The following is a 115343-nucleotide window of genomic DNA, read 5'->3' as shown; positions in this document are numbered from 1 at the left end:
CGTTTTTTTTAGTTACTTCGTTAATCATTTGGTGTTGAAATCTTGATATTATATTGTTTAAATATTTTTTCAAGTAACAGCTTCACACATGCCACTAGCCTCTACTACATTACTTCTCATCACAGATACCTCATGAGCAAATGAAGTACCTGCCTGTCCTTTCACCATATCTGGAGCATTTTGACCGAATGTTTCAACGCTACTCCCTAGCTCGAATTGCTCTGTCTTTATTTTGTTTTGCATTTGATCAGCTTCTGCTTTTAAAGCAACTTATTTCTCGGAGTTAAACGCTTCTGACACAGGCTCTTTTTAAGATTCAGCTTCTTTGCATCTGAACATGTGGAATATCATCTTCTAAATACACTTCTGAGATTTCTTTAAAACCAAATGCGCCATAGAAATTTGTTAAGCGTGCTTGTGCACCAATAATAATGGGACGATTTGGGTATTTGTCTTCAACTACTTTTAAAGTTTCTTCTAAAAGTTTGTTTCCTAATTTTTTTCCACGATAGTCAGGATTGATTATTACTCTGCCAAAGGTCACCGTATCTCCTTTATCGATGATTCGTGTATAACCTACGATCTCGGTTCCTTCTTGTAGCCACGTATGCCAAGCGAACTCATCCGCTTCATCGACCTCTTGATATGGACATTTTTGCTCCACCACAAATACAGCGACTCGTAATTTAACGATCTCTAGAAATTCCTTCGTCGTCAATTGTGTAAATTCTTTAACATGATACTCCATTCTATCAACCTCCTCAATCAAGCAAATGAATTAACCTTTCAACCTGATTTATTCGTTTTCTTTTAACTTACTTGGACCTGAACGATACGTGATTTTGACCCCTTCACTATCCATTGCTGGATATAAAAAGTCAATCAACACAACATTTCCATCTGATACCGATTTTTTCCCAATCTGGGTCATTGTTCCTTCTACCGTATCTTTTGAATCCAATGTATCAACATACTTTTCTTCTCGTAAATGATCAATGTATTGCTTCATTTCTTTTTCGCTGATACTTCCAGCTTTATATGTCAATGTTGTTATACGATCTTTATTTTTTATTTCGCTATTGGTTCCGACGATTTTCTTCTCACCAATGACCGAATAAACCGACGGAACCTTATCTTCATTGATCTCAATTTCCTCAGCTGTACTAGAAGCACAGCCAACAATTACCATACTTGTTATAATCAATACCCCAACCTGAACCACTTTTTTCACTTTCATTCTCCTCTTACTCATTAAATTTGAAACTTTATTATAGCATGAATAACAGCATCTAAAATCGAATGATTCAGTTATTTTTTTACTATTTACTTAATTAAATGAACAATTGTAGGCCATTCCATATATTTAACAACAATACCAAAAGAATCACAATTTGATAAACCTGAGTCACTCGTTCAGAAGAAATTTTCCCGCTGATCAATGCTCCTACGAAACCACCCACAATAGCCGCTGGGATCACATACAACAGAATAGAAAGATCAAACTGTCCAAACCCAGTTCCTTGAGCGATCGTAAGTAGTTTTGCTGCTTGTGAAAAGAAAATCGTAACGATCGAATAAACGGTTGCTTCTTTGATTGGAATTCCAAAGCATAACATCAACAACGCAACATTGATCGGTCCCCCGCCAATTCCCAATAAAGTAGAAATAAATCCTAAAAATAAGCCAACAATCACATACCAAGCAGGATGAGACAAATCCAAAGTGCGTTTATTACCAATTTTTGTATAGAAATAAGCAAATAGCAACGTTACGACTGTCAGAATAATTTGGATCAATTGAACGTATTTTTCATCAGAAAATAACCGTAATAAAGACTCAAATACCGAATTTCCAGAAATCCCGCCTATCACAGAACCTAAAGATACCAGCACTGCTATTGGGATTTTTAACCTTAATCCATTCTTCATCTGCCTAAGAGTAGAGACAATCGACATGGTAAAAACTGCTACGCTAGAATAAAATGAAATTGCTACTAAGGGATGGAAGTGTAACGTATCTAACACAGGTTTTATGATGACACCGCCGCCCATTCCTGAAATCGCACCAACTGTATTCGCTAAAATAATGACAATAAAGTAAATGATTCCTGTATACACAATTTTCAACTCCTAAAAGTGATCAATTTTTCTTTAGGCTTTCCTTCGTCTAGCAAAATCAACAAATTTGAACTTGTCTAATCTATGTCTAGACTCTGTATACTCAAAACAACGTGTATCTTCTAGACTAACGACACTGCGAACGACCACCACGTGCATGTCTTCGTGGATAGTCATTAATTTACGATCATATTCTGTTACCGATTCCACGGTGATTTCTTTTTGTGCATAACTGATTGCCAGTCCTAATTCGTTCTCAAAATAATCATAAATAGAATCGGCCGCTCGATCTTCAGGTAAGTCATCAATGATTTCTTTTAGTAAATAATCAATGTCAACGATCACCACTTCTCCATCAATCTCTCTTTGTCGAACCAAACGCCAAACCTCAGCCTCTTTCTTCCATCCAGTTAAACGTGCTAAAGATTCACTGACACGCTCTTCTTTTAGTTCCACAACCCTAGTGACACTATGTATTTGTTGCGCACTTTGCAGCTCTTTATAACTGATAACACCAGAAATTGGTAAATCAAATTTTCGAACATTTAATACAATCGATCCTTTGCCTTGTTTCTTTTGGATATACCCTGTATTGATCAACAAATTAAGCGCTTTACGGATTGTTTCTCTTGAAACGGAATATTGTTCAACTAATTGATTTTCACTTGGTAATAAGGTTCCTGGTTGATAATCTCCATCTAAAATTCCCTTTTCAAGCTCTAAAAATATATCATGAAATTTATTCATGTCCTTCCCTCCATCTCAGGATACTCAAAGAAAATGATAGCACATTCTTCCTTAAAAAAATAGCTTTCTCAATAAGTAGACTTTCAACGTGAAACAATTCTTTTTGATTATCTGACTTGTATTTACAAACATTTCATACTATAATGAAAACGAAAACATTAACATGTCTATACAAGTTAAAATAAATCTTAGTCAGGAGCCTTTTATGATAAACTATCTTTTACTTACACTCACGCAAAACAGCTTACATATTCAGGAGAAAACACAAGACTCTCTACTCTCAGAGCAAACAATTTCCTTCTCTGATTTTGAATTGCCTAAAACTGCAGAAATTTTGGCTGAACAAATCAAAGAACAATTTCCTGCAGTTAAGGGTGCTGTTTTTAATAACGTAGGAGAAGAATTTTATACTCAAAATACACGATCAACCGTTTTGAACACAGGTCTAGAAAATCTTATCAAACATTTTTCAGAATTACTAAACTTCCCTATTCTTACAGTCACGGAATTAGACAATGCTCCCGATTTAACTACAGCATTTGAGGAAAAAACAGCAGCTTTAACTTGGAATTTAGATTATTTTGGCTATACTCCTGGCAAAGAAGAATACTCTGTTGAGTCCTTACTGACGATCGGTAACGGCTTTATGGGCTTGCGTGGTACGGTACCTGAAATGACCTTGTCAAAAGACCATTATCCTGCTACTTATATTGCTGGACTTTATAATGAAGAAGAATCCGAAGTTGCAGGTCAAATCGTTGAAAATGAAGATTTTGTTAATACACCAGATAATCAACATATCAGTATTCAAGTAGAAGGAACAGACGAGTGGCTATCACTTGAAAAATCAACTTTGCATTATCTACACAGAAATCTTGACTTGAAAACAGGCCTATTTACTTCTCACATGATCATTGAAGATAATCACCAGCATCAATTGAAAATAATCGCAAAAAAAGTAGTCAATATGGCTAAAATGAACAATTACAGCATCCAATATTCAATTCAGGCATTGAATTTTTCTAAAAATATCATACTTAAGACAACCACTGACGGTTCTGTCTACAATTTTAATGTTGAGCGTTATCGCAATCTAACTGCTAAGCATTTCCATGTAACCCAATTGCTTGCAGAAAAAAACAGTGCAATGATAGAGGTACAAACGAATCAATCAAAAATTAGTGTCCAACAAACAGCAACTATTACTGGTGATTTTTTTGAAGCTGATGCGATAAAAAATACGATTGGTAAAGAAATCATTGAACAAGAAATTACTTTCTTGGCTGAGCAAAACAACACCTATACTTTCGAAAAACAGGTACAAGTTAAAGCCTCTATAGCTGAGAATAATTGGGAAACACCTTTACTTTTAGCTACTTCTTTTGATACAGAATTTACTGAGAGTGCTGATGCTTGGGAAACCCTTTGGAAAAAATCAGATATTCAAGTAACTGGTGATTTGATGTCGCAAAAGCTATTGAGAATCCATACGTATCATCTATTAGTTTCTGCTTCTCCATTTAATAATAATGATTTAGACGTTTCGGTAACAGCTCGTGGCTTGCATGGTGAAGCTTATCGTGGTCATATTTTCTGGGACGAGATCTTTATCTTGCCCTTTTACATTCTCCATTTCCCAGAAACAGCTAAACAGCTGTTGATGTATCGTTATAATCGCTTAAATAAAGCCAAAGAAAATGCTCTTGAGAGTAACTATGCTGGCGCGATGTATCCATGGCAATCTGGTCTTGATGGTAGTGAAGACACACAAAAGCTTCATTTGAATCCTTTGAACGGTGAATGGGGTGAAGACCACAGCATTCTTCAACGCCATGTTTCATTGGCAATTGCTTACAATATCTGGATGTATTGGAATAATTCTAACGATGATGCATTCATCAAAGAGTACGGCGCTGAAATGTTAGTAGAAATCGCTAATTTCTGGCGTAGTGCTACAACATTTGATGAAACGACCAATCGCTATTATATCGATAAAGTCATGGGACCTGATGAATTTCATGAAGCTTATCCTGATAGTGACGAAAGTGGCTTAAAAAATAATGCTTATACCAATTTGATGGTCGTCTGGCTATTTGAAGAATTAGAAAACATCCTTTCATTATTAAATACGCAAGAACAAGCAGATTTGTTTAATAAAACTGGCATCACGCAAGAACATCTTGAAAAAATGAAAGACATTCGCAAACGCTTATCGATCGAAGTCAACGAAGATGGGATCATCGCTCAGTATGAAGGCTATTTTGATTTAAAAGAAATCGATTGGGAAAAAGCTAAAGAAAAATACGGCAATATCTATCGAATGGACCGTATTTTAAAAGCAGAAGGCCAATCTCCTGATGATTATAAAGTCTCCAAACAAGCAGACACTTTAATGTTATTCTACAATTTAAATAAGGAAAAAATAGATGAAATTTTAGGGGAATTGGGTTACGATTTACCTGCAGATTATCTTGAAAAAAATCTTTTGTACTATCTAAACAGAACCTCTCACGGTTCAACTTTATCAAGAATCGTTCATGCGCAGTTAGCCGAAGAAGTTGCTTTCCATGATTTGTCTTGGACATTATACCAAGAAGCTTTACACTCTGATTATCAGGATATTCAAGGCGGAACAACCGCTGAAGGAATCCACACAGGTGTGATGGCAGCAACGATTTATGTTACATTGACTACTTATGCTGGAATTGATATTAAAAAGAACAACCTTACGATCCAGCCAAATTTACCGAAAAACTGGACGGAGATGACGTTTAATGTTGAACACAAAGGGATTCACTATGACTTGACTGTTTCAGAAAACGCTGTTCAAGTTTGTCCTTCCCATGACACAACGGTAATCATCAAAGATCAACCTTACAAATTAATTGCCAATAAAAAAACAACAATCAACTACTAAACATAAGACAGGAGAATACACATGAAAAAAGGCTTTGTTTTTGACTTAGACGGCGTGATTACTGATACAGCAAAATTCCACTATATTGCATGGAAAAATTTAGCAAAAACTCTAGGTATCACAATCGATGAGGCATTCAATGAGACATTAAAAGGAATCAGTCGTATGGATTCTTTAGATAAAATTTTAGCTTATGGACAGCGAGAAAATGATTTTACTTTAGCTGAAAAAGAAGCACTAGCTCAAACAAAAAATGATGAATACGTTAAACTTTTGGCAAATCTTTCTGAGGCAGACTTATTGCCAGGTGTTCATGATTTTTTAGTCCAAGCAAAAGAACAAAATGTTCCTTGCTCAATCGCTTCAGCTTCTAAAAATGCTCCGATGATTTTAGAAAAACTAGGTGTTCTTGACTTCTTCGGACATATCGTTGATCCTGAAACATTGAAAAATGGCAAACCTGACCCAGAAATTTTTGTAAAAGCAGCCGAAAGTATTAATATCGAGCCAAAAGATGCGATTGGATTCGAAGATGCCCAAGCTGGTATCGAAGGGATCAAGGCAGCCGGAATGTATGCTATAGGAATTTCCGCAACGGAAACATTAGTTGGCGCTGACTTACAGGTTGCTTCAATGACAGAACTTACTGTAGAACAATTAGTAACAATCTAAAAAATAAAAACAAAGAGGTTGGGACAGCGTTTATTCGGATTCCTTAAGGCTAGGAGATAACTCTACGAGTTATCTCCTAGCCTCTTTATCTTTTACTAACTATATTAAAAATATAGTCACAAAAAATTACATTTAGATTTCAATCAAAAGTCATTTATGTTACAATATCATTACATAGAAAGAAATGGGGTTACGACATAATGAAAAGGAAGTTATTTAGCGAACTATCACCACTCACATATGAAATCTCTATTAAAAAAAATATTTTTCAGAGAAAACTACGAGATTTTCTCCAACAAGAGCAGCTTGCTAAAACTAAAAAAGAAGAACTTTTGCCTGTATCCGTTTACAAGCATACCTCTTTGATTCGTAGACAATTAGGAAATACAGATTTAACTTTACAAGAAAATAAAGCAACTAATCTAAGTCTAGCTGCACCAAAAGTATCAAACATTCTAATCAAGCCAAATGAAACTTTCTCTTTTTGGTATTTAGTTGGTACATGCTCATCAAGCAAAGGGTATAAAGATGGGGTGACAATTTTTAATGACGCTGTTCGTCCTGGACTGGGTGGGGGACTTTGTCAATTTACTAATTTGATTCACTGGATCATTCTTCATTCACCACTAGAAATCACTGAGCATCACCATCATGATGGCTTGGATCTTTTTCCAGATTATGGTCGTAAAATCCCTTTTGGAACGGGAACATCGATCGTTTATAATTATTTAGATTATCGCTTTAAAAATAATACCGATCACACCTATCAACTGATTATTTCTGTCAGCGACACCCATCTTAATGGGGAACTTCGCTCTGATAATGAACAAGCTTATAGTTACCATATTCGAGCTGAAAAGGAATATTTTTCAAAAGAAGATGGTCAGGTTTTTCGTAATGGACAGATTTTTAGAAAATGTATCGATAAAAGAACAGGAAATTTAGTAGAAAAAAAATTAATCAAAGAAAACCATGCTCGCGTGTTGTACGATACGACACATTTAGAAATACGAGAGTCTTATTAAATAAATAAGCCATTATTCTATTTATAGAAATTTAAATTACCAGCTCTAATCAAAAAGTAATGAGTAAAAGATCATTTTTATTGTCTTTTACTCATTTTTTGATTCATTAGATTTAGACAATTTTTTCCATTTACGGATTTTTGTTCGAAAATTGGTGAAAGGAGCAACCGTATTGATATGCACCCATTTATACAAAGGCCACATCGCTTTTGTTGTTGCATAATCTCGCTGTGCCGGTTCAAATAATTCCTGTTCAGAAAGTGTTGCCAGCCAAGTACACATTTCATCAACAGCTTCTCTTAGCATTTCCCTTTGTTCAGCAATACTGTACTTGCCATATTCTTCATAAAATGACTGATACAAACCACCTAATTTATTCCATTTATATCCTGGAGCAGGCGTTTCCACTGTTTTTCCAGCTTGTTCCTCTTTCTCCCATTGAAGAATCAAATTCACCCAACCAAGTTGATAAGACAAATTTTCAGATGGCGTTTTATCGACTTCTTCAATTCGTTCATTTTTTAAAGTTTCCGGTATCTGTTCAAATTCTCCATCATACATGTCATATCTTTTTTTTATTTCTGCAATCAATTCCTGTTTGTTTACATATGTACGCATACGAATGCTCCCTTCTCTCTTATTAATTTAAACCTTACCATAATGTCAAAGTCAAGTGTACAGATACAACTAAAAAAAGTACACTAATTACAAATCAGACTATTTACTTATTTAGGCTTATCAGAAGAAAAAATACGGCATCCACAACCTAAGAAATAAATCATGGTAGAGAATATCATACAATTAATTTTGCTTGTTTTTATTTCGATATTACCAGTTATAGAAATTAAATAATAGAATTTGAAAGCAAAAGGTTCTATTATTTTTTATTAGTTTGGTGGTAGTCGGTTTTGGCTATTTATTAAAAAGGACAAATGGTTTATTTTTTCACGAAGTCCAAAGGAATTTATAGAATATCGGTTTGATCCAAAATTTGAACAAGAAAGAAAAACTGGAAAAACACTTAGTAGAATTATTATAAAATACAGTATTCCTATTGCTGTATGACTATTTATCTTTATATTATTACGTATAGTATTATGATGAAGGTAATTTAATTTATCAAAAATGATGCGAATCCACTCTATATTGTGGCAACCTAAATTATCGCGATGTCGCTCTTTAGGAGTCAGTGCATATGATTGTATGTATCGAGTCTAGCGAAAGGAAAAGCCTTTTGTCCACATTAGAAGTAATTCAATTGATTCCAAGTTTTATTATGGCTTCAATTAAAAATTGATTGTAGATATGCTTAAAAATGACAAGGAATAACCGTCTTATCTTTAGCTAGATAACGATGATTTTTATGTTAGTCGTATTGTTATGCAAATTTTTATTACCTATGATCGTAACATTTGATAGACTATTATCCTGATTCTTATTACTTGATTTTATTCGATCGATACTTTTAAAATCTGACTGAAGCACGTTGAGTCAGATTTGTTAATCGTTTTTCAGAAATGGTTTTTAAATTGAAAGAATTATAGTAAAAGCTTTTGATAACTATGAGAAAAGATGCTATATTAGTTATGTAGAAAGACATTAATAGTATATAATTACGAGCTAGTGACTACGGCTTGTACTCGCCTACGGGCTTTCAATTAACTATTAGTTGAAAGAAAAATACTAGTGGGACTACCTTCCCTTGAGGTAAGATAGGGCGATAGTTAGCGATGGGTGAAACCAATTCGTGGAAAGAGAGAGGAGGTTTCCTCTCTCTTTTTTTTGGAGGTAAATTATGAATTACGGTGAAGAATGGTTGGAAAGTTTCGATGGAAATATTAATCCAAACTTTATTTTAATGAGTCAATTACTTAATTCAATAGAGAAGTATGTATCCCATTTTGAATATATTTATTCGACGAATCTACCTGATTTTTCTGAAATAAAAATAAACGTTCTTAACACGAATATTCCGCATTAATGGGATTATCGAGGAATCACCATTATGGATTGCCAACCTATCATAGTGAAGCAATTTTTGAAGGTTTAAAGAGAGACTGGGACTTAGAGAAATTAAAAAAAGGCAACAGCAGATGGTTTAATGAAAATCAAGAGAAATTAATTGGCTGCCTATTTTTATATCAAATGTTAAATATTATCGACTGCACTATCTATACAACTATTACAGAGGGGCACAACACTTCAGGCTAGAAAGTGATAATATTTATTTTATTATATTTAAGTACCCTGGGAGCAACTCATATAGTATTGAGTTGACTCCAGAAAATTCTTCGGATGGGAGAAAAACATATACTCCTAGAAGTTTAAAAATAAATGACAGTATTGAAGAAAATTGCAAAGAAGTCGAACTTACTTTGATCACTAAAAATAGAATAAAAGATAAAAGAAGCAAAAGATACGAGCGATGGAATTAATACTTTAGTTAGGTATATAAGGCAACACTACGGGAATAATTATTCTGTAGTGTTGCTTTTCTTGTTTAGGTGGTTTGTAAAAATATGCGAATCCCAAAAACATTCGTTTTTGGGACAGAATATTTCTAGTTTTATTAAGCCATGAACACAAGTATGTTTACACACATTTGTGTTCATGATATAATTTAAATATACTAATGAAGAAAGAGGTGTCTAAATATGGCAACTATTACTGTTCGTGTTTCCGATGAGGAAAAGAAATTTTTTGATGAAATGGCAAAATTTGAAGGCAAAAGTTTATCAGATTTGTTAAGAACGTCTACTTTAGAAAGTTTAGAAGATAGCTATGATGCACATATTGGAGATATTGCTTATGAAGAATACTTAAAAACTAGAGAAAGTAATCTTTTAGCAAATCTTTTGAAAAAGTATGAGGTAGATTAATTGCCAAACTATAGAGTAGAAACTACACCAAAATTTGATAGACAATTAGCAAAGCTAGATAAGTTTACTGCAAGAATGATACTGAAATGGTTATCTAAAAATATAGATAATACTGATAACCCAAAAAAATCTGGAAAATCACTTGTTGGAAATTACAACGGAAAGTGGCGATACAGAATTGGTGACTATCGAGTGATTTGTAAAATAGAAGAAAATGAATTAATTGTTCTTGCGTTAGAAGTAGGTCATAGAAGAAAGATATACTAGTTTTCAGATTAATAAAAATTTTGAGTAAGATTGTCTTACTCATTTTTTCTTCAGGAGGGACTATCAAAACTTAAAAAGTATTGATAGTCAAGACTTGATAAAAGTGGAGTTTAGGACATAAGTCCTAACGAAAAATCCAGATACCAGTCAAATTGATAGGTATCTGGATTTTTTTTGCACAAAATTAAGAATACCTTTGCTAAAATAAAAGTAACTACTCAAATAAACTAGCGAAGTATTCTTATATTTAAAAATCACACCACAAATCAAGACATTCTTCCTCTCGATTTTAGCTTTCAATTAGAAAAAAATGATGATGAAGAAGATGGAATCACTCTTAAATCAATCCGTTTTATACGAAAAGTTTCTAAAAAATTAAGGAAACTTTTCCAAAACTTTAAAGCGCGAAAACTCGCTTATCAAAAACATGGACAGATTCTAGAACAACGAAACAGCTACTCTCGAACAGACACTGATGCCACATTTATGTACATGAAAGACAATCATATGAAAAATGGTCAATTAAAAGCAGACTATAATCTTCAAATCGCCACCAACAGTCAATACATTTTAGGCTACGATCTTTTCTTCAATCCAACAGATACACGGATACTGCGCCCTTTTTTAACTACTTTAAAGGAGCGTTTCTTTGAGCTACCAAACTATATTGTCGCAGATATAGGGCTATAACAAAGAAGAAAATTATCAAGTTGTTTTAGAAAACCCTGAATGGACACCGCTCATTACTTATGCCATGTACCATAAAGAACAAAAGAAAAGGTTTAAACAAAATTCTTTCCTTCCCACAAACTGACCGCACTAAGAATTAGAGGATACGTTTCTTAGTCCAAAATGTACAAGAGCGAAGAGTGATAAGAATCGTGAAATTCAAAAGAATATGAACTGGGAATACTTTAAAGCAACGATTCAACCACTACTTTCAGAAGAAGAAACAGGTAAAATCTATCGCCAACAAAAAATTGATGTCGAACCAGCTTTCAGACATTTGAAATCTTGCTTAGAGTTCATTCGGTTCTCTGTTCAAGGGAAACAACAAACACACAATGAAATTGGTTTCGCGCTAATGACAGTAAATTTAAGGAATATAGGCTAACTAATCTGACCAAAAAGGATGTTTTTCTCCACAATTTCAAAAAATTAAGGTTCCATTGAAAAGCTTTATCAGTATAGTTAATCCCATATCTCTCTATGGGGGACTAGTAGTAGAACTAAAATGAAAATTTGTATCATATCTCGTTGGAGTTGTTTCTAACAGCATAAAAAGAGGAATTCCTAAAAATAGAAAGCAACTCACAAAAGTTAAATTTTTGAGAGGATGTTTTATTTTAAGAATCCTTTTTTAGTTTACATACCTTATTTACCTGTCCAATTTAGTTTAGCTAATCAGATATCGCATACTAAGTATAAACCATGTAAGCTTTTTACACTTATTACCATGAGGAAGTGCAGTTTAAAGCAAAAGAAATAATCAAAATAAAAGAATAAACATACTTATATATAATTAGTATAGTCATATTTTACAGAATATTTCAATGTCAATTAATATTAAATATTAAAATTTTTATCTATTTTTAAAAAAATTTTCTCTAAGAAAAAATAAATTTGATTATGAAAAGCTAGTGTTTTCAACAACAAATCTTTAATTTGCAAAAAATATATTTTGTCAAGTATTTTTTTCATTAATATTTAATATACAATGAATATGTAATAAAAAAAATTGGAGGAGATATATTATGGGAGCAATCGCAAAATTAATAGCAAAGTTTGGATGGCCTATTGTTAAAAAGTATTACAAACAAATCATGCAGTTTATTGGAGAAGGATGGGCAATTAACAAAATTATCGATTGGATTAAAAAACATATTTAAAATAAGGATGTGTTAGTATATGGGAGCAATCGCAAAACTAGTTGCAAAGTTTGGGTGGCCATTAATTAAAAAATTCTACAAACAAGTCATGCAGTTTATCGGACAAGGATGGACAATAGATCAAATTGAAAAATGGCTAAAAAGACATTGACTTTTAAATTATATTAAATATTGAAAAAAGACTATAAAGTTATGAGGATGTCCTTGTGTTCTTTATAGTCTTTTCTTGTTTATGTATATGTTTTACTTAATTCTAATTAATAACTATTATTTTACTGTTGTAAATTTTGTTTGACATGGTGGTGCAGTTTGTTTTAAAATTAAAAATGAAAGGAGACTGTAGCAGGTGTCTTTTAAAGGAGGTAAAAATGGAAAATTATTTCTCTAATTTTAGTTTAGAAGATCAAAATTTTATGATTGATTTTTTATTATCTGAAGGTAACATATCAAGAATGTGTAAAAAAGGATATTCATACTCAAAAGTTAAAAAGAAACTACAATGTATTAATGAACAGATAGGAAAAGCTAGATATTCACAAGATGCTTTAAAAGAGTATTTAGATATTTTTGTTTCTGATGGATATTTTATTTTCAGAAATCGCTAGCTTGATTTATAAAAAACATAAGGAGATGTTATAGATGAGTCTAAATGTCATTATATTGTTAGTGCTATTGGCAGCACAAACATGGTTGATACCTAGATTAAATAATAAGTATTTATTGTTATTAATTCCAAGTATTGTTGGTGCATTAAGTTTATATATTTTTAGAGAAAAACTAAGTTTATTAATAATTATAGGATTGATGTTAGGGTTCTTTATTTATTATATGGCAGGATTAAGTCAGTGGGATAGAATAAATAAAGAGAAGCAAAAGAAGTATTTAAAAGAGAAATTTTTCAATGAAAAATAAATTTGTGATGCATCATAATTATTTATTATTTTCAATAGTCAAAAATATAATAGGTTCAATTTTGGTTATAGGCATTACAAGTTTGATTCAAATTTTTGTAAATCAAAATTTTTTTTGATTGTCTTATAGAAAAACCTAGAGATATTTCTCTCTAGGCTCTCTTCATCATTGGTTTAATTCTTTAGATACTCTTCACCAACATTAGTTGACAAAGAGCCTCTATTATCTATTTATTTGTTTCTATTTTATACCAGCCGATTACTGTCAAAAACACAAGACACAAGCCTGTAAGCCAAATCATATTTGTACTTGACTCATTTGTTGCAGGTAATTTTTTACCGACAGGTTTGGTTGTTCCAATAGGTTTTGTTGAACTTGTAGTATTTTCAGTGATTTTCACCTCAACTACTTGCGCACTTTCTTCTACAAAAAACTCGTATCCTGGATACTTTTCAGCCAACTTTTTCATTGTTTCATCTGACCAGTTATACGTATACGTGAAAGAAGTAGTACCAGCTTTTAGCGCTTTCCACTTTCCTGCTGAATCTATTTCAATGATTGACGGATCAGAGATACGTGGAACAAACGAACCTGTAGCATCTTTGATTCCTTCAATAGGCTTCACTTTTATTTGCCCTGTGTCACCAACTTTTCCATTGATAGACGTGAGATCGATTCGTGGAGTGATATTTAATGTTCCGACAGGCTTAACTTCTACTTTAACACGACTAGCAATAGACCGCGCTTTCAATGTGCTACCTGGATTTTTATCTTGAATTTCTTTCATTGATTCTTCTGAAAGCTGGAAATCTAGCACAAAATCCACCTTTCCAGTTTTTAAGGCCGTCCATTTCCCATTTGCATCAACAGAAATTATCCCTTTAGAATCCTCTGGAATATAGGCGAGATAGGTTCCTTTGGGATTGGCTACTCCCCCCATCGGAGCAACTTTAAATTGACCCGTTTCCCCTATTTTGGCACGGATTGTTCCAACATTAAAACTAGGGGTGATATCCACATTTACTTCTTTTGTTTCTGTCACTTCAACTGGTACTTCTTGAACGATATCTTTTTTGACTAATTGGTGATCGGGATACTTTTCTTGAATTTTTTGTAGCGATTCTTTATCCCATTCAAAATCCAATGTTGCTTTTGTTTTTCCTTGTTTTAACCCTTGCCATTGGCCTTGGTCAGTAATTGAAAGAACACTTTGATCTGCTACAGTCGTTTTGAAAGTTCCTTTAAGATCTTTCATCCCTTCGATTTGTTCAACTTCTACTGTGCCCTTCCCACCAATAGTCGTTTTGATTTCTTTGATTTTGAATTTTGGTGTAAGATCGATTTCTTTTTTTGCTTCCGTCACTTTGGTCTGCGTTTCAGATGATTGAGTTGCTTCTATTTCTACTTCAGAGCTATCCTCTGTAGCAAACGAAATCATCGAAAATGATAAACATACAGAACTAAACAAGATTCCCAACATCAACCCTTTTATTGTTTTCATTATTACTCCCCTCATTTTCATTATAATTATTACACTATAATCTTACCAAAATCTAATCGTTAGAGCAACAAAAGTTTATAGTAAAAAAGAATGTAGAGAGGTTGGAGCAGCAGCGTTTAAAACCTAGCCTCTTCACTATCGTTCTTTATTTCCTCTTGACATCACCAGAGCGACGTTCTTTGATTTCATGTTCTTCAGAGATATTTTTTTGCTGTTGGGCAACATCAAATACTCTTGTACTAGGATCATGATTAATGCCACCCGTTCCAGTATTTACCATCTTTCCCCACCCTTTTTTGAGAGGTGTTTTCCCTTTCGCTCGTAACTTATCGTTTTTTTCTTTGATCCGTTTATGCTTCGTTCGTCGTCGCTCGTCAAAAAAATCTGAAATTTTATTCATTATTTCCAAGCTATTCACCTCCTAATGTTTAAATCCATGGAAAAACTTATACGTACAAAAACAATCATATACATTCAATTTAATACAACGGCTGAAACAAATACAGCCAAAACGCAATGTGTGTTCATCCTTTGGCGTTCTGCTAGCTTGTTTAACAAAATATAGCATCTAATCCTTAATGAAACAAGCTGTCTTTTCAGCGAAAAATTATCAATACTGTGAATAATTTTAAGAATACCGGGCATTCATCTAGCTGCTTGAGCTAAAAGTTTTCCCAAAAAAGACAAACTCTGCATATGACTAAAACTGTCACAACCTTTTTTTCTTTCTGTTAAACTTGAACGATTCCTTGGCCCACCTACTATATTAATAAGCTATTAAACTTAAAGAATCCCCGTTAAAGTGTTATTGAGATAAAAAAGGTATACTAGAATAGTTCCCTTTTTCTTACGTAACCAAATTGATAGAGAGAGTATTGAAATTATCCAAACAATCACTTATTCTAAAACCAAAGAGAACGCTTTTTAAAAAATATAGAATGGAGAAACCAATGACACATACATTCCCAGAAAATTTCCTATGGGGCGCTTCAATTTCCGCCCATCAAACAGAAGGTGCTTATCAAACTGATGGTAAAGGCCTAAGTGTTCAAGATACCCGAAAAAGAGACAATCATGAAATCGCTGATTTTACAGTAGCAGTGGATCACTATCATCATTACAAAGAAGATATTCGTTTATTAGCTGAAATGGGCATTAAAGTTTTTCGTTTCTCGATCGCATGGACACGAATTTTTCCAAAAGGACGAGGCGAAATCAATCAAAAAGGATTGCAACATTATAGCGATGTCATTGATGAGTTATTGAAATATGGCATTCAACCTTATATCACATTGAATCATTTTGATTTACCTCAAGCTTTAGAAGATGAAGGTGGTTGGAGCGTTCGCCCTACAGTAGATGCCTTCAAAATTTATGCTGAAACCTTGTTTGAAGCCTATGGAGACCGTGTAAAACACTGGTTGACGATCAATGAGCCAAACATTATGCTGTTAGTCGATAAAAAAATTCTAGGAAAAAATATTCCCCTACAAGAAAAATACCAACAGTTTCATCATCTCATGATTGCTGAAAAATATGCATTCAAAGGGTGTCATGAATTCGTTGAAGGTGGACAAATCGGACCTGTTCCAAATATTTCCTTCGTTTATCCAGCAACTAGCAAACCTATGGATAATCAAGCGGCGCTTTATTTTAATAGTGTTCGAAATTGGGCTTATCTCGACTTCTCTTGTTTCGGTCGATACAATACTGTATTTAAAGACTATCTAAACCGTAACAATATCACGATCGAATTCGCGTCAGAAGATAAGGAATTAATGGAAAATCACTTCCCGGATTTCATTGCCATGAATTTTTACACGACTGTCACTGTAGAAAAGCCGACCGAAAAAGATGGGATGGCAAACGGTATTAGTGATCAGCAAAGTGAAGATATTATGGAATGGGGCTTTTATAAAGGCTTTACCAATCCTTATTTGAATAAAAATGAATTCAACTGGACAATCGATCCAGATGGGTTGAAAACTACGTTACAAACACTTTATGACCGCTATCATTTACCAATCATCATTACTGAAAATGGTTTAGGTGCAAAAGATGAACTGACCGAAGATGGCAAAATTCACGATCATTATCGCATCAACTATTTGGAACAACATCTTGACCAATGTTTACAGGCCATCGAAGCAGGCGTTGATTTGATTGGTTACAGTCCGTGGTCAGCGATCGACCTGATCAGTGTTCATGAAGGAATTAGTAAACGTTATGGTTTTATCTATGTCGACCGCACAGAACATGATGAAAAGGAACTGGCTAGATATAAAAAAGATAGTTTTTACTGGTATCAAACATTGATCGAAACGAATCAATTGCCCTCATAAGAAAAGGAGAAAAAAATGAATAAAGTATTTACGTTTTTAGAAACAAAACTGATGCCGCCTTTGAATAAAGTTGCGAATTTGCGCTTTATTCGGGCCATTATGCAAGCGGGTATCATTACAGTACCTTTTACGATCGTCGGATCGATTTTCTTGATCATCAATAATCTGCCGCAAATCATTCCGCCACTTGCACCTTTTTTTGAGAACACCATTTTGAAATTCGCACCGATCTATAGCGTGGCTACTACCATGTCGATTGGGTCGATCGCAATTTTTTACTGTTTGGCGACTGCGTATTACTTAACAGATATTTATCGGAAAGAAGAAAGTGACGGGTTGAGTAGTTTTGTTGGGGCTATTTTAGGGCTATTTGCCTTTTTGATGACGATCGTACAAACAGATATCGTTGATGGCGGCGCACAACTGATTCAATCTGAAAGTGAAACCTCGATCGTATATAACGGGGTCGCACTTGGTGCTTGGGTTACTCGCTTTAGCGGCGTTGGGATTTTCATTGGGATCATCACTGCTGTGATTGCGACTCAAATTTATCGTTTTTGCGTGAAAAAAAATCTTACGATTCGAATGCCTGAAGGGGTTCCTGATGGTGTGAGTAAAGCATTCGCTTCATTGATTCCTGCTATTTTTATTGCATTTGTGATGTTGATCATCAATACGATTTTGGCGATATTTCATACTGATTTACATGGGTTATTGTCAAAACCCTTTGAGTTTGTTAAAGATTTGACTGGTTCTTGGTTGGGCATTATTGTAATAATGCTGTTGATCCATCTACTTTGGGCTGTTGGGGTTCACGGGACTGCTGTTATTAAAAATAGTTTTATCAATCCGATTTTACTCGTTGCATTGACTGAAAATGTGAATGGCGGAACCAATATTTTTGCTGGAGACTTTATCAATATGTATATCTTTATCGGAGGCGCTGGTAGTACACTTGGATTAGTTTTACTGATGATTTTTGTGGCAAAATCAGATCAACTTAAAGTACTTGGAAAAGCTGCGGTGCTTCCTGGTTTGTTTAATATCAATGAACCTGTGATTTTTGGGGCACCGATCGTTTATAATCCATATTTGATCATTCCGTTTATTGTAACACCTATGATTAATGTGACAATTGCTTACTTTGCTTCTTCTGTTGGTTTCGTGAGTAAAGTGACGACTGGAATTCCTTGGATTTCTCCTGTAGGAATTGGGGCATTTTTAGGAACTGGCGGCGATTTTAAAGCTGTGTTGATCGCGCTGATTAATTTGGCCGTTTCGGTTGTTTGTTATTATCCATTTTTCAAGATGTATGATGGAAAATTGTATGGGGAACAGATGGCAGCTGGAACGAAAGAATAGAAATCAAAAAGGCTAGGACATAACTCTACGAATTATATCCTAGCCTTGAAAAATCCGAATAGACGGTGGAAGAAACAATTCCCTCTTATTTCTCGGAGTTAAACACTTGTCATATGAACATCTCTACGATTAAGCATACCACCCATTAATTTTACAAAGCCAAATAATAAAAAGTAAATACTAATTAGCACAGGAACCGTAACAATCGTCGTATCTCCGGCTATTAATAACGTTAAGCCAATAACACCACCTATTAAATAGACGACTAATGAAACATAGTAATAGATCTCAGCTATTTTTTTAGCCAAGTCTAGCAAGAATAATGAAATAACCGCATCGCCTATGAACCAGATACCAAATAGCATAGACAACTCTACTAAATCTAAAGAAGTATTTACGAACATTATAATTCCGATAACGATATCAACAACGCCTAATAATAAAGACGAATACTGATTATGACGGGTTCTTTTTTTGATATTTGCTCTGTTCAATATTTCAAAAATACCTTTGATCAAAGAAAATACACCAAAAATTCGAATTGATTCTATCAATGTATTAGGTGTGTATCTCAATGCTAGAATCGCCATAAAAATGTACATTACACCAGTGACTACTTGCAAAAATCGATATGACTTTATAAAACTAGTTGTACTATTCATTTGGTCCACGCTCCCTCAATTCATTTTATACTTATATATTAGGACGATAGTAACTTTTTTTCAAAGATTAGCTATTATTAATGGACTAAATTTCCAACTTCATTCACTAAAATACGTCTGAGCTTTCTAGTTTCCATTTAAAATCATTTTTTTCACAACAAAAAAACCATTATTTCCAGTATAGTTACATACAGGAGATAATGGCTCTATTTTTTATTTGCGTTTCGTCTCAAACAACGGACTAACTGGTTTATTTTCATGAATACGTTTGATCGCATCACCGATCAACTCACCCACACTGATTTCGTCGATTTTATCGATTTTACGATCATCAGAAAGGTAGATAGAATCCGTCACAACTAAACGTTTAATGGCAGAATCTTCAATGCGCTGTAGTGCAGGTCCTGATAAAACTGGGTGTGTACATGAAGCATACACTTCTTTTGCACCAGCTTCTTGTAATGCATTGGCAGCTAATGAAATCGTCCCAGCTGTATCGATCATGTCATCGATCAAGACACATATCTTCCCTTCTACATGTCCAATAATGTTCATCACTTCAGCGACATTCGCTTTTGGACGGCGTTTGTCGATAATTGCAATCGGTGCTTTCAAGTATTCTGCAAGTTTACGGGCACGCGTCACACCACCATGGTCAGGAGAAACAACAACAACGTCATCCCCTTGAATACCGTGTTCCATAAAGTAGTCTGCAATCAATGGAGCGCCCATCAAATGATCCACTGGAATATCAAAGAATCCTTGGATTTGGACGGCATGTAAATCTAATGTCAACATTCTAGTTGCTCCTGCTTTTTCAAGCATATTTGCTACAAGTTTCGCTGTGATCGGTTCACGAGCACGGGCTTTACGATCTTGACGTGCGTAACCATAATAAGGCATCACAACGTTGATTGTTTTTGCACTAGCACGTTTTAATGCATCGATCATGATCAACAATTCCATCAAATTATCATTGACAGGACTGCTTGTTGATTGGATGATATAAACATGAGAGCCACGAATACTTTCTTCAATATTTACTTGAATTTCACCATCACTAAATTGAGTGACAGAAGATTTTCCTAATTCTACACCGACAGCTGCAGCGATTTTTTCCGCTAATGGACGATTCGAGTTAAGAGAAAAGATTTTCAATCTTGGATCAAAATAATGTTTTGACATGAGGACCTCCACTTTCTTTTACTGAACAATAGTTTCCTTATAAATAGTAGTCACTTTTTCAAAATAAATCAAGTGGTTTTGGGGCATTCCTCCAAATTAATTCGATTTTCTAATAAAAATCGACGTATCTTCGCATAAAAAAAATGAAACCAATCAAAAGATGTAAATTTTATCCTTTTCTTTTGAAAAATTAGAGTATTTACTAATGACAATACACACAATATATATTACTATTTAATTGGACGAAAAAAATGAAAGCGTATTATTTTTACAACTCATCTATGTCCATTGTATTGTTCAACAAGCTCACTACGCTTTTGCTTTGAAACACAGTGAATTTAGATGAACTGATGTTGAATAGTACAAGAGTTTCGAAGAAGCTGTTGATCATTGATTATTATTAAGGAGGAATTTTGTGAAAAAGTCTGTTTTGAAAAAAGTACATCTCGGGTTACAAGTATTGATGGTTTCAGGTTTACTAGCAGGTGCTAGCACTACCACGGCGTTCGCATTCGAACAACAAACTGTAGATTCCACGCAGCCAAAAAGTTCTACTGCTCCAAGTCCAACATCGAATGAACAAGATACCACTACTCCAACTGCTGCGGCAGAGATATCACAACGCCTTACCATTTTAGGGACTTCAGATGTCCACGGCCAGCTATGGGACTGGTCATATGAAGACGATAGGCAAACACCTGTCGGACTTTCTCAAGTCAGTTCTGTCGTAAAAAATATTCGTTTGGAAAACCCAAAAGGAACGATTCTGATTGATAATGGCGATATGAATCAAGGAACCATTTTAACGGATGACTTGTACAATAAAGCCCCTTTGATCGATAAACCAAATCCAATGATCAAAGCGATGAACTATATGAAGTATGATGCCATGGTTTTGGGGAACCATGAGTTTAATTTCGGATTAGACTTGATCAAAAAACTGAATACAGAGGCTAATTTTCCTATTTTATCCGCTAACACCTATGTCAAAGAATCAAATAACCGTTTTGTTGGCGGTACAATGAAAAAAGAGATTGATTTGGATGGCGATGGCACCAAAGACTTAACAGTCGGTATCATTGGTCTTACCACACCTCAAATTCCATTATGGGACGGCGCTAAAGTGGACAGTCTCTACTTTAATCCTTTAAAAGAAGAAGCAGAAAAAGCTGTTGCTGAACTAAAAGATGATACGGATATTATTATCGCTTCGATCCATGCTGGACGTCAAAATTCTGATCCATCTGCAAGCGCCGATCAAGTCATCAAGAACGTCGCTGGTATCGACGCTTATATTTTAGGTCACGATCACCGTTCTTTCGCAGAGCAAGTTCAAGGACCAAACGGACCTGTTCCTGTCGCAGGACCCAAAGATACTGGAACTGAAATGATCAAAATCGAGCTTGATCTTGAAAAAACGAATGAACAATGGCAAGTCAAAAATAGTAGCCCAGCAATTATAAGTACCAAAACTGTTCCAGCAGATGAAACATTAAAAGCAGAAACACTAGAATACCATAACAAAACAAGAGAATTCATTTCAGAAAAAATCGGAACAGCTACTGGCGATTTTTTACCAGCTGAAGAGGTGAAAGGAATCCCAGAAGCGCAACTTCGTCCGACTGCGATGATTTCTCTAATCAATAATGTGCAACGAAAAGCAACAGGCGCACAACTAGCCGCTTCTGCACTCTTTAAAGCAGATAGTAAATTGAACGCAGGAGATATCTCTTATTCAAATATTTTCGATATTTACAAATACCCTAACACATTAGTCAGTGTCAATATCACTGGAAAAAATCTACTAGAATATATGGAAAATCAAGCAGATTATTACAATACACCTGGACCTGATGATTTAACAATCAGTTTTAATGAAGCTATTAGAGTTTATAACTATGATATTTTTTCTGGAATTTCGTATAAGATTGACATTTCTAAACCCAAAGGCAAACGGATCATCAATCCAACGATCGACGGAAAACCGGTTGATCTTGCAGCAAACTACACGATTGCTATGAATAATTACCGTTACGAAGGGTTATTAGCGCAAGGTCTTGTTGCAGGCGAACCAATCAAATCTACTGATCCTGAAACATTACGTGGCCTGATTGCTGATTATATTCGTGAAAAACAAACCCTAGATCCAGCACAAGAAATCGAAAATAATTGGGAAGTGATTGGCTACCATTTTAATGACAACTGGCGCAAATTAGCCGTCCAATTAGTCAACGATGGTACCTTGCAAACTCAACCTGCAGCAGATGGGCGTACGCCTAATGTTAAGCCGATCACCAAGCAAGATGTAAAAAATGCAGGTTATCAACCAGACTCAGAATCAATCACGATCATGCATACGAATGATGTCCATGGACGTTTAGAAGGAAATGGGAAAGATGTCTTAGGTATGGCACGTTTGAAAACTTATAAAAATATGATCAATCCAGATCTTTTGATTGATGCAGGAGATGCTTTCCAAGGCTTACCGATTTCTAATTTCTCTAAAGGGAAAGATATGGTTAAAATCATGAATGAAGTTGGCTATGATGCCATGGCTGTCGGAAATCATGAATTTGATTTTGGGTTGGAAACAGCTCTGGAATATAAAGACGAGCTAAATTTCCCGATTCTATCAAATAACACATTTAAAGGGGGAAATTTGGTCTTTGAACCTTATACAATCATTGAAAAAGGTGGGAATAAATACGCAATTATCGGCGTGACTACACCCGAAACAGCCACAAAAACCCATCCAAATAATATCGTTGATGTGACCTTTGCTGATCCAATAGCTGAAACGAGAAAAGTGATCAAAGAAATTAAAGATTCAGGCGAAACAATCGCTGCATATGTGGTTACTGGCCACTTAGGTATCGATGAAACTACTCCTCATGAATGGCGCGGAGATACGTTAGCTGAAACGCTAAGCAAAGAATTTTCTGATTTAAATATCACCGTGCTAGACGGTCATTCACATACTGCTGTTGATGGCGGAAAGCAATTTGGAAATGTGATGTATACACAAACTGGAAATTATCTGAATAATGTTGGGTTAGTTAATGTTGATTTAACTGATCTTAGTAAAAAGACTGCCTCATTAACACCAGCAGACACTTTAGCAACTCTAGAAGAAAATCCTCCTGTTAAAGCGTTAGTTGATAAAGCGAAAGCGAACTATGAACAATGGGGATCAGAAATTGTTATTGAAAATAATCCTTATCAATTCAATGGTGAGCGTGACAACGTACGAACACGAGAAACGAATTTAGGAAACTTGATTGGTGATGCAATGTTAGATTACGGACAGCATGGTTTTAAAAATAAAACTGATTTCGCCGTAACAAATGGTGGTGGTATTCGAGCAAATATCGAACCTGGAAAAGTAACGTTTGGTGATATCATCGCTGTCATGCCATTTGGTAACAGTATCTCCCAAATCAGCGTTACTGGCGCTGAAGTCAAAGAAATGTTTGAGCTCTCTCTTCGTTCGATGGCTCAAAAAGATGAAAATGGCGCTATTCTATTAGATGACTTCAATCAGCCAAAATTAGGAGCAAATGGCGGTTTCTTACACATTTCAAGCTCGATTCGTGTCTACTATGATTCCACAAAAAAAGGTTCCCTTTTGCCAGCAGATGAAGGCAATGGAACTGACAAAACGATCGTCGGTGAACGAATTCTACAAGTTGACGTACAAAACCGTTCGACGGGAACATTTGCACCGATCGATGAAAAAGCGACGTATTATATGGCGACGAACGATTTCTTAGCAGCAGGCGGTGACGGCTACGATATGCTAGGCGGCGAACGGGAAGAAGGGCCTTCTTTAGATACCGTTTTGATTGACCATCTCAAACAAGCAACAACCCTTCGTCTATACGATGCTGCATCAAATATCGATTTATCTCAATACAAAGAAGCCTTTCCAGGCAAACGAATTATTTCAATTTCAGAAGCGGAGTTCAATAAACAAAATAAACCCGAACCCGTACCAAATCCAGATCCAAAAGATCCAGATAAAAATAAACCGGATGAGATAAAAAAACCAAAACCCGTTGGAAAAACAGCTGACTACCCAAAAATGGGTGAAAAAATTGTTTCTTATGCTAGTTTAGGTTTCCTCGTAATTGGTCTTTCAGGTTACAGTTTCTCTAACTATAATCGAAAACGGAAATTAGGATAAATCAACAGGATATGAGCAAACGGCGAAAGCAGAAGCAACCTCTTCTTATTTTTCGAGGTCAAACACTTCTGTTTCCGCCTCTTTTTTTATCTGGTAAAACTTTTAAATGAGCTGGTTCTCTCTTCACATACTTTGTTTTGCAACTTCTTGGAATGTCTTCATATGTTCCATTGCTGCCAATTTTTCGCTAAAATGTCTGGAGAAATTCGTTTTCCTTTTTCCAGATACCTAATTTCCTTATTATTTTCTCATTGCATCTTATATCATTAGTTTAAACGATCCATAATTTTTTGTATAAATTCGTTGATATACCCCATAACGTCTATATTATTACGTTCAATATACCTCCAAAAAACGGCGCCCCAAAGAAACAAATTTCCCACTAGTAAAAATGAAATGATTCGTTTATTTCTTGCAGAAATGTACGCTCCGCGCCATTTAGGATCATTCCGTCTTCTTTTCAAAAATTCATAGGTATGGTATGCCATACGCTCACTCCTTTTCCTGATAAAAATACCCCGAAATTATTTTCTTTATGTTATACTTGCCATCAATTATGACATAAAAACAAAACAATGACCATGAAAAAGTAAAAAAGAAGAATGCCAAAATCACAGCATTCCTCTTTTGTATTGCTTATTTTTCATGATTCATATACGGCATTTTCTTCCCATAACCTTCTTTATTCACCTGTCTAGCGCGAGCAATCGCCAAATCAAATTCTGCCACATCATCCGTGATCGTTGAACCTGCTGCGATAACTGAGTTTGCTGCAACGTTCACTGGCGCAATCAAACTTGTTGATGAGCCAATAAAAGCATGATCCCCGACCGTTGTCCGATGTTTATCTTTTCCATCATAATTGACAAAAACTACACCGCAACCAACGTTGATATCTTTTCCTAAGTCTGCATCACCAACGTAGGTCAGATGCCCCACTTTCGTATCTTCTGCCACTGTCGCATTTTTGATTTCTACAAAGTTACCGACATGAACACGTTCACCGATTTCAGCTTTAGGACGAATATGGGCAAATGGTCCTACATCTGCATTTTTTCGAATAATACTTTCTTCAACAACAGATTGCGAAATTTTTACATTATCTTCGATTATGCTATCCACGATTTCAGAATGAGCACCGATAAAACAATCCTCACCAATCACTGTTTTGCCTTTTAATTGTACGCCTGCTTCAATCACAGTATCTGAACCGATCACAACACCTTCATCAATGTATGTTGAATCAGAATCCACAAATGACACACCATTTCTCATATGCATCGTATTCAAACGACGGTGCATGATTTTATTCGCTTCAGCTAAAGCTACACGGTCATTGATTCCCATCGCTTCTTCAAAGTCAGCCATTTGGTATGCTGCAACCGTGTTGCCTTCTTTTTTAAGGATTTCAATGATGTCCGTTAGATAATACTCTCCTTGTGCATTGTTTGTATTGATCTTAGACAAAGCATTGAACAACGCTTCATTATCAAAACAAAATGTTCCTGTATTAATTTCCTGAACACGAGCTTCTTGTTCAGACGCATCTTTTTGCTCCACGATTTTTTCAACAATCCCCACATGATCACGAATGATTCGACCGTATCCTGTTGGATCTTCAGCGTGAGCGGTCAAAATCGTCGCACTGGCATTTTTTCCTTGATGATAATCAAACAGATTCGCTAATGTTTCAGCAGTTAATAGCGGTGTATCTCCTGTAATGACAAGTGTTGTACCTTGCTTCCCTGCTAAGTGGGCTTCTGCTTGTAAAACGGCATGTCCAGTTCCTAATTGTTCTGCTTGTAAAGCATATTGGCTGCGTTCACCTAGATGTCTCTTGATTGCTTCAGCTCCATGGCCTACAATTGTCACAACTTCACTTGGATTCGTTTTTTCCACTTGGTCCATGATGTGTTCTACCATTGGTTTTCCAGCGACAGGATGCAACACTTTATATAGTTTGGATTTCATCCGTGTTCCTTTACCCGCAGCGAGGATGATGACATATTTGTTTTCCAATTATTTCACTCCTAAGATTTGTTTTATTTTCAATAGTTTAGTTCGACTTCAAATAGCGCCATGTTTTAGTTTAGCTTACTCTTTATCGTTTTTCAACTGAACCAATTGCTTTTTTGCTATACCAATTTATAATTTGGGGTGTTTGCGTTATAATAAAGAAAAATGATATTCATACATAGCTTAGCGTTGTACCTACGCTATTTGGCTGTGCAGGCTGATCACTATGCTCTGCTTCGATCTCAACAATTCCTAAAAGCTAAAACTGTAAGGATTAAAAGTCTCGAAAAAAGATAAAAACAGCATGTAACAAAAAAAACATCTCATTTAATTTTATCACCTGAATGATAGAGAGGAAATCTATGATAAACAAACAAATACAACCCTATCAATTTAATTTTATTAGAAAACAAGCCAACATTTTGCTGCAAGCTCATTTATCTGTAAATGATAAAAACACAATCAAAACGCTTCAGGCAGTCGTAATGGAGAAAATAAATGAACAGTTTGGTGCAGATAAAGACCAGTTACAGCCACTATTTGAGGGATTCTTAGAAGCCGCAACTTCTAAGCCAAGACTGGAACAGTATTTGGCAGGTCTGAAGGAAGCTGTTAGTCCATTTGATCCACCTTCAAAACAACAACTAACAAAGCTCTTTAAAAAGACGAAAAAATTGAAAATTCCAGAGTGGGAAACAATTGATTTGAGAGATTATACTTTTTACAGTTGGAACGATAGTGGGAAGCAGCAAAAATTCATTATCGCTTCAATCAATGGACAGCTAGTAGGCGTTTCCGGCACGATTTCTCCAACCACTCAAAAAGGCATTTGTCCAATTTGCCATGAGACCTCAGAGGTTTCGATGTTTCTGTCTAAAGTGAAAGAATCTGGCGATGGTATGTACACGAAGCGTGGAAATTATATTTGTTATGACAGTGAAGTATGTAACCATAATATCGAGCGTAGAGATGAGTTAGAGGCGTTTATTCAGAATGTGAAGTTTATGAAGTAATTTAGTAACAGATCCACTGAACTTAACGAAGAAGTGGTTGGGATAGAAGTGCTTATTTCTGAAGGCGTTGCTTCTGCCCTCACCGTTTATTCGGATTGCTTAAGGCTAGAGTATAACTCGTAGAGTTATGTCCTAGCCTCTTTGACACCTTCAACATAACTTTGTGAAGCTTCCTAGGCTTAATAAAAAGGTTGATTGCGATACTATTCAGTATAATCCTATAGGTGGAATTATGCTGGATTTGATTATTAATAATGACTAAGATCTCTATATACATGTAACGCTAGAAAAAGAAAGTGATGGACGCTTAGGAAATAGCTCTGGTGGACCTTCTTTGGAACTGGATAATAAATTAATAAGAGCAGATAGATGACAAGTAATTCTTCTGATAAACATTGATTACTCAAAATTCCTAAGATGATTTGTATACCAAATTTTATGGCATTATTCTAAACAACGCAAGAAAAATCGAGAAACTCCTTCTCTTTTATCAAACTTGTCCTCTTTTTTTCCCAATTTTGACTATTTGAGTTCTTTCACACGATTCTATTGACTCTTTCAACATCTTTAAGTTAAACTAAATTTACAACATAAATAAAAAAAGGCGTCTTGTCAGAAGACGGACATCTTCCAAACAGAGCCCTGTATTATCAGCACAAACTAATAATACAAGTTGCCTCGTCAATACATTTCATTGCCTAATCTTATTGTACTGAATGTAAGAACAGATTTCCAATCTTTTTTACCTGCACAATACTGTTAGTGAATGGTTATTTAACGAACGCTTCATGATATTAGCAGCTGACTAATATCATTTTTTGTGTTGAAGTCAGGTAATTAGAGCGAAAAACAAAATAAAAGGCACTCTGCAAAAGGACGGACATCCTCTTACAGAGCCTCATATTATCAGCACAAACTAATAATATAAGTTGCCCTAGTCAACATTTTCATATTGACTCTTTCATTTTACTCAATTTTTGTAAGAAATACCAGAGTTTTTTACAAGTTTTGTTATTTTGATGTCGTCAATGATTAGTTGTTGCCTTTTGCACAGTATTAGTTGGTAGCTAATGCTGTATTTTTTCGCTCTTTTTATAAATAGTTCGCACCTTTATCTCCTTTTTGACTATGTTTTTCATACTCACATTCTACCAATTGGTGCTTACAAGCTAGTGTTACTGGAATCGATCACTACCAAACTGTCACCATTCAATCTAAACAGACAGCCGAGTCAATGCGTATACAAAGTAAAAAAAACAACAAATAAATAACTATTTTTCTAACTTACCCGATTGAATGGCGTAACGTAACGATTGATTTCTAGTGCATCAGTATTCTTAACCATCCGTCTGGCGGAAGATGGATGGTTAAGTAAAAAACGGTCGGCTTTTGCAGGGCTGCTCGTTTCAAACAGTTACTTATCACTCATTTATTACTTGTTTCATCACAAATCTACCATTTATGCGAACACTTGATAAGTCGCTGTTTGTTTTTTATTTGTTTACAAAAATAATTAGCTCTATTGTTTATCGATCATGCTAAATAAGTCGTTGCAATTTCTTTATAAATATCTACCATTTCTAAATAATTAGCTACATCAACATATTCATCGACTTGGTGAGGGGTTTCGTTCCCTGGACCAAAGATAATCACAGGAAATGCTTGTTTTCCTTTGGTAAATTCAGCAGCGTCCGTTGTGCCAGAAATACCAATCATAGGAATCTCTATGTTCACTTGTTTTTTTGCTACTTGTTGCGCAATTTTTGCAATATCAGAATCTTTTTCACTTTTTACTGAAATTTTATTTGCTTCGATACTCAACGTTAGACGATACGTGTCTTTTTTGTTTAATTCATCAATCAACTCATTCAATTTTTTGATCACAAGGTCGTTGTCATAACCTGGAATCGTTCGGATATTTCCTTGAAGGTTCGCTTCACTAGGAATACTATTGATTTGTTCCCCACCAGAAATCATTGTTACATTATAGATAAAATCACCTAATACTTCATCTGTGTGGATTTCACTGCGAAATAGCTGGTTAGCTCTTGAATAAAAGTCATTCAAATGATCGATTGCATTCACGCCTAATTGAGGCATTGAGCTGTGGGCATTTTTACCTTGAGATTCTACTTTAAAATTGATCGATCCTTTATGTGCATATACAATTCCAGCATAGCCAGAAGGTTCACCGATCACCATTGATGTTACATCATCGACATATCCTTCTTTGGTCAATTGTTCTGCTCCAAGTTCACCAACTTCTTCTCCCACTGTGGCTAATAAACGCAAGCGTCCATTAAAGTCTGCATTTTCTTCTTTTAACTCGATCATTGCGATCGCCATTGCGGCTAAACCACTTTTCATGTCACAGGTTCCACGACCATACATTTTGCCATCACGAATTTCAGGTTTAAATGGATCGGAAGTCCAGTCAGAAAAATTACCCGCTGAAACAACGTCCATATGACCTGAAAAAGCTAAAACTTTTTCACTATTTTTATTGCCGATTTCAACAATTAAATTGTCACGACCTTTATCATATTCTAAAAAACTGGTGTCAATTCCATGTTTTTTGAATAACTTACTTAAATACTCTGCAACTTCTTTTTCATTATCATTGACCGATTTGATTGCGACAATGTCTTTTAAAATTTGAATTTTTTCTTGTTTTTCCATTGTGTTGGCCTTCTTTCATATAATTCATCCAGATTCTTATTTTTACTATGTGTGAAAAAACTGGATACTATTGCTTACATATTAACTATACACCTAATTAAGAATTTCGTTAAATAAAAGCGGTTATTTTTTAAGACTGCTGTATTTACAGAAAAAAATTTAACTTCTCCTTGTAACTATTGCTGTAATTCCTGACTGAACAATAGAAACTTTTCTCCACTTTCATCACGTATTGTGTATATGATCCGATTTGCACCAAAAAGAGGCTAGGAAATAACTCTACGAGTTATCTCCTAGCCTCAAGCAATCCGAATAAACAGCGGGAGCAGAAACCACGCCTTCGGAAATAAGGTGAAATCCATAAAAATTTGAAGAGCAATTGTCGTGAAGTCTCTCTTAATTCTTGGAGTTAAACTTCTGTCCCAACCTCTTCAATTTTATTCATCAAAATAATTGCCAGGAACTACATTGATCGTTTTTGTCCGTGTATCTACATCTTCTACATAAAGCAGTGACGTATAATCTTCGATCGCCCGTTGCCCTTTAAATTTAGACTCCGCAAACACCGTGATCCCAACAAGCTCCGCCTCAAATTCTTCAATAAGGCTCTTCATCCCGTTGACAGTACCCCCGCCTTTCATGAAGTCATCCACGACCAACACTCGTGAACCACGTTTTAAACTGCGTTTTGATAATTCCATTTTTTCGATTCGTTCAGACGATCCAGAAACATAATTCACACTAACCGTTGAACCTTCCGTGATTTTTGAATCGCGACGAACGATCACAAAGGGAACATTCAAGTAATAAGAAACAGCTTGAGCAATTGGCACCCCTTTTGTTGCCACCGTCATAACGGCATCGATTTGTTCCCCTAAATATTTAGAAGCAATGATTCTCCCAACTTGGCGCAACAATTCCGGCTGTCCTAATAAATCAGAAAGATACACATATCCCCCTGGCAACAAACGATCTTGCTCTGATAAACGTTCACACAAAGCCAATACTAATTTTTTGGATTCCTCATATGGAATTTCCGGAATAAATCGCACACCTCCAGCAGCTCCTGGAATTGTTTCAAGAATTCCTGTACCTCTTTGTTTAAATGTTTTTTTGATAATCGCTAAATCTTCACTAATTGATGATTTAGCTGATTTATAACGCTGTGCAAAATGGGTCAAAGAAACCAATGCATGTGGATGATCCAACAAGTATTGTGTCATATCAATCAATCGTTCGCTTCTCCGTATTTTAGAATCTGTCACTTCTTCTCCTCTTTCCTTGTGGCTCAGTATCCATTATCTCTAATAAGCAAAACCATCAGATCAATGATACACCTTTTTTTATAGGTTTGTTATTCACTATTTTTCAACAAGTAAAATAAATGATACTTCCATATAATCTATCGCTCCTATTATAAGGTGTTTTGCGAAAAAATTCGAGTATTATTTTAAAAAAACGAAAAATAGTTCGCAATTTAAGAAACAAAAAAGAAAATGAGAGCAAAAACTTTCGTTTTTCCTCTCATTTTTCACTAATTTGTCACTCATTTATCTTTGACTCATTTTTTTATTTCGTTGCATCGTCATAACTAATTTACGGATAATACTTACAAGGATAAATAATCCAATAAAAATCAACGTGATGCTGGCACTTGGCGGTGTCTCTAAATAATAAGACCCCGTCAATCCTGTTAGCATACCGATCAATCCCATGATGACACTGATGATAATGACCGTGTTGAATCCCTTACCGATTCGCATCCCGATTGCAGCAGGTAAAACCATGATTGCTGAAATAAGTAGCGCTCCTGCAATAGGAATCATCACAGCAATCGCCACACCTGTTATCACATTGAACAACATCGACATCCAATGAATAGGCAATCCATCCACATGAGCCGTATCTTCATCAAAGGTCAAAACATACATCGGACGCTTGAATAAGACAAACAAAACCACTAACACCACAAGCAATACGGCTAAAATAATGATTTGCTGCCAAGTGATCGTCACGATCGAACCAAACAGATACGACTGAATACTGGCAGCTGAATTTCCTCCGCTGAGATTCATCAATACCAAAGCCAAAGCTAAACCACCGGACATTAAAATCGCAATCGAAATTTCTGAGTACGTGCTATAAATCATTCGCAAATATTCTAAAATAATAGCAGCAATAATCACAACAACAAGTGTCATGATATCTGGATTCCAATTTAAGAAAAAACCTAAGGCAACACCGGCTAGAGACACATGAGAAAGCGTATCTGCCATTAAAGATTGTCTTCTAATCACAAGAAACACACCCAACATCGGTGCAATCACTGAAATAAAGGTTGCCGCTAAAAAAGCTTTTCTCATGAACTCATATGAAAGCATCTCCAAAATCTTATTCCTCCTTATTACATAAGGCTTTAGAAGCCTATTTTATTTTGCGGGAACAATTGTGAGAACAACAAGTTCTCTTCACTATGCTCATTACGCTTTAAAAACATAAATCGTAAGAATTACGATTAAAGGGCAAGATATACTTTAGCATTATAAAAACAACTAGTCAAGAGAATTATTCTAAATAAATCTGATCCAATCTTTTTACTACTTCTACATCTTCATCAGGATATAAATGCGAATACGTTCCTAAAGTCATTTCTATGTTGGCGTGACCTAATCTTTCTTGAATCATTTTTAGATTCTCTCCCAAATACACTAATAAGCTTGCGTGAGAATGTCTCAAATCGTGAATACTGATTAATGGCAGTTCAAACTTTTGTTGTATAGTTCTAAACTTTTTCCACATCCAACCTTGATCTAAAAAGGTTCCATCATGACTAAGTACTAAATCAATGTTACCCACTTTAGATTGGTACTCCTTCCAAATCCTAAGTAATTTTAGAGTTTTACTATCTAAATAAAGCTCTCGTTCGCTACTTCTAGTTTTTGGTGATGAAAAATATTGTTTACTTTTGTGTTTAGCAACATTTCCCAAAGTGTACTCAACCTTAATTTTACCATCTTCTAAATTCATATTCCTCCATAGCAATGTAGCACTTTCACCAAATCTTAGACCAGTAAAAAATACAAATCTAAACTTTCTGACCCAGTTTATTTAAGTAAACAAAAAGAACGTTATGAAGATATTAGAAAACTTCTATCATCATTCAACGTTCCTAATACTCCCGAATCAAGGGAAGCATTATTATTTTTTATGTTTGAACTAAAAGAAAAATTTTAGTCTTCATTAGAAACAACTAAACAAAAAGCTTCCTCAAGAGTTACATCTAATTCTTTACTAAACTTTTCTAACAGTAACAGCAATTCTTTGTCTTTTATCTCCAAATCCAACACTCCATTTTTTTGGATTTGAGACTACTCAATAGAAATATGTATACAAAATCTGCACTACAATTAATTAAATTTTAACATATTGTCAAATACTAATGAAATATCGCAAATACTTTGGTATACTCAATAGTTGTAGCAGTCTGCTACAAAAATAAGAGTAGCGCACCAAAGCCCTATACTTTAGTGCCTGTCTTTAATGTTTGACATAGGTTGGTAGCCTATGGATGTTAAAGACAGCTCTTTTTTTATGCGCTTTTTACTTACACGTAAATTATGACTTAAAATTTTAAATTGTTTATTATCCACCTACTGTAATAACAAAAATTGATATTAAACTTGAAACTGCAACTAGTAGCTCCATTCTAAAACCTCCTATCTAACATTCTAAAGATTTGATTCACATGTGATTCTCATCTACAAGACAATATTACCAGACATTTAGAAAAATTAGAACCACTTTTATTAAGATTTGGTTATATGACAAAAAGTAATTACTTATTTTATATAAATATAATAAATTTTAAGATTACAGACGTTTTATTTGTTATAATGACAAAAGAAAGGAGTTAAACCCATGAATATAGGCGATACTTTAAGATTTATTCGTACTAAAAAGAATATCAAACAAAAAGAAATGCTACCAAATCATCAAGATTCTTCAACATACTCTCGAATTGAAAATAATCAAAGAATAGTTAAGTTAAATGATTTAGAAGTTATATTACAGCAACTTGACGTTCAAGCAGAAGAATTTTTTACTTTAACAAGCTTAGACAATCAACAAGAGATTTTCAATCATCTTTACTATTATTGTGGTAATCATTTAAACAACCAGTCCACAAAAAAGAAACTCTTAGAAATTTACTATCAAATAGAGAATAAAGCACATAAAAGTATAAAAGACTTATCAAACTATTATGCAATTAAATGTTTCTTTCACAAAAAGCGGGAAGAAGTTGCACCCGTCAATTCTGATGAAATAAATATGATCTACGAAAGACTTGTAGAAACAAATTATTATTTGGGTTTTGAATACAAACTACTATGTAATATGATTACATTTTTTTCGCCTAAACAAGCAAATGTACTTATTTACAAAGCCTTTCCAATAAAAGATGAAGACAAAAGAGAATATACTACTAAAAAGTTTGCGTACAACACGCTTATAAATGCCATCACTGTCACACTTTATAAAAAAGATTACGATCTAACTAGAAAATACATAAAAATCGCCAAAAATTTAGATAAATCAAACAGTAATTATAGTTACCGTATGAACTTAAAATATCTTGAAAACTTAGCCGATTGGTTGGAAACTGGCGAACTAAAATACATGCAGCAAATTAATAATTTTATTACAATTTTAGAAGATATCGGAGATTCTGAACATGCTAAAAATGTCAACAATGAAGTAAAAGAATTAACTCACAATAAAGATAGTGTTGATAACGTTTCATACTCCGTCGGACTTATCAAAGAAAGTTAAAAATAAACATAAAAAAAACCTACTGGGAACATTCGTGAAAACAGTAGGACTTTTTTATGTTTATTTGCACAAAACATGTTTAGTATAAACTTGTTCTAAAAATTATCTAATGTTTGTTTTTGCTTATCAAATACTTCTGTTACCTTTTTACCAAATTGACCCTTTACAGTGTCTTGTAGCCCTGTTGTCGCTTTAGAGATAGATTTTTGAGCTCTTTTACTTTCTTGTTCACCTAATTGTATTATTTTTTCTTTCTTTAGTTCTTTACTCTGAACACCAGATCGACCTATTGCTCTTACTTTTGTTTTTTGCGCATTTTTCTTATACTCTTTCAGCAGTTTCTCTAACGCTTCTAACATTTTACTCTCCTTCTTTTAAAACCCTTAATTCTTTTCGATAACGTTGTTCTTCCTCTTCTTGTCGATTCAATAATTTTTTCTTTTCTTTATCTATGTTCATCATAAACTCTTCTCCTAAATTAGCTAGTTCTATTCGTGCATCATTTAAAACTTCATCATCTTCACTAATATCAGATAATAAAAAACGAATTTCTGAATAAGTTTCATCCGCTATTTGTTGTCCTTGTCTCTGAAACTTTTTTATGTCATCTTCTTGTTCTTCGAATTTTCGTCTATTATTTTGATACTCTTTTAGCAACTGTTCCTCTTTATCCATTTAGTTGTTCTCCATTATCCTAATTGTCTTGCTAATTCTTGGTCTCTTTGTACCAATTCAGAAATCTTTCCCTTGATTTCTGATGCTAACTGATTGAATTGTTCACTCATTTTTTTCGCTTTTTGTATTTTTTCTCTAAATTTTTCACTGGGCTCCGTGACCATACTTCGCTCTGTAGAACCTGATGACTCTAGTACGTCCATGACCTCACCATAACTCAAATCTGGGACATCAGAAAACGCTTTTGAATAAATTTTTTGCCATAATTCTTCTAACTCTCTTATACCATCTTGATAAATTTTCACTGTATTTGTCATTACTGCTTCAAATTCAGAAGACGCATATTGAACAACTGCCAAAGCTTGACTGTTGTCTAAATAAATTTGCTCATTCGTTGAAAGACCTCCACCACTTGCGGTAAATTTTTTTTTCAACATTTCTAATGTATACATTCCTAAAAAAAACTGATTTCTTAATTGTCTTTCTGCTTGTTCTTGAATTGCACCTTTATTGTAATCATTATTCTTAATAATCAATCTGCCATCTTTATCAAACGTCCATTTTCCTAAGTCGTGATACGTACCTAGCGATTGAAGCCCCATTTCCATACTAACTTTTATCTCTGCCCCTGTGCCATTCCCCATTAAATTGCCAATCATATCGGCACGATTACGATAATTTGTTAATAAACCAGGGTTTTCTTTAATCCATTTTTTCGCATCAACAGATAATAATTCATACGGGTCTGGTCCATTAAACCCAACATTTTTCCATTGATTCTCAGCGGCAATATACAACGCTAAAAATTCACCCAGAGAATGTCCTGTTGTTGAGATTGTCGCTCCACTGTAATCTTGTTTCACACTGTCTGCAAAAGCAATTGCTGAATTTAATTGTCCTGAAAGACGAGCCTCACTAGGAGACATTGAAAAACCAGGACTTGTTGTTTTATCAAAGAATCCACCCACTGTACGTAAATCAGTTTCCAAGTCATTAAAATCTTTTGGGTTAGTTCCAGCATATGTAATCACAATTTGAGAGGTATCTACATTCCCTTTCTTATCCAAAGGCGCGACTGCCATTGCTTGCATACCATCTGTTTTTGAATTTTCTTGTATTTTTAAGATTTTAAATTTATTTCCACCTAATTTACGAATTTCACCTTCTTTTAAAGTTGGATCATATTTCTTTTTGTCATTAGGATCTAACCAATATACAGCATCACTTATTTTATTATAATTTTTGTCAGTTATATTCAAATTTCATCCTCCTCACCATTTGAGTATATAACCTTGATTTTCTTATCAGTTACTCCTTCCTTTTGAATCCTTTCATCTTCTACACCATAATCTCCAATTTCACCACTATCTTTTACAAAACCATAAGAAAAATAAACAGATTTTCCTTCGTTATTCTTCATGGTAACTAACATTCTATAAGAACCAGTCATACCATTATATCCCGTACGTTCAATATCTACTTCGGAAATATCCACGAAAGTGTTTTTTAACGCCTTTACTGATTGTTTCTCTACCGCTAATAAGTCTTGTTCTTTCTTTTCTTCTCTCTTATCCATATATACTTTTCCTCCTACTCCAATAATAATGACAGCAATAATCCCAAAGACGATTAGCATTTTTTTTTTCATTTTTTACCTCTTTATATTTATTGTGGAGATACCATATAATTATAGTTCTTGGCATTAATTATATACTACAACGAATTAAAAATATACTTATTCTAACAATTGATATAAAATAAATCCACATTATATCATATTATCAAACAAACATAAAAAAGACCTACTGGGAACATTCGTGAGAACAGTAGCTCTTTTTTATGTTTATTTGCACAAAACAAGATTGATAGAAACGCTTATTTTACGGTGTTTTCGCCTTATCCATTACTAGTTCTGAACTCATATGAAAGCATCTCCATTGTGAATCCTCCTTCCGAACTAAACGAATTTGTCGATCAGCATAAGATTTAATATCTTCATGGTCATGAGTGATCATCAATATCGCTTTGCCGTGATCATGAGCATTGTGCCTTAAAAGGCGATAAAATTCATTCCTAGACGTTTCATCCATTCCCGTTGTTGGTTCATCTAAAATAAATAAATCAGGGTCTGTAGCAAAAATACGCGCTAAACTTATACGCTGTTTTTGTCCGCCAGAAAGTTCTCCGATCCGTTTATGCCGCATCTCCCACATACCGACTGCTTTAAGTGCTTTTTCCACATGTTGATGGTCTCTTTTAGTCAAAGGTTTAAACCAGCGATTGCGTGGAAAACGTCCTGAACGAACCAGCTCAATCACTGTACTTGGAAAACCAGCATTAAATGAAGCCACTTGCTGCGGAATATACCCAATACTAAGTTTTTCACCAGAAGTATTTTCTTTAGCAATGGTGATTTTCCCTTTCGTAGGCTTTAGTAACCCTAAACTACTTTTGATCAATGTTGATTTGGCTGCACCATTTTCCCCTGTCAAAATCACAAATTCACCAGGGTCAACATAATATGAAACTTCTTCTAAGACAGGCTCATCATCATAGTAAAATGTGAGGTCTTTGACATCTAGATAATGCATGACCATCCTCCTTCTTTACACTTACAAACTGCTTAAAATCGGGAAAAAAACTGAACGTCTCTTATCCCGATTCTATTTACTTGATACTTTTCTTCAACGCTTCAAGATTCTCTTTCATCACTGAAATATAGTCTTCGCCTTGATCCTGTTCTTTTTGAGTAATACTTTCTAACGGATTAAGGACCGCTAGTTCTATCTTTGTTTCGCGAGCCAATGTTTCAGCTACTTTTGACGAAGCAGATGTTTCAAAATAAATCACTGAGACATTATGTTCTTGAATATATTTTTTCAATTCTGCTAAACGACTTGGCGAAGGTTCTTGATCCGGTGAAATTCCTGCAATCGACTCTTGTGTCAAACCGTATTGTTTCGCTAAATAACCAAACGCGGCATGTTGTGTCACAAAGGTTTTATTTTTAGCCTCTTTAAATGCTTCTTTATATTCTGTATCTAAATCTTTTAATTTTTCAATATAAGCAGCTGCATTTTTTTCAAATGTTTCTTTTTGTTCAGGATATTTTTTCACTAATGCATCACGAATGGCTTCAACTTCCTTTTGCGCTAAAACCGGGTCCAACCAAACGTGAGGATCTAACTCGTGATCGTGGTCATCATGGTCGGCCTCTTCTTCGTCATGATCGTCTTCATGAGCAGCACCTTTCATTAAATCGATCGAACCTGCAGCTTCTACTACTGCAACTTTTTTCTCATCGACATTTTCCAGAACATCTTTGACCCAAGTCTCTAATTCATGACTATTGTACACAAACACGTCTGCATCTGTGATTTTAGCAATATCTTTGGCGCTTGGTTCATAATCATGGGGTTCTGTTCCAGCTGGAATCAATAACTGAACATCTCCAGCATCTCCTACTACATTTTTAGCAAAATCATACATTGGATAAAATGTTGTCACAACTTTTATTTTATCACTTTTTCCAGCTTTATCTTGCTCATTTGTTTGCCCGCAGGCAGTTAGTGTAAAAATCCCTACTGTTAATAGTAGTCCTATAATATATTTCCAGCTATTTTTTCTCATCTCGTCGCCCTCATTTCGATTTGTCACGTTCAAATCGTAATATTTACGATTTGCTAGCAAGAACTAATTTACCAGAAGAAAAAGAGAACGTCAAGAGAAAACAGAAGAATAAAAATTGGAAATTTGTAAAACTGCAAGCAAATGTAGATTTTCTTTTAAACTCCTAGCAAGCGAAAAACCACCCTATAGAGTGGTTTTTCGCTTGCATTAAAGGCCCTTATTTTCTTTCTCGTTTATTTCAATGTCCGCACGATATAGACTTCTTCACAAAAGCCCTTTAAGCCATTATAAATTCGTTGTGCACGTGTTTTCTTCTCGCACAGAGCAAAAACAGTTGGACCACTACCGCTCATTAGAGCAGCATCTGCTCCGTATTTCATCATGCGATCTTTGATTTGCTGAATCACTTGATGGCGTTTGATCGTCACACCTTCCAGCGCATTACCGATCTTTTCGGCCATCAACTGGTAATCATCCGTTTCGATCGCGTGCTTGAGACCACGAATATCAGGATGCTGAACGTTATTGAAGGATAAACTGCCAAAAATTGTGCTAGTAGAAACGCTCATTTTAGGTTTCACTAAAACAACCCAACATTGCGGCATCGATGGGAGAAACTCGATTTTTTCTCCTCGGCCCGTAACAAAAGCTGTACCGCCGTGAACACAATAAGGAACATCTGATCCGATCTTACTGCCGAGTTCGGCAAGTTCATCTAAAGACAAACCTAAATTCCACAAACGATTCAGGCCTCGTAATGCTGCTGCACAATCACTACTACCACCAGCTAATCCAGCAGCTACGGGTATTCTCTTTTCTATATAAATTCTAACTCCTTGCGTAAGATGAAACGTGTTCTTCAACAATTCTGCCGCCTGATACACATGATTTCTTTTATCTACTGGTAAAAAGGAGCTATCTGTTTCGATTACTATTTCGTTTTCCGGCAACAACTCAAAGGTCAGCCGATCGGCTAAATCTACACTAGCCATGATCATTTCTAATTCATGATAACCATCATTTCTTTTATAGAGAGCATCTAACCCCAAATTAATCTTTGCGGGCGCTTTTTCTATGATTTCCATTCTTTTTCACCTATCTAATCCCATTACCTGACCAACTTCACAATCTTTTAAATTCTAACATATGTTCCTAGATATGTATATATTTGATAAACACTTGCTTCATTTAACTAACACTTCATAAAAAAACATAAAGCATCTCAACATCAATCTGTTCATTGATTTCTCCTTTATATACCTAGCAAAATTCTAACATAATTTTGTCCATAATTCACAACATATCGTAATCACTCGGCTAATTCAAGTATTGCTCATAAACATAGTAAAACTAAACTCACTTCTGTCTTTAAAATCTCATCTATCAAAAAAGTAGAGCTAAAGCGTTTTCGCTTTAGCTCTACTTTTAAAAATTAATTCATGTCTTTAGATTGCTTCACTGACAAATTCAATCTCTACTGTGCGTGTCAGCACATCAGAATAACTATAAGAAACTCGTTCAAATGAGTTTTCATCTGGATCCAAATCTACAACGAAGACAGATGGATACGTTTCTGTCAAAATACCGTTACGTTCAGTTTGACGCTTCCTGCCGGTCTGAGCAACTAATGTGATTTTGCTGCCGATACGACATTCTAAATCTTTTTTAATTGACGCTAAAGTTGTTGGCATTGCATTCACCTCAAGCAACATTATACCACATATTAATAAAAATAACAAGTTTACCATAGTAGAAAATGAATTGCAACTAATTATAATTCATAAATGGATAATTATTTAATGTGAAAAATGGCAAACTTCTCATCTAATCATAAATAATCGCTTTCAATTTTTTTTTTGCTCGATCATACGCACTTCTAACTGTAATTTCACGGCTATCGGTGTCTTTGGCAATCTCTTCCAATTCCTTGCCGTTCATATATTCTTCAAATGTAGTTCGTTCGAATGGCGATAATACGCTTGGCAATCGTTCCAGCTTTTCTCGTATGATCATCTGTTCTAATGCGTCCCCATCTTCTATTCCTATGTAGTCAAAAAAAGCTTCTCCCTGATTTTCAATTTTTTGATCTAGTGAAATAGATTGTGTATCGATCATCCGTTTAAGCGCACATTGTTTCCTAAGTAAGCTACGAATATGGTTTTCAAAGTTTGATTTAAAAAAATTCCCAATTGAAACACTATATCCTTCTTCGTATTTTTCCAGCGAGCGATGGAAGATGATCCGACCTTCTTGCAGCCAATCTTCCCGATCAAAATCCTTCAAATAATATTTTTTTTGAAGCTTGTACACCACTGGATGATAGTTACGATACATCCGGTCAAATGCTAATGGGTCCCCTTTTAAGATTTCTTTATACTGATTCATCAACAACATTCTCCTTCCAAGCATTCTACCAAAATGCTTAGAAAAAGCGTAACACTTCTTCTTAAAGAAACGAAACAAAAAATACATTTAATCTTTATTTTTGGACAATTCATCCAATTTATCGGACAATTTTGACAATTGCTCTAAATTCCATGGAGAATTTCGACGAAAATCTTGAAAATGGATATCTGTCGCATGAATTGCTATCGTTCGTTCCGTTTTTCGAATATTTTTGTACAACTCATTAGCTGACACTCGTAAAGCACCTTTTGAAAAAACCAGCCATTGCTCTGCCAAATCACTCGTTGCAACTGTCACCTGCGTTAGGCGAGTATTCTTTTCTCCCGCAGTTCGTTCAATATAGCTGTCTGCTGTCTCTTCTTCTTTAGTGAACACTACCGTTAAATGATACTTTTTATACGTTTGTTGAATTCCTGGAACCAACTGCGCATCGAAAACCACAATCACATCCAAATCTTCATATTTAGCATAATTGGATAAACGCTGTAGTAAAACTTCTCTGGCATCTTCAAGTTTATTTTGATTCTTTAGCTGCACTAATTCAGGCCAAGCCCCGATCATATTATAACCATCCACAATCAGTAACTGTTTTTTCATTTTGTTTTGTCACCTACTTTATAATGATGGCGAGATAGAAAATCACTGTAAAAGTATGTCTATCTCACCATTAAACTAAATACTACAGAGAATTTCGTCCACGATAAACTTCATACATCAGCAATCCCGCTGCAACACCTGCATTCAGACTTTGGACATGCCCGCTCATCGGAATCGTCAATAATTCATCCACTTCTTTATGCAATCCTTGACTCATGCCACGGCCTTCATTGCCTATGATCAATGCAATCGCACCTTGAGTATTCCATTTGCGATAATCCGTTCCTTTCATATCTGTTCCAAAAATCCAAAAACTATTTTCTTTAAGCGTTGCAATACTTTGCGCTAAATTGGTTACACGTGCAACTGGAACATACTCAACTGCTCCTGTTGAAGCTTTTGTTACAACTGGCGTAATTCCTACTGCACGATGTTTTGGAATGATGATTCCGTCCACACCTGTTGCATCTGCAGTTCTCAGGATGGAACCAAAGTTATGAGGATCTTCTAAACTGTCCAGAATCAAGAAAAATGGTGTCTCTGTCTTTTCTTTCGTTCGATCAAGTAATTCATCCAACGTTAAGTATTCATAAGCTGTAATCGCCAATACGATCCCCTGATGTACGCCATGGTTTGTCATTGTATCTAGCTTTTGTTTTGGTACCCATTTAACAGGTACTGCATTTTCTTTAGCTAGTAATTTTAGATGTTCGACTTTTTCACTTTTACTGTCTTCTTGCAGAAATAATTTATTCCCTCGACCTTGTTGAAGTGCCTCAATCGTCGCATGATTACCAAAAACAAAATTATCTTCGATCTCTTCTTGTGAAACTTCTCGTTCTTTTTTCACCGACTCTTTTTTTACTGATTGATTTCTTTGTGATTTATTGCCTTTAAAAGGACGTTTCTTGTCATTTCTCATCTTTTTCACCTACTTTTTTTATGCACCAATCGATCAATTCTTCCAACCGTTCTGTTTGTTTGGTCAGGTGCAGATAGCCCATCAGTGACTCAAATCCAGTCGCAATTCGATAGGTTGTGATATCGGCATTTTTCGCTGATGTGTGGCTTTTAGCATTACGGCCGCGTTTGTACATTAGTTCTTCATTTTCTGAAAGTAATTTTTCTTCCAGCATTTCTTGAATCAGAAAAGCCTGAGCTTTAGCTGAAACATAATGTGTTGCCATGCGGTGTAAAATATTGGGCTTAGTTTGTCCTTGTTCAACTAGGTAGTCGCGGATATAAATCTCATAGATCGCATCTCCTACATAAGCTAAAGCTAAACCGTTTAATTGAGTATAATCTCTCATTCACTTCTTCTCCATCTAGTTCCTTGTGCTGTATCTTCCAAGGTTATTCCTTTGTCTTTTAGTAAGTCACGGATTTCATCACTACGGGCAAAATCGCGATTTGTACGCGCTTGATTACGTTCTTCAATCAATTGATCGATATCATCGTCTAATAATTCTTCTGATAAGAAGAAAATACCAAAAATACTTAACCATTGCGTGAATTGTTCACTTGCTTTTTCAATTACGGCAGCTGATACAGCCTCTTTTTCACTATATTGGTTCAGCCATTTAGCCATTTCATAAACAACAGTAATACCATTTGCTGCATTAAAATCGTCGTCCATTTCAGCGGTGAAACGTGTTTCTAACTCTGTTAATTCTTGTAGTTTTTGAGTGTCTTCATCCAGTTTTGCTACTGCATCTGATTTTCTAAAGGATAGGTTCTCAAAAGCATTTTTCAATTTTTGCAAATTAACGGCAGCTTCTTTCATTGTTGTTTCACTGTAACGAATCGGGCGGCGATATTGTGTAGTCGCCATAAAGAAACGCAAGACTTGAGGATCGACTTGTTTCACTAGCTCATGAACCGTGACAAAGTTCCCCAACGATTTACTCATTTTTTCATCGTCTTCTCCAATCGTGACAAAGCCATTGTGCATCCAGTAATTAGCAAATTTTTTACCTGTTTTAGCTTCACTTTGGGCGATTTCATTTTCATGATGAGGAAACTCTAGATCTTGTCCGCCACCATGGATATCAATTGTATCACCTAAATGTTTGGTTGCCATAACAGAACACTCAATATGCCAACCTGGACGTCCGGCGCCCCATGGTGAATCCCAAGAGATCTCTCCTTCTTTGGCACCTTTCCATAATGCAAAATCTAATGGATCTTCTTTCAACTCTTGTTCCACACCAGTACGTTGGCTTGCACCAACTTCTAATTCATCGATCGATTGATGACTCAGTTTGCCGTACCCTTCAAATTTACGCGTTCGATAATAAACATCTCCATGCGATTCATAGGCATACCCGCTGTCGATCAACGCTTGAATAAAGGTTAAAATATCTGGCATATGATCCATTACACGAGGATGTAGTGTTGCTGGTTTGACATTCAATATATTCGTATCTTCTTCAAATGCATGAATAAAACGCTCGGCAACTTCTGGTGCTGTGATACCTAGCTCTTTGGCTGCTCGAATGATTTTGTCATCTACGTCGGTAAAGTTTGACACATAATTTACTTCATAACCACGGTATTCTAAGTAACGTCTGATTGTATCAAACGCCATTGAACTACGTGCATTCCCAATGTGGATATAATTATAAACAGTCGGTCCGCAGACATACATCCGGACTTTTCCTGCTTCTATTGGTTGAAATACTTCTTTTTCTCTTGTCAATGTATTATAAATTTGAATCATACGCTTCCTCCAATTTCTCTCCTTTTATCCTGACTACTTTTGCTGGTATTCCTACGGCCGTTGCATCGTCAGGAATATCTGTTAAAACAACTGCAGCTGCTCCAATTTTTGCCCGCTTACCAATTGTAACAGGCCCTAATATTTGAGCATGTGCATGAATCATTGCTCCTTTTTTAACAGTTGGATGACGTTTTCCCGTATCTTTCCCTGTCCCACCTAATGTCACGCCATGAAATAGCACAACATCTTCTTCAATTTCTGCTGTTTGACCGATCACAACACCCATACCATGATCAATAAAAACACCTGATGCGATCGTCGCACCTGGATGAATCTCAATTCCTGTTAAGAATCGCCAAAACTGTGCGTGGATCTTCGCTAATAAAAATAGCCGATGTCGATATAGGAAATGAGAAAAACGATGCCAAAACAACGCATGCAATCCTGGATATGTAAGTAATGCTTCCAATGTTGAACGTGCTGCTGGATCATTGTTTTTGACTGCTTCAACAGCTTTTTTCAACCAACTCATCTTTTTTCACTCCTTTCATTCTACTTTAAAACAAAGAAGCGTCTTTTAAACGAACTAAATCCGTTTAAAAGACGCTTTTGCGTGGTTCCACTTTTTTTCACAGGTCTCCCTGCCTCAAAACAGATAACGGTTGTTGGCCGTTTTCAGCTACGTATCGCTAAAACTATTCAAAGATGCATTTCAAAAAGTGCTGACAACTGTTTTCACCCTCCACAGTCTCTCTAAAGACATACACTTTCTTACTTCTTCTTATCTAAATATTTCTATTATAAAACATTATTTAAATGATCTAGAGCTTTCTCTTTCCCTAAGAGTTCGATCGTATCACCTAATTCAGGTCCATGCATTTGTCCAGAAACAGCTACACGAATCGGCATAAATAAATTTTTTCCTTTTACGCCGGTTTCTTGTTGAACGGCTTTAATCGCCGCTTTAATACTTGGTACATCAACAACATCCATCGCTTCTAGTTGTGCTTTAAAAGCGGATAAAACGGCCGGAACTGTCTCACCAGCTAATACTTCTTTAGCTGCATCATCTAAAACAGGATGTTCATTGAAGAACAACTCAGAGACATTGACGATTTCAGCTGCGTAACTCATTTGTGGTTGATATAAACTAACTACTTTTTTCAACCATTCTAATTTTTCATCGCTTGGTTGGGCTTCGATTTTGCCTTCTGCTACTAAATAAGGAAGACACATATCTGTTAAGACATCTAAGTCTAATTGTTTCATATATTGGTTATTTACCCATTCAAGTTTCTTTCCATCAAAAGCTGCTGGAGATTTGCTTAAACGCTCTGGATCAAAGATTTTGATTAATTCTTCTTGTGTGAAGATTTCTTCTTCTCCCACAGGTGACCAGCCTAATAAAGCAGTAAAGTTAAACATCGCTTCTGGTAAATAACCAAGTTCACGATATTGTTCGATAAATTGTAAAATCGTTTCATCACGTTTACTTAATTTTTTACCTGTTTCAGAATTGATGATCAATGTCATATGACCAAATTCTGGTGCTTTCCAACCAAACGCTTCATAAACCATCAATTGTTTTGGCGTATTGGCGATGTGATCGTCTCCACGCAATACATGTGTGATTTTCATCATGTGATCATCCACTGCTACTGCAAAGTTATACGTTGGCATGCCATCGCGTTTTTGAATAACAAAGTCGCCGCCGATGTTATCTGTTTCAAAAACAATTTCGCCTTTGACTATATCTTCAAATGCAAAAGAAGTATTTCTCGGCACACGGAAACGAATAACTGGTTCAAGTCCTTGCGCTTCTTTTTCAGCTTGCTCAGAAGGTGTCAATTCTGCACATTTACCAGAATAATGAGGCATTTCGCCACGAGCACGTTGCGCTTCTCTTTCAGCTTCCAATTCTTCTTCTGTACAATAGCATTTATATGCACGGTTACTTACCAACAATTGATCGATCAAAGGTTGATAAATTTCACCTCGTTCTGATTGACGATAAGGACCATATTCACCTGGTTTTTCAGGAGACTCGTCCCAATCCATACCCAGCCATGCCAAATTTTCTAGTTGGCTTCTTTCACCGTCTGCAAGATTTCTTTTTAGATCAGTATCTTCGATTCGGATAATAAAATCGCCATTATTATGACGGGCAAATAAATAATTGAATAAAGCGGTTCTCGCATTTCCAATATGCAAGTGTCCAGTTGGACTTGGTGCGTAACGTACACGTACTTTTGTCATTGTGCATTCCTCTTTCTATTTTCAAGTAAAGCGACCGCAATCGCTCCCATACCTTCTTCTTGACCAATGAAACCCATTTTTTCCATCGTCGTTGCTTTTAAATTGATTTGATTTGTTTCAATTTGACAGGCTTTTGCAATGTTTTCTTTCATTTGTTCTAAATAAGGTTTCATTTTTGGCTGTTCAGCTAAAATTGTACAATCAATGTTGCCAATAGTAAAGCCATCAGCTAAAATTTTTTGATTTGCTTTAGATAATAACTTAGTTGAATCTGCATCCTTAAATAGTGGATCTGTATCTGGAAATAAATGACCGATATCTCCATGTCCTGCTGCACCTAAGAGTGCATCTGTGATCGCATGTAACAATACGTCAGCATCGGAGTGTCCTAAAAGCCCCTTTTCAAAAGGCAGCTCCACACCACCAATGATCAATTTACGTCCCTCAATCAATTGATGAACATCAAAACCTTGTCCAATTCGTATCATATTCTCACCTAGTTCCTTTTTCGTTTCACGATTGCTTCTCCGATCAGCATATCCTCTGGTGTAGTCAATTTGATATTTTCATAACTTCCTAATACCATCGAAACAGGTAAATAACTGTATTTTTCGATAAGTGATGCATCATCTGTTCCTAAATACCCTTCTTGCTGGGCCCGATCATGCACAGCAAGTAGATCCGCTCCGTAAAAGGCTTGAGGTGTTTGGATTTGCCATAATGTTTCACGTGGAACGGTTTCTTGGACGATTCCATCAACTACACGCTTGATCGTATCTTTAACTGGAACACCTAAAATAGCAGCTCTCGTTTCTTGTACTTTACGATGCAATAATTTCAGTTGCGTCAAGCTGACAAAAGGTCTTGCGCCATCATGGACCATCACAATATTTTCTAGATTAAAGACAGCCTGCAAACCACTATATACACTATATTGTCGCTCACAACCACCAGAAACAATCGTTACTGGGCATCTGTTGTTCTTGGCTTCTTTTTTAACCATCGCACGCAATAAATCTTGTTCACCTTCTTGTGTGACCAAGACAATATGTTTGCACGCCGGATCATTTAAGAAAGTATTCAGTGAATAAGAAATAACTGGCTTACCAATTAAATGTAGTAAAATCTTATTTCGTGTGGTACCCATCCTCTTACCATGGCCAGCCGCTAACAATATAACCTCATAATCCAGTGCTTCATTTCTTTTTTCAGTTTTTCTCATTAGCTTTAGTGTCTTCTTTACGGTCGTCAATCCCACGGCCTGAGTGAGCAGGTTTAGCAAAAATCATTCGACCGGCTGCTGTCTGTAAAGCACTCGTAACAACGACTTGAATATGTTCGTTCATGTAATGTTGTCCATCTTCGACTACGATCATCGTGCCATCATCTAAATACGCAACACCTTGCTGACGTTCTGTTCCAGCTTTTACAACCATTACGTTCATTGTTTCACCTGGAATTACAACAGGTTTTACGGCATTTGCTAAAGCATTGATGTTCAAAACGGGGACATTTTGGAATTCAGAAACTTTGTTTAAATTATAATCATTGGTTACAACTACACCATCCAACAATTTTGCCAACTTGATCAATTTACTGTCAACTTCTGAAATATCTTCAAAATCACCTTCATACATTTCAACAGAAATACCTTCTTCTTTTTGCAATGCATTTAAGATATCCAATCCACGGCGACCTCGAACACGTTTTAAACTATCACCAGAATCCGCAATATATTGCAGTTCATACAATACAAAATTCGGAATCAAAATAACGCCTTCCAAAAATCCAGTTTTGGCAATATCATAGATTCTACCGTCAATGATCACACTTGTATCTAAAATTTTATACTTATGAAAATGATCTTCTACTCGACGCTCTAGAACTTCTCCTTCATTTTCAGTCGGTACTTTCTTTTGCCTAGGAGTAAAAATTTTGCGCCATTCATCAATTCGAGTTGTCCCCATACGAAATCCTAAGTAACCGAAAATGATCATGACAAGAATCGGCAAGACACTATTAACAAATGGGATATTCAAATTGTACATTGGAATCGAAATGATCACTCCAATGACCAAACCCAGAATAGCACCGATGCTGCCAAATAATAAATAAGTTAAGCTCATTTCGTTTAATGTTGCTTCTAATTTTTTTACACCTGAAACAATATACTTTGCTAACCCTAACGATAAAATAAAGAAAATAAGTGCACCAATCAAACTATTCGTAAAGTTATTGTTCAGCCATGTGTTATCTGCCTGATTCGCCATGTCCCAAGCCATCGGTAACAATGAGATACCTAAGCTTACGCCAACGACGACCATCAGCAATGTGACGACGCGTTTTTGCATAGATTTATCCTCCAATATAATCATACTTATTTAAAGATTAAAAGAAGAGATCGACCCTACTTTTTTGATGATCTCTTACTTCCATCTTATTTGAATACTTTTCTTAGTGTTTCTCCGATTGTGGCTACTCCAACAATCTCGATTCCCTCTGGCGGAGTCCAACCACCTAAATTATTTTTCGGTAAATAAATCTTTGTAAAACCTAGTTTCTGTGCTTCACGTACCCGTTGCTCGATACTGTTCACGCGACGAATCTCACCTGTCAAACCAATTTCTCCGATAAAACATTCCGTTGGTTTGGTCCCATTTTCCTTATAGCTTGAGGCAATACTGACAGCTACCGCTAAATCAATAGCTGGTTCGTTTATTTTCACACCACCAGCTGCTTTTAAATACGCATCTTGATTTTGCAATAGTAGTCCGGCACGCTTTTCCAAGACTGCCATAATCAATGAAACACGGTTAAAATCTAGTCCCGTTGTTGTGCGCTTTGCATTTCCAAACATTGTTGGCGTTATCAATGCCTGTACCTCAACTAAAATCGGACGTGTCCCCTCCATCGCCACAACGATCGCGGACCCTGTAGCATCCGCCAGTCGTTCTTCCAAAAATACTTGAGAAGGATTTGCGACTTCTTCTAATCCATGCTCCCGCATTTCAAAGATGCCAATCTCATTGGTCGAGCCGAAACGATTTTTCACTGCTCTTAATATTCTGAAGGTATGGTGCTTATCTCCTTCAAAATACAAGACAGTATCCACCATATGCTCTAGCATACGAGGACCTGCAATAGAACCTTCTTTTGTCACATGACCGACGATAAAGATCGCAATACCATTGGTTTTAGCGATTTTCAATAGTTCAGCCGTTGTCTCTCGTACTTGACTGACACTTCCGGCCACACTGGTTACGTCTGGTTGTGTCATCGTTTGAATAGAGTCAATGATTACATAATCAGGTTCTAATTTCTCGATTGCACGGCTTATCTCATTCATATCCGTCTCAGCGTATAAATAGAATTCAGTATCGATCGAACTTAAACGCTCGGCACGCATTTTGATTTGTTCCGCACTTTCTTCACCTGAAACGTATAAAACTTTGCCACCGATTTCAGCAAGTTGTTGTGATACTTGTAAAAGCAGTGTTGATTTACCAATTCCAGGATCGCCACCGATCAAAACCAATGATCCAGGAACGACACCGCCACCTAACACACGGTTTAGCTCCACTAATTTAGTTTTTACTCTTGGTTCTTTCTTAGGAACGACTTCGGCTAAACGCTGCGGCTGGGTCTTTTTACCAGTTAAACTAACTCTGGCACGTCGATCCGTCGTATCTTGAATAATTTCTTCTGTCATTGTGTTCCACTGCCCACAATTTGGACAACGACCTAAATATTTAGGGGAGATATATCCGCACGTTTGACACTCAAATTGAACTTTTGCTTTTTTTGCCATATGCTATCCCCTCGTTTTGATGTATTCTTTATTTTACCATAGTATGGGTCTCTTAGACTAAGACTTCCCTCTATAAAATACGCACTTCTTCACTACTATTTTTTATTTTTTGCCTGAAGAGCCAAAACCGCCTGTACGTTCATTTTCTACGTTATCAATATCCGCCACAAGAAATGGTTTAAAAATTCCTTGACCGATTCTTTCACCCTTTTCGATGATCGTCTCTTCATAGCCGAAATTCAAAAATTGAAACATTATATGGCCTTCATTACCTTCGTTATTATAATAATCGCGATCAATCACACCAACGCCATTTGCTAACATTAAAAAACGTTTTAATGGGTTTGATGAACGACTCACTAATTCTAAATATTCATTTTCAGCCATGTAAGCTTTGATTCCTGTTTTTACTAAAACAGGTTTTGGTGCTACACCTTGTGCTTGTAATTGCCAAATACTTGGAACCACTACTGTTTCTGCTGCTTCAAAATCGTAACCTGCAGCGCCAGTTGTAGCACGCTCAGGAAGCGAAATCCCTTGGTCTGTATACTTAGTGATAATTTCAAATCCTCGTTGTTTCATCAAAAATCTCCTCTACTTGTAAACTATTTCTATTTTAACATACTACACTGATTTCTATCCTATTTTTACAGTATCTTTACTATTATCTTCTGTTTTTTTAATGTTTACATATCATTTGAACTCATTTTATTTCCCTTTAAAACTTCATAAATGATAAATGAAAAAAATAACATCAATCCAACAATACTGATTATATGAACATGTTCTACTAACTGTAAAGCCATCGGGTTATGCGTCTTATGAGCTGTGATTTGTAGTACTGTTTTGGCTGGTAGTTGTGCTTGTTTAGTCAACAACCACAGAATACTCATCAATAATAACTGATGGCTCACGCTCCCTTTGGTTTGGGTGCTATACTTGGCAATGATTCGCTGATCTTGCGGTAAAATCTTCTCTTGATAGTACTGTTGATTCAAAAAAGTACCAGTGGCACTGATTAGACAACTTAGCAGAAAGATTCCAATTGGGAAAAGCGGTCGAAAAAATAGTAAAAATAACGCCAAGATAAATCCACCCAGATGAACAATTTTAGGATCAACTTTAGGGAATAGGCGATACAAGCAATTAATCACAACTGCTGCACCAACAATTCCTAAAACATAAGGAACATATAAATTGGCTGTAAGACGATCGATTCCTAAACGTAATGATACATAAAATGTGCCAAAAAGCAGTAAAAAATTCATACACATTCCATTAGCAAATGTCATTAGATTTAACCATAATGGCAATCTCCATATTTTTCTTTGTTGATTCAAATACCACGCCGCAATCAAAAAAAGAGCAGAAAATCCGATAATACCTATATCCAAAAGCTGAGGCGCTAATAATAGACGCGCAGAGCGTATAAATAACAATAACACAAAGAAAAACAGAAATAAAAAGAACTCTTTGATCGATATCACTTGTTGATCGACTTCATTAAAGTCGATTTCATAGTCAGGATAATGCGTAACCGTATGATAAGCTGCGATATACAACAAAGCATACTCGGCTAAAACTAAAGGGATCCGTAATTCTTTTGTCAGCATCAACGAAGCAATTAATCCACCTAATATCACTAGGATAAATAAGTATTTTCTACCAGTCAAAGCAGAATATCCCTGCTGTTTTTCATGATAATTAACGGTAGTATTTGCAGCTGGCAGCCAAGAGGCGCTCAGTCCTAGCAAGACTGCTGAAAAAAGATAAGTTGGAAAATAAAATTGCCCAAGCATACCGATCAAACAACCAGCACCTCCTATCAAAATTGAAATGATCAGAATATTAAAACTTGTTAATGCTAATTTGAAACTTTTTAACAGGAATATTCCTGTCATTCTAAATGTATAAAACAAGACAAACGGCAAAACCTTTTCCATCGTTTCACCATCACTTAAACTCAGAAATAAAAAGTACGGGATAAAAATAATGGTATTAGATAAAATAAACGGTGCCACTTGTAGACTGTTTCGAGCTAATTCTTTTAGTTTAGACATTGATTGATCTCCTTTGAAACGGTTTGATATGTATGTATTTTATCACGTTCGTTGGGAAAGAGGAATCGTTGGTTAGATATCCACTTTTGTTCTACAACCTAATTATTTCTCTGGATAACTTTGGCATACTTTTAAACATATTTTTTGTAGATACACAAATGAAAGCCTATAACCTTTTTCCTAATAAATTCTACTTTTCATTACATATTATTTTATCTGGCCTATTGGATGCGTCAAAAATTATCTTTATGTACGCCTCATATCGAAAATGCTATTTCTCTTTATCTGTTATAGATGATTTTGTCCCTCATTTAAGCTAGTCGTATATATTTTTCAAATACAACTATTTTTGTATATAAAGAGGCTAGGACTTAACTCTACGAGCAATATCCTAGCCTTAATAAATTCGAATAAACGGTAGGCGCAGAAGCAAATTCTTCGGAAATGAGTTGAGATTCACAAAAATTTGAAGAATAATTTTCATGAATCCCCTCTTATTTCTCAGCGTTAGACGCTTTCGTCCCAACTTTTTAACTCTTTATAATAATATTAATTACAAAATTTATATAAGGTGAGTACCTAATTCTTTTATTTGTATTAATTATACTACAAAAACATGATTACTTAATTGAATATCATTGTATGTGATTTCAGTCAATGTTTTATCCATGACTTTAGATGTAATAGCCAATCCTTCACCAGATTGGACGTAAACCGTTCGGTTAGTAACATCATAACCAGACCAGTAACGTGTGTAATCTGTGATTTGTTCTTCTTTCTTCGCATGTTCTAATCCACGTGGGACAATCAATGGCCTAAAAATTGCATATAAAGTATTTATACCTTTGTCTGTATCAAAAGTATCAATCATATTTTTATAAATGAAGCTACGTATAAAACGTGATGGAGAGGTATAATCTCCTGGAATACCTAATAATCCATAGCCTGTTCCATTTTCGATAGGTTGTAATGCTAATGTTTTATTGAATACTTTTTCAGATACCCCTACGTTTTCAAGTCCAATATAATTTCTGATGTTTACTGTGTGATAATTGTATTCTGGACTGTTTGTCATCACATCAATATAGTCATATAATTTAAACCCACCAGCGAGTACAGGTTCAAGAACGACACCATCACCTGTTTCATCAATAAACACATAATGCAGTGGAAATTGTAACTTAGTTCCTTGATATTCAAAAGGCTGGTCAATCAACATTAATTCTGTATATATTTCTCTAATTTCTTTTACACTTTTAAAATTTGTTAAAATATACATAAGAAATTCTTCCCCTATAACTGGAGTTTTTCTTTGTACTTTAATTTCGGCCATATTACTTCTCGTCGCTTCAACTAATACTTGACAATCTCCTGTCAAACCATGTTCATTGATACCATCGTATAGTATTGTAGTGTCTTTGGTAGATACTCCTAACACGGCGTATTTACTCTCCCATGGTTGTAATTGACTATCCAAAGTCACACCTTTTGGTATAGAAACTAATTTTACGTTAAGATCTATTCCTTGATCTTCACCAAACATAGACATATTCAAGTCCATAGTACGCCCAAAAAAGATATCTTTATTTTTTGCTGTTAATTTAATATTTGTACACATTCTAAACATCCTTTCTTATTTTAGTATAACATGATATAAATTTTTTTAGAGATTTATTATATATTAAATAAAATTAAAACTGTATTCTATTAAAAATTATAAATAACTATATAGGAGGAATTTTACTATGACTCAATTTAAAAAAATTGCTGAAGATTTACGTCTTAAAATCAATAATAACCATTTTAAAGTCAACGAAAAACTACCTAAGCAATCTGAGCTGGCAATTTTCTATAACACTAGTAGAATGAACATAAGTAAAGCTCTTACTATTTTAAAATCAGAAAATTTAATTTATACAAAAAATGGAAAATTCTATGAAAAAAATGACGAAACTTACTTTTTAATCTTTTTTTAATCTAACCTTTCTGTTATAATGGTTTTCACATTTACTATATAAATAGTTGATGAATGATCTTATCAAAGGAGAGATAACTGTATGAAAACTGTTTACAATTTTTCAGCTGGTCCCGCCGTTTTACCTAAAAGTGTTTTGGAAAAAGCACAATCCGAATTGGTGAATTACGAGAACAGCGGCATGTCCGTGATGGAGTTGAGTCACCGGTCCTCCCTTTTTGAAACGATCATTGAAAATGCTGAAACGTTACTTAGAGAATTGATGTCTATTCCTGATAATTATAAAGTGCTCTTTTTACAAGGGGGCGCAAGTATGCAATTTACGATGGTTCCTTTGAATTTAGCGCAAAATAAAAAAGCTTTATATGTAAACACTGGCTCTTGGGCGAAAAAAGCGATTAGCGAAGCAAAAAAACTGAATAATGTCGAAGTTGAAGTGATTGCCTCAAGCGAAGACAAGAACTTCACTTATATTCCTGAAATCCATAAAGAAGATATTCCACAAGATGCAGCTTACGTCCACATTACGACCAACAACACGATTGAAGGGACAACGATTTATGATTTACCAGACACTGGTAATGTACCGATCGTAGCGGATATGTCTTCTAATATTTTGTCAATCGATTATAATGTGGCTGATTTTGGATTGATTTATGCTGGTGCACAAAAAAATATCGGCCCTGCTGGGTTGACCGTTGTCATTGTTCGTGATGATTTGATTGGTCAAGCAGACGTTCTTAGCGCTATGCTGGATTATGATATCCATGCTAAAAATGGTTCAATGTACAATACACCGCCGACCTACAGCATTTACATGGCAAAACTTGTCTTTGAATGGATCAAAGAACAAGGCGGTGTTCGTCAAATGGAAAAACAAAATAAAGAAAAAGCAGCAATTTTGTATGATGAAATCGACTCATCTTCCCTATTTTCTTCACCCGTCAATCCGCAAGACCGTTCGATCAATAATATTCCTTTTATTACTGGAGACGACGACTTGGATAAAAAATTCAACCAAGAAGCCTTAGCCGAAAGATTTGAAAACTTAAAGGGGCACCGTTCTGTAGGTGGCATGCGTGCTAGTCTATACAATGCCTTTCCAAAAGCTGGTGTTGAAGCATTGGTGAATTTAATGAAAAAATTCGAAGCAGAAAATGGAGGAACAAAATAGATGTACGATATTAAAACATTCAATGCGATCGCCCCTGTAGGTTTAGCTCGTTTTAATGAGGAAAACTTTACGATCAATAAAACTGAAACACCTGCTGGTATCATCTTACGCAGTGAAAAACTCCACGGCTACAACTTCCCAGCTTCTGTTTTAGCCGTTGCTCGTGCAGGTGCTGGAACTAATAATGTACCCGTCAAACAGTGTACCGAAGACGGAATCGTGGTTTTCAATACACCCGGTGCTAATGCCAATGCTGTAAAAGAACTTGTTATCGCGTGCTTACTGTTGTCTGTCCGTCCAATTTTAAAGGGCTCTAATTGGGTTCAAACACTGACAGGTATAGACGCCGAAGAACAAGCCGAAGCGCAGAAAAAACAATTTGCGGGCACTGAATTAGAAGGAAAAAAACTTGGTGTGATCGGTCTTGGAGCAATTGGAGCAATGGTTGCTAATGATGCCTATCGTTTAGGCATGGAAGTGACAGGTTTCGATCCTTTTGTTTCTGTTGATACCGCTTGGAGTATTTCACGTCGTGTCAAACGGGCGCAAAGCATGGAAGAAGTTCTAAAGACTTGTGATTTTATTACCGTTCACGTCCCTTTATCTGAAAATACGCATCATTTGATTGGCAAAGAGCAATTGGCACAAATGAAAAAAAATACCGTTTTACTTAACTTTGCTCGTGGTGAACTAGTCGAAACTGATGCTGTAGTCGAAGCAATCAAGCAAGGGGAAATCAGCAACTTTGTGACCGATTTTGCGGATGAGCGTCTTTTACACAATGAAAAAATTCTAGTTCTTCCTCACTTAGGGGCATCAACAGAGGAAGCTGAGATAAATTGTGCTAAGATGGCTGCACGCACGTTGAAAAAATTCCTGGAAACAGGCAATATTAAGCGCTCTGTCAATTTCCCAACAGTTGAAATGGCCTTCAATTCGCCATTTCGTTTCACGATCGTGCATAGAAATGTACCGAATATGTTAGGACAAATCTCAACTGGTATTGCTAATTTAAAGATAAATATCGATACCATGATCAATCGCAGTCGTGATGATTTCGCTTATACAATTGTTGATATTGCTGAAACAGACGAAGAAAAGATCAATGCTGCTGCTGAAAAAATCCAAGCTGCCGAAAATATCATCCGAGTAAGAACGATCAAAAATACTGAGGCGGTGAGTTATTAATGGTTACGATCCATCCATTTAAAGGAATTCGACCAGCAGCTGAGTTTAGCGAAAACATCGCTACATTACCTTATGATGTTTTAAATTCTGCAGAAGCACGCGAACTTGGTAAAAATAATCCTTATTCTTACCTGCATATCGATAAAGCAGAAATTGATTTACCTGAAACTCTTTCGCCTTATGATGAGCAAGTTTACGCAAAAGCAGCCAACAATTTAGAAGCATTTTTACAAAAGCAATGGCTGATTCAAGATGATCGACCACTCTTATATCTCTACGAATTGACAATGAATGGCCGTGCTCAAACGGGCCTTGTGACTTGTACTTCGATTACCGATTATACAGACGGAAAAATCAAAAAACATGAATTTACTCGCCCAGAAAAAGAAGTTGATCGCATCCGTCATATTGACGCGTGTGATGCGAATACTAGCCCGATTTTTCTAACCTACAGAAGAAATGAACACGTCCAAACACTGACAGATGATTGGAAAAAATCGCATGATCCTGTCTATGATTTCACCAGTTTCCATGACGTTACGCACCGAGTTTGGCTTGTAGATAAACCGGAAATCATCGATCAACTAGTTGAAGCCTTTGCTCAAGATGTTCCAGCTTTATACATCGCAGATGGCCATCACCGCACTGAATCAGCAGTAAAAGTTGGACAAAAGAAAAAAGAAACCCAACCTAATGCAACTGAGTCAGCCGAATTCAACTACTTTTTATCCGTGATTTTTCCTAAAGAAGAATTGGAGATTTTGGATTATAATCGTGTTGTGAATGTTCCAATCGAAGCAGATTTCTTTGAGCGTTTAGAAAAGAATTTCACTGTCAAAAAAACCGACACAGGTAAACCCACTCACTCAAAAACGTTCGGTATGTATATAGATAAACAGTGGTATGCGCTGACTGCAAAAAAAGCCATTTTATCTGAAGATCCAGTCGCTGGCTTAGATGTTTCTTTACTGCAAAACTATGTATTCGCCGATATTTTTGATATTCAAGATGTCCGCACCGATAAACGCATCGATTTTGTTGGAGGAATACGCGGGATGACAGAATTAGAGCAGTTAGTAGATAGTGGACAATGGTCAGCAGCATTCGCTATTTATCCGACAACAATGGATGATTTATTGACTGTTGCAGATGCTGGTAAAATCATGCCGCCAAAATCAACTTGGTTTGAACCAAAATTATTAAGCGGATTATTTGTACATGATTTAGAGACAAATGACGCATAAAGCTGTAAAATAGAAGAATAAAATCTAAGCTTGGACAAAAGCCAAATTTTTGTCCAAGCTTTCTTGCAAATAAACGGAAACGGCTATGTAGAAGCTAAACACTCCTATATACGCCTCTAATAAGCGAGGTCAACCATGCGAAAACAATTAAAAGAAGCAAAAAGAATCGTCATCAAAGTTGGGACTAGCTCCTTGATCTATCCCAATGGAAATATCAATCTAAGCGCCATCGATCAATTAGCATTTACTTTATCCGATTTACGCAACCAAGGTAAAGAAATCATCTTAGTGTCTTCTGGTGCGATCGGTGTTGGTTTAAATAAGTTAAACATGGATAAACGACCTCCGACTATTCCAGAACAACAAGCAGTGGCGGCAGTCGGGCAAGCGGAATTGATGAATATTTACAATCAACGCTTTTTGGCTTATAGCCAGCAAATTGCTCAATTATTATTGACTAGGGACGTGATCGAATATCCCGAAAGCCGTAAAAACGTAACAAATACGATGGAGCAATTACTACAGATGGGCATTATTCCGGTCATCAATGAAAATGATACGGTCGCAATTGACGAATTGGATCACCTGACAAAATTCGGTGACAACGATCAATTATCAGCGATCGTGACCCAACTGATCCAAGCAGATGCTCTGATCATGTTATCTGATATCGACGGTTTTTTCTCAGCCAATCCGAATACTGATAAGGATGCCACACTCTTTTCTGAAATCAATGAAATCAACGACGAGCTTTTACAAGTAGCTGGGGGCAAAGGCAGTCGCTTTGGAACTGGAGGCATGTACAGCAAATTAAAAGCAGCAGAACGTGTATTAGAACATAATGGCGCTATGATTTTAGCAAATGGACAGCAACCAAAGATTATTTTTGATATTTTAAACGGTGAAATGGTCGGTACATTATTTATTTGAACTGGAGGGATATCCGATGACTGATTTAGTACAATTAGGCAAACAAGCCAAAGAAACAGCTTATCAATTAGGTTTAATGGATACAAAAACCAAAAATGATTTATTAGTGCACATGGCGATCGAACTAGAAAAAAATACGACCAAAATCTTATTAGAGAACCAAAAAGATTTAGCCGCAGCTAAAGAAAACGGCATTACTGAAACGATGCTAGATCGCTTACGCTTAACAGACGAGCGGATCAAAGATATGGCTGAAGGTATCCGCCAAGTCGCAACTTTACCTGATCCAATCGGTGAAGTCGATAAGATGTGGAAAAATGAAGATGGCTTGATGATAGGTAAACAACGTGTTCCCCTAGGTGTGATCGGTATCATCTATGAATCTCGCCCGAATGTCACAACAGATGCCGCTAGTCTTTGCTTTAAAACAGGTAATGCTGTGATTTTACGTGGAGGAAAAGAAGCATTTTATTCAAATCAAATCTTGGTAACTGTTTTACAACAAGCGTTAGAACAAAAGGGCGCTTCTCCTTTTGCTATCCAATTCGTTGACGATACATCTAGAGAAACTGTGCAACAGTTGATGAAATTAAATACATATCTAGATGTTTTGATTCCTCGAGGCGGCGCTAATTTGATCAAAACGGTTCTAACAACTGCAACTGTTCCAGTAATCGAAACAGGAACTGGTAATTGCCATGTCTATATTGATAAAGATGCCCAATTAGAAATGGCAAAAAACATCATCGTCAACGCCAAATGCCAACGTCCTTCTGTTTGTAATTCTGCTGAAACGCTATTGATCCACCAAGAAGTGGCAGCCGACTTTCTTCCTGTCATCGAAAAAGCATTGGATGAATACAATGTAGAATTACGTGCTGATAAACGAGCACGTGCGATTTTTCAACAATCGATCCCAGCAACAGAAGAAGATTGGGAAACGGAATTTAATGACTATATTTTAGCTGTTAAAGTGGTTGATTCTCTAGAAGAAGCCATTCAACATATCAATTACTATAATACGAAACATTCTGAAAGTATTATCAGTGATAATTACTTTGCCACGCAACAATTTTTACAACAAGTAGATGCAGCTGCTGTCTATGCCAATGCTTCTACACGTTTCACAGATGGTTTTGCTTTTGGTTTTGGAGCAGAAATTGGTATCAGTACGCAAAAATTACATGCACGTGGACCGATGGGCTTAGAGGAATTGACTTCTACGAAATATATTGTTTACGGTGATGGACAATATCGAAAATAGAAAAAAACGTAACTCTCTTTTCACTATGCTGAAAAAGAGTTACGTTTTTTTCTAATCTTATATTTTTCTTTTTCTAAACCAAATAAACACAATACCAATAATTAAGGTGCCACAACACAAAATACTTACACACACAGTGAAAGAAGAGTGTTTCACCTGTGCTACTTCCTTTTCTAGATCACTCTCTCCAGTTTGATTCTTCGTAATGGAAATAGGTACTTTCCATAGCCATTTTCTGTTTGAAGCTGGAAATTGTGCAGTCACTTCTACTTCGTACTGACCATCATCAAGTTCTGGACCTTCGTCCTCCGTCCACGTAAGAGGAAAATAAAAATTAGAGTTTGGTGCCATTTTAAGCTCTGTTTTTTTGCTTACATGGGATAAATAATGTCCAGAATTATCCAATACTTTTGCCTCTATTTCTAGATTCCTAATAAAAACTGCCGAAGTGTTTTGTATATTTATTTCCAATCCATTTATCCCTTCAATACGGGACGAAATTATTTTGTCTTCGTTTAGTGAAAGTGTCGGAGTTACTTGTTTTAAATCCTCTTCATTTCGCACCTGCACACCTAAAGAATATACAAATTTATTGCCAATAGTAGCTGCAGTATATTGCTCTTTTGGTGTATCTTTTTCAAAAATATAAATTCCCCCGGCAATTATTCCTTTATATTCTTTTGGAGGCATTTTAATTTGAACATCTATTATAACAGATGACTTTTTAGGAATTGTTACTTGTTCTGGTGCTTTACTTATTTCGGAAAAAGGATACGTCAGGGTACTGTCTCTTTCTTTTGACTTCTGACTATAATCTACTAGGCCGTTATCGTTTGTTACTGCGTCATTATTTTGTACATCTACAGTTATCTCTCTATCCGTAATATTTGATAATTTGATCCTTATATTTTCTTCCTCACCTGGCTTTAAAAGCAAATCAAAATAGGTTTTCGTTTTGTCGATTTGGTTGTCTGGAATGATTGCTTCGACTTCTATAGGGGGTGACACTGTTGCATTAGACAATTCTGCATTGTACACACCCAGAGGTTTAAACAAGAAAAGTAGTAACACAAACGCAATAATGTGAAAAAGTAGCCTATTAAAAATTTTATTCATATCGTCTCCTACTAGTTAAGTGTTTCTTCGTTTTATACGAATTCAATAGTTGTTATTATGGACCATTTTCAATTTGCCATACTATCATTCCTGCATAGGTTCCCTCTTTTTTTACAGACTTTCTTGGAATCAATAACATGATTTTATCTGTAAGTTTCTCACTTGAAGCTTTTCCTAGTGTGTAATCATAATTCATTTGTGTGATATCCGTATTATCTTTGACATCGATAATTGTTGAAAAATCTCTTGAATTAATCTCTTTATCTGAATAAAGTTTGACAGAGCTTCCTCCAATAACCATGTCCGAGCTATTTATATTGTAAAGATCACTTTCTAATTTAGCTTTGATAGAAAAATCCCCATGTCCCTTTCCGCGGCTGTCATAGACACTCATAACAACATCTTCATCTGAATTGAGTAGAATTTGCTGCATCCTATCTTTTCCTACAATACCATCTTGAAAGTTGAAATCGGTTGGAATACTTGCTATTCTTAAAAAACCACTAAATATAACGTACACATCTTTGGTATCTTTATCTCCAGTAGACAGTTTTTCCAGATCTTTTTGATTACTTAAAGCATAATCTTTCTTTCCATCTTTTTCGTTTTCAACTGCTCGGATAATTGTAGCGATTTCTGGATTTTCTATTAAGTTTACTGTTGTATTTTTCTTCACTTCAATCGTTTTTGCCGAATGTACTTCCGTTTTGTCTTTGTCATCTTTTTGGAAATGAATCGTTAGTTTTTGTTTCGCAGCTTCAACTATCATTACAGGCACTTCTATCTTTGCTGTTTTATATGCATTTCTTATCGTTACAGACGCAGTTTGTTCACCTAAAATTTCAGTATTCAGGTTTTCAATACTAATTGCTTCGACTTTCCCACCATAGCCGTCTTTCATATTTTTGACGAAGTCACTCGGATTTAAGGAACTTAACGATGTTCCTTGAGTGATTGTTTGTGGGACTGGATCGGCAGTCGGTCTCTCACGTTCTACTATGTCATATTTAAATACAACAGGATTAGTTTTATATGCTGAATCAGCTCTACCAAAAAACTCAAGATAGTACGATCCTTCTTCCTGATTACTCGTATCTATTGTTGCAGAAAAGTCCTTCGTACCATTTTGATCTATAGCGATTTTCTCTTTCAGTAATTTAGGCTCTTCAGCATTTAATTTAGAATATAAATCAAAGCTTTCAAAGCCATTACCTTCAAAAGAGCCTGTCAGCGTCAGCGTTTCCCCTTTGTAATGAGCAGAACCTTCTCCTGAGTCTTTTCCTTTTAAAGTAACATTTTTGAGTGTAGGAATCGGTAAGTTCCCGATCTTTTCAAATATCCACTCATTTCTAGAACTACCTTCTTCCAGAGCTATGACTCTATTTCCTGCTTCTCCGTCCTCGTCAGCTTCTATTGCAAAAGGGAATTTAGGTTTCTTATTAGAATATATAATCCCCTTCATATTCCCGTCGACTTCTCCAGTCTTCTTAAAATAAAACAATCTATTAAAAACGTAATTTTTATCATAAGATATGTTATTCAATACCGTTCGTAAACTACTCATTTCTGAATTTTGCGGTACTAAAACATCAAGAATTAAATTTTTATTCGTAGCGTTTGAAATCACATATGCGTTATCATTAGGTTTGTACTGTATATACCATAGTTGATTTTTTCCATCATTATCAAAATAAACAATGATGTTTCTATCAGCTCCAGTACCGCCTTGTATGTCCCATATCTTATTTTTCACTGATTTATCCGTACTTGTTGTTCGGATTTTGTATATTCCATTCATTGTGTCTAACTTAAATTTTTGAGAGTCCTTATTTTCATAAGGCTCTAAAGTAATAAATTTATTATTCTTCGGCTGGTCAATTGTATAGCACATATCATTTTTTCTATTGACAATCTTAAAATACCCTGATTCTACTTGTTCTATATCCCAAATATAGTTATCCTCAAATTTCGTATAACTATTGATGGGGTCTTTTTGCACATATCCTTTTATTTTGTTACTATTCGCCTCACTTGCCAAAACTTTCTGTGGATCCTTTCCTGCATAGATAATATAACCGGCTTTTTCTGGTCTATATTGATACCCTAACAACTGATTCCCTCGGCCATGCTGACTATAGGCGATCAAATAGTCTTTGTCGCTATCTGTTGCATTAGAAATATCTACAGCGAATGTTTCTCCACTTTTTGGGTACGCAACATATAAATTATCATAAAGCGATTGTTCGGCGGATGCTAAACGCGGCTTCATTACAATTAAAATCAGTAATAGTGCTATTCCTTTAAAAAATAGTCGTGCTCTTTTTTTTACCATCCCATACATCCCCTATTCAATTTCTTTACTTATAAAAAATCCTTCAACGAATTAATCATTCGTACTTTTACATATACTCATCCATAAACAACTTATAACAATAACTCTCTACCCAACCTAAACCCGAATTTTCTATTCTTTTTATTTGTATATTTTTAAATTATTCGATATTATGGTTGTAAATCATCCAACGTCCAAGTGATGTACCCTGTAAATGACTCTCCTGCAGCTTCATCTGCTTTAGAATCTGTGACAACTAACTTTGTATTTGAGATTTTTGTTGCAACGCCGCCTTTGATATCATTAGCTTCTGCTTTTGTTAAAATCGCTTGACCTGTTGCAGCTCCTGCTTCCAGTGTCACAACATTTGTTTGACCATCACCAAGTGTGATACCAGCTTCAGCATCTAATTCACCTAGAGCTGTAGTTGGTTTAGCAGGAATAAAATCATTGTCTTTTCCAATTTCTGTGCCAATTGTATAAGATTGTGTAGCGCCAACGTTGAAGACTAATTTAGAGGCTAATTCTTTTTCACCATCTGTTGATACCAGTTTTGACATGTTCGCTTTTAACGACCATGGTGTTGACACAACTTCTCTATCATCATTTACGATTAAATATTGGTCTTCTTCAATAACGTTATTAAATGTTGCGATATTTCCAATCGCTTTTTGTTCACCGAACTGAAAGCTTGATGGTTTCCAAACAAGAGATAAGTTATTTTTAAATGGTGTGTTCTCCCCAGGAACAGTTGCTTCTTCCGATTTAAAACTTACACCTACGTCTGTTTTGTCTTCAAACGATTTTGCATCCGCTGAAGTTGCAAACATCATCAATGCTGCTGATGAGAATAAAGTAATCATTACTGCTTTTTTCATTATAATTTACCATCCTTTTATAGTTCAGATATAGGTTGGCGACAGTTATTGTTATAAGTTGTTTATTCTAAGTTTTGTTTGTTATTGCAATAGTTCTATTTGATCTCTTAGCATAATAAAGAGGTACGTGATTAGTCCTAGGCATGATAATGTAATGCCCAGCAATCCAAAGTTAAGAATAAGTGTTTGCTTTTTTTTTCTTAATTTTTTTACTAAAAAGAAATCTCTAGATAACGTAATTAGAAAAAATAGTAATGACAGAGTAGCAATCCCTCCTAATATAATCATCCATACGTAATCAATCACTTATTTCACCTGCTCTCATGTGGAATTTAGTATAATATTTTTTCAAACTAACTAGACCAATCAAGATAATCAGGACAAAAGTTCCTGTACACGTCCAAATAACTGAGGTAATCAAATCACCTGTGGAAGGTAACTTCCCTTTAGGTTTTATCGTATCTCCTAATATTTCTGTATTGGTGTTTGGTAAAGAATTTTGCGTCGCTGGCGGTGCTAATACTGAACTCTCATCTTTTAAAAAATTGATTGTTAATTCTGATTTATCCTCCTGACTGCCTGCTTCAACTCTTACTGTGTGTAATGTACTTCCCATACCAACGAGAACAAACAACAAAAAAATAAGTTTCTTCATTTTATTTTCCTTCTCTCTTCTTTTTTCTTTTTTTCTTTTTACGTCTTCTTTTCCACTCCGTATTCATATTTTTTCTTCTAATTAATATTAAAACCATAAGTATTCCCATTAAAATAAAACAAAAAATAGCGCAAACTTTTATCCATGTCGGTGTGATAATTTTAAAGCTACTTTCATCATTCATTTTTTTTGCATTGGATTTACTTACTGTAAATTCTTTTTCAAATTTCCAATTATTGTAATCATTCTTCCCATTTACTGTAATCGTGTATGTTCCAGCTTTAACTTTGCCTGTACCCCAATCTATTTCAAAATCAAACTTACTATTCGGAGCCAACATGTAATTGTCTACTGTTTTTTTCTTTAGAACCGTTTGACTTCCTTTTTCTTTCACTTCAGCTTTTAGCTCTAGATTAGCAAGTATTTTAGGTTCTGGATTTTGAAACGTTGTTAGGATCATTTTTTTGCCGCGTCTTAAGGTTGATTTTGCTTCTAACAAGTTTAACGTTTTAGAATCTTTATAGTCATCTCCACTTTCTGACGTAATCAATCCAATTCTATAAGCAAATTTACTAGCTACAGTTTCTTTACTTTCTGAATCATCTATTTCAAAATTCAATGCCCCCATTTTTACCCCACTGTAACTTTCCTTTGGTGGCGTAAGTATAAAGCTTGCCTCTTTTTCTTCATAATTTTCAACAGATATACTCGGTGTTTCTACTTTTACAATAGAAGTAATTGGTTGAACCAGTGTTGAATCCAGCTTTTTCTTATCATCTGTATATTCAATTGTTCCATTTTCTCCAGTAAAAGCATCTGTTGTATATAGTTTTAATTTGATTGGCTCTTTTTGAGTACTTTTGACTTTTACTTTCAATATTTGTTCTTCCCCAGGCGTGGTTTGAGTATGAAAATAACTTTTTTCTGGGTCGATCTGCTTTCCATTCAACACAGCGGATACTGTATAGCCTAAATTGGATGATTCTTTGGCTTCTACCTTATTACTAGGAAGTAGAAATAAAGCTAGACATATAATTAAACCTATATATAAATAATTTCTGTTTTTCATCTACGTATTAATCGCTCCTTAAGATTTAACTGAGAATAAAGTGAGGTAAAATCGTTCCATTTTTATTGTTTAAATGGATAGGTTGAGTGACTATTTTTCATGAGATTCGATATAAATATCTGCATAATATTTTTTGTCATCATTTAAATAAATTTCTTCTGTAACTGTTAGCCCTTCCTTTTTTTGGAATTGTTCTAGGACTTTTTCTATTTGTATAGATGCATCTTTCTCTGTCTCAAACGGCCCTTTTGTTTCAATAATATCTCCTTCTTCATAGTGAAGTTGATTCGACTTGGTGCTGGCAAAAAAAATATAAAATAAACTTGCTGCTAGGATAAAAATGATGCTAAATATTGGCCAGCATATATTCAGTGTCAATACGGACACACAGAGTATATAAAACGCAAATAATAATAATGGCTTACGCTGATTTTTTTTTCTGTAGTGTAGATAGAATGAGTACGAAAAAAAGAATGTGGCTGATATCAAAAGAAAGCTTATTATAAAATAACCAAGTAGTTGGCTCCAATTATCATTAAAAAAGGTGAATAGATTAAGGAAAGCGGATTGTTGCTTATTGATGTAGAAGTACTCTTCATTATAAAAAGAATAATACTGACTTAAATAGAGTATCCATAGTAGTAAAAGTATTCCTTGTACAAAATAGAAATACATCAAGATATTCTTTTTTATTGCACCTTCTTTATTCATTATCTCAATCCTTTATTTATATATTTATTTTGAAAAATTTGCCTACGTTATCTTCACATCTATTCCCTAAAGAAAAAGTGCATACCCAATTGAGCGAATGGTCTTCAAGTAACGCGGCTTGGTGTTGTTTTTTTCTATTTTATTCCGTATACGAAAAACTAGATTTGCTAATCTATATTGGTGACTTTCGGTCGTTTCTGACCATAGAAGCAAGCACAGCTCATCATATGTCCCTCTTCCTCCTGTCCTACTTTTCAAATAATTGATTAATTTGAATTCTAACGGTGTTAGCGAAATCTCTGGTTCATTATCTATACTTACAGATAAATTTTGTTCATTTAACTGAAAACCATTTTGCATACTCGGTAATTTGTTTTTTTGATTTTTTCGAACTTGGAGCAAATTAGATAGAATCACTTCAAACTCTTCAGGATTTACTTGTGCATCAAAAACAATTGTTGCACCTAACTGCAAGTATATCAATCGCTCAACAGAGCTACTTTCTTTCAACAACACGAATACAAAAGGAATCTCACCACTTTTAATAATACAAAGTAATTCACAAATTTCGCTAATTAAGTCTTTCTTTACTTGGTCTGTATAATCAAAAATGATTACATCTAGGACTGACTTCGCTACTAATTCTTCTTTGTTTAACAAAAAAAAGTTGTACTCGCTTTGCTTGAGAGCATCTATATATAGTGTCTGTTTTCTAGGAGGATAAACCCCAATCTTTACCATTGCATTCGTCCTTCTTTCAACCATTATTTATTTTTGATATACTAAATAGAGAGAGCACTTATCTCCAATTTTCTCAGAATTACCCCTTCTGAGAAAACACTTTTTTATGTACTACTGTGCAACACTTTCTATATTAGTTGACGCTGTTTTTGACGCTTTAAAAATCAGTTTCATCCTCTAGGTCCAGCTGGGCATCAATAATTGACATGGCATTTTCTCTTGTTTTCCATAAAGAATTAGTATAAGTATCTAACGTTAATTTAATTGATTGATGACCCAACAAACTACTCAATGTAGCAACATCGATTCCGTTCTCGATGCAACGTGTTGCAAACGTATGCCTCAATGAATGGAAATGAATGGGGGCTATTTCAGCTTGTGATACTATTTTTTTAAACCAGTAATTAATCAGTCTTGGTTCTGCAAATGACTTTTTGTAATTGACGACATACTCACTTATTGATTCTTCTTTTCTACTAATCAAATAAGCTAATAAGTTTTTCGCAATAGGTATTTTCCGTATAGAATTTTGAGATTTTGGAGAATCAAAAATAATTTCTGTTTTTTTCGCTTTTCCACTGACGGATATACGCTGAACCGTTCGAACGATTTGTATTGTTTGGTTTTCTAAATCAATATCTGCCCAAGTTAAGCCGCTAATTTCTCCGATTCTAAGCCCCGTATACAAAGCAATGATGACTGGGAAACCTTGATCATTTTGCAAAGCGACTTGCTCCAATTTTCTTTGATCCTCTAATGACAGTATCGCGATATCCTTCTTTCGAATGGTGGGCAAGCTAATCCCATTACATGGATTTTCTAAAATAGCATTCTCAAAAAGCGCTCTATTCATCGCACTTTTTAAAATCGTTAGTACGTTATGAATAGTCGCCACACTTAAGCCTTTGTCTGCTAAATAAATTAATAAATCTGATATGTCATTTTTTCTTATATGAGCTAGTTTTTTCTTCCCAAGATATGGTAATACATGCTTTTTCATTTTTGTCTGATAAGATGCATGAGTAGATTGCTTGATTGTGCGAATAATTAAATGGTTTAACCAATAATCCGTCCATTCTTCTAGAGTCCCTTGGAAAATAGAAGTATCCTGCATCGGCAGAATATACTCTGCTTTTAACTTCTCTAACTCACGCTTTACTTCCCGATATTTATAACCGTAAATATATCCGTAAACAAGTCTTCCTTGTTCATTTCTATTTTTTCTATAGCGCCCTTCCCAGCGTCCATCTTTTCTTTTGTAAATATTTTCACCTTTTCTAGCCATAATAATGATCCTCCTCAATTTTGACGTTAAATTTGACGGCTAAAAAAAAAAAATTAATTTATTTATATGTTTTTCATCGTGATAAACACATGTAAAGATGAAAAAAATAAAAAAATTTTTTCATTTTTTATAGACTTTTCACATTTTTTATATTAAACTTTATTCAAATGATCATTTTTTATAAAAAATATGAGTGATTTCGGAATTTTTTCATTCTCAGAAGGGGTAATTCTGAGAAAACCACTATATGCTATACCTTCTTAAAATAAGTTTATAAAACGTTATAATCTAGTCAATATAATTAACGGGTCTGATATATATATCAGACCCGTTAATTACTTTAATGAACTCTAAATCTGTAAAAACTAATAAGATGTAAAATGATAGTAAGGTGAATATTTTCATTTAGGACTTATCAATAGGATCAATACTTGTCATTTAACTTCTTAGGTTTAAATGAGTTCCTACTTTTGACTAGCATCATTACATGCTATTTTGTCTTTTCTTACGAAGATAAAATAATGTGCTCAATACTAAAAGAATTACTCCTAAAATCGTACCTCCAATTGAATAAATGTAACCTGTTTTAGGTAGAATTCCCGATTTATTTTCTGGTTGATCAGGCGTTTCAGGTGTAGGCACTTCAACAAATTTAACCGTTTGATCTAAATCATCAATGTCTTCGTGCGTTATAACTGTCTGGCCATTACGAGATAGTACTTCATAAATTACTACCTCTTTTCCTTCCAGTTCACGCGCATCTAAATCAAAGAGTACTTCCACTACTTCCGTTGAGTCTTTGGATGTAAATGTAGTTTTTCCATGCACTTCCTTACCATTTACGAGAAGAGGTTGTCCTGTTGATTTATCCATCAATGTACCATCCATTGTATATTCTTTACCCGGAATTAAATCTGAACAATCAATAGTATCAACAAGGTGATTTCTTTTCTCTGGCATAATATCTTTATTCCCTGCTTGGTCGGCAGCCAATGATTTCATCTTAGGTATCAAGAATTTCACGGTTTGCGATGGGTCATTAAGATCTGCATGGGTAGCAACTTCACGACCATCCGCATATAGGGTTTCAAAAGCTACGACTTCTTTTCCTGCTAAATCTTTGGCTTTGAAGGTAAAGAGAACTTCGACTTCACCCGTTGCTTTTTCGGCAGTAAATGTTGTTTCGGCTTCGACTTTTTCACCATCAATCAATAGCGGTTCTTTTGTTTCTTTGTCCATTAGAATTCCTTTAACTGTGTATTCACGGCCTGGTGTTAAGTTCTCATAATAAACCGTGTCAACTAAGGTAATTTCTTCTTCTGGACTTGGTGTTTGTGTTTCTGTTTCTTGATCTTTTAATTCTGTTTTGATTTCTGGTACTTTGATCGATATCGTTTGACCTTTGTCTTTGATATCTTCATGGTTTACCACTTCATGCCCTTTGCGGATTAGTTTTTCAAAGACAACAAGCTCTTGTCCATATAAATCACTGGCATCAAAGGTGAATAAGACTTCCACTGTACCGTCTGCTTTTTCTGGTGTGAAGATTGTTTCACCTAGTACTTCCTCATCTTTTACAATCAGAGGTTCTCCTGTGGCCTTATCCATCATTTTCCCTTTAAGAGTGTATTCTTTTCCAGGGATTAAATCTTTATACGTCACCACATCGACGACGGTTAAATCTCTATCACCATTTAATTCTTTGTCCCCATTTTTACCTGTTGCACTGGTTCCAATTTTGGGTGTTAAGAATTTCACCGTTTGCGATGGATCATCAATATCCGCATGAGTCGTTAGTTCACGACCATCCGCATATAGGTTTTCAAAAGCTACGACTTCTTTTCCTGCTAAATCTTTGGCTTTGAAGGTAAAGAGAACTTCGACTTCACCCGTTGCTTTTTCGGCAGTAAATGTTGTTTCGGCTTCGACTTTTTCACCATCAATCAATAGCGGTTCTTTTGTTTCTTTGTCCATTAGAATTCCTTTAACTGTGTATTCACGGCCTGGTGTTAAGTTCTCATAATAAACCGTGTCAACTAAGGTAATTTCTTCTTCTGGACTTGGTGTTTGTGTTTCTGTTTCTTGATCTTTTAATTCTGTTTTGATTTCTGGTACTTTGATCGATATCGTTTGACCTTTGTCTTTGATATCTTCATGGTTTACCACTTCATGCCCGTTGCGGATTAGTTTTTCAAAGACTACTAATTCCTGTCCATATAAATCACTGGCATCAAAGGTGATTAAGACTTCCACTGTACCATTAGCTTTTTCTGGTGTGAAGGTTGTTTCGCCAAGTACCTCTTTCTCTTTAACAATCAGAGGTTTACCTGTGGCTTTATCCATCATTTTCCCTTTAAGAGTGTATTCTTTTCCAGGGATTAAATCTTTATACGTCACCACATCGACGACGGTTAAATCTCTATCACCATTTAATTCTTTGTCCCCATTTTTACCTGTTGCACTGGTTCCAATTTCTGGTGTTAAGAATTTCACCGTTTGTGATGGATCATCAATATCCGCATGAGTCGTTAGTTCACGACCATCCGCATATAGGTTTTCAAAAGCTACGACTTCTTTTCCTGCTAAACCTTTGGCTTTGAAGGTAAAGAGAACTTCAACTTCACCTGTTGATTTTTCAGCAGTAAATGTTGTTTCGGCTTCAACTTTTTCACCATCGATCAATAGCGGTTCTTTTGTTTCTTTGTCCATTAGAATTCCTTTAACTGTGTATTCACGGCCTGGTGTTAAGTTCTCATAATAAACCGTGTCAACTAAGGTAATTTCTTCTTCTGGACTTGGTGTTTGTGTTGCTGTTTCTTGATCTTTTAATTCTGTTTTGATTTCTGGTACTTTGATTGATATCGTTTGACCTTTGTCTTTGATATCTTCATGGTTTACCACTTCATGCCCTTTGCGGATTAGTTTTTCAAAGACTACTAATTCCTGTCCATATAAATCACTGGCATCAAAGGTGAATAAGACTTCCACTGTACCATTAGCTTTTTCTGGTGTGAAGGTTGTTTCGCCAAGTACCTCTTTCTCTTTAACAATCAGAGGTTTACCTGTGGCTTTATCCATCATTTTCCCTTTAAGAGTGTATTCTTTTCCAGGGATTAAATCTTTATACGTCACCACATCAACGACGGTTAAATCTCTATCACCATTTAATTCTTTGTCCCCATTTTTACCTGTTGCACTGGTTCCAATTTTGGGTGTCAAGAATTTCACGGTTTGTGAAGGGTCGTTTATATCTGTATGAGTCGTTAGTTCACGACCATCCGCATATAAGTTCTCAAAAGCTACGACTTCTTTTCCAGCCAAATCTTTGGCTTTGAAGGTAAACAGTACATCGACAGTTCCTGTTGCTTTTTCAGCAATAAATGTTGTTTCAGCTTCAACTTTTTTACCATCGATCAATAGTGGCTCTTTTGTTTCTTTATCCATTAGGATACCTTTAACAGTATATTCACGGCCAGGCGTTAAGTTTTCGTAACGAACCGTGTCAACTAAGGTGATTTCTTCTTCTGGACTTGGTGTTTGTGTTTCTGTTTCTTGATCTTTTAATTCTGTTTTGATTTCTGGTACTTTGATTGATATCGTTTGACCTTCATCATTGATATCTTCATGGTTTACTACTTCATGCCCGTTGCGGATTAGTTTTTCAAAGACAACAAGCTCTTGTCCATATAAATCACTAGCATCAAAGGTGATTAAGACTTCCACTGTACCATTAGCTTTTTCTGGTGTGAAGGTTGTTTCGCCAAGTACTTCTTTCTCTTTAACAATCAGAGGTTTACCTGTGGCTTTATCCATCATTTTCCCTTTAAGAGTGTATTCTTTTCCAGGGATTAAATCTTTATACGTCACCACATCAACGACGGTTAAATCTCTATCACCATTTAATTCTTTGTCCCCATTTTTACCTGTTGCACTGGTTCCAATTTTGGGTGTCAAGAATTTCACGGTTTGTGAAGGGTCGTTTATATCTGTATGAGTTGTTAGTTCACGACCATCCGCATATAGGTTTTCAAAAGCTACGACTTCTTTTCCAGCCAAATCTTTGGCTTTGAAGGTAAATAGTACATCAACAGTTCCTGTTGCTTTTTCAGCAATAAATGTTGTTTCAGCTTCAACTTTTTTACCATCGATCAATAGTGGCTCTTTTGTTTCTTTATCCATTAGGATACCTTTAACAGTGTATTCCTGACCTGGTACTAAGTGCTCGTAATGTACCGTGTCTGCTAAGGTAATTTCTTCTTCAGGACTGGGTGTTTGCGTTTGTGTTTCTTTATCGGTAAGTGTTGTCCCGATTTTAGGATCGACTACTTCAATTGTTTGATCTTTGTCTTTAATATCGCGATGTTCTGCAATGACTAAATCTTTTAACTTAAGTGTCTCAAAAACAACAATGTCTTTTCCTTTAAGATCTGAAACGTCAATTTTAAACTCTATTTCGATATTTCCATTTGTAGCTTCTGGACGAAATTGTTTCGTAGCAGTCACTGTTTCACCATTAACAAGTAATGGTTCATTTGTTGCCTTATCCATCAAAATACCTTCGATATCATATGTTTGTGTTTTATCAAGATTGGTATAAAGGACTTTATCAATAATTGTAATTGGTCCAGGCAATACTTGACCCAATCCAGATTCTTTCCCTCTGGCTACAGTTCCAATAGAAGGTTCTACAAAGGAAACGGTTTGTGTTTTACTATTAATATCTGTGTGTTCAGCAATTGTTTTACCCGTTTCGTCTGTCAAAACTTCATAAACAACGGTACTTTGACCTTTTAAATTACTTGCATTAAAGTCATCTAATTTGACGGTAACTGAGCCACTTGATTTCTCAGGTGTAAATGTCATTTTTCCTTGTGTTAGTTCTGTTTTGCCTGTTGCTTTGTCTACTAATTTAGCGGATAATGTATATTTTTCACCTGGATTTAAATTTGTATAGTCTACTTTATCGCTGATGCTTACCACTTCATGTGGGTGTAGACCTTCTTGCTCACCAGAACTTGTTTCAAACGCTGCAGTTTCAAGTGCTGGTGAAACAAATTTGATTGTTTGATCCGCATCGTTAATATCAACGTGCGTCGCAACAACTTTATTCGTTGAAAGATCAATCAATTTCTCAAAAACAGTGACTTGTTGTCCTTGTAGGTCTCTTGCATCAAATGCAGCTAAATCAACTGTTTCTTCACCATCTTCTTTCGTTACAGTAAATTCTTTGGACCCAGTTGTCAGGACTTTCTCATCTTTCGTCACTAACTCAGCTTCTAAACGGTATTTTTGACCTGGCGTTAATTCTTTATATTGCACACGGTCACTTATTTTCACTGCTTGTCCTGGATAAAGCTCTTTGTTATTTGTTGCTGTTTCAAAAGCGACTGTTTCAATCGCTGGCTTATAATCACGTTTATTCTCAACAGTCTCTAGTGTTAATGTTGTTGTATCACTTACGATTTCAAAATCAATTGGGTCACCATTAGTGATAAGGTAGCCTGTTGGCGCTTTTGTTTCTACAAAATAATAGTCTCCAAATGGTAACCCGTCTACTTTTACTTCTCCTGTACCTGGCTGACTTGTATAAACACCTAGCGCTTTAGCACGATTTAATGCTATGTCATTGCTAGTATTAAATCCTATATGTCCTCCATAATTCGGTGCAAGTGTTGGCGTTTGAAGAGTTGGTAAAACGAATCTTGCTTCGTTGGACTTTCCTTCATACAATGTGAATTCTGCACCAGGTAATACATTTTTCGTATCTACATCAATTTTTTTGAACGTCACGCCACCTTTTGGAATAGTAAATTCAACCGTTTGATCTTCATCATTTAAATCTTCATGTGTTGCTACAACTTTATTCGTTGAGAGGTCAATTAATTTTTCAAATACAACTACTTCTTGTCCTCGTAACGTACGTGCATCAAATGTGCTTAAGTCAACTTTCTCTTCGCCATCTGAATTTATCGCAGTAAAGTCTTTCTGACCGCTAGAGATTGTTGACACGCCATTTTTTGTTAGTAGCTTCGCTTCTAATCGGTAGCTTCTCCCTGGAGTCAGTTCTTCATAAGTGACACGATCGCTGATACGTACATTTTGCGATGGATATAGCAGTTGATTATCATTTGTGTTTGTCTCAAAAGCAAATGTTTCAATTTGCGGATTGTAATCACGATGATTTTCTTTTTTTAATTCAAGCATTGTATCCGAATCATTTATAGTGAAGTCAATCGGTGTGCTGTCTTTAATATAACCAGACGGTGCCACTGTTTCCACAAAATGATAGTCTCCGTAGGTTAAATCGTCTACTTGCAATTGACCCTCACGGTTTGTCGTATATGTTCCAATTTTTTCTCCAGGATTTGATGATTTTCCTCTAAATAAAGTAAACTTGGCATCAGCTAATGCTGTATTGGGATGATCATAATCTACTTTTTTAAGCTGTACGCTTCCTACTGGGTCCGGGATACGTGTGTTCTCTTTTTCTAGTTCAATGACTTCATCTGAATCATCAATATTGAAATTGATTGGAGTGGCATCTAATTCGTATCCTTCGGGCGCTTTTGTTTCTACAAAATGATAGTCTCCGTAGGTTAAGTTATCTACTCGGATTTGACCATCTCTATCCGTCTTGTAGGTGTCCACTTTCCCTTGTGGATTGCTTGATTTCCCTTTGTATAAGGTAAACTCTGCACCAGATAACGTTGTATTGTTATTTTCGCTATCTACTTTTTCTAATTCCACACTTCCTACTGGGTCTGGCGTGCGGGTATTTTCTTTTTCTACTTTGACAACTTTATCTGAATCACTGATGTTGAAATTGATTGGGGTTGCATCTAATTCATATCCTTCGGGCGCTTTTGTTTCTACAAAATGATAGTCTCCGTAGGTTAAGTTATCTACTCGGATTTGACCATCTCTATCCGTCTTGTAGGTGTCCACTTTCCCTTGCGAATTATTTGATTTTCCTCGGTATAAGGTAAACTCTGCACCAGATAACGTTGTATTGTTATTTTCGCTATCTACTTTTTCTAATTCCACACTTCCTACTGGGTCTGGCGTGCGGGTATTTTCTTTTTCTACTTTGACAACTTTATCTGAATCACTGATGTTGAAATTGATTGGGGTTGCATCTAATTCATATCCTTCGGGCGCTTTTGTTTCTACAAAATGATAGTCTCCGTAGGTTAAGTTATCTACTCGGATTTGACCATCTCTATCCGTCTTGTAGGTGTCCACTTTCCCTTGTGGATTGCTTGATTTCCCTTTGTATAAGGTAAACTCTGCACCAGATAACGTTGTATTGTTATTTTCGCTATCTACTTTTTCTAATTCCACACTTCCTACTGGGTCTGGCGTGCGGGTATTTTCTTTTTCTACTTTGACAACTTTATCTGAATCACTGATGTTGAAATTGATTGGGGTTGCATCTAATTCATATCCTTCGGGCGCTTTTGTTTCTACAAAATGATAGTCTCCGTAGGTTAAGTTATCTACTCGGATTTGACCATCTCTATCCGTCTTGTAGGTGTCCACTTTCCCTTGCGAATTATTTGATTTTCCTCGGTATAAGGTAAACTCTGCACCAGATAACGTTGTATTGTTATTTTCGCTATCTACTTTTTCTAATTCCACACTTCCTACTGGGTCTGGCGTGCGGGTATTTTCTTTTTCTACTTTGACAACTTTATCTGAATCACTGATGTTGAAATTGATTGGGGTTGCATCTAATTCGTATCCTTCGGGCGCTTTTGTTTCTACAAAATGATAGTCTCCGTAGGTTAAGTTATCTACTCGGATTTGACCATCTCTATCCGTCTTGTAGGTGTCTACTTTCCCTTGTGGATTGCTTGATTTCCCTTTGTATAAGGTAAACTCTGCACCAAATAACGTTGTATTGTTATTTTCGCTATCTACTTTTTCTAATTCCACACTTCCTACTGGGTCTTCTTCTCGTTCGTTTATAATGGGTATGCTAAGTTCTTGCATTCCTTTAGAATTGAGTACAAATTGATACGGCTCTTCTAAAAGATTATATCCTTCTGGCGCTTGCGTTTCTCGCAGTTCATAGGTACCAAACTTTAACTTGTCATAGCTAATACGACCATTGGTATCAGATTTGAGATCTGAAGCAATTTTCGTTTCATTGCCATTAGATGCAATTCGAAACAGATCAAATGCAGCTCCAGCTAGAGCATTACCGTCTGTATCTTGTTTTACTACTGTGAATCCAGCTTGCTCTCCTTCAGAACCAGCTGTACCACCTTCGACACGTATATTTTGTGAAGTTGATTTTTCATAATCGGTTCCCTCTATACTTGCTTTATTAAGAAAATCTACTTGTTCAGAATCAGTGATTCTGGTGCTATACCTTACCTGACGACCTGCACCATCGGTAATATCCGGTAGTGAACACTCAAATTTTCCAGTAGATTGATCATAAGATTCAACTTTCGCAATTCTACCCAGATCATTCCCCAACGTGATAGTTGCTTTCCATCCATATGCTTGCCTCACTATTATCGCTTCTCTATCTGCTTCCGTTAACTCTAAACCAGGTCCTAATTCATCATATACGCGTATATTGTGCATATCTTCGTAGAAATCTGGATAAACAGGATCAGAACTTTTTAATGGTGGGAAGAACGTAACTCTCCACTCTATAATTCCGTTACCTTTATAAAAGGCTTGTTTATGACTAGAATTTCCATATGGTGGCTTTGGGTTAGGATTACTTCCTCCACCAGAACCAGGTTTTTCTGGTTTAATCGGAATAATCGTTATACCACCTTCTGTTTCAAATTCAATATTTATTTCTTCACCAGGTTCTACGGAACTCGAAAAGGACACAAAGAATTCAAAATGACCGTTCACATTAGAATGCGTTTCTACATAATCTGTAAACGTTACAACATATTGTTGCCCGCCTTTTGTTGTTGCTGCACCTGTTGCAACCAAATTTCCATTACCATCTCGAAATTCAAGAGGGTCATTTTGAGCCGTTTGTAATTCTTTTGGAAGCTGTACTTCCATTTTATCCCCAGCCGTTACATCATCTTCATAAGCTGTTGGGATCGCAAATTCATATCTAACTTTAAAGCTTTTATCTGTAGGAATAGATGAAATACTGTTCCCATTGCCATCTGTCATTTTGACATTTGTGATAAATTGATTTCCCCAATTTTGATTGTTTGCGGCTTTCACCTCTTGTCCTATCATCAATCTTATTGGAAATTGTCCTACCAATATAATCACTAGTAGTAAATACGCAATCATTTTATTTTTTTTAGTCGTTATCTTCATTTTTTACCTCTTTCTATGTTTTACCAAATTAATATCCATCAATTTTCTTTTTCAAACCATAAAAAATAATTTTACCCTGCATTTACATCCCCAACACATATCCTTTCGTTCGAATCGTTTTCAAATATTCTGGGTTTATAGGATCTTTTTCAATCTTGTGACGTACAAGAAAAACTAGGTTCGCAATTCTATGACGACTGCTTCCCATGTCTTCTCCCCACAATACTTGGTAGATTTCCTCATACGTACTTCCTTGTTCTTTCTTTTGCATTAGAAGATCAAGTAGTTTGTACTCTAAAGGCGTTAGCAATACTTCTTTGTTACCTTCTAAAATGATAGACAACTTGTGTTTGTTCAAGCGAATCTCTTCTTTTTCTTTGACCTCTATTTCTAACTGCTTCTGATTTTCTTTTTTACAAAGTAAATTGGATACAATCAGAGAAAACTCATTCGGGTCCGTTTCTTGATCGAATACTAACGTTGCTCCGAATTCTAAGTAAATCAATCGCTCAATTTTCGTACTCTCTTTCAATAAAATAAATACAAAAGGGATCTGTCTATTTTGAATTGATCTAAGCAGTGCACAAATCTGCCCAATAGATTCTTCATTTTTTCCATCTGAAAAATCAAAAATAATCGCTTTAAAATTTAAAAATCGTTCTATTTCTATTTCGTTTACAAAAGAAAAAAAAGAAAAATATTTTTTTTCCAAACAATTTATATACGAAGAATCCGAATTTTCCGAAGAGTATACTCCTATGTTTATCATATATTTTCTCCTTTCAATTTTTTTCATTCTTAAATATACTCAAAACAATTGATAGACGAATATCATTGAAGCGATTTCATTTCACTTTACTGTGATTTATTTGTTTATTTTACTTTTTAAATATATTTATAAAAAAATAATTAGCTAATTATTTTTTAATTAGACATTTCAATTTTTTTGTTATAAGATGGCTCTTATAAAATTTTTAACTAAGAAAAGAAAAATATGCATAAAATTTCCCTCTTTCGTTACATACGCTTTATACTAAGAGGAAAGGGGCCTATTTCATCAATCAACCTGTTTGATTAGCAACTATTTTTTCTAAATATAAAAAGTTCGTATAGTTATTAGGGAGGAGCGTAATATGGATATTACAGTTCGTGTTTTTTTAATTGATGATGAATTTGCTTACAGAAAACAACTTCAAAATATCATTCAATCGTTCACATTCTCCCAAAATAATCTATCTTTACAGGTTATTGAAGTGGATGAACAAGATTCTTTTTATAGTACTCTTGATACTTTTTTAATCAACGATCATGATATTTTCATTATTGATATTGACCTAAAAACATATTACTCAGGTATTGATATCGCAAAGGAAATAAGAAAACAAAACGAAAATTGTTTTATTTTATTTGTAACTAATTTGGACAACAAAGGTATTGAAATTATCAACGAACAAATCAACCCTAAAACATACCTTGTAAAAGGACTAAATATGGACTCTCGCATCCTAGAAGAGGTCTTTCATACCATTAAGAATGAGATTCTTCATCGTATTCAAGACAAAGAAAGCTATGCTTCTTTTAAAAAATTTGGACAAATTATTTTTGTGAAATACCAAGAAATACTTTATATTAAGTCAATGCCAGGCATAAGAAACACCATTATCATTCATACAGAAAATTCTGAACAAATCGTTGAAGGAACAATTAGCTCCTTGAAAGAAACCATAGATTCTTTTTATCTATATACCGAGCTAAAATCTTATATCATTAATCTAAATCGCATTGTAACGTTAGATCGTGCGACAGGTTTAATTATTTTTGATGATAAAACTGAACTTGAAGTTGGAAAAAGAATTATTGATAAATTGAAAAAAGCGTTATAATTATGACAAGATAAGAGGTGAGTAACAATGAGCATATCTTTAGCATCTATTCTATTGGTAATCAATTATTTACAGATCTGTTGGTTCATAGGGTATAATAAATATTTCAATCTTCGTCAAATGACTCTTTTAACCATGTATCTTTTTTTTCAATTGATTGTCAGCCAACTATATGGCGGGATTCTTTCATTACTTTTATTTATCCCTTTTATGATCATTGAATTTAGTTTCATTGCTTACTTCTCGAAAAGTTGGGCTTTAGGTGTCCTCTATTCCTTTATCCAGAATACTTTACTGATTTTCTCTTGGTTACTCACTTGGGATATACTCAACATTTTAGCAATTAATCATTTCATTACGCTGGAACAACTTGAACACTATAAATTAGTGGCTTTATTATTACAACAGTTACTTCTCCTTTTTTTCATTTTCATAATAAAAAAAATTATAAGTAAGTATATTATTTTTAAAGCGGTCTCCCAGCTTCCTAAGAAATATGTCGTACAATCCATTTGTTGTTTTATATTGCTACTTTCATTGACTGTTGTGAGACAAGTCACTATTTTTGATTTAAAATTTTTTTATCTTATTTTTGTATCGTTAGCTTTTTCAGGAATATTTTGTTATATCGCCTACATAACCGGTCGTGTCTATCTGCAGAAAATTTTTCTTCTTTCTAAACAATTGAACCGAGAATCAGAAAAAATAATTTTGGCTAATGAATTTAGGCATGATTACCGAAATATACTTGGCAGTTTAAGTACTTATCTGGAACAAGGACAAGTGGATCAAGCCCGATCTTACCTTTTATCTATAACAGATTATTCTACCTCGTTTATTGAAGAAGACTATTATTCACAGATTTCTGCAATAAATATCACCCCTGTTCAAGGGATACTCATTAATTTTTTTGAAAATTGTTTGAAAAATGATATTTCTATTCGATTTTCTTTAAATGAAGCTATTTCGTACTTTGATTTAACGATCCATTTACTTGACTTCGTCCGTTGTCTCTCTATTCTATTAGACAATGCCTTTGAAGCGTCTCTTGGTACAAAAAATCCACTTATTCAAATAACAATTAAAAACAGTGCATCATCTCTTTACGTAGAGATTAAAAATACTTACGAAGGTAGAATTTCAGTTGAAAAAATTTTGAAGAATCACTTCACAACTAAAGACGGTCATCAAGGAAAAGGCCTACCAATCTTTATTAAATTATTAAAGCAATATCGAAGAACTTCTTATTCTTTTCATCGGGATGATCATTTTTTTATTGCAAGTTTTTCTATATCCAAAACCGATAACTAATTTTTTAATGTGACTTGGTTTTAAAAATAATAGGTACGATTTTCATTTCAAAATAAATATAATTCAAATTGGGGGAGTTTTTATGAAACGTGATGGTCACACGCACACAGAATTTTGTCCACATGGCAAAGTTGAAGATACGGAGCTACTGATTAAGCGCGCTATCCGTCTTGGCTTTAAGGAGTACAGCATCACAGAACATGCGCCTTTACCTAAAAGCATAGAATCTGCCACTGCAGGAAATCCCGACGCGTGGACAACTGCATCAATGGCTTTGAATGATGTGGATAACTATTTTAAAAAGATGAATGAGCTGCGGAAAAAGTATGCTTCTGACATCCTTATTCACATTGGTTTTGAACTGGATTATTTTTCAGAATTCGAAGGCTGGACACGGGATTTTTTAGCTGAATATGGTCCACAAACAGACGATGGAATTTTATCTGTTCATTTTCTTGAAGGGCAAGATGGATTACGAGGAATTGATTATTCTTTTGAAGAGTATAAAACAGGTGTCGTTGATTATTTAGGTAGCTTTGAGAAGGCTCAGAAACGTTATTATCAAAAAGTTTTAGCTTCTTTGGAAGCAGATTTAGGACCATGGAAACCGACACGTTTAGGCCATATTTCTTTGTGTCAAAAATTCGAACGCTACTTTGATGAATCAACTGATTATTCTTCTGAAAATTCAGCACTTGTCCACACCCTTTTGACACGTGTACAGCAGGAAAAATACAGCTTAGATTTAAATGCCGCGGGATTTTATAAACAAGGTTATCAACAGAGTTATCCACAGGTGTGGATAACTGAAAAAGCTAGTGCGTTAGGAATTCCTTTTGTTTATGGATCAGACGCCCATTCCATCACCGATGTGGGACAAGGATATGAAAAACTCGATAAATGGTTTTAAGAAATCCTAAGATTCGTGCGTTACGTTGTCAACGAATCTTAGGATTTTTTTCAATTTAGTGCTTCATACTGCGGTGTCTTAACCAAACTATAACTTCTTATCTGTCTATCATTGCTTGCTGTCTCGTCAAATTTAATCGCTTGAATCGTAAAATTATCATACATCTTAACGTACAATTGTTTTTTCCTTAAATCATAAACACACGTGTATTGTGTATATTGACGATCCTCCCCTTTAGGCTCGTCTAATTTGACTACACCTTTAACGATATCGGATGTGGATAATATGTGAAAGGCATTATTGATGATCTCCCGCTCTCCAACAGGATCACTAAATTTCAAGAGATAAGCCGCTCGAACAAAACGTGAAGTTGCAGTATAATCTCCAGGAATGCCACGTAACCCAGATCCTTTTCCAGCTGATAAAATAGTCTTTTCTTGAAATTGCGCCTCTTTTGCATTTACATCCGATATTCCTGTATAGTTTTCCAAATTTGTTAGATGCCAGTCAAATTTAGGACTGTTTGTCATCACACCAATGGGGTTCTCATATACAACAAATCCTAATTTTACTGAAGGTTCAACTACAATAGTACGGCCACTCACATCTGTAAACATAAAATGTTGCGGCAATCCAGGAGCCTTTCCATTTGTCGAAAGATCCGCAATCGCTACATCTAAAATCTTCTTTTCAACTTCTTTTGTATCTTTGCAATTGGCTAATACCCAAAAAACAAATTGCTCCGCCATCAATGGTAATTTTTTCGCTTTTTTTATTTCTTCGACCGTTGAATAGTAGTTGAATTCCGCAAAATATTGTGTAATTCCGCCAAGACCACATTCATTGACACCATCGACTACACCTTGAGCGACTGTCGTTTGATTTTCTTTGATTCCCATACCTAATACTGAATAAATTGTCTGCCATTTTTCGATTGTTTCGGTTATTTCAAACTTTTTAGGAATTTGAACACCGACATAATCAAACTCAATATTGTATTCCTGTGTTCTTCCTAAATAATGGTTGCCTTCCAGCGATTTCACGCTAATACCTGTACACATATTCATTCCCTACTTTCTATAATGATAGTATTCCATTCCTTATTATACGCTGGTTATTATAAAAATATTCATCAAACTATTTTATTATCCTATTCCTCTATAAACTTTTCTATTTTCCTTAATTTTTTTCTTTCTTACAATCAATTTTTCAATGGATATGCTAAACTATATATATTCTATTTATTACGTTGCGAGGTTGATTATGAAGAAAAAAATACAGGCATTTATCAAAGAAAACTGGCCTTATATGACCGCCAGCTTTTTTATTCCTTTTTTTGTGATGGTCATTATTTATTTAAGTATTGGGATTTATCCTGGCAGTAGCCGCAGTGTGATGGCCAGTGATTCTTTTTCACAGTTTTCCAACTTTCATGCTAGTTTCAATAATGTACTTCATGGAAAACAAAGTATTTTTTATACGTGGAATGCGTCTTTGGGATTAAATTATCTTTCCTTGATTTCGTATTACCTTGGTGGACTGTTTACGCCGCTCGTCATCTTTTTTAAAAACCAAAATATTCCTGATGCGCTGTATTTGATTACCTTGCTGAAAATTGGTTCAGCTGGTTTGGCTTTTTGGGTGTTTGCGAAAAATACTTATAAGATCCCCAAATGGGGCCATGTGATGTTGAGTGTGCCCTATGCCTTGATGTCATTTGCTACAGCACATTCAGAAATCATTATGTGGTTAGATGCTTTTACTTATCTGCCGCTTGTTATTTTGGGCATTCATCGTTTGATGGATGAACGAAAACCGACGTTATTATTTGTCAGTTATCTGCTATTATTTATCTCGAATTTTTACATGGGCTTCATGATTGGTGTCTTCTCTTTCCTATACTTTATCGCCCGAATGTCAACCAACTGGAAAGTCTATAAAAAGCGCATCATACCTTATGGGATCACTTCTCTTTTAGCGGGTGGTGCTTCAATGATTTTAGTATTGCCAGCGGTCCTTGATTTGCGGGCAAATGGTGAAACCTTATCTCAAGTAACTCAGTTTAAAACCGAAGCGACAGCTTTTTGGGACATCGTCATGAAAAATATGATTGGTGTTTATGATACGACAAAATATGGCTCGATTCCATTTATCTATGTTGGATTGCTTCCTTTGATTTTCTGTATCTTTTACTTTGTCACGAAGGAAATTCCACGGAAAAATAAATTATTATTTGGTAGTCTATTCATTATTTTGATCGCTAGTTTTTATATTACGCCATTAAATCTATTTTGGCATGGGATGCATGCACCAAATATGTTCTTGTTCCGTTACAGTTTCTTGTTTTCATTTTTAGTTGTTTTGTTAGCAGGTTACGGGTTGGAGAAATTTAAGACGGATGATTTAGGCTTGTTAGCCGGTTCTACGATCATGTTGATTGCGATTTTTGCATTAGCTGAAGGAACCAAAAGTACGACGAGTTATGACTATATTCCGATTTCAGCGTTTATTATAACCGTTTTATTTTTACTGCTGTACCTTGCTGGAATCATTTTTTATCAATTGAAGAAAATACCAATGCACTATTTGATTATATTATTACTATTACTTGTTTCAACTGAAGCGTTCATTAATACAAATGCGATGATCAAAGGGATTCTGGATGATTGGAATTATGCTTCACGTAGCCTCTATTCAGAACCATATCCATCGATCAAAAAATTAGTAGATAAAACGAAAGCCGAAAATGATTCCTTTTATCGCTTAGAAAATTTGAATCCCGTTTCTTCTAATGATAGTATCAATTACGGTTACAGCGGTGTCAGTATGTTTTCTTCTATCAGAAATCGTCATTCTTCCTCTTATTTAAACGACTTAGGTTTCCGTTCTAGAGGAACTGGTTTGAATATCCGCTACCCAAATAATACATTATTGATGGATTCACTAGTTGGGATCAAATACAATATTTCTGAAAACGATCCATTGAAATTTGGCTTTTTACCAACAGATAAAGCGAAAAAATACTCATTATATGAAAATAGCAATGCACTGCCTTTAGGCTTTTTAGCAGACGAAGATATCTATAAAGTCAAACAGCCAGCTAATGATAATTTAGGTAGTCAAACTGAATTATTCAATGCGTTATCTGGACAAAAAGAAAATTACTTCAAGTTTTATCAACCAACAATCGTTGATAAAAAGAATGTTACAGTCGAGCAAAATACAGGTTCCGTAACCTATAAGGAAATCCAAAACAACATTGCTAAAGATATCACTTGGACTGTCGATGTCCCTGCAAATACGCAAGCGTATCTTAGCCTGTTCCCAACTGATTTTGGACAATTGGAAAGTTCAAGCGCCACAATGTCCGTCAATGGAACGAGCCAAAAATCGCAAATCAATATCACTGGCCAGTATTACAATATCGGTTATTATGACAAACCGACGAGTGTTACCTTTACCGTCAGCTTTTATGGTACGACTGCCGTTAGCTTTATGGAACCAAAAGTTGTTGGCTTAGATACACAAGCCTTTGAACGTTCCGTTCAGGCGATTCAAGATAAAGGAGCTGATTTAACCGCTAAAGGAAGAAAAGCGGTTGGAACGGTGAATGCAGAGAAAGATCAAGTTCTTTTAACTACGATTCCCTATGACAAAGGATGGAAAGCCTATGTAGATGGTAAAAAAGTACCGATTGAATCCTTTAAAAAAGCCTTTGTTAGTATTCCTGTAACGCAAGGTGAACACACGATTGAATTTGTTTATCTGCCAGAAGGATTTGTGCCAGGCGTGATTTTGTTTATCCTTTGTATCGGTGGTTTTGTGGTTTATGTTAGAGTGACGAATAAGCCTAAACTGGCGTTAGTAAAACCTACTAAACGGAAACGTAAAAAACGTTAGAAAGAATGGTTTGTGAAGAGGTTGGGATAGAAGCGTTCAACTCCGAAAAATAAGAGGAAATCGTTTATCGTATTGTTTTATCACCTCTCATAAAAATAGTACAACTATTACTCTCTAGTATAATTTTCGTACACCCATCCAGTAGCAAGTTATCATTTTATGGTTTTGCTTGCTTCTAAAACTATCAATCAATGATTCTTATCTTTCCATAAAGAGTGTTTGACCAACACTTTTTATGGATTTTTTTGTAATGCCCATCAGAAATTTCTACAAAACAAATAAAAATGAATTTCGACGAAACCTTTTTGATAAAATTAGAGTCTAATAGCTATAACTGGGAAGGAGAAGTGTATGGAAAAGAGGGAACAAATAAGTTTGGTTAAAAAAGCGAAAAATGGTGACGCACAATCCTTTATAAAACTTTGTGAAGCCTATCAAGTTGTATTGTACAATTCTGCTTACAAATTACTTTTAAACAATGCAGATGTTGCGGACTGTCTGCAAGAAACTGAAATTCGTGCGTGGCAAAAAATTCCTAACATCAAAAATGAAGCAGCGTTTAATTCTTGGATTTTTAGAATTATGATCAATATCGCTAAGGATATTTTGCAAAAAAAAGTGGAAACCGTTGAATTTGAGGAAAGTTATATGCGTACAAATGAAAGCAACTACGAAAGGTCTTATTTAGAAGAAGAATTTAATAAATTACCAGATAGATACAAAATCCCCATTATTTTACATTATTATGCAGGTTTTAATATTAATGAGATCGCTGAACAACTGAATGTATCTAAAAATACAGTTAAAACGAGACTTGCACGCGGTAGAGGAAAACTAAAAATATTATTGAAAGGAGAAGAAAATGGATAAAAAAAAGAATGACATCATTAAACAAGAAAAGGAAATTCCAAAAGATGTAATGGCTAATTTAGTTCAGAATCGAGAAGATATTTTAAACAACAAATTTAAACAAGAAAAAAAGAGCATCAAAGTCAGATACAAGAAACAAATAATTATTACTTTTGCAACGGCTGCGGCAGTAATTTTAATTGCTATGATCAACCCACAAATAAATACAGCAATCAAAAATGCTTTAGGCATTAGTCAAGATTCAGGTGTTGCGATGGTAGAAAACAACGGCATACAAAGTGAACTCCATTTAACTAGCACACAAAACGGACGCGAAATCACATTGACAAAATTTATATCCACAAAGAAAAAATTTGCCTTTGATTATCAATTTAAATTAGATGATGAAAAACTAAAAGAGTTACTGAAAAAACAAAGTTCTCCTGATAGAAAATTTGGCAAACTAACGCCAAATTTTCAAGATATTGAAATTGGTTTGTTTGTTGATGGAAATACTGAAGATATACGAGGAGGAGCTATGTATGACTCTACTTTTCGCGTAGAAGAAGATACTTTCTATGGATCGGTTGTTACGACTCTTGATAAGGAAGACATTCCAGATAACGCTAAATTAACACTTCATATCTATAAGTTACTTTGGCAAGATGCTGAAGAACTTGATCAGGCATATATCGAAGCTTCTAAAACAAATAGTCCTTTTGGTATAGATAACGCTTTGGAATATGAAGGTGACTGGCGTTTTGATATTGATTACACACCCTTGACTCAAACTGCGGATACGCAAATCAGCAATGTAAATAATATCACAGATATCAAAGCCACCAGTGATGCTTTACAAACAACCATTCGATTTATTGCTCCGCTCGAAGAATTTAGTACGCCAGAAAAACCTTGTATTCCAGGAATTACTTTATATAAAGATGGTAAAGAAGTTAAAAATCAACTGTTTACACAAGTATATAACTTAGAAACTGGTGAGATCGAACTATCCATTAGCCTAAGTTCATTAGATACAACATCTGTATATAAAATCCAAGTAGACGATGTAGATGATTTTTCTGGTGAAACAATCGAGGAAATCGGCTTTTTCGAACTACAAAATAAAAAATTAGATTCCCCTAAATAAAAGAGTGAAGAGGCTAGGACATAACTCTACGAGTTATACCCTAGCCTTAAGAAATCCGAATAAACGGTGGGAGCAGAAGCAACTCCTTCGGAAATAAGTTGAAATTCACAAAAATTTGAAGAGCAATTTTCGTGAGTTTCCTCTTATTTCTCGGAGTTAAACACTTCTGTCCCAACCTCTTCAATCTTTTACAATTATCAATCACATTTTCCAATCGCTTCTAAAAACCAATTTCTAAACTGTTTCTCATCAAGATCCACACACACTCGACAATTAGCTGCTTTGCCCAAATCCCCCTCTAAATCAACTAAAGTAGCTCCTGCAGTCAACAGACCTTGCGTTTCAACTGCTACATAAGCCTCTTTTACTTCAAACATTTCAGGCTCTAACAAATAAGCAACCGCACAACCATCGTACATCTTCAATCCAGTCTCTAAACTACCGCCGCGGTAGTGTCTAAACAAATGATCGATCATATCACCCGTTCTATTCATTTTTTGGATCTGCTCACGCTCTTTGGGCAAGACCAGGGCTTTCTCACCCACATCTAAACCGACCATCGTCAGTTTAAGATTACTCTCAAAAACAATCTTCGCGGCTTCTGGGTCTGCAGCAATATTGAATTCTGACAATACACCCGCATTCCCTCTACCTAAAGCTCCCCCCATAATCACTAATTCTTCGATTCTTTCCACACATTCTGGATAGACTCTAAGTAATAGTGCAATGTTCGTCAACGGACCAATACCAACAATCGTCATTTTCTCTTTGGAATCCATCAATACTTTGTATATCTCAACTACCGCATGATTTTTTGTTAATAATTCATATTTAGATTCTGGAAATTCATAGCCATCCATTCCTGTACTTCCGTGAATATCGCTTGCATTGATTGCTTCACGTAACAATGGACAATCAGCACCAATTGCTACAGGAATCTCTCTATTCCAAAATGCGAGTAGTTTAAGCAGATTTTTTGTGACTTTATCTACGCCTACATTACCTGCAACTGTAGTAATTAGCTGAATCTCTATCCGTTCATCAAATAATGCAGCAGCGATTGCAACGGCGTCATCAATCCCAGGATCTGTATCCATGATGATTCTTCTTGGTTTTTTCAATTGATTATTCCTTTCTTTTCAATTTTAGCTATGTAAAAAGCGAAAAACAACAACGTATCTGTTTCTCGCCTTCTTCTATTTTAATAATCTAATTGCTTCAAACGTAATAAAAATGACTCTTTTGTCAGCTGCTTGATTGTATATAAGCGCTCGATTTGCTTGCACATTTTTTGATCCTCTTTTGTCGCAGGTTCAAAAATCGCCATCAACTTACTGATTCCATATTCTACGAGCATCCCTGTTCCATTGCTCCCAACTGAAAAACCCAACATATCCGTATCACTTAATTGTCCTTTTTTGATTTCTGCGATGTCTGGGTTAAAGTTACCTTCAACGATGATTTCATCTGTTTTTTTATCTAACGCTACTGCTAATTCAGCTTTGTTTGTTACTATTATTTTTTCAATCTCCATCCCAAAAACCTCCCATTGTGCCTTTTATACTTATTATACGCCAACTATATTTTTTTACTAGTGGGACTTAAGGCTTAAAAACAAGAGGTTAAGACAGAGGTGTTTAGGCCCTAAAAATAAGAAGGAATTGCTGCTGTTCCCACCGTTTATCCGTACTTGGGTGTCGTTCTTTTATGAGCCAGTCATTACCTCTTCCACTAAAGAAACGGCTCTTCCCTTGCCCCGTTCGATCAATAATGCCAACTGGATAAAAGCAAATAACACGTTACTTTGTTTAGAATAAGCAAAGTATCTTGCTTCCCAATTCGTTACATAGCTCTCTTTTTCTTTTCTCGTGTCTTTAAACCCATATACTTGATCGCCATACTTATAAAAAATATTGATAAAACGTTCATTTAAAAATGAGTATTTTGTTTCCCCAACCTTAGACAAAGGGGCTGTCCCTAAATCAACAGAAGCGTATCCTTGTTTTTGATACTCTGCAATAAAATGGGTCAATAAAAAGTCCATAATACGCTCTGGCGCTGAATCTGAATAACGTAATAAATCATAAGATATTTCTTTATTTTGAATGATTGGTTTTGCTGTAATAAAACCAACCACTTCATGCTGCGCATTTCGTACAATACCAAGATCACTTAATGCTATATATTCCTTATCAAAATGACCACCGACAAAATTTCGTTCTCGTTGCGATCCTAACCACTCTTGTGATACACGTGCTAACTCTTTTAATAACTCATTTGAAACGGGTTCACGATACAGTGTAAATTTGTACCCCAAATTGCTTAAATGCTTAAGCTCCATGTTATTTGTTGCTAAAGAAATCGGTAGTGATTCAGCACAAGAAAAATCGATGATTCCTTCTTCTCCAATTTTCATAAAATTAAATCCTAAATCGTGTAATACCATTGTGTATCCTTCACTAACACGATAAAAAGCAGCTTGATACCCCAATAAATCCGCAGCATCCATAAAAGCTAATGTGGCTTGTGCCCATTTTTCTTTATTGCCAATTGGATCTGCTAAAATAAAACATTTATTCGCTTTGACTTGATACGCAAATAAAACCGCATCTTCTCCATTTTCTTGATAATAATAATAAAGATAATTTTTTAAATACAACAGATGACTTCCTTGCGTTCCTCCATATTTCTCAATCAATGCTGTCAAACGGACTTCCTGATAAGATTCCCCTAAATGCTTTGATGTATCAGCTAAGTATTGATACAAGGTAATCAAACCAATCATTGAAATCCCCAGACCGATCAAACCTGAAAACCAGACATCGTCTGAAGGGAAAAGTAAAAACGTATTTGGTAGAGGACCGCTCTTACCTGGATGAGAGCTATAATATCCGGCAACGGCATAGATAATAAATAGGAAACTAAACAAAACCCCATCAACTGCGAGCGCTCCCCACGAATATACAAATTTTTCCCGATAAAACTCTTTTCTTGCTAAAAAAACAGCTGAGAGAATCACAAGATAAACCAATATCAACTGCCATGAAGACGTTCTAGAAATTGTATTCACAATCCCAAAGATCAATAACCCAATCGTTGGCCAATAGGCTTTTTTTACTTTCATCGAGATGCCTCTGGCTAACCCTAATAATAAAAAGCCGATCAGCATATTGAAGGTTTGGTCTAAAAAATCAAAAGAAAATGGCAAGAGAAATTTAAACAGTCGACTAACATTCGACAAGTTTGTGATTGTGGAAAGCAACACCATCATGATCCCAGCAAAATAAAGAGATGCCACTAAAATAAAATGTGCGACTTTTTGTGAGAATATTCGTGGTAAATTATCAAAGAATCGGTTGATTTTGATTCCCGTTTGATGAACAAATAAAATAATTCCAGTAATAAAAGGCAAGACATAATAAAATAATCGATAATAAATCAGCCAAACAACTGCTGTTGATTGCCCCACACCTAACTGTGACAAGCCTAAGATCATCAACACATCAAAAGTACCCATACCTCCTGGCACCATTGTCAGCATCCCGATCAGAGTTGCGATCACAAACATTGGGTATACCGAGAACAGCGATACATCGACTTCCATCAATGCGCCCACACTTAAAAAGACAAACAACGCACCTAACCACTGTCCAAGTGACGCTGCAAACAAGAGCCAAATACCTTTTGGGAAAAAGTCTTTAAATAAGGTATATTTCTTTAGTTGCGTAAACAACAATAAAGCTGGTGCAATGAAACTTCCAGCAAGCAGCCAAAGCCAGTATTCACGAAATAAACTATCCGGGCGAATAAAAAAAACATCAACAAACGCAATACACGATAAAATAGACAGACCGGAAATCATAAATAACGCCACTTTAGAAACTGTAGCAACAACTTTTTTACGTGGTGCATCTTTGCTGTAAAAATTAGCTCGTAAGGTTGCGCCAATGACACCACCAAATCCAGCAAGATTATTGATCGTATTCGTTACCCAAGCAGAAACAAACCACTCCCAGCGATTCATTTTCGGTTTGCCTTGCTCTTCAAGCACTTTTACCACGACTAAATCATATAAAAGCATTGGCAGTACACCCATTAACCCTGCTAAAACCATTCCAATGATAGCAAAACGACTCTGTTGCCCCATCGTATGGAAGACATCCTTCCAAGTCATTCCCTGAACAATGTGCGTTACTTGATTGGCTACAAAAATCAAAACAGAGCCAAGAAATATTAATTTTAATAGTAAACCGTGTTCTTTCATCCAGTGAAATAGCTGGTTGATTTTATGTTTCATCTGCTCACCACCTCTGTATATCTTAGAGAGTTTTCTTTTATATGTTAGCTTATAACTAATTATTTTTCCAGTTTCCTTCTTGAAATCTTTGTTTTATGCAAAAAAATAAAGGGCTAGGACATAACTCTACGAGTTATACCCTAGCCTTAAGGAATCCGAATAAACGGTGGGAGCAGAAACAACTCCGTACTCCTAATTTTTATACTCTTTGCCAATCCTATCTGCCACAATGATCGCGGCTTTTACTTGATCTACCGTAATCGGAAACGGCATTGAATGGATCGATTCTTCTGGAATACAAGATTTTTCAGCCACCTCCGTTAACTCAGCATCCGAAATTTCTTGCACACCTAAATCTGCCAAACAAACCGGTAAACCAATCGATAAAGCAAAATCCAATACTTCATATAATTCAGCTTTTGGGGCATTTTCCAAAACCAACTGACAAATCGTACTGAATGCTACTTTTTCACCATGTGTTGCACCATGAGCATCCTGTAAAACCGTCAATCCATCATGAATCGCATGAATTGCAGCCAAACCAGCACTTTCAAACCCTAAGCCTGAAAGTAAGATATTTGCTTCAATGATATTTTCCAATGCAGGTGTCACCACATTATTCTCTGAGGCTTCTTTGGCTTTTAGACCGTCTTCTAAGATCGTTTCATAACATAATTTGGCAAGTGCTAATGCTGTATTGGTTCCTTTGGCTGGGGGACAAACGCCTTCACGTGCGCCACAAGGCAATCCAGCATTAACATTCGAATAAGAATTATGTGTCGCTCTTGCTTCAAAATAAGTGGATAACGCATCACCCATCCCGGAAACGAGGAAGCGTGTCGGTGCATGTGCAATCACTACCGTATCAATCAAGACCACACTTGGGCTTTGAACAAAGTAAGCATAATCATCAAACTGGCCATCTTCTGTATAAAGCACTGCTGAATGACTCGTTGGTGCATCTGTTGCAACGATCGTTGGTACAATGATCAGGTTATGACCTGCCGCGACGCATTTTGCCGTATCGATTGCTTTACCGCCGCCAAGACCGATCACACAATCACAATTATTTTTTTCTGCTACTTTTTGCAGACGTGCGACTTCTACACGAGATGCTTCTCCATGAAAATTACTTTCCACAAAAGAAATATCAAAGTTTTTAGCTGTTTTATCCAATTTATCTTTTACTCGATTCACGTCGTCTGCATGAGCAATCAGTAAGGCTTTTTTCCCAAAAGTTGTAACAAAGTATCCTAAATTCAATAATTCATCTTCACCTTGAACATATTTTGTTGGACTAATAAACGCTTTTCTCATGATCACAAACTCCTATCCTCATCTTATTTTATCTTTAAAGAGACTAGTTGCTCCTGTATTGCTTCGATTGGTGTATCCACTTGTAATAATGCTGCCGCTGTATAAGCGCTCTCTACTAAAGCCGTATCAAACAGTAAAATTTCTTTTTCCGTCATATCGATAGCCATTTCCAAATTCATTTTAGCGCTACCTAGATCATAAAACGCGAGTAACGTCTGAGCGGAATTTTTTTCAAAGGCATCCATTATTTTTTCAAATGACGTTCCGACCTCTCCTTGTTCTAATCCCGCAGCAACTGTTATCGGAACATCTTTTGCTACTTCTTTGATCAAGCGGTCGACGCCTTCACCAATTTCTTTGACATGGGATACAATCACTACACCATTACGCATCCAATACACCTGCTTCCATTAAAGATTGAAAGAAGTACAGACTGGACATCGCCCCTGGATCGATATGACCGATAGAACGTTCACCAACATAAGAAGCACGCCCTTTTGTTGCAGCGATATCTTTTGTTGCTTCTACAGCTGATTCCAATGTCGTTTCATTCAACTTATTATTCTTGATTGCTTCTATTACTGGCGCCCACTCATCCAACATCGTTTTTTCACCAGGTTTACTGTTCCCTCGCTTTTCGATCCCTGCTAACCCTGCTTCTAGAATAGGCAGTGCATCAGAAGTTGTCGCTGAGGCTTTAGCCATTTCCATCATCGCTGTTCCATAGAGCGGACCTGAAGCCCCGCCGACTTTGCTGATCAAAGCCATCGCTGTTAGTTTAAAAATATCTTGTATTGTTGCGGGTTCTTTACTCTGCAAACTCTCAGTCACGGCATCCATTCCTCGTGCCATATTATTTCCATGATCACCATCGCCGATCGGTGTATCTAATTCGCTTAAATATTCTTTATTCTTATCGATTTTTTCTTTGAATAGCTGTAATGATTTTTTTAAATTATCTACAGTAAACATTAAATTCCCCTCCGTTTTTCAAAATATAAACAACAACATCCAATCCATATCCGCCTTTACCAAGCTACTGTATCAACCTTTTCATTCAATGCTTCTATCCAATCAGCTTCTGCTTTCAATAACGTGACAGAAATGCCAGCCATTTCCAAAGAAGTCATATAATTCCCAACTTTTGAAAATGAAATCTCTACACCTTCTGCATCCAATAAACGCATTGCATCATCATAAAAAATATATTGTTCCATCAAGGGTGTTCCACCTAATCCATTGACCAAAATAGCAAAACGATCACCTTTATTCCAACTAAATGCTGCTGCTAATTTTGAAATCAATTCTTCCGCCATTTCTTTAGAAGGTTTGATTTTTTCCCGTTTGTAACCTGGTTCACCGTGAATCCCAACCCCAAATTCGATCTCATCATCTGCTAAAACAAATCCAGGTTTACCCACTTCTGGAACTGTTGCTCCTGTTAAAGCAACACCGATCGTTTTTAAATTTTTAACCACTCGTTCACCTAGCGCAACTAACTCTTCCACTGAGGCACCTTTACGTGCCGCTGCTCCTAAAATTTTATGAACCAAAATCGTCCCGGCTACCCCGCGTTTACCTTGAGTATAGGTGCTATCTTCAACCGCAATATCATCGTCTACAACAACTGTACCCACTTTGATATCTTCCATTTCAGCCAAGTCTTTGGCCATATCAAAATTCATGATATCGCCAGAATAATTTTTTACGACCATCACAACGCCTTGCCCCTGGTCAATAGCTTTGATTCCTTCAAAGATCTGATCTGGTGTTGGAGAGGTAAAGACTTGCCCACAAACAGCCGCCTGCAGCATTCCTGAGCCAACAAATCCTGCATGAGCTGGTTCATGACCACTACCGCCTCCACTGATCAACCCAACTTGTTTGGTTATTTCTTTTTGTTTCAAAACGAATGTTTCTGGTACTTGCTCAATCGTTTCGTGATGAGCACGAACAAATCCTTGTACCATCTCTGGAACTACATTTTGAGCTTGATTGATAATTTTTTTCATGACATTCCCTCCTGTTTTATCTCTGTTTGATGAGTAAGTTCATTTAGCTCTCACCATTTGTATACGTTTACAATACTCGCATCTGAAAAAAGTTGCAACGGACAAACAAGTTTATGTGTCCGCTTTCATTTTAATCTTTCACCAAACTATAGTTTTCACTAGAAAGACAGCGTATAATAAAAATAGATATTACGTAAAAGGAGCACGCCTAGATGAAACAATTGATCAATTCCAGTAGACACATTCGTCAACAATTATTGGCTGGCCTCACGTATACATATAATGACAGACTAGATTGGCAAAGAGAAACTGGCATCATCACTAAAAAAACGATTGCAGATGACAAAGTTGTCCTAATCAGCGGTGGCGGCTGTGGACACGAGCCAGCCCACGTCGGATATATCGGAGAAAATATGTTGGACTGCGCTGTGATGGGACCTATCTTTGAGCCGCCTGCCAGTAACGAAATTCTTCAAGCTATTGAACAAACATACAATGGACATGGGACATTACTGATCATCAAAAATTTTGAAAAAGATTTAGCTAGTTTTCTAGAAGCTGAACGCTTAGCCAAAGAAAAAGGATTAATGGTGACGCACATAATTGTTGATGATGATTGCTCTATCGAAATTGGTACATTTGAAAAACGTCGTCGTGGTGTTGCCGGGACAGTTTTTGTCCACAAAATTCTTGGGGCAGCAGCCTCTGCTGGTAAATCATTGAGTGAACTGCATGAACTAGGTCAAGAGTTGGTTCCAATGATCAAAACATTAGGTGTCGCTTTTTCACCTGCCTCTCCAATCGGTCTTATTCCACAACAATACGAATTGGCAGAAGATGAAATGTACTTTGGCATCGGCATTCACGGAGAACCAGGGTATCGCATTGAAACAATGCAATCTTCTGAACGAATTGCAATCGAGTTAGTCAATAAATTAAAACAGCAATATACACGAAAAACGTTCACTAAAGCAGCTGTTTTAGTGAACGGGCTAGGGGGAATCCCTCTCCTTGAACTTGGGATTTTCATGAATGATGTCCAACAGTTACTAGATATTGAAGATATTGAAGTGGTTTATAAACGAATGGGCAATTTCTTAACTGCTTACAATACAAACGGCCTTTCTTTAACGTTATTACTAGTCAAAGATGAAAATTGGCTAAAATACTTAAATGCACCGACTGACGCCTTTGGCTGGAAATAAGAACAAAGGAATGCAGTATCCAGCTCTTGAGCAAATTAAAAACGATCTATAAAGGCGTTCTTTGTCTTTACAGATCGTTGTCTACTTGATGATCAAACTGCTTCATGTAGCTGTGTTATAAACTCGTTCAGCTCTGGCGAAAGAATTAAACAAAGATAATGAATACCTGTGCCGCTCCCGCTTACACACAAGTACTCATTATCTTTCTTCAAAACCCATTAAAAATGCGATTTTCATTTGTTCTGCAAAACGCTGTGAATCCACCTTACATCCGCCAATGATCCATTTTGTCGTTAAGGAAACCAATGCGTTCGCATAAAATTCTTCTAAAAACAAATGATCAGATTCTTTAAGTAACACTTTAGGTTCACTCTTTACAACAAGAACGTGACAGATCAACACTTTTAAATGCTGCGTATAAGATTCTTGAAATGAATTTTGACCTTCAAAAAGCAGAATATTTCGGTAAAATAGTTGATTTTCTTCAAAATAGACAAACAAATTTTCTAAAATGACCTTCCAGCCTTCATAGGCAAGATTATCTTCTATTTTTTCGATTGCCTCTTGTTGAAAAATCCAGTCCACTAAATCATATTTATCCTGAAAATAATCATAAAAAGTTTGGCGCCGTATGTGACTTTCCTGCATTATTTTTGCAATCGTTACTTTTTCAAAACCGATTTGTGCAACAAGTTTTTTAAATGTTTTAGCAATTTTCTTTTTTGTAATCAACGATCCGGTCATTTGCTTACACCTTTAATTTCTTTAGTCCTTTTATTGTACCAGTTAATCCGCATTTAGAAAAATAATGATTCAAAAAATGAGAGAGGAAGCTGGACTTAATCTGCTAGCTTTCTCTCTCATTTTTTTTACAAATTTTGTCTTTCTAATGTTCTTAACGAAATATAGCCAAAAACAACTATCGACAAAATCGTCAAGAATAATTGGAAAATATAACTTCCAGTTGAACTAAAATCAAATGAATAAGCTAACGTTTGTAATATTCCAGTTATCATACTGCTCAGAATATTGAAACCGATGAACAATAGAAACGAGAGGTTTTTACCTTTCATGATGATACAAGACGTCGCAATCACCATCAGCATATTTAAGTAACCCAATAATCCAGAAACAATAAATTTCCCAAAACTCAAATCAGTATAATAAAAAGCCGAATTAAACCCTTCCGCAAAACTATCCCACACATCTAATTGGACTAATTTTACCAGAAACAATATCGTAGGAATCAATGCGATCATCAGCATCAACGCAATCGTACAGATAAATATAGCGCCTATTTTTGCAAAGAATAATTTTCTTCTGTTTACGCCAGAAGCGACCATCATCGCCATAACATTGTTTTTGTAATCCATAGAAATCATGTGAAATGGATAAACATAAGCAAAAATAACATTCCCAAAAAAGACAATTGCGCCAACGATTGCAACTGTTCCTATTAGCGATGCAGCAGCATTTGATTCATAATATGAATCCGAAAAATTTGACGCTAGACTTAAAGAAATCAGTGTTAAAACAATATTCAACACCCCTATAACTCCAGCGGTGATCAAAAAACTTTTATCTCGTAAAAATTTAAATAACTCCATTTTAAATATTAATTTTCCAGTCATTTTCGCCCCTCCTAATTCAATTTCTCATCTAAAATTTTCACTTTAGATAATTCAGAAATTTCAATTGATTCCTCTGTCAAACATTGTTTCACAAGTGCCCAACGTTTATCAGAGATGTCCAATTTAACGCCACCATCATCTTCTACATGATAATAATAATTAGCGCCATCTAAAATTTCTATCAGACGACTATTATTTGTCGTATCAATACGGCGAATTTGTTTTTCTTTTTCAGCATTGATATCGATTGTTTCAGAAATTCGACCGCGATCGATCACATACACAATATCACACAATGCTTCTAAATCATTTTGGACATGACTGGAAATTACCAATGTTAATCCTTCTTCTGTCAATTGTTTCAAATAATGTTTAAACCATTTAACTGTGTCGATATCTAAACCACGAAATGGTTCATCTAGAATCAAAACTTCTGGTTTATGCATCAAAGCAATCAACAAAATCAACTTTTTCTGCATACCATAAGAATAAGTTTTTACTTTTTGATCCAACACGGCATATAAATCCAATTCTCTCGCCAAATCTTTTGCTTTTTCTTCATCAAACATCCCACGTAAACCAGAAAAATACTGGATGTTGAACCAGCCTGAACGATTCGAATAGACAGACATGCCGTCTAAAACGATTCCTACATTCAGTAATACTTCGTTATGCTGTTTTACAGAAGTATCATCAATCAAAATATCTCCTTGATAATTGGCGATAATATTCGTCATACATTTAAATAACGTCGTTTTACCCGCACCATTGTGACCAACTAAACCATATGAAGTGCCTTTTTCAAAGTCTAATGAACGAATGTTCAAAACTTCAGCACGACCATAGCGCATAACCAGATCCCTTACTTTAATTTCCATAGTAAACTCCTTTAAATTTTTTGTTGTCTTTTTCACATTCAGAATGCTTAATGTGAAAAAAGATGAACAATATTAGTTTATCATGTTTTTTATTATATATGGGGGTCGATTGAAAATAAATTTTTTTGCTAGCATGCTACTAAATTTAAGGATCCTGGCATATAAGAATAGAGAAGTTCCATATTTTCTTCTAAAAAAACTGTTACTAAATTATATCGATTTAGTTCCTAGGATTTGCTTTACTATTTTTAATTAACGCTCAGACTTCATTAAATTCAATTATTTATGTTTCAATTCAAATATAATATTACAATTTTTTAGAGTAACTAAATTTTTATTTTTTACATTTTTTATTAAATAGAAAAACTTTATAAAATTAATATCAAATTATCAAGGCTTTTATTTTTTAAATATATATTAATGATGTTATATTTAACTTGTCAAAAAAAAAATTCAAGTGAAGGACGTGTTTTTTATGTGTACGAGTATTTTTACCGAAACCAAAGATAACAAACATTTACTGGCTAGAACAATGGATTTTTCATTTACGTTGGATCCCAACGTTTTATACCTTCCAAGAAATTATGAGTGGGTATCTGAAGCAGATAAAGAAAAACATCAGTCTAAATATGGACTTTTGGGAGCTGGTCGTTTACTAGGAACTTCTTATTTTGTTGCTGATGGTGTAAATGAACATGGTTTAGCTATCGCAGAATTATACTTACCTCAAAAAGCAGTTTATCAAAAAGAGCTTGAAGATGACAAAATTAATTTAGCACCACACGAATTTATCACATGGGCTTTAGGTAAATTCAAATCCATCTCAGATTTAAAAAAAGAACTTTCTAAAGTTAATCTTTTTGAAGTTCCTGCACCACTTATAGATACCGTTACCCCTTTACACTGGATCCTAACAGATACAACTGGAAATTGTATGGTGATTGAGCCAACTGGAAAAATGCTTCATCTTAAAGAAAATCCAGTCGGTGTTATGACAAATACCCCCCTTTTAGAATGGCACATTGAAAATTTAAGTAATTATTTGAATGTTCGTCCTAAACAATACGATCCTGTACAATTTGGAACCTACACTTCTCACGCATTCTCTCAAGGAACAGGAACATTAGGATTACCTGGTGGCTATACTCCTCCTGAAAGATTTATTCGAGCAGCTTTCTTTAAAGAAAATATCGATCAGCCAGCAATTGAAGTTGAAGCGGTAACAAACGCTGTCAAAATTTTAGCAACGGTTCAAATTCCTAAAGGGATTGTTGTTACAACTGAAGATAAAGAAGATTATTCTCAATATATTGGCATGATGTGTAATGAAAGTAAAACCTACTATTACACCGATTACAATAATACGCGTATTTCTCAAGTAACATTGACTAAAGAATTACTAGAAAGAGAAACACCAAAAGTGTTTGTGACTAAAAAGGCAGAGGATATCAGTATTCTTAACCAAGAAACTATATCACCAGAAGAAAAAGTTTCTAATCTTGAACAAAAAGAGTCAGCTGGACTAAATACATTAGATATGCTTCGTCAAGAACTAGCATTGGGCTTAAAAGCCGCAAGTGATGGCAGTTTGGATAATGATGCACATCAAACAATCGATCAAGCGATAGAACAACTAAAGCAATTAAAAAATAATATCTAGACTTATCTGACCGACTGTAACATTCAAATCTTTTCCCACAATTCCTAATGGGATAGTCTGAATAAGGCAGTTATATAACTGCCTTATTCAACTTAAAACAAACTAAAAAGCCGAAAAATTCATTTTTTTTAGCTTTTTTATAGCATCCTAGCACCTATTTATGAATTATTAACTATAGAAAATAGATTGAATTTTTGTATTTAAAACAAATAAATCATTCTCTCTATTGGGATTCTAAAATAAAAAAAATTGAAAGATTAACTATATTAAATAAGGGGGGAATGAAAAATGGATAAAAAGAAAAATATTTCCGCATTTGGATTTTTCGCGATGACGGCTTCGTTGTTTATTACAGTTTATGAATATCCGACTTTCGCTGATTCAGGTAAAACATTAATTTTTTTCTTATTACTTTGTGGAGTATTTTGGTTTTTACCTGTTGCGTTGAGCTCGGCTGAACTTGCAACCATAGAAGGTTATCAAGAAGGTGGGATTTTTAGTTGGGTTGGTGAGCCGTTAGGCGAAAAATTTGGTTTTGCAGCTATCTTTTTTCAATGGTTTCAAATTACAGTTGGCTTTGTAACGATGATTTATTTTATTATCGGAACAGTATCAGATGTTTTGAATATCCCTATTTTAAATAATAATGTCGCTGTAAAATTTCTTTTTGTCATTTCAATATTTTGGTTACTGACTGTTCTTCAATTTAAGGGAACAAAGATAACCGAACGAGTAGCAAAATATGGCTTTTCTATTGGGATTGTCGTTCCAGTATTGCTTATGTTAGTTTTAGCAATCAAATATATTGCCTCTGGAAATCCGATTTCAACAAATTTTACGGATTCCCACTTTTTACCTGATAAAAGTAATATTGCCGCACTCGTTTCATTTGTACTCGCATATATGGGTGTTGAAGCGTCTGCTCCACACATTACTGATTTAGATAACCCTAAGAAAAATTATCCTAAGATCATGTTTGCTTTAGTTATTGTTGGGGTTGTTCTCAGTACAATCGGCGGCAGCGTTGTAGCAATGGTTTTACATGGAAATATTTCAGCTAATACAGGCGTTGTAGATGCACTAAAACAAATGATTTCACCAGGGAAAGAATCTCCCCTAGTCATTATTTTGGGATTACTCGTCTCATTTGGTGTCATGGCACAGGTAAGTTCATGGATCGTTAGTCCCACAGAAGGATTGCAATTCGTTGCTTCAAAGGGTTTATTACCAAAAAAATATGAAGAAACAAATGAGCATGATGTTCCAGTCCCACTATTAATGGTTCAAGGACTCGTTGTAACTGCTTGGGCGGCTATTTTGACCTTTGGTTCTGGTAGTTCAGGAGGCAATGTTTCATTTCAAACTGCAATTTCATTAACGGTAATCATTTATCTAAGTGCCTATATTTTATTTTTCATCGCTTATCTAGTTGTCGTTTTCAAAAAGAAAGAGTTGAAAAGAGATTACCAAATACCCGGTGGTCAAAAAGTTAAAATTTTTGTTGCTAGTGCAGGTCTATTGGTTTCGATCGCTGCTATTGTCACTGCATTTATAATACCTGATACAATGACAAAATCAGAAGGTAAAACGTATATAACCACATTGATTTTTAGCTACATCGTAACTGTCGTTGCTCCTTTTCTATTTTATCAGTTCTATAGCAAGAAAAATAAATTGAAAGGAGTGGTACATCATGAAGATGGCCAAACAAGAGTGGATTAATTTATTCCGTAATAAAATATTACTAATTTCAGTCATTGCGATTACATTTATACCGATTTTGTATTCATCTATTTTTGATAAGTCTGTTTGGGACCCTTATGGTCGGGCGAAAGATTTACCGGTAGCAGTCGTAAATGAAGACAAACCAACAGAATTATTAGGTCAAAAAATGAATGTTGGTCAACAAGTTGTTGATAATTTAAAAAAAGATCATCAGTTAGATTGGCATTTTGTTTCAAAAGAAGAAGCAGAAAAAGGCATGAAGGATTTAAAATACTACATGATTGTTACAATCACTGAAGATTTTTCAAAAAATGCGGCTAGTATCATTAATCAAACGCCAGAAAAAATGGAAATTATTTATACAACGAATGACTCATTAAATTATATCGCCAATGAAATTTCAACAGTAGGTGCTACTGCTCTGGAAACTCAAGTTAGAGAACAAGTTGTTACAGCTTATGCAACTGCCGTTGTAGAGGCGGGAGAAAAATTAGTTGGTGCGCTTGGGCAAGCCGCTGATGGTGCAAATCAACTTGCAGGTGGTGGCAGTCAACTTCAAACAGGACTAAAACAATATACTGACGGTGTCTCTCAAGCAGATGACGGTTCTAATCAGTTAGCCGATGGGACCGGTCAATTAGCGAATAGTATTGGGCCATTAGCTTCAGGGGTCTCACAATTGGATTCAGGTGCGAATCAATTAAGCTCTGCCTTGAATCAAGCAAATGATGCTTTAGCTCCAGTCCAAAACAATATTACAGGTATTGACGCTGGTTTAACTCAATTGGCTGCTGGTACTCAGGATTTGGCCAATGCTTTGACCACATTCGAAAATAATTTAGATCCAAATGTAAAAGCCGTTCTAGACAATGATTTACAAAATATTCGTAATGAAATCAACTCAATTATTACAAATAAAGATAAACTATTAGGTATTTCCGGTGAAGCAACAGCTGTAGCGGATCAAGCAACAGTGGCTAGTAATAGTTTAAGTGGTGCCAATTTGGAGATTCAAAAAATACAAACAGATATTGATTCTTATGTCGCTGGATTACTTGCCAACACCACGATTCCAGAGGATGAAAAAGCCAATATCGTAAGTTCGATTACGAATAAAGTTGATACAATTCTAAATGAACAGATCGCATCCGCAACAGCACAAATCAACACTTCTTTAGCAGCAGTTGAATCCGAACTAGCTACTTTAAGTGCTAGAGCCGCAGAGTTATCCGCTTCAGCAAACGATATAAGCAATATAACAAATGCTATGGCAGCTTCTGCACAACAATTATCTGCTTCTGAAGCAAATATCCAAGCTGGCGTCAATACGTTTGATTCCTTATTGAATCAAGTTCCAGGTTCATCCAATGCCGTAGGATTAACGAATGGCTTGTATGCTATCAGCTCTGATTTAAATCTTGTGGCTACTAAGTTACCTACTGCTTTAGCGGGAGTCAATCAATTAACAACAGGAAGCGGACAATTATCTTCTGGTTTAGATCAATTGCAAAGCCAAATCCCAACACTTTCAAGTGGGGTCAATCAATTAAATACAGGTGCCGATCAACTGCAAGCAGGATTAGCAGAATTAAATGAAAACTCACCTGAACTAATGAGTGGCATCGGTCAGCTAGAAGGTGGCGCAAAAGAATTAGCCTCCGCTTTAGATGAAGGAGTTAATGAAAGTTCAACTCTAAAAATTACGAAGAAAAATATTGATCAATTCGCTGCACCTACTTCGTTGAAAAATGATGAATATAGTAAAGTAGCAAATTACGGTGAAGCGTTAGCTCCTTATATCATGTCACTTGCGCTATTTGTCGGCTCTATGTTGTTCAACTTTATCTATCCAATTAGAAAAATTTCTATAGCAGGACAATCCAGTGGAGCATGGTGGTTGAGTAAAGTCAGCCTAGGTTTTGGTGTTTCAAGCATGATGGCAATCATCCAAGCAAGTGTGATGTTATTGATTGGATTACACGTTGATAATGTTTTCCAATTTTTCTTGACAGCATTTGTTAGTGCCTGGTCATATATGGCTATTACAATGTTCTTAGCAATGACCTTCGACAACCCAGGGCGATTCGTAGCGATGATTCTCTTAGTGTTACAACTAGGCGGTGCCGGCGGAACATTCCCAATTCAATTACAAGCACCATTCTTTAGTATGATCCATCCGTATCTTCCAATGTCTTACTCCGTTTATGCGTTTAGAGAAGCCATTTCTGGCGGGATTGGAGCTCCATTATTTATAAAGAGTATCTTGATTTTAGTCGTATTGATGATCGTATTTGTCGCACTATTGCGCTATTCAATGCATATATTACAAAAGAAACACCTGCAAAATGTTTCTGAATTGAATGATAATCAAAAATTACAAGGTCTAGAAAATTAAAAGTGCCAATAAAATTTCGAATTGTAAATAATCGAGTTGATGAATTAAAATCTAACAAGTTACTAGTTTGTACTGTGCAAAGTTTATAAAAATAAACAGAGAATAGGATGGATTATTATGACAAACAAAGATTTTTCTACTCAAAAATTACCTTCAAAAACATTTTTTGAAGATGGTATTGGCTCTGAAGTTGCGTATGATGCGATTAAAAGTTACTTAATCGATGAAGGGAATTCAAGACAAAACTTAGCAACCTTTTGCCAAACTTACATGGATGATGAAGCAATCAAGTTAATGTCTGAAACCTTAGATAAAAATGCTATCGACAAGTCTGAATATCCAAGAACAGCTAAAGTCGAAGCCTCTTGCGTAAATATGTTGGCAAATCTCTGGAATGCACCGAGTGAGAATTTTATTGGTACTTCAACTGTTGGTTCAAGTGAGGCGTGTATGCTAGGTGGAATGGCTATGAAGTTTAGATGGCGCAATCTAGCAGAGAAAAAAGGAATTGACGTAACAAAAAGAAAACCGAACTTAGTTATTTCATCAGGTTTTCAAGTTTGCTGGGAAAAATTCGGTGTTTATTGGGATGTTGAACTTAGAGAAGTTCCTGTCGATCCAGAGCATTTAAGTTTAGATTTAGATCGAGTGTTTGATTATGTTGATGAGTATACGATCGGTATCGTAGGGATTTTAGGGATTACGTATACAGGTAAATTTGATGACATTCAAACACTAGACAAGATGGTCGAAGACTATAATGCAAAAAACAATTTTGACCTCGTTATTCATATTGATGGCGCAAGTGGCGGAATGTTTGTTCCTTTTGTCAATCCAGAATTAGTTTGGGATTTCCGCTTGAAAAACGTCGTTTCAATTAATACCTCTGGTCATAAATATGGATTAGTCTATCCAGGTGTTGGTTGGGTCATTTGGAAAGATCGTGAATATCTTCCAGAAGAGCTGATCTTCGATGTTAGCTATTTAGGTGGGCATATGCCAACAATGGCAATCAATTTCTCAAGAAGTGCCAGCCAAATTATTGGACAATATTATATGTTTTTAAAATTAGGTCACAATGGGTATCGTCAAGTTCATACTGAAACGAAAGACGTCGCTATGTATCTCGCTAAATCCGTTGAAGAGACAGGATTGTTTGAAATTTATAACGACGGTTCAAATATCCCGATTGTTTGTTATACCTTAAAAGAAGACGCTCAAGTGAAATGGACACTGTATGATTTAGCTGATCGTTTACTCATGAAAGGTTGGCAAGTTCCAGCATATCCATTGCCAAAAGATATGGACAATGTCATCATCCAACGCTTTGTCTGTCGTGCAGACTTAACTATGCCAATGGCACAAGAAATGGTTGAAGATTTTAAAGAAGCAATCAAAGAGCTAGCAACTGCTACTGTTCTAGGTCATGATAGCGGTGAAAAAGTTCATGGATTTACCCACTAGTCATAAAATATCTAACAGGATTTATTTTCTTTAAGTCCTTAAATTATAAGCTTCTTTTAGAAATGTAGATGCTTTATCAATTAATACTGAGCGCCCATTATAATAGACACAAGGAAAAACAACCATTTTTGGCTCTTTGTCAACTAATGTTGGTGAAGAAAATCCAAAGAATTAAATCAATTATTGTAAGGCCTAGAGGAAAATACCTCTAGGTTTTTCTATTTGGCTGAAAAAGAACGTTACCAAAGCATAAAGCAATTCTCAATTTAAAGTTATAAAAGTTACGAAACCCATACGCATTTCTCTTTAACACTTTGATATGGTTGTTCAAGCATTCCAATGGGCCATTGGAATAGGATAATTCTAGAGCATGCTTAATTTCATTTTGAACTTTCTTAAAGGTAGAAAAAACTGTTTGGTAATAGACGGGAAGTCCAGAACAATCTTGTTCTAATAGCGAGTGGAATCTTGTGTAGTCTCGTGTTTGTACCGCATAAAGAACGTTCTGATAACAGGTGTAACCAGATTTTAACTCCTCATCATATGCAAGGAGTCGATCAACGAGTTCTGTTTCTGTTAAATAGGTGCGGAAAGAAGGACGCCATTGGCGTTTTTCAAAATCGAGCTTCGATTGGTTCTTTTGAAGAAGTTTCCAGTACTTCTTCAAGTGTCGATATTTTTTTGCCTCTACAGTTCCTTTCTGGAGAAACAGATTCATTCGTTGAATGCGGTGTTTTAAAAAGGTTCGTCCAATGTGTTGGACAATGTGAAAGCGATCGAGAATAATCTGAGCCATAGGAAACAATTTTTTGACGAGAGAAAAATAAGGAGCGTACATATCACAAACGATATATTTTACACGTTCACGAACAGACAAAGAGAATCGTGAAAAATAACGTTGTAAAAAGGACAATTGACGGTTTTCAATGACATCAATTAACTGCTTTGTTTGACCATCCATCATGATAAAACTCATAGAAGCAGCGACCTGTTTAACCGATTTAAATTCATCAAAACAAAGGACTTCAGGCAAGGTCAGGCGATTGATTTTTTTCGGTTCATAAAATTGTTTCAAGACGCGATAGACAGAAGAAACAGAGACCTTCTTTTGACGCGCAATCTCACTCATAGACGTGACCTTTCTTAATCGATCGGCAATGGATAGCTTCACTTTCTTAGAAATCGAACACCCTTTTTGGATCAGACTTGTTTCAGCGACGAACGTTCTTTCACAGGAATAACAGAAGAAACGGCGTTTCTTCAAGCGTAAATACGTTTGATACTCAGACACATCGTTCATTAAAATAAGACAAGTCGTATAGCCCCAACGAATAATCTTTCCTTTTTCTTTCTCTCCACAATGAAGACAGGAGTGGGCTAAATAGTCTAATGTACCAGAAAATACCTGACAAATTCGTCCCTTAATGCGTTCTTTTTCTAAAGAATTTTCAGTAAAAGTAATGTTTAAGTCTAGAATATCTAAGGTATTTTTGATAAGATTGGTGTAAGACATCTTGATTTCCTCCTTTTAATTGGTTTTAGTCGACTTAATTCTAAAGGATATCGGGATGTCTTTTCTATTATTTTGCATTAAAAAAAGATGCCGGTGATTTCTCACCAACATCAGAAAGTATAGAGCCCCATTTTTCTAGTCTAATATAGTGGGGGTTTTTTTTATTGTGTATAGAGCTTATTTTCATCAAAAAATTATAACTAGCGAAAATTAAATTCTACTAAAATACGACGACCTAACGCCAGTAGATATCTGGGTTATAGTCGTCGTATGATCCTCTTTTTTTCATTTGAAAAGCATCGTTTTGTATTTTATTTAAACGTAACCTTGAATAACTCTTTTTCCAATGTCAACTTGCTAAAGTGCAATCCACTGCTATCCTTCATTTTGTCGTGCAAGATACGCCTCCAGATATTCACTCAATAATTTATATCCTTCCATCTTTTGTTCCACTTCTTTAGGACAATAAATCCACTTACCCATAACTTTTCGTTTCTTAGACAGTATTTCTACTTCTTCTAAGAAGTCATTCAAATCGTCGATCAGCTGTTGACTACTTAATTCATTACCTAACAAAATATCTTTCTTTTCTCGTTCATATACTGATGCCCACAAATACGGCAATACTTCTATTTTTCGGATATTCGCATAAAAAGAATCTTTTGGCATCATCCCTTTATGTCCCATTCCTCGTCCTTGTTGGAAAAACGAATGGATATCCCACTCTAATTTTTTCAAATGACGTAAAGACAACCCTTGTGCCTCTTCGGATTCATGACTATTTTGATTATATCCATCCTCTAATGCCCATGAACTTCTGGTTCCCACTGTCTGAGGATGCTTTTCTGAAACTCGATCAAGCATTTCTTCGATTGCTAGCGTAACGGTTGGTCTTTCCTCGTCTACCATAGATCTTGTTGGTCGGTTTGCTTGTAGAAAAGCCTCTTTACTTGGAAAACTTCTGCTTTCTTGCACACTGGGCTGTTGCTGTGACGCTGTTGGAAGCGTTGGCTTAACAGCAGGTGGTGGTCCTATTATCGTGTTGTTCGTTCTTGCTACAGGAGTTTGCTGAACGATTGGAGCTGGTTCTTGTTTTACGATTGGTACCGCTTTTGTTGTTTGGCGCATTTTTTGTTCTAATTCAGCAATTTTTTGATGCGCTTTGATCAATTGAATATCGACTTTACCAACTGTTTGTGTTAATTTTTTTATTTCTGTAGCATTTGATTTTAATTGCTCTTGATCTTTTTGATGTTGTTCAGCTAATCTTTTGGCTGAATCACTTTTTGTTAGTCTGACTGTTGGTACTTTTTTCTTTTCATTTTTGATTGTTGTAAGCTCAGTTTCAACGGTTTGCAGTTTCATTGTTAATTGATTTATCACTTGATTTAATTTAACAGTCTCTGATGCTGTTTCTTGTAGTTGTCCATGATCTTTTTCTATTCTTGCCAATGCTTCAGCATCCGATTTTGTTTCAACTGTCGATTCAACAATGTTCAGTTTATCGTTTATCTGCTGTAATTGTTGGCCAATAGTTATAACTTCTTCATTTGTTGTCGCTAATTTATCTGCAAGCTTACTTTGTTCATTGATTGTCTTTTTAGCAATAGAAAAATTTAATTGCGGTCTTTTCACTTGTTTATTTTTATCGATTGTTTTATTCAGTTCTTTGACTTTTTGATCTGAAAATGCTAGTTCTTGTGCTAATGCATCAATTCTCTTTATAGCGTCATCTAAACGAGTTTCCATAGTCGGACCTGATTCTTCACCTGAGCCAAATGTGATTTTGAATTTAGGTGGGATTTTGGGCTTTGGAATGGTCGCTAGTTTATTATTTACATGGGCTTTGAATAGTGAAAATTCTTCCGCTAATTGAGTAATTTTTTTAGTTGCCAAAGTTAATTTTTGGGCATTTTCGGATTCCAATGCCTCTTTAGCAGCAACTTTACTCTGTATTACTTTGACTACTGGCGGTGTTCTCTTGTCTTTGACTGATTGAACTTCTTTGTAAACATCATTTAAGTTTTCACTAAATTGATTCATCATTTCTGTTAAAAGTAAGACTTCACTATTTGTTTCCTGCAGCCCTTTTATCATTTCGAGTGGAACTTCTTCAGATACACTGGACACATGTTCTAAAGGCAATTCAGGCACTTCTAAGCTACTGATCCAAGTCCTTAGATCGCTGATTTGCAACTTACTTAGCGGATGTGCCAAGGCCAATAGTAGTGTGACATAAACGGCTTTTTGTGTCATACGTACATATAGATTTTTCGCAACACAATCTTCAAATTCATGATTAAACTCTTCTGGAAGCACCGTTAAAAGTGCTTCAAACTGTTCAGGTTGCTCATAATCTTCTGATAACTCAAATTTTCTTATCAGATAAACTGAATATTGACTCAGCACTTCATCTGAATAAATCTCTTCTCCTAATCGATTTGCTTCAATTTCTTTTCTTAAAAATACTTTTTTATTTACTGTTGTATTTTTTGTAAGATTCAACTTTTCCATATGTACTAACGGCCCCTTTTTATCTTGTACCTTACCTTTTTATTTTGAAACGCTCTTTTTCATTCAAAGAGGCTGAAACCAACGTATCGTTTTAAAAATCAAAACCCTTAACTTAATTATCATTCGCTTAACAGTCGATTAGATTAAATGAGTCATAAAGTGTCAAAACAATTTTCGCAGTAACAGTTTGATTGGATTGAAGCAACAACAAATAGCGCTATGCTACATATATTCCAATTTCCTCTACATCCTTTTTTTAATTATATGTTTATTACGTTCATTTTTTAACAATCATTTTTAATTCTACCTTAAAAATAACTAAATTTGTTTTCATAAAATGTCAGAATATCATAAAAAATTGAGAATAACTATAAAAAATCGATTCATAATTCTTTTTTATGTCGATTTATCGATTTATTTAACAAAAAAAGGCTGGATTAGCATTCCTGCTATCAATAAAATCTCCGACCTAAGCAATGGCAAATAAAATGACGATGCCCGTCTAAAGGTGGAGAGAAAATCAGCCTAAAGATGGATTCCGTGTTCAAGAATTCTTGCTATACTTTATTCATAGAGAACAAGAGAAAAAATGGAGGATTTAAAAATGAGACAACAATCAATGGTAATGAATATCGTAATGGTCATCGGGTTATTTTTTGTAGGAAGTATTGTTTTAAGTATTGTACTTGGGCTTTTAGGTAGTCTATTGTGGTTTGCTATCAAAATCATGATTCCTGTAGCAATCGCCGTTTGGTTGGTTCGTGTGATTTCAGGTCCGTCAAATAACCGTCGTAGATATTATTAATCGTAGTAGCCAATTCAACTTTTTAGGTTTCATTATAAATCAAAAACGATTCCATTCTTAAATGAACGGAATCGTTTTTGAGTTTATTTATACAGATTTCCACGGAAAGCTTGTTCTAGGTTATCAAAGTAATTGATCGATCCTTTTGTTTGAATTTCCCATTTATCATCTTTTTTCTTCATTACTACTTTATAATCATCATAATCATCAATACTTACTGGTTTTGAATTTTTGAAGATTTCCGGCAACTTGTCTAACTCTGCCTTTTGTGCCGCTTTACTTCTCTCATCAAACTCTTGATCTATGTGCGCTTCGTAGTATTCTTTATTTGCAGCTTCCATGTCATCTTTCATTTCTTTGAATGACAATCCATCCAGTTTCACTGTTACTTCTGCTACATCAGGAAAATACGATGCAATTTCATACGAAACAGTTGCAACTTTTGCGTTGTCTTCTCTAAAGACTTTAGCAAGCGCTAACCCTTCTTCATCTGTCACTTTGTAATCATAGAATTGTTTCTTAAGGGCTTTAGTGAAGTTTTCATCAAAGTTTTTGACTGCTTCATCGCGATCATTAGCAACTAGTTTGTTGTATTCTTTATTTTCAGTGGTTAAAAAGACTTCATCCACAAAAGCTGTTGCTGCCTTAGTTGCATCTCCACTATGATCTTTATACTCAGAAGCGTCTACATCAAGAATGATTGGTTTTGGTTCTTTTTTTCCGTCGTAAATTCTTGGTTCAAAATGCAGTTTATATTTTGCTTTTTTGTCTACTGGAAATACAATGTAACCCGTTTTACTTTTCTTACCAGAAATTTTTTCATATGCAAGAAGTGGTGTTTTACTGTCATCTAGATAGAGAGTCAGCGCTTCAATTTTGCTGTCATCTTCATCATAAAGCATGATGTCTGTCGCACTCATATCTAGACTTTCATCTGTTTCATTTTTGATTGTTACTTTTAACGCAAGGAAGCCTTCCCCATCTTCTGCTTCCTCTTTCTTTGGAACTACGTATTCCCCTTCATCAATCGAAATAGAGGCAATTTTAGATTTTGATGTTTTTTTCTCTGATTTAGTATCCTCTCCATTTTTACTTGAAGAACCTGTTCCTCCACATGCTGCTAATGAAATAATAGCAACTGCTGATAAAAATAATAACCCAAACTTTTTCATTTCCATCTCCCCTTAACATTTGTTGAATAACATTTCTATTCTACTACAGTAGGGGGTCTGTTTTATCTCAATCTTCTTGAGATTAGTGTGATTTTTTGAGAATTTAAGTTGATTTGTTGATTTTTTTTGCATACATTTTATCTCGATGAAGTAAAAGTTGCTGCTCTTTAATGTTTTCAATTGCCTGAACTGCATAAGCTACACCGCTATGATAGTCTTTATGAACTTGTTTAGAAACGGTTAAAAGGTTCGCTTCATGATCACTTCCACCTGCTGACACTAACACTAAGTGATGGATTTCCAGTTGTTGATTACTTGCTGGTATTCTGACTCCAAAACGATTTATAATTGCTAGATCTTCGCCTGTCACCCTACAATAAAATCGATCTCTGCTCGCAATCCTATAAGGTAACGTAGAAATTCCCCGTTTGAAAAACGTCGCTTTGCCATAATTACGACTACAACGGTCCGAGCAAAATGATCTTCTTCGTCCTTCTAAGGGTCGATTACACCATTTGCATCGTCCTATATCTTTTCGAAAATCAATCGTTTCAAATCCAATTTTTTCACCAAAAACTTTTTCATATTCATATAGACTTAACCAGCGTCTTACATAAGTATCTGATTTTTCTTCTAAACGTAATTGACTACCTTTCGCCTTATAAATATATTTATCTGGTATTTCTTCCACCATTTCCTGAATTTCTTTTTTTCGTTCAATTGTAAAAGCCGAAAAATCATTCGTAGATAATTCTCCTACACCGAATTGCCCGATTGTCTTACATTTAAAACAAATATAAAATTGCGGCAATAGTGAAGATTCCTCTGAAAAAAGTAGTTCGACTTTTCTGGAACATTTTGGACAATAGGCCTTAGGCAATTTAAAACGATGATAGTTCATAGTGTCATTCCTTTATGTTTTTTTCTATTATAACGTACTTTTGAAATCAAAAGAGAGCTTGGGACATAAGTCTTAAGACAAATAAAACAGAAGACCGAAAATCATAAAAATGTTTTTCAGTCTTTTATTTTTTAGATTATTGGGAGAATCCTTCATGTTTTCTAGCTTACTTAGCCTATATTTCCTTAAATTTACTGCGATTAACGCGAATCCAATTTCATTGTGTGCCTGTTGTTTCCCTCGAACAGAGAACCGAGTGAACCCTAAACAAGCCTTCAAATGTCCGAAAGCTGGTTCGACGTCAATTTTTCGTTGACGATAGAGTTTACCTGTTTCTTCTTCTGAAAGCAGCTGTTGAATTCTTGCTTTAAAGTATTCCCAATTCATGTTCTTTTGAATCTCACGATTCTTGTCACTCTTCGCTTTTGTACACTGGCTTCGAAGAGGACAATTCGAGCAGTCTTCACATTCATACCGTTTTAAATAACGTTTAAAGCCATATTTATCTGTACGAATAGAATAGTTTCGAAAATTCATTTTTCGTCCGTTTGGACAAAGAAACGTATCATCTAATTCCTGATACGACCAGTTTGCTGGAAGGAACGGATTTTGTTTAAACTTTTTCTTCTGTTCTTTA

At 35.4% G+C, this 115343-nt stretch carries 98 protein-coding genes, 1 pseudogene and 1 other annotated feature (1 of these 100 only partly in view); of the genes and pseudogenes, 35 read left to right on the top strand and 64 right to left on the bottom strand.

Annotation, left to right across the window (positions count from 1 at the left end; genetic code table 11):
* Positions 1-69: 69 nt before the first annotated feature.
* The 5 genes from AC4BC4_RS00745 to treR all read right to left on the bottom strand — a co-directional run bounded on the left by AC4BC4_RS00745 (position 70) and on the right by treR (position 2864).
* On the bottom strand, positions 70-243 hold the full coding sequence (locus AC4BC4_RS00745) for a hypothetical protein (protein ID WP_490476429.1): 174 nt from the start codon (positions 241-243) through the stop codon (positions 70-72).
* A 73-nt stretch (positions 244-316) separates the two neighbouring features.
* The gene (locus AC4BC4_RS00740; RefSeq protein WP_438757637.1) at positions 317-748 is read right to left on the bottom strand and encodes a GNAT family N-acetyltransferase; all 432 of its coding nucleotides are present in this window, start codon (positions 746-748) and stop codon (positions 317-319) included.
* A 48-nt stretch (positions 749-796) separates the two neighbouring features.
* Positions 797-1231 carry a hypothetical protein gene (locus AC4BC4_RS00735; RefSeq protein WP_490476428.1) on the bottom strand — a complete coding sequence of 145 codons (435 nt, stop codon included), beginning with the start codon at positions 1229-1231 and terminating at the stop codon, positions 797-799.
* A gap of 100 nt (positions 1232-1331) precedes the next feature.
* Positions 1332-2117 carry a sulfite exporter TauE/SafE family protein gene (locus AC4BC4_RS00730; RefSeq protein WP_490476427.1) on the bottom strand — a complete coding sequence of 262 codons (786 nt, stop codon included), beginning with the start codon at positions 2115-2117 and terminating at the stop codon, positions 1332-1334.
* Between the two features lie 33 nt (positions 2118-2150).
* Positions 2151-2864, bottom strand: coding sequence for a trehalose operon repressor (treR, locus tag AC4BC4_RS00725; protein ID WP_490476426.1), 714 nt, complete (start codon positions 2862-2864; stop codon positions 2151-2153).
* Positions 2865-3072: 208 nt separating this feature from the next.
* Between treR and AC4BC4_RS00720 the strand changes: the two genes are divergently transcribed.
* The 3 genes from AC4BC4_RS00720 (at position 3073) to AC4BC4_RS00710 (ending at position 7478) form a co-directional block, all read left to right on the top strand.
* The gene (locus tag AC4BC4_RS00720; RefSeq protein ID WP_490477332.1) at positions 3073-5781 is read left to right on the top strand and encodes a glycoside hydrolase family 65 protein; all 2709 of its coding nucleotides are present in this window, start codon (positions 3073-3075) and stop codon (positions 5779-5781) included.
* Between the two features lie 21 nt (positions 5782-5802).
* Positions 5803-6453, top strand: coding sequence for a beta-phosphoglucomutase (gene pgmB, locus AC4BC4_RS00715; protein ID WP_438757641.1), 651 nt, complete (start codon positions 5803-5805; stop codon positions 6451-6453).
* A 200-nt stretch (positions 6454-6653) separates the two neighbouring features.
* The gene (locus AC4BC4_RS00710) at positions 6654-7478 is read left to right on the top strand and encodes a VanW family protein (RefSeq protein WP_490476425.1); all 825 of its coding nucleotides are present in this window, start codon (positions 6654-6656) and stop codon (positions 7476-7478) included.
* Positions 7479-7565: 87 nt separating this feature from the next.
* Here the strand turns inward: AC4BC4_RS00710 and AC4BC4_RS00705 are convergent, their stop codons facing one another.
* A complete protein-coding gene (locus tag AC4BC4_RS00705; RefSeq protein WP_438757643.1) occupies positions 7566-8096 on the bottom strand; it encodes a ClbS/DfsB family four-helix bundle protein in 531 nt (176 codons plus the stop codon).
* A gap of 1177 nt (positions 8097-9273) precedes the next feature.
* Here AC4BC4_RS00705 and AC4BC4_RS00700 point away from each other — a divergent pair.
* From AC4BC4_RS00700 to AC4BC4_RS00660, 9 genes and pseudogenes are all read left to right on the top strand, one after another.
* Positions 9274-9459 (top strand): hypothetical protein, encoded by a 186-nt coding sequence (locus AC4BC4_RS00700; protein WP_490476424.1) that lies wholly within the window; start codon positions 9274-9276, stop codon positions 9457-9459.
* Between the two features lie 673 nt (positions 9460-10132).
* A complete protein-coding gene (gene relB / locus AC4BC4_RS00695) occupies positions 10133-10357 on the top strand; it encodes a type II toxin-antitoxin system RelB family antitoxin (protein WP_490476423.1) in 225 nt (74 codons plus the stop codon).
* Complete coding sequence (locus tag AC4BC4_RS00690) at positions 10358-10624, top strand: type II toxin-antitoxin system RelE family toxin (RefSeq protein ID WP_490476422.1); 267 nt, start codon at positions 10358-10360, stop codon at positions 10622-10624.
* Between the two features lie 486 nt (positions 10625-11110).
* Complete coding sequence (locus AC4BC4_RS00685) at positions 11111-11314, top strand: hypothetical protein (protein ID WP_490476421.1); 204 nt, start codon at positions 11111-11113, stop codon at positions 11312-11314.
* 163 nt (positions 11315-11477) lie between these two features.
* A pseudogene (locus tag AC4BC4_RS00680) lies at positions 11478-11738 on the top strand (transposase); the annotation flags it as partial.
* Between the two features lie 640 nt (positions 11739-12378).
* The gene (locus AC4BC4_RS00675) at positions 12379-12513 is read left to right on the top strand and encodes an enterocin L50 family leaderless bacteriocin (protein ID WP_490476420.1); all 135 of its coding nucleotides are present in this window, start codon (positions 12379-12381) and stop codon (positions 12511-12513) included.
* Between the two features lie 19 nt (positions 12514-12532).
* Positions 12533-12664: an enterocin L50 family leaderless bacteriocin gene (locus AC4BC4_RS00670; RefSeq protein ID WP_490476419.1), complete on the top strand. Its 132-nt coding sequence runs from the start codon at positions 12533-12535 to the stop codon at positions 12662-12664.
* A 217-nt stretch (positions 12665-12881) separates the two neighbouring features.
* Entirely contained in the window at positions 12882-13118 is a 237-nt protein-coding gene (locus AC4BC4_RS00665; protein WP_490476418.1) for a hypothetical protein, read from the top strand.
* Between the two features lie 34 nt (positions 13119-13152).
* Positions 13153-13425, top strand: coding sequence for a hypothetical protein (locus AC4BC4_RS00660; RefSeq protein ID WP_438757644.1), 273 nt, complete (start codon positions 13153-13155; stop codon positions 13423-13425).
* 226 nt (positions 13426-13651) lie between these two features.
* Here the strand turns inward: AC4BC4_RS00660 and AC4BC4_RS00655 are convergent, their stop codons facing one another.
* Both AC4BC4_RS00655 and AC4BC4_RS00650 read right to left on the bottom strand, forming a co-directional pair.
* Entirely contained in the window at positions 13652-14926 is a 1275-nt protein-coding gene (locus tag AC4BC4_RS00655; protein ID WP_438757646.1) for an LPXTG cell wall anchor domain-containing protein, read from the bottom strand.
* 145 nt (positions 14927-15071) lie between these two features.
* The gene (locus tag AC4BC4_RS00650; protein ID WP_438758845.1) at positions 15072-15326 is read right to left on the bottom strand and encodes a hypothetical protein; all 255 of its coding nucleotides are present in this window, start codon (positions 15324-15326) and stop codon (positions 15072-15074) included.
* 550 nt (positions 15327-15876) lie between these two features.
* Between AC4BC4_RS00650 and AC4BC4_RS00645 the strand changes: the two genes are divergently transcribed.
* Complete coding sequence (locus tag AC4BC4_RS00645; RefSeq protein WP_490476417.1) at positions 15877-17268, top strand: glycoside hydrolase family 1 protein; 1392 nt, start codon at positions 15877-15879, stop codon at positions 17266-17268.
* Between the two features lie 15 nt (positions 17269-17283).
* Complete coding sequence (gene celB, locus AC4BC4_RS00640) at positions 17284-18630, top strand: PTS cellobiose transporter subunit IIC (RefSeq protein WP_438757648.1); 1347 nt, start codon at positions 17284-17286, stop codon at positions 18628-18630.
* A gap of 98 nt (positions 18631-18728) precedes the next feature.
* Here celB and AC4BC4_RS00635 read toward each other — a convergent pair whose 3' ends face one another.
* Both AC4BC4_RS00635 and AC4BC4_RS00630 read right to left on the bottom strand, forming a co-directional pair.
* Positions 18729-19292 carry an HdeD family acid-resistance protein gene (locus tag AC4BC4_RS00635; RefSeq protein WP_438757649.1) on the bottom strand — a complete coding sequence of 188 codons (564 nt, stop codon included), beginning with the start codon at positions 19290-19292 and terminating at the stop codon, positions 18729-18731.
* Positions 19293-19505: 213 nt separating this feature from the next.
* Positions 19506-20477, bottom strand: coding sequence for a ribose-phosphate diphosphokinase (locus tag AC4BC4_RS00630; protein WP_438757650.1), 972 nt, complete (start codon positions 20475-20477; stop codon positions 19506-19508).
* A gap of 415 nt (positions 20478-20892) precedes the next feature.
* On the opposite strand from AC4BC4_RS00630, the gene AC4BC4_RS00625 reads away from it, so the two are divergent.
* Positions 20893-24660, top strand: coding sequence for a 5'-nucleotidase C-terminal domain-containing protein (locus AC4BC4_RS00625; protein WP_490476416.1), 3768 nt, complete (start codon positions 20893-20895; stop codon positions 24658-24660).
* A gap of 266 nt (positions 24661-24926) precedes the next feature.
* Here AC4BC4_RS00625 and AC4BC4_RS00620 read toward each other — a convergent pair whose 3' ends face one another.
* Both AC4BC4_RS00620 and glmU read right to left on the bottom strand, forming a co-directional pair.
* Complete coding sequence (locus AC4BC4_RS00620) at positions 24927-25148, bottom strand: hypothetical protein (protein WP_438757652.1); 222 nt, start codon at positions 25146-25148, stop codon at positions 24927-24929.
* Positions 25149-25296: 148 nt separating this feature from the next.
* On the bottom strand, positions 25297-26679 hold the full coding sequence (glmU, locus tag AC4BC4_RS00615) for a bifunctional UDP-N-acetylglucosamine diphosphorylase/glucosamine-1-phosphate N-acetyltransferase GlmU (protein ID WP_490476415.1): 1383 nt from the start codon (positions 26677-26679) through the stop codon (positions 25297-25299).
* Positions 26680-27041: 362 nt separating this feature from the next.
* On the opposite strand from glmU, the gene AC4BC4_RS00610 reads away from it, so the two are divergent.
* Complete coding sequence (locus AC4BC4_RS00610) at positions 27042-27689, top strand: FusB/FusC family EF-G-binding protein (RefSeq protein WP_490477331.1); 648 nt, start codon at positions 27042-27044, stop codon at positions 27687-27689.
* Positions 27690-29222: 1533 nt separating this feature from the next.
* Here AC4BC4_RS00610 and AC4BC4_RS00605 read toward each other — a convergent pair.
* From AC4BC4_RS00605 to AC4BC4_RS00590, 4 genes are all read right to left on the bottom strand, one after another.
* Positions 29223-30368 (bottom strand): ArgE/DapE family deacylase, encoded by a 1146-nt coding sequence (locus AC4BC4_RS00605; protein WP_438757655.1) that lies wholly within the window; start codon positions 30366-30368, stop codon positions 29223-29225.
* A gap of 437 nt (positions 30369-30805) precedes the next feature.
* The gene (gene purR, locus AC4BC4_RS00600) at positions 30806-31633 is read right to left on the bottom strand and encodes a pur operon repressor (protein WP_438757656.1); all 828 of its coding nucleotides are present in this window, start codon (positions 31631-31633) and stop codon (positions 30806-30808) included.
* 285 nt (positions 31634-31918) lie between these two features.
* Entirely contained in the window at positions 31919-32755 is an 837-nt protein-coding gene (locus AC4BC4_RS00595; RefSeq protein WP_490476414.1) for a metal ABC transporter permease, read from the bottom strand.
* A gap of 178 nt (positions 32756-32933) precedes the next feature.
* A complete protein-coding gene (locus AC4BC4_RS00590; RefSeq protein WP_490477330.1) occupies positions 32934-33476 on the bottom strand; it encodes a site-specific integrase in 543 nt (180 codons plus the stop codon).
* A gap of 810 nt (positions 33477-34286) precedes the next feature.
* Between AC4BC4_RS00590 and AC4BC4_RS00585 the strand changes: the two genes are divergently transcribed.
* Entirely contained in the window at positions 34287-35198 is a 912-nt protein-coding gene (locus AC4BC4_RS00585; protein ID WP_490476413.1) for a helix-turn-helix domain-containing protein, read from the top strand.
* Between the two features lie 95 nt (positions 35199-35293).
* Here AC4BC4_RS00585 and AC4BC4_RS00580 read toward each other — a convergent pair whose 3' ends face one another.
* The 22 genes from AC4BC4_RS00580 to AC4BC4_RS00475 form a co-directional block, all read right to left on the bottom strand.
* Entirely contained in the window at positions 35294-35557 is a 264-nt protein-coding gene (locus AC4BC4_RS00580) for a hypothetical protein (protein WP_438757660.1), read from the bottom strand.
* A gap of 1 nt (position 35558) precedes the next feature.
* On the bottom strand, positions 35559-35873 hold the full coding sequence (locus AC4BC4_RS00575) for a hypothetical protein (RefSeq protein ID WP_438757661.1): 315 nt from the start codon (positions 35871-35873) through the stop codon (positions 35559-35561).
* A 14-nt stretch (positions 35874-35887) separates the two neighbouring features.
* Entirely contained in the window at positions 35888-37132 is a 1245-nt protein-coding gene (locus tag AC4BC4_RS00570) for a lipase (protein WP_490476412.1), read from the bottom strand.
* On the bottom strand, positions 37129-37521 hold the full coding sequence (locus AC4BC4_RS00565; RefSeq protein ID WP_438757663.1) for a hypothetical protein: 393 nt from the start codon (positions 37519-37521) through the stop codon (positions 37129-37131). Before AC4BC4_RS00565 ends, AC4BC4_RS00570 begins: the two co-directional genes overlap by 4 nt.
* Positions 37522-37753: 232 nt before the next feature.
* Entirely contained in the window at positions 37754-38464 is a 711-nt protein-coding gene (locus AC4BC4_RS00560; RefSeq protein ID WP_438757664.1) for a metal ABC transporter ATP-binding protein, read from the bottom strand.
* 76 nt (positions 38465-38540) lie between these two features.
* A complete protein-coding gene (locus AC4BC4_RS00555) occupies positions 38541-39503 on the bottom strand; it encodes a metal ABC transporter substrate-binding protein (RefSeq protein WP_490476411.1) in 963 nt (320 codons plus the stop codon).
* 233 nt (positions 39504-39736) lie between these two features.
* Positions 39737-40588: a 4-(cytidine 5'-diphospho)-2-C-methyl-D-erythritol kinase gene (ispE, locus tag AC4BC4_RS00550; RefSeq protein WP_490476410.1), complete on the bottom strand. Its 852-nt coding sequence runs from the start codon at positions 40586-40588 to the stop codon at positions 39737-39739.
* Positions 40589-40948: 360 nt separating this feature from the next.
* On the bottom strand, positions 40949-41194 hold the full coding sequence (locus AC4BC4_RS00545) for a Veg family protein (RefSeq protein ID WP_438757667.1): 246 nt from the start codon (positions 41192-41194) through the stop codon (positions 40949-40951).
* Between the two features lie 133 nt (positions 41195-41327).
* Entirely contained in the window at positions 41328-41888 is a 561-nt protein-coding gene (locus AC4BC4_RS00540; protein WP_490476409.1) for a sigma-70 family RNA polymerase sigma factor, read from the bottom strand.
* An 87-nt stretch (positions 41889-41975) separates the two neighbouring features.
* Entirely contained in the window at positions 41976-42506 is a 531-nt protein-coding gene (locus AC4BC4_RS00535; protein WP_490476408.1) for an NYN domain-containing protein, read from the bottom strand.
* Between the two features lie 82 nt (positions 42507-42588).
* Positions 42589-43428 carry a 23S rRNA (guanosine(2251)-2'-O)-methyltransferase RlmB gene (gene rlmB, locus AC4BC4_RS00530; RefSeq protein ID WP_438757670.1) on the bottom strand — a complete coding sequence of 280 codons (840 nt, stop codon included), beginning with the start codon at positions 43426-43428 and terminating at the stop codon, positions 42589-42591.
* Positions 43418-43816, bottom strand: coding sequence for a Mini-ribonuclease 3 (locus AC4BC4_RS00525; RefSeq protein WP_438757672.1), 399 nt, complete (start codon positions 43814-43816; stop codon positions 43418-43420). The genes rlmB and AC4BC4_RS00525 overlap by 11 nt, the downstream gene beginning before the upstream one ends.
* A complete protein-coding gene (cysS, locus tag AC4BC4_RS00520) occupies positions 43813-45225 on the bottom strand; it encodes a cysteine--tRNA ligase (protein WP_490476407.1) in 1413 nt (470 codons plus the stop codon). Before cysS ends, AC4BC4_RS00525 begins: the two co-directional genes overlap by 4 nt.
* Positions 45209-45757: a serine O-acetyltransferase EpsC gene (epsC, locus tag AC4BC4_RS00515; protein WP_438757674.1), complete on the bottom strand. Its 549-nt coding sequence runs from the start codon at positions 45755-45757 to the stop codon at positions 45209-45211. Before epsC ends, cysS begins: the two co-directional genes overlap by 17 nt.
* Before the next feature lie 64 nt (positions 45758-45821).
* Positions 45822-46022: a binding site (T-box leader), on the bottom strand.
* A gap of 1 nt (position 46023) precedes the next feature.
* Complete coding sequence (gltX, locus tag AC4BC4_RS00510; protein WP_490476406.1) at positions 46024-47481, bottom strand: glutamate--tRNA ligase; 1458 nt, start codon at positions 47479-47481, stop codon at positions 46024-46026.
* On the bottom strand, positions 47478-47969 hold the full coding sequence (gene ispF, locus AC4BC4_RS00505; RefSeq protein ID WP_490476405.1) for a 2-C-methyl-D-erythritol 2,4-cyclodiphosphate synthase: 492 nt from the start codon (positions 47967-47969) through the stop codon (positions 47478-47480). The genes gltX and ispF overlap by 4 nt, the downstream gene beginning before the upstream one ends.
* Before the next feature lie 8 nt (positions 47970-47977).
* The gene (ispD, locus tag AC4BC4_RS00500; protein ID WP_438757677.1) at positions 47978-48703 is read right to left on the bottom strand and encodes a 2-C-methyl-D-erythritol 4-phosphate cytidylyltransferase; all 726 of its coding nucleotides are present in this window, start codon (positions 48701-48703) and stop codon (positions 47978-47980) included.
* Positions 48690-49832 (bottom strand): PIN/TRAM domain-containing protein, encoded by a 1143-nt coding sequence (locus tag AC4BC4_RS00495; RefSeq protein WP_438757678.1) that lies wholly within the window; start codon positions 49830-49832, stop codon positions 48690-48692. Before AC4BC4_RS00495 ends, ispD begins: the two co-directional genes overlap by 14 nt.
* An 86-nt stretch (positions 49833-49918) precedes the next feature.
* A complete protein-coding gene (radA, locus tag AC4BC4_RS00490; RefSeq protein WP_025870418.1) occupies positions 49919-51289 on the bottom strand; it encodes a DNA repair protein RadA in 1371 nt (456 codons plus the stop codon).
* Positions 51290-51391: 102 nt separating this feature from the next.
* Entirely contained in the window at positions 51392-51871 is a 480-nt protein-coding gene (locus tag AC4BC4_RS00485) for a dCTP deaminase/dUTPase family protein (RefSeq protein WP_490476404.1), read from the bottom strand.
* Between the two features lie 104 nt (positions 51872-51975).
* Positions 51976-53349, bottom strand: coding sequence for a hypothetical protein (locus AC4BC4_RS00480; RefSeq protein ID WP_438757681.1), 1374 nt, complete (start codon positions 53347-53349; stop codon positions 51976-51978).
* 601 nt (positions 53350-53950) lie between these two features.
* Positions 53951-54967, bottom strand: a complete 1017-nt coding sequence (locus AC4BC4_RS00475) for a linear amide C-N hydrolase (RefSeq protein WP_490476403.1) — start codon at positions 54965-54967, stop codon at positions 53951-53953.
* Positions 54968-55094: 127 nt separating this feature from the next.
* On the opposite strand from AC4BC4_RS00475, the gene AC4BC4_RS00470 reads away from it, so the two are divergent.
* The 6 genes from AC4BC4_RS00470 (at position 55095) to AC4BC4_RS00445 (ending at position 61124) form a co-directional block, all read left to right on the top strand.
* Positions 55095-55325, top strand: a complete 231-nt coding sequence (locus AC4BC4_RS00470; RefSeq protein WP_490476402.1) for a GntR family transcriptional regulator — start codon at positions 55095-55097, stop codon at positions 55323-55325.
* Between the two features lie 81 nt (positions 55326-55406).
* The gene (gene serC / locus AC4BC4_RS00465) at positions 55407-56498 is read left to right on the top strand and encodes a 3-phosphoserine/phosphohydroxythreonine transaminase (protein ID WP_490476401.1); all 1092 of its coding nucleotides are present in this window, start codon (positions 55407-55409) and stop codon (positions 56496-56498) included.
* Entirely contained in the window at positions 56499-57686 is a 1188-nt protein-coding gene (locus tag AC4BC4_RS00460; protein ID WP_490476400.1) for a phosphoglycerate dehydrogenase, read from the top strand.
* A complete protein-coding gene (locus AC4BC4_RS00455; protein ID WP_490476399.1) occupies positions 57686-58930 on the top strand; it encodes a DUF1015 domain-containing protein in 1245 nt (414 codons plus the stop codon). Before AC4BC4_RS00460 ends, AC4BC4_RS00455 begins: the two co-directional genes overlap by 1 nt.
* Positions 58931-59065: 135 nt before the next feature.
* A complete protein-coding gene (gene proB / locus AC4BC4_RS00450) occupies positions 59066-59860 on the top strand; it encodes a glutamate 5-kinase (RefSeq protein ID WP_490476398.1) in 795 nt (264 codons plus the stop codon).
* 16 nt (positions 59861-59876) lie between these two features.
* Positions 59877-61124, top strand: a complete 1248-nt coding sequence (locus tag AC4BC4_RS00445) for a glutamate-5-semialdehyde dehydrogenase (protein WP_490476397.1) — start codon at positions 59877-59879, stop codon at positions 61122-61124.
* Between the two features lie 57 nt (positions 61125-61181).
* Here the strand turns inward: AC4BC4_RS00445 and AC4BC4_RS00440 are convergent, their stop codons facing one another.
* The 10 genes from AC4BC4_RS00440 to AC4BC4_RS00395 form a co-directional block, all read right to left on the bottom strand.
* Entirely contained in the window at positions 61182-62240 is a 1059-nt protein-coding gene (locus AC4BC4_RS00440) for a DUF916 domain-containing protein (RefSeq protein ID WP_490476396.1), read from the bottom strand.
* A gap of 55 nt (positions 62241-62295) precedes the next feature.
* Positions 62296-64572 carry an RICIN domain-containing protein gene (locus AC4BC4_RS00435; RefSeq protein ID WP_490476395.1) on the bottom strand — a complete coding sequence of 759 codons (2277 nt, stop codon included), beginning with the start codon at positions 64570-64572 and terminating at the stop codon, positions 62296-62298.
* Positions 64573-64742: 170 nt separating this feature from the next.
* Positions 64743-65450, bottom strand: a complete 708-nt coding sequence (locus tag AC4BC4_RS00430; protein WP_490476394.1) for a WxL domain-containing protein — start codon at positions 65448-65450, stop codon at positions 64743-64745.
* A 298-nt stretch (positions 65451-65748) separates the two neighbouring features.
* Entirely contained in the window at positions 65749-66105 is a 357-nt protein-coding gene (locus AC4BC4_RS00425; protein ID WP_490476393.1) for an EF2685/EF0750 family sortase-dependent surface protein, read from the bottom strand.
* 1 nt (position 66106) lies between these two features.
* Positions 66107-67174: a WxLIP family cell surface protein gene (locus AC4BC4_RS00420; RefSeq protein WP_490476392.1), complete on the bottom strand. Its 1068-nt coding sequence runs from the start codon at positions 67172-67174 to the stop codon at positions 66107-66109.
* Positions 67175-67264: 90 nt separating this feature from the next.
* Positions 67265-67885 carry a hypothetical protein gene (locus AC4BC4_RS00415; RefSeq protein ID WP_490476391.1) on the bottom strand — a complete coding sequence of 207 codons (621 nt, stop codon included), beginning with the start codon at positions 67883-67885 and terminating at the stop codon, positions 67265-67267.
* Between the two features lie 66 nt (positions 67886-67951).
* A complete protein-coding gene (locus tag AC4BC4_RS00410) occupies positions 67952-68626 on the bottom strand; it encodes a winged helix-turn-helix domain-containing protein (RefSeq protein WP_490476390.1) in 675 nt (224 codons plus the stop codon).
* A gap of 157 nt (positions 68627-68783) precedes the next feature.
* Entirely contained in the window at positions 68784-69911 is a 1128-nt protein-coding gene (locus AC4BC4_RS00405; RefSeq protein ID WP_490476389.1) for a tyrosine-type recombinase/integrase, read from the bottom strand.
* 483 nt (positions 69912-70394) lie between these two features.
* Entirely contained in the window at positions 70395-79217 is an 8823-nt protein-coding gene (locus AC4BC4_RS00400) for a VaFE repeat-containing surface-anchored protein (protein ID WP_490476388.1), read from the bottom strand.
* Positions 79218-79299: 82 nt separating this feature from the next.
* Positions 79300-79929 carry a winged helix-turn-helix domain-containing protein gene (locus tag AC4BC4_RS00395; RefSeq protein ID WP_490476387.1) on the bottom strand — a complete coding sequence of 210 codons (630 nt, stop codon included), beginning with the start codon at positions 79927-79929 and terminating at the stop codon, positions 79300-79302.
* A gap of 421 nt (positions 79930-80350) precedes the next feature.
* On the opposite strand from AC4BC4_RS00395, the gene AC4BC4_RS00390 reads away from it, so the two are divergent.
* The 3 genes from AC4BC4_RS00390 (at position 80351) to hisJ (ending at position 83321) form a co-directional block, all read left to right on the top strand.
* Positions 80351-81100, top strand: a complete 750-nt coding sequence (locus tag AC4BC4_RS00390) for a LytR/AlgR family response regulator transcription factor (RefSeq protein ID WP_490476386.1) — start codon at positions 80351-80353, stop codon at positions 81098-81100.
* Between the two features lie 210 nt (positions 81101-81310).
* A complete protein-coding gene (locus AC4BC4_RS00385) occupies positions 81311-82411 on the top strand; it encodes a GHKL domain-containing protein (RefSeq protein WP_490476385.1) in 1101 nt (366 codons plus the stop codon).
* An 82-nt stretch (positions 82412-82493) separates the two neighbouring features.
* Entirely contained in the window at positions 82494-83321 is an 828-nt protein-coding gene (gene hisJ / locus AC4BC4_RS00380) for a histidinol-phosphatase HisJ (RefSeq protein ID WP_490476384.1), read from the top strand.
* Positions 83322-83371: 50 nt separating this feature from the next.
* Here the strand turns inward: hisJ and AC4BC4_RS00375 are convergent, their stop codons facing one another.
* Positions 83372-84382: a choloylglycine hydrolase family protein gene (locus AC4BC4_RS00375; RefSeq protein WP_490476383.1), complete on the bottom strand. Its 1011-nt coding sequence runs from the start codon at positions 84380-84382 to the stop codon at positions 83372-83374.
* Positions 84383-84584: 202 nt separating this feature from the next.
* On the opposite strand from AC4BC4_RS00375, the gene AC4BC4_RS00370 reads away from it, so the two are divergent.
* The 3 genes from AC4BC4_RS00370 (at position 84585) to AC4BC4_RS00360 (ending at position 89217) form a co-directional block, all read left to right on the top strand.
* Entirely contained in the window at positions 84585-87221 is a 2637-nt protein-coding gene (locus AC4BC4_RS00370) for a YfhO family protein (RefSeq protein WP_490476382.1), read from the top strand.
* A 351-nt stretch (positions 87222-87572) separates the two neighbouring features.
* Entirely contained in the window at positions 87573-88091 is a 519-nt protein-coding gene (locus AC4BC4_RS00365; RefSeq protein WP_490476381.1) for an RNA polymerase sigma factor, read from the top strand.
* Positions 88084-89217: a hypothetical protein gene (locus AC4BC4_RS00360; protein ID WP_490476380.1), complete on the top strand. Its 1134-nt coding sequence runs from the start codon at positions 88084-88086 to the stop codon at positions 89215-89217. The genes AC4BC4_RS00365 and AC4BC4_RS00360 overlap by 8 nt, the downstream gene beginning before the upstream one ends.
* A gap of 197 nt (positions 89218-89414) precedes the next feature.
* Here AC4BC4_RS00360 and rihC read toward each other — a convergent pair whose 3' ends face one another.
* The 7 genes from rihC to dhaK form a co-directional block, all read right to left on the bottom strand.
* Positions 89415-90338 carry a ribonucleoside hydrolase RihC gene (gene rihC / locus AC4BC4_RS00355; protein WP_490476379.1) on the bottom strand — a complete coding sequence of 308 codons (924 nt, stop codon included), beginning with the start codon at positions 90336-90338 and terminating at the stop codon, positions 89415-89417.
* An 80-nt stretch (positions 90339-90418) separates the two neighbouring features.
* Complete coding sequence (locus tag AC4BC4_RS00350; RefSeq protein ID WP_490476378.1) at positions 90419-90751, bottom strand: hypothetical protein; 333 nt, start codon at positions 90749-90751, stop codon at positions 90419-90421.
* Between the two features lie 171 nt (positions 90752-90922).
* Positions 90923-93514, bottom strand: coding sequence for a bifunctional lysylphosphatidylglycerol flippase/synthetase MprF (mprF, locus tag AC4BC4_RS00345; protein WP_490476377.1), 2592 nt, complete (start codon positions 93512-93514; stop codon positions 90923-90925).
* A gap of 192 nt (positions 93515-93706) precedes the next feature.
* On the bottom strand, positions 93707-94831 hold the full coding sequence (locus tag AC4BC4_RS00340) for a glycerol dehydrogenase (RefSeq protein ID WP_490476376.1): 1125 nt from the start codon (positions 94829-94831) through the stop codon (positions 93707-93709).
* Positions 94832-94854: 23 nt separating this feature from the next.
* A complete protein-coding gene (dhaM, locus tag AC4BC4_RS00335) occupies positions 94855-95223 on the bottom strand; it encodes a dihydroxyacetone kinase phosphoryl donor subunit DhaM (protein WP_438757728.1) in 369 nt (122 codons plus the stop codon).
* Positions 95216-95803 carry a dihydroxyacetone kinase subunit DhaL gene (dhaL, locus tag AC4BC4_RS00330; RefSeq protein WP_438757729.1) on the bottom strand — a complete coding sequence of 196 codons (588 nt, stop codon included), beginning with the start codon at positions 95801-95803 and terminating at the stop codon, positions 95216-95218. Before dhaL ends, dhaM begins: the two co-directional genes overlap by 8 nt.
* 56 nt (positions 95804-95859) lie before the next feature.
* Positions 95860-96843, bottom strand: a complete 984-nt coding sequence (dhaK, locus tag AC4BC4_RS00325; RefSeq protein ID WP_490476375.1) for a dihydroxyacetone kinase subunit DhaK — start codon at positions 96841-96843, stop codon at positions 95860-95862.
* A 212-nt stretch (positions 96844-97055) separates the two neighbouring features.
* Here dhaK and AC4BC4_RS00320 point away from each other — a divergent pair, with 212 nt between their 5' ends.
* Positions 97056-98048 (top strand): dihydroxyacetone kinase subunit DhaK, encoded by a 993-nt coding sequence (locus AC4BC4_RS00320; protein ID WP_438757731.1) that lies wholly within the window; start codon positions 97056-97058, stop codon positions 98046-98048.
* Positions 98049-98246: 198 nt separating this feature from the next.
* Here the strand turns inward: AC4BC4_RS00320 and dhaS are convergent, their stop codons facing one another.
* The 3 genes from dhaS to AC4BC4_RS00305 form a co-directional block, all read right to left on the bottom strand.
* The gene (gene dhaS / locus AC4BC4_RS00315) at positions 98247-98792 is read right to left on the bottom strand and encodes a dihydroxyacetone kinase transcriptional activator DhaS (protein ID WP_490476374.1); all 546 of its coding nucleotides are present in this window, start codon (positions 98790-98792) and stop codon (positions 98247-98249) included.
* 125 nt (positions 98793-98917) lie between these two features.
* Positions 98918-99679, bottom strand: coding sequence for a hypothetical protein (locus tag AC4BC4_RS00310; protein WP_490476373.1), 762 nt, complete (start codon positions 99677-99679; stop codon positions 98918-98920).
* A gap of 11 nt (positions 99680-99690) precedes the next feature.
* A complete protein-coding gene (locus AC4BC4_RS00305; protein ID WP_490476372.1) occupies positions 99691-100557 on the bottom strand; it encodes an ABC transporter ATP-binding protein in 867 nt (288 codons plus the stop codon).
* Positions 100558-101032: 475 nt separating this feature from the next.
* On the opposite strand from AC4BC4_RS00305, the gene AC4BC4_RS00300 reads away from it, so the two are divergent.
* From AC4BC4_RS00300 to gad, 4 genes are all read left to right on the top strand, one after another.
* Entirely contained in the window at positions 101033-102217 is a 1185-nt protein-coding gene (locus AC4BC4_RS00300; protein WP_438757735.1) for a choloylglycine hydrolase family protein, read from the top strand.
* Positions 102218-102505: 288 nt separating this feature from the next.
* Positions 102506-103939 carry an amino acid permease gene (locus AC4BC4_RS00295; protein ID WP_490476371.1) on the top strand — a complete coding sequence of 478 codons (1434 nt, stop codon included), beginning with the start codon at positions 102506-102508 and terminating at the stop codon, positions 103937-103939.
* Positions 103911-106337: a YhgE/Pip family protein gene (locus AC4BC4_RS00290; RefSeq protein ID WP_490476370.1), complete on the top strand. Its 2427-nt coding sequence runs from the start codon at positions 103911-103913 to the stop codon at positions 106335-106337. Before AC4BC4_RS00295 ends, AC4BC4_RS00290 begins: the two co-directional genes overlap by 29 nt.
* 117 nt (positions 106338-106454) lie before the next feature.
* On the top strand, positions 106455-107801 hold the full coding sequence (gene gad, locus AC4BC4_RS00285; protein ID WP_490476369.1) for a glutamate decarboxylase: 1347 nt from the start codon (positions 106455-106457) through the stop codon (positions 107799-107801).
* Positions 107802-108009: 208 nt separating this feature from the next.
* On the opposite strand, the gene AC4BC4_RS00280 is transcribed toward gad, so the two are convergent.
* Both AC4BC4_RS00280 and AC4BC4_RS00275 read right to left on the bottom strand, forming a co-directional pair.
* The gene (locus AC4BC4_RS00280; protein WP_438755906.1) at positions 108010-109314 is read right to left on the bottom strand and encodes an ISL3 family transposase; all 1305 of its coding nucleotides are present in this window, start codon (positions 109312-109314) and stop codon (positions 108010-108012) included.
* Positions 109315-109689: 375 nt separating this feature from the next.
* A complete protein-coding gene (locus tag AC4BC4_RS00275; protein ID WP_490476368.1) occupies positions 109690-111828 on the bottom strand; it encodes a hypothetical protein in 2139 nt (712 codons plus the stop codon).
* 604 nt (positions 111829-112432) lie between these two features.
* On the opposite strand from AC4BC4_RS00275, the gene AC4BC4_RS00270 reads away from it, so the two are divergent.
* Positions 112433-112633, top strand: a complete 201-nt coding sequence (locus AC4BC4_RS00270) for a hypothetical protein (protein ID WP_490476367.1) — start codon at positions 112433-112435, stop codon at positions 112631-112633.
* Positions 112634-112716: 83 nt separating this feature from the next.
* Here the strand turns inward: AC4BC4_RS00270 and AC4BC4_RS00265 are convergent, their stop codons facing one another.
* The 3 genes from AC4BC4_RS00265 to AC4BC4_RS00255 all read right to left on the bottom strand — a co-directional run.
* Positions 112717-113805 carry a DUF5105 domain-containing protein gene (locus AC4BC4_RS00265; RefSeq protein ID WP_490476366.1) on the bottom strand — a complete coding sequence of 363 codons (1089 nt, stop codon included), beginning with the start codon at positions 113803-113805 and terminating at the stop codon, positions 112717-112719.
* Between the two features lie 103 nt (positions 113806-113908).
* Positions 113909-114706 carry an HNH endonuclease gene (locus AC4BC4_RS00260; protein ID WP_490476365.1) on the bottom strand — a complete coding sequence of 266 codons (798 nt, stop codon included), beginning with the start codon at positions 114704-114706 and terminating at the stop codon, positions 113909-113911.
* Positions 114707-114778: 72 nt separating this feature from the next.
* A protein-coding gene (locus AC4BC4_RS00255; RefSeq protein ID WP_490477345.1) for an IS1182 family transposase crosses the window boundary here: on the bottom strand, positions 114779-115343 show its 3' portion. It continues 1094 nt past the right edge of the window; 565 of the gene's 1659 nt are visible here — the last part of the coding sequence; its start codon lies beyond the right edge, outside the window — the gene reads right to left on this strand; the stop codon is at positions 114779-114781.

It is taken from the genome of Enterococcus sp. AMC1086, from assembly GCF_058216575.1.
Note: the sequence above shows the minus strand (reverse complement) of the source record. Positions and strands in the feature narration are given on the sequence as shown.

Coding starts and splice junctions, on each gene's coding strand:
- AC4BC4_RS00745 (WP_490476429.1), bottom strand. CDS start 243: ATGCAAAACAAAATAAAGACAGAGCAATTCGAGCTAGGGAGTAGCGTT.
- AC4BC4_RS00740 (WP_438757637.1), bottom strand. CDS start 748: ATGGAGTATCATGTTAAAGAATTTACACAATTGACGACGAAGGAATTT.
- treR (WP_490476426.1), bottom strand. CDS start 2,864: ATGAATAAATTTCATGATATATTTTTAGAGCTTGAAAAGGGAATTTTA.
- pgmB (WP_438757641.1), top strand. CDS start 5,803: ATGAAAAAAGGCTTTGTTTTTGACTTAGACGGCGTGATTACTGATACA.
- AC4BC4_RS00710 (WP_490476425.1), top strand. CDS start 6,654: ATGAAAAGGAAGTTATTTAGCGAACTATCACCACTCACATATGAAATC.
- AC4BC4_RS00705 (WP_438757643.1), bottom strand. CDS start 8,096: ATGCGTACATATGTAAACAAACAGGAATTGATTGCAGAAATAAAAAAA.
- AC4BC4_RS00700 (WP_490476424.1), top strand. CDS start 9,274: ATGAATTACGGTGAAGAATGGTTGGAAAGTTTCGATGGAAATATTAAT.
- relB (WP_490476423.1), top strand. CDS start 10,133: ATGGCAACTATTACTGTTCGTGTTTCCGATGAGGAAAAGAAATTTTTT.
- AC4BC4_RS00685 (WP_490476421.1), top strand. CDS start 11,111: ATGTACATGAAAGACAATCATATGAAAAATGGTCAATTAAAAGCAGAC.
- AC4BC4_RS00675 (WP_490476420.1), top strand. CDS start 12,379: ATGGGAGCAATCGCAAAATTAATAGCAAAGTTTGGATGGCCTATTGTT.
- AC4BC4_RS00670 (WP_490476419.1), top strand. CDS start 12,533: ATGGGAGCAATCGCAAAACTAGTTGCAAAGTTTGGGTGGCCATTAATT.
- AC4BC4_RS00665 (WP_490476418.1), top strand. CDS start 12,882: ATGGAAAATTATTTCTCTAATTTTAGTTTAGAAGATCAAAATTTTATG.
- AC4BC4_RS00660 (WP_438757644.1), top strand. CDS start 13,153: ATGAGTCTAAATGTCATTATATTGTTAGTGCTATTGGCAGCACAAACA.
- AC4BC4_RS00655 (WP_438757646.1), bottom strand. CDS start 14,926: ATGAAAACAATAAAAGGGTTGATGTTGGGAATCTTGTTTAGTTCTGTA.
- AC4BC4_RS00650 (WP_438758845.1), bottom strand. CDS start 15,326: ATGAATAAAATTTCAGATTTTTTTGACGAGCGACGACGAACGAAGCAT.
- AC4BC4_RS00645 (WP_490476417.1), top strand. CDS start 15,877: ATGACACATACATTCCCAGAAAATTTCCTATGGGGCGCTTCAATTTCC.
- celB (WP_438757648.1), top strand. CDS start 17,284: ATGAATAAAGTATTTACGTTTTTAGAAACAAAACTGATGCCGCCTTTG.
- AC4BC4_RS00635 (WP_438757649.1), bottom strand. CDS start 19,292: ATGAATAGTACAACTAGTTTTATAAAGTCATATCGATTTTTGCAAGTA.
- AC4BC4_RS00630 (WP_438757650.1), bottom strand. CDS start 20,477: ATGTCAAAACATTATTTTGATCCAAGATTGAAAATCTTTTCTCTTAAC.
- AC4BC4_RS00620 (WP_438757652.1), bottom strand. CDS start 25,148: ATGGCATACCATACCTATGAATTTTTGAAAAGAAGACGGAATGATCCT.
- AC4BC4_RS00605 (WP_438757655.1), bottom strand. CDS start 30,368: ATGGAAAAACAAGAAAAAATTCAAATTTTAAAAGACATTGTCGCAATC.
- AC4BC4_RS00585 (WP_490476413.1), top strand. CDS start 34,287: ATGAATATAGGCGATACTTTAAGATTTATTCGTACTAAAAAGAATATC.
- AC4BC4_RS00580 (WP_438757660.1), bottom strand. CDS start 35,557: ATGTTAGAAGCGTTAGAGAAACTGCTGAAAGAGTATAAGAAAAATGCG.
- AC4BC4_RS00575 (WP_438757661.1), bottom strand. CDS start 35,873: ATGGATAAAGAGGAACAGTTGCTAAAAGAGTATCAAAATAATAGACGA.
- AC4BC4_RS00565 (WP_438757663.1), bottom strand. CDS start 37,521: ATGAAAAAAAAAATGCTAATCGTCTTTGGGATTATTGCTGTCATTATT.
- AC4BC4_RS00560 (WP_438757664.1), bottom strand. CDS start 38,464: ATGCATTATCTAGATGTCAAAGACCTCACATTTTACTATGATGATGAG.
- AC4BC4_RS00555 (WP_490476411.1), bottom strand. CDS start 39,503: ATGAGAAAAAATAGCTGGAAATATATTATAGGACTACTATTAACAGTA.
- ispE (WP_490476410.1), bottom strand. CDS start 40,588: ATGGAAATCATAGAAAAAGCGCCCGCAAAGATTAATTTGGGGTTAGAT.
- AC4BC4_RS00545 (WP_438757667.1), bottom strand. CDS start 41,194: ATGCCAACAACTTTAGCGTCAATTAAAAAAGATTTAGAATGTCGTATC.
- AC4BC4_RS00540 (WP_490476409.1), bottom strand. CDS start 41,888: ATGAATCAGTATAAAGAAATCTTAAAAGGGGACCCATTAGCATTTGAC.
- AC4BC4_RS00535 (WP_490476408.1), bottom strand. CDS start 42,506: ATGAAAAAACAGTTACTGATTGTGGATGGTTATAATATGATCGGGGCT.
- rlmB (WP_438757670.1), bottom strand. CDS start 43,428: ATGAGAAATGACAAGAAACGTCCTTTTAAAGGCAATAAATCACAAAGA.
- AC4BC4_RS00525 (WP_438757672.1), bottom strand. CDS start 43,816: ATGAGAGATTATACTCAATTAAACGGTTTAGCTTTAGCTTATGTAGGA.
- cysS (WP_490476407.1), bottom strand. CDS start 45,225: ATGATTCAAATTTATAATACATTGACAAGAGAAAAAGAAGTATTTCAA.
- epsC (WP_438757674.1), bottom strand. CDS start 45,757: ATGAGTTGGTTGAAAAAAGCTGTTGAAGCAGTCAAAAACAATGATCCA.
- gltX (WP_490476406.1), bottom strand. CDS start 47,481: ATGACAAAAGTACGTGTACGTTACGCACCAAGTCCAACTGGACACTTG.
- ispF (WP_490476405.1), bottom strand. CDS start 47,969: ATGATACGAATTGGACAAGGTTTTGATGTTCATCAATTGATTGAGGGA.
- ispD (WP_438757677.1), bottom strand. CDS start 48,703: ATGAGAAAAACTGAAAAAAGAAATGAAGCACTGGATTATGAGGTTATA.
- AC4BC4_RS00495 (WP_438757678.1), bottom strand. CDS start 49,832: ATGCAAAAACGCGTCGTCACATTGCTGATGGTCGTCGTTGGCGTAAGC.
- radA (WP_025870418.1), bottom strand. CDS start 51,289: ATGGCAAAAAAAGCAAAAGTTCAATTTGAGTGTCAAACGTGCGGATAT.
- AC4BC4_RS00485 (WP_490476404.1), bottom strand. CDS start 51,871: ATGAAACAACGAGGATTTGAAATTATCACTAAGTATACAGACCAAGGG.
- AC4BC4_RS00480 (WP_438757681.1), bottom strand. CDS start 53,349: ATGTCTAAACTAAAAGAATTAGCTCGAAACAGTCTACAAGTGGCACCG.
- AC4BC4_RS00475 (WP_490476403.1), bottom strand. CDS start 54,967: ATGTGTACAAATATTAAATTAACAGCAAAAAATAAAGATATCTTTTTT.
- AC4BC4_RS00470 (WP_490476402.1), top strand. CDS start 55,095: ATGACTCAATTTAAAAAAATTGCTGAAGATTTACGTCTTAAAATCAAT.
- serC (WP_490476401.1), top strand. CDS start 55,407: ATGAAAACTGTTTACAATTTTTCAGCTGGTCCCGCCGTTTTACCTAAA.
- AC4BC4_RS00460 (WP_490476400.1), top strand. CDS start 56,499: ATGTACGATATTAAAACATTCAATGCGATCGCCCCTGTAGGTTTAGCT.
- AC4BC4_RS00455 (WP_490476399.1), top strand. CDS start 57,686: ATGGTTACGATCCATCCATTTAAAGGAATTCGACCAGCAGCTGAGTTT.
- proB (WP_490476398.1), top strand. CDS start 59,066: ATGCGAAAACAATTAAAAGAAGCAAAAAGAATCGTCATCAAAGTTGGG.
- AC4BC4_RS00445 (WP_490476397.1), top strand. CDS start 59,877: ATGACTGATTTAGTACAATTAGGCAAACAAGCCAAAGAAACAGCTTAT.
- AC4BC4_RS00440 (WP_490476396.1), bottom strand. CDS start 62,240: ATGAATAAAATTTTTAATAGGCTACTTTTTCACATTATTGCGTTTGTG.
- AC4BC4_RS00435 (WP_490476395.1), bottom strand. CDS start 64,572: ATGGTAAAAAAAAGAGCACGACTATTTTTTAAAGGAATAGCACTATTA.
- AC4BC4_RS00430 (WP_490476394.1), bottom strand. CDS start 65,450: ATGAAAAAAGCAGTAATGATTACTTTATTCTCATCAGCAGCATTGATG.
- AC4BC4_RS00425 (WP_490476393.1), bottom strand. CDS start 66,105: ATGAAGAAACTTATTTTTTTGTTGTTTGTTCTCGTTGGTATGGGAAGT.
- AC4BC4_RS00420 (WP_490476392.1), bottom strand. CDS start 67,174: ATGAAAAACAGAAATTATTTATATATAGGTTTAATTATATGTCTAGCT.
- AC4BC4_RS00415 (WP_490476391.1), bottom strand. CDS start 67,885: ATGAATAAAGAAGGTGCAATAAAAAAGAATATCTTGATGTATTTCTAT.
- AC4BC4_RS00410 (WP_490476390.1), bottom strand. CDS start 68,626: ATGGTAAAGATTGGGGTTTATCCTCCTAGAAAACAGACACTATATATA.
- AC4BC4_RS00405 (WP_490476389.1), bottom strand. CDS start 69,911: ATGGCTAGAAAAGGTGAAAATATTTACAAAAGAAAAGATGGACGCTGG.
- AC4BC4_RS00400 (WP_490476388.1), bottom strand. CDS start 79,217: ATGAAGATAACGACTAAAAAAAATAAAATGATTGCGTATTTACTACTA.
- AC4BC4_RS00390 (WP_490476386.1), top strand. CDS start 80,351: ATGGATATTACAGTTCGTGTTTTTTTAATTGATGATGAATTTGCTTAC.
- AC4BC4_RS00385 (WP_490476385.1), top strand. CDS start 81,311: ATGATCATTGAATTTAGTTTCATTGCTTACTTCTCGAAAAGTTGGGCT.
- hisJ (WP_490476384.1), top strand. CDS start 82,494: ATGAAACGTGATGGTCACACGCACACAGAATTTTGTCCACATGGCAAA.
- AC4BC4_RS00375 (WP_490476383.1), bottom strand. CDS start 84,382: ATGTGTACAGGTATTAGCGTGAAATCGCTGGAAGGCAACCATTATTTA.
- AC4BC4_RS00370 (WP_490476382.1), top strand. CDS start 84,585: ATGAAGAAAAAAATACAGGCATTTATCAAAGAAAACTGGCCTTATATG.
- AC4BC4_RS00365 (WP_490476381.1), top strand. CDS start 87,573: ATGGAAAAGAGGGAACAAATAAGTTTGGTTAAAAAAGCGAAAAATGGT.
- AC4BC4_RS00360 (WP_490476380.1), top strand. CDS start 88,084: ATGGATAAAAAAAAGAATGACATCATTAAACAAGAAAAGGAAATTCCA.
- AC4BC4_RS00350 (WP_490476378.1), bottom strand. CDS start 90,751: ATGGAGATTGAAAAAATAATAGTAACAAACAAAGCTGAATTAGCAGTA.
- mprF (WP_490476377.1), bottom strand. CDS start 93,514: ATGAAACATAAAATCAACCAGCTATTTCACTGGATGAAAGAACACGGT.
- AC4BC4_RS00340 (WP_490476376.1), bottom strand. CDS start 94,831: ATGAGAAAAGCGTTTATTAGTCCAACAAAATATGTTCAAGGTGAAGAT.
- dhaM (WP_438757728.1), bottom strand. CDS start 95,223: ATGCGTAATGGTGTAGTGATTGTATCCCATGTCAAAGAAATTGGTGAA.
- dhaL (WP_438757729.1), bottom strand. CDS start 95,803: ATGTTTACTGTAGATAATTTAAAAAAATCATTACAGCTATTCAAAGAA.
- dhaK (WP_490476375.1), bottom strand. CDS start 96,843: ATGAAAAAAATTATCAATCAAGCTCAAAATGTAGTTCCAGAGATGGTA.
- AC4BC4_RS00320 (WP_438757731.1), top strand. CDS start 97,056: ATGAAACAATTGATCAATTCCAGTAGACACATTCGTCAACAATTATTG.
- dhaS (WP_490476374.1), bottom strand. CDS start 98,792: ATGACCGGATCGTTGATTACAAAAAAGAAAATTGCTAAAACATTTAAA.
- AC4BC4_RS00310 (WP_490476373.1), bottom strand. CDS start 99,679: ATGACTGGAAAATTAATATTTAAAATGGAGTTATTTAAATTTTTACGA.
- AC4BC4_RS00305 (WP_490476372.1), bottom strand. CDS start 100,557: ATGGAAATTAAAGTAAGGGATCTGGTTATGCGCTATGGTCGTGCTGAA.
- AC4BC4_RS00300 (WP_438757735.1), top strand. CDS start 101,033: ATGTGTACGAGTATTTTTACCGAAACCAAAGATAACAAACATTTACTG.
- AC4BC4_RS00295 (WP_490476371.1), top strand. CDS start 102,506: ATGGATAAAAAGAAAAATATTTCCGCATTTGGATTTTTCGCGATGACG.
- AC4BC4_RS00290 (WP_490476370.1), top strand. CDS start 103,911: ATGAAGATGGCCAAACAAGAGTGGATTAATTTATTCCGTAATAAAATA.
- gad (WP_490476369.1), top strand. CDS start 106,455: ATGACAAACAAAGATTTTTCTACTCAAAAATTACCTTCAAAAACATTT.
- AC4BC4_RS00280 (WP_438755906.1), bottom strand. CDS start 109,314: ATGTCTTACACCAATCTTATCAAAAATACCTTAGATATTCTAGACTTA.
- AC4BC4_RS00275 (WP_490476368.1), bottom strand. CDS start 111,828: ATGGAAAAGTTGAATCTTACAAAAAATACAACAGTAAATAAAAAAGTA.
- AC4BC4_RS00270 (WP_490476367.1), top strand. CDS start 112,433: ATGAGACAACAATCAATGGTAATGAATATCGTAATGGTCATCGGGTTA.
- AC4BC4_RS00265 (WP_490476366.1), bottom strand. CDS start 113,805: ATGAAAAAGTTTGGGTTATTATTTTTATCAGCAGTTGCTATTATTTCA.
- AC4BC4_RS00260 (WP_490476365.1), bottom strand. CDS start 114,706: ATGAACTATCATCGTTTTAAATTGCCTAAGGCCTATTGTCCAAAATGT.